Annotated in this window: 101 protein-coding genes, 1 tRNA gene, 1 other RNA gene and 1 riboswitch; of the genes, 54 read left to right on the top strand and 49 right to left on the bottom strand. The window is 67.5% G+C overall.

All coding sequences use genetic code 11. From position 1 onward, the window contains the following. Positions 1 to 68: 68 nt before the first annotated feature. Together KL771_RS05315 and KL771_RS05310 are read right to left on the bottom strand one after the other, a co-directional pair. The gene (locus tag KL771_RS05315; protein ID WP_261967499.1) at positions 69 to 2,969 is read right to left on the bottom strand and encodes an autotransporter outer membrane beta-barrel domain-containing protein; all 2,901 of its coding nucleotides are present in this window, start codon (positions 2,967 to 2,969) and stop codon (positions 69 to 71) included. 273 nt (positions 2,970 to 3,242) lie between these two features. Further along, entirely contained in the window at positions 3,243 to 3,536 is a 294-nt protein-coding gene (locus KL771_RS05310; RefSeq protein WP_261967498.1) for a hypothetical protein, read from the bottom strand. A 71-nt stretch (positions 3,537 to 3,607) separates the two neighbouring features. On the opposite strand from KL771_RS05310, the gene KL771_RS05305 reads away from it, so the two are divergent. Continuing rightward, entirely contained in the window at positions 3,608 to 5,104 is a 1,497-nt protein-coding gene (locus tag KL771_RS05305) for an MDR family MFS transporter (RefSeq protein WP_261967497.1), read from the top strand. A gap of 126 nt (positions 5,105 to 5,230) precedes the next feature. Next, positions 5,231 to 5,602 (top strand): hypothetical protein, encoded by a 372-nt coding sequence (locus KL771_RS05300; RefSeq protein WP_261967496.1) that lies wholly within the window; start codon positions 5,231 to 5,233, stop codon positions 5,600 to 5,602. Between the two features lie 230 nt (positions 5,603 to 5,832). On the opposite strand, the gene KL771_RS05295 is transcribed toward KL771_RS05300, so the two are convergent. Both KL771_RS05295 and KL771_RS05290 read right to left on the bottom strand, forming a co-directional pair. After that, the gene (locus tag KL771_RS05295) at positions 5,833 to 6,531 is read right to left on the bottom strand and encodes a hypothetical protein (RefSeq protein ID WP_261967495.1); all 699 of its coding nucleotides are present in this window, start codon (positions 6,529 to 6,531) and stop codon (positions 5,833 to 5,835) included. Between the two features lie 12 nt (positions 6,532 to 6,543). Beyond that, positions 6,544 to 7,020, bottom strand: a complete 477-nt coding sequence (locus KL771_RS05290) for a type III secretion system chaperone (RefSeq protein ID WP_261967494.1) — start codon at positions 7,018 to 7,020, stop codon at positions 6,544 to 6,546. A gap of 264 nt (positions 7,021 to 7,284) precedes the next feature. Here KL771_RS05290 and KL771_RS05285 point away from each other — a divergent pair, with 264 nt between their 5' ends. The 5 genes from KL771_RS05285 to KL771_RS05265 all read left to right on the top strand — a co-directional run bounded on the left by KL771_RS05285 (position 7,285) and on the right by KL771_RS05265 (position 11,615). Further along, the gene (locus KL771_RS05285; RefSeq protein ID WP_315901479.1) at positions 7,285 to 7,440 is read left to right on the top strand and encodes an aa3-type cytochrome c oxidase subunit IV; all 156 of its coding nucleotides are present in this window, start codon (positions 7,285 to 7,287) and stop codon (positions 7,438 to 7,440) included. Positions 7,441 to 7,693: 253 nt separating this feature from the next. After that, positions 7,694 to 8,824: a Re/Si-specific NAD(P)(+) transhydrogenase subunit alpha gene (locus KL771_RS05280; RefSeq protein ID WP_140940352.1), complete on the top strand. Its 1,131-nt coding sequence runs from the start codon at positions 7,694 to 7,696 to the stop codon at positions 8,822 to 8,824. Between the two features lie 11 nt (positions 8,825 to 8,835). Next, positions 8,836 to 9,294, top strand: coding sequence for a proton-translocating transhydrogenase family protein (locus tag KL771_RS05275; protein WP_261967493.1), 459 nt, complete (start codon positions 8,836 to 8,838; stop codon positions 9,292 to 9,294). A gap of 13 nt (positions 9,295 to 9,307) precedes the next feature. Continuing rightward, positions 9,308 to 10,705, top strand: a complete 1,398-nt coding sequence (locus KL771_RS05270; protein ID WP_261967492.1) for an NAD(P)(+) transhydrogenase (Re/Si-specific) subunit beta — start codon at positions 9,308 to 9,310, stop codon at positions 10,703 to 10,705. A 97-nt stretch (positions 10,706 to 10,802) separates the two neighbouring features. Next, positions 10,803 to 11,615, top strand: a complete 813-nt coding sequence (locus tag KL771_RS05265) for an alpha/beta hydrolase (RefSeq protein ID WP_261967491.1) — start codon at positions 10,803 to 10,805, stop codon at positions 11,613 to 11,615. Positions 11,616 to 11,686: 71 nt separating this feature from the next. Here KL771_RS05265 and KL771_RS05260 read toward each other — a convergent pair whose 3' ends face one another. Continuing rightward, entirely contained in the window at positions 11,687 to 12,520 is an 834-nt protein-coding gene (locus KL771_RS05260) for a hypothetical protein (protein ID WP_261967490.1), read from the bottom strand. Between the two features lie 180 nt (positions 12,521 to 12,700). On the opposite strand from KL771_RS05260, the gene KL771_RS05255 reads away from it, so the two are divergent. Further along, a complete protein-coding gene (locus KL771_RS05255) occupies positions 12,701 to 12,949 on the top strand; it encodes a hypothetical protein (protein ID WP_261967489.1) in 249 nt (82 codons plus the stop codon). A gap of 115 nt (positions 12,950 to 13,064) precedes the next feature. On the opposite strand, the gene KL771_RS05250 is transcribed toward KL771_RS05255, so the two are convergent. After that, positions 13,065 to 14,480 (bottom strand): sensor histidine kinase, encoded by a 1,416-nt coding sequence (locus KL771_RS05250; protein WP_261967488.1) that lies wholly within the window; start codon positions 14,478 to 14,480, stop codon positions 13,065 to 13,067. Beyond that, positions 14,467 to 15,135 carry a response regulator gene (locus KL771_RS05245; protein WP_261967487.1) on the bottom strand — a complete coding sequence of 223 codons (669 nt, stop codon included), beginning with the start codon at positions 15,133 to 15,135 and terminating at the stop codon, positions 14,467 to 14,469. Before KL771_RS05245 ends, KL771_RS05250 begins: the two co-directional genes overlap by 14 nt. Before the next feature lie 149 nt (positions 15,136 to 15,284). Between KL771_RS05245 and KL771_RS05240 the strand changes: the two genes are divergently transcribed. The 4 genes from KL771_RS05240 to KL771_RS05225 all read left to right on the top strand — a co-directional run bounded on the left by KL771_RS05240 (position 15,285) and on the right by KL771_RS05225 (position 19,678). After that, positions 15,285 to 15,899 (top strand): cytochrome b, encoded by a 615-nt coding sequence (locus tag KL771_RS05240; RefSeq protein WP_261967486.1) that lies wholly within the window; start codon positions 15,285 to 15,287, stop codon positions 15,897 to 15,899. Between the two features lie 71 nt (positions 15,900 to 15,970). Beyond that, positions 15,971 to 17,311 carry a hypothetical protein gene (locus KL771_RS05235; RefSeq protein ID WP_261967485.1) on the top strand — a complete coding sequence of 447 codons (1,341 nt, stop codon included), beginning with the start codon at positions 15,971 to 15,973 and terminating at the stop codon, positions 17,309 to 17,311. A 110-nt stretch (positions 17,312 to 17,421) separates the two neighbouring features. Beyond that, entirely contained in the window at positions 17,422 to 17,805 is a 384-nt protein-coding gene (locus KL771_RS05230) for a c-type cytochrome (protein ID WP_261967484.1), read from the top strand. Between the two features lie 319 nt (positions 17,806 to 18,124). After that, a complete protein-coding gene (locus KL771_RS05225) occupies positions 18,125 to 19,678 on the top strand; it encodes a DUF4403 family protein (protein ID WP_261967483.1) in 1,554 nt (517 codons plus the stop codon). 34 nt (positions 19,679 to 19,712) lie between these two features. Here the strand turns inward: KL771_RS05225 and KL771_RS05220 are convergent, their stop codons facing one another. From KL771_RS05220 to KL771_RS05200, 5 genes are all read right to left on the bottom strand, one after another. Next, entirely contained in the window at positions 19,713 to 20,603 is an 891-nt protein-coding gene (locus KL771_RS05220; protein ID WP_261967482.1) for a tetratricopeptide repeat protein, read from the bottom strand. 551 nt (positions 20,604 to 21,154) lie between these two features. Then, on the bottom strand, positions 21,155 to 21,400 hold the full coding sequence (gene rpsU, locus KL771_RS05215; RefSeq protein ID WP_054358363.1) for a 30S ribosomal protein S21: 246 nt from the start codon (positions 21,398 to 21,400) through the stop codon (positions 21,155 to 21,157). A gap of 418 nt (positions 21,401 to 21,818) precedes the next feature. After that, entirely contained in the window at positions 21,819 to 22,910 is a 1,092-nt protein-coding gene (locus KL771_RS05210; protein ID WP_261967481.1) for a 5-(carboxyamino)imidazole ribonucleotide synthase, read from the bottom strand. Then, positions 22,907 to 23,404 (bottom strand): 5-(carboxyamino)imidazole ribonucleotide mutase, encoded by a 498-nt coding sequence (gene purE, locus KL771_RS05205; RefSeq protein WP_261967480.1) that lies wholly within the window; start codon positions 23,402 to 23,404, stop codon positions 22,907 to 22,909. Before purE ends, KL771_RS05210 begins: the two co-directional genes overlap by 4 nt. A gap of 156 nt (positions 23,405 to 23,560) precedes the next feature. Beyond that, the gene (locus KL771_RS05200; protein WP_054358361.1) at positions 23,561 to 23,767 is read right to left on the bottom strand and encodes a YdcH family protein; all 207 of its coding nucleotides are present in this window, start codon (positions 23,765 to 23,767) and stop codon (positions 23,561 to 23,563) included. A 380-nt stretch (positions 23,768 to 24,147) separates the two neighbouring features. On the opposite strand from KL771_RS05200, the gene KL771_RS05195 reads away from it, so the two are divergent. After that, the gene (locus KL771_RS05195; protein WP_261967479.1) at positions 24,148 to 24,327 is read left to right on the top strand and encodes a YdcH family protein; all 180 of its coding nucleotides are present in this window, start codon (positions 24,148 to 24,150) and stop codon (positions 24,325 to 24,327) included. A 749-nt stretch (positions 24,328 to 25,076) separates the two neighbouring features. Here KL771_RS05195 and KL771_RS05190 read toward each other — a convergent pair. From KL771_RS05190 to KL771_RS05180, 3 genes are all read right to left on the bottom strand, one after another. After that, entirely contained in the window at positions 25,077 to 26,711 is a 1,635-nt protein-coding gene (locus tag KL771_RS05190; RefSeq protein ID WP_261967478.1) for an acyl-CoA synthetase, read from the bottom strand. 83 nt (positions 26,712 to 26,794) lie between these two features. After that, on the bottom strand, positions 26,795 to 27,562 hold the full coding sequence (locus KL771_RS05185) for a sulfite exporter TauE/SafE family protein (protein ID WP_261967477.1): 768 nt from the start codon (positions 27,560 to 27,562) through the stop codon (positions 26,795 to 26,797). Then, on the bottom strand, positions 27,559 to 28,578 hold the full coding sequence (locus KL771_RS05180; RefSeq protein WP_261967476.1) for a hypothetical protein: 1,020 nt from the start codon (positions 28,576 to 28,578) through the stop codon (positions 27,559 to 27,561). The genes KL771_RS05185 and KL771_RS05180 overlap by 4 nt, the downstream gene beginning before the upstream one ends. 242 nt (positions 28,579 to 28,820) lie before the next feature. Here KL771_RS05180 and KL771_RS05175 point away from each other — a divergent pair, with 242 nt between their 5' ends. Next, a complete protein-coding gene (locus KL771_RS05175) occupies positions 28,821 to 30,722 on the top strand; it encodes a propionyl-CoA synthetase (RefSeq protein WP_261967475.1) in 1,902 nt (633 codons plus the stop codon). A gap of 165 nt (positions 30,723 to 30,887) precedes the next feature. Here KL771_RS05175 and KL771_RS05170 read toward each other — a convergent pair whose 3' ends face one another. Together KL771_RS05170 and KL771_RS05165 are read right to left on the bottom strand one after the other, a co-directional pair. Beyond that, positions 30,888 to 31,697: an outer membrane protein gene (locus KL771_RS05170; protein WP_261967474.1), complete on the bottom strand. Its 810-nt coding sequence runs from the start codon at positions 31,695 to 31,697 to the stop codon at positions 30,888 to 30,890. Positions 31,698 to 31,871: 174 nt separating this feature from the next. Beyond that, positions 31,872 to 32,132 (bottom strand): hypothetical protein, encoded by a 261-nt coding sequence (locus KL771_RS05165; protein ID WP_261967473.1) that lies wholly within the window; start codon positions 32,130 to 32,132, stop codon positions 31,872 to 31,874. Between the two features lie 558 nt (positions 32,133 to 32,690). On the opposite strand from KL771_RS05165, the gene rcdA reads away from it, so the two are divergent. Then, a complete protein-coding gene (rcdA, locus tag KL771_RS05160; protein ID WP_276557188.1) occupies positions 32,691 to 33,239 on the top strand; it encodes a protease adaptor protein RcdA in 549 nt (182 codons plus the stop codon). 113 nt (positions 33,240 to 33,352) lie between these two features. Here rcdA and KL771_RS05155 read toward each other — a convergent pair whose 3' ends face one another. Further along, entirely contained in the window at positions 33,353 to 34,159 is an 807-nt protein-coding gene (locus KL771_RS05155) for a hypothetical protein (RefSeq protein ID WP_261967472.1), read from the bottom strand. A gap of 168 nt (positions 34,160 to 34,327) precedes the next feature. Continuing rightward, the gene (rpmE, locus tag KL771_RS05150) at positions 34,328 to 34,549 is read right to left on the bottom strand and encodes a 50S ribosomal protein L31 (RefSeq protein ID WP_261967471.1); all 222 of its coding nucleotides are present in this window, start codon (positions 34,547 to 34,549) and stop codon (positions 34,328 to 34,330) included. 382 nt (positions 34,550 to 34,931) lie between these two features. Between rpmE and KL771_RS05145 the strand changes: the two genes are divergently transcribed. Then, entirely contained in the window at positions 34,932 to 36,758 is a 1,827-nt protein-coding gene (locus tag KL771_RS05145) for an ABC transporter transmembrane domain-containing protein (protein WP_390866529.1), read from the top strand. A gap of 56 nt (positions 36,759 to 36,814) precedes the next feature. On the opposite strand, the gene KL771_RS05140 is transcribed toward KL771_RS05145, so the two are convergent. The 11 genes from KL771_RS05140 to gap form a co-directional block, all read right to left on the bottom strand. Next, positions 36,815 to 37,270, bottom strand: a complete 456-nt coding sequence (locus KL771_RS05140; RefSeq protein WP_261967469.1) for a GNAT family N-acetyltransferase — start codon at positions 37,268 to 37,270, stop codon at positions 36,815 to 36,817. Continuing rightward, positions 37,267 to 37,755, bottom strand: a complete 489-nt coding sequence (locus KL771_RS05135) for a GNAT family N-acetyltransferase (protein ID WP_261967468.1) — start codon at positions 37,753 to 37,755, stop codon at positions 37,267 to 37,269. Before KL771_RS05135 ends, KL771_RS05140 begins: the two co-directional genes overlap by 4 nt. Continuing rightward, positions 37,755 to 38,786 (bottom strand): peptidoglycan -binding protein, encoded by a 1,032-nt coding sequence (locus KL771_RS05130; RefSeq protein WP_261967467.1) that lies wholly within the window; start codon positions 38,784 to 38,786, stop codon positions 37,755 to 37,757. The genes KL771_RS05135 and KL771_RS05130 overlap by 1 nt, the downstream gene beginning before the upstream one ends. A gap of 3 nt (positions 38,787 to 38,789) precedes the next feature. Beyond that, positions 38,790 to 39,821, bottom strand: coding sequence for a flagellar motor protein MotA (locus KL771_RS05125; protein ID WP_261967466.1), 1,032 nt, complete (start codon positions 39,819 to 39,821; stop codon positions 38,790 to 38,792). Positions 39,822 to 40,004: 183 nt separating this feature from the next. After that, positions 40,005 to 40,784: an inositol monophosphatase family protein gene (locus tag KL771_RS05120; protein ID WP_261967465.1), complete on the bottom strand. Its 780-nt coding sequence runs from the start codon at positions 40,782 to 40,784 to the stop codon at positions 40,005 to 40,007. 119 nt (positions 40,785 to 40,903) lie between these two features. Continuing rightward, a complete protein-coding gene (locus KL771_RS28290) occupies positions 40,904 to 42,598 on the bottom strand; it encodes a tetratricopeptide repeat protein (RefSeq protein ID WP_315901478.1) in 1,695 nt (564 codons plus the stop codon). Next, positions 42,595 to 43,230 carry a thiamine phosphate synthase gene (locus KL771_RS05110; RefSeq protein ID WP_261967464.1) on the bottom strand — a complete coding sequence of 212 codons (636 nt, stop codon included), beginning with the start codon at positions 43,228 to 43,230 and terminating at the stop codon, positions 42,595 to 42,597. The genes KL771_RS28290 and KL771_RS05110 overlap by 4 nt, the downstream gene beginning before the upstream one ends. Positions 43,231 to 43,371: 141 nt before the next feature. Next, entirely contained in the window at positions 43,372 to 44,565 is a 1,194-nt protein-coding gene (locus KL771_RS05105) for a phosphoglycerate kinase (RefSeq protein ID WP_261967463.1), read from the bottom strand. After that, positions 44,562 to 44,939 (bottom strand): hypothetical protein, encoded by a 378-nt coding sequence (locus KL771_RS05100; protein ID WP_261967462.1) that lies wholly within the window; start codon positions 44,937 to 44,939, stop codon positions 44,562 to 44,564. Before KL771_RS05100 ends, KL771_RS05105 begins: the two co-directional genes overlap by 4 nt. Continuing rightward, the gene (locus KL771_RS05095) at positions 44,932 to 45,249 is read right to left on the bottom strand and encodes a hypothetical protein (protein ID WP_261967461.1); all 318 of its coding nucleotides are present in this window, start codon (positions 45,247 to 45,249) and stop codon (positions 44,932 to 44,934) included. Before KL771_RS05095 ends, KL771_RS05100 begins: the two co-directional genes overlap by 8 nt. Before the next feature lie 27 nt (positions 45,250 to 45,276). Next, positions 45,277 to 46,284 (bottom strand): type I glyceraldehyde-3-phosphate dehydrogenase, encoded by a 1,008-nt coding sequence (gap, locus tag KL771_RS05090; protein WP_261967460.1) that lies wholly within the window; start codon positions 46,282 to 46,284, stop codon positions 45,277 to 45,279. A gap of 311 nt (positions 46,285 to 46,595) precedes the next feature. On the opposite strand from gap, the gene KL771_RS05085 reads away from it, so the two are divergent. The 5 genes from KL771_RS05085 to KL771_RS05065 all read left to right on the top strand — a co-directional run bounded on the left by KL771_RS05085 (position 46,596) and on the right by KL771_RS05065 (position 49,169). Next, entirely contained in the window at positions 46,596 to 46,877 is a 282-nt protein-coding gene (locus KL771_RS05085) for a DUF4164 domain-containing protein (protein WP_054358342.1), read from the top strand. A 151-nt stretch (positions 46,878 to 47,028) separates the two neighbouring features. Further along, positions 47,029 to 47,400 carry a cell division protein ZapA gene (locus KL771_RS05080; protein WP_261967459.1) on the top strand — a complete coding sequence of 124 codons (372 nt, stop codon included), beginning with the start codon at positions 47,029 to 47,031 and terminating at the stop codon, positions 47,398 to 47,400. A 70-nt stretch (positions 47,401 to 47,470) separates the two neighbouring features. Further along, a non-coding RNA gene (gene ssrS, locus KL771_RS05075) (6S RNA) lies at positions 47,471 to 47,627 on the top strand. Between the two features lie 139 nt (positions 47,628 to 47,766). Continuing rightward, complete coding sequence (locus tag KL771_RS05070; protein ID WP_261967458.1) at positions 47,767 to 48,354, top strand: 5-formyltetrahydrofolate cyclo-ligase; 588 nt, start codon at positions 47,767 to 47,769, stop codon at positions 48,352 to 48,354. Continuing rightward, complete coding sequence (locus KL771_RS05065; protein WP_261967457.1) at positions 48,351 to 49,169, top strand: TIGR00282 family metallophosphoesterase; 819 nt, start codon at positions 48,351 to 48,353, stop codon at positions 49,167 to 49,169. The genes KL771_RS05070 and KL771_RS05065 overlap by 4 nt, the downstream gene beginning before the upstream one ends. A gap of 803 nt (positions 49,170 to 49,972) precedes the next feature. Here the strand turns inward: KL771_RS05065 and KL771_RS05060 are convergent. Further along, positions 49,973 to 50,389: a hypothetical protein gene (locus KL771_RS05060; RefSeq protein WP_261967456.1), complete on the bottom strand. Its 417-nt coding sequence runs from the start codon at positions 50,387 to 50,389 to the stop codon at positions 49,973 to 49,975. A gap of 177 nt (positions 50,390 to 50,566) precedes the next feature. Between KL771_RS05060 and KL771_RS05055 the strand changes: the two genes are divergently transcribed. After that, the gene (locus KL771_RS05055; protein ID WP_261967455.1) at positions 50,567 to 51,316 is read left to right on the top strand and encodes a YebC/PmpR family DNA-binding transcriptional regulator; all 750 of its coding nucleotides are present in this window, start codon (positions 50,567 to 50,569) and stop codon (positions 51,314 to 51,316) included. Positions 51,317 to 51,449: 133 nt separating this feature from the next. Here KL771_RS05055 and KL771_RS05050 read toward each other — a convergent pair whose 3' ends face one another. Continuing rightward, a complete protein-coding gene (locus KL771_RS05050) occupies positions 51,450 to 52,268 on the bottom strand; it encodes a site-2 protease family protein (protein WP_261967454.1) in 819 nt (272 codons plus the stop codon). A gap of 82 nt (positions 52,269 to 52,350) precedes the next feature. Continuing rightward, positions 52,351 to 53,124, bottom strand: coding sequence for a sulfite exporter TauE/SafE family protein (locus tag KL771_RS05045; RefSeq protein WP_261967453.1), 774 nt, complete (start codon positions 53,122 to 53,124; stop codon positions 52,351 to 52,353). A 184-nt stretch (positions 53,125 to 53,308) separates the two neighbouring features. Between KL771_RS05045 and ruvC the strand changes: the two genes are divergently transcribed. The 4 genes from ruvC (at position 53,309) to KL771_RS05025 (ending at position 55,658) form a co-directional block, all read left to right on the top strand. Next, complete coding sequence (gene ruvC / locus KL771_RS05040; protein ID WP_261967452.1) at positions 53,309 to 53,827, top strand: crossover junction endodeoxyribonuclease RuvC; 519 nt, start codon at positions 53,309 to 53,311, stop codon at positions 53,825 to 53,827. After that, positions 53,824 to 54,444, top strand: a complete 621-nt coding sequence (gene ruvA / locus KL771_RS05035) for a Holliday junction branch migration protein RuvA (RefSeq protein WP_261967451.1) — start codon at positions 53,824 to 53,826, stop codon at positions 54,442 to 54,444. The genes ruvC and ruvA overlap by 4 nt, the downstream gene beginning before the upstream one ends. Before the next feature lie 87 nt (positions 54,445 to 54,531). Continuing rightward, positions 54,532 to 55,029, top strand: coding sequence for a hypothetical protein (locus tag KL771_RS05030; RefSeq protein ID WP_261967450.1), 498 nt, complete (start codon positions 54,532 to 54,534; stop codon positions 55,027 to 55,029). Positions 55,030 to 55,049: 20 nt separating this feature from the next. After that, complete coding sequence (locus KL771_RS05025; RefSeq protein WP_261967449.1) at positions 55,050 to 55,658, top strand: hypothetical protein; 609 nt, start codon at positions 55,050 to 55,052, stop codon at positions 55,656 to 55,658. On the opposite strand, the gene KL771_RS05020 is transcribed toward KL771_RS05025, so the two are convergent. Next, positions 55,634 to 56,215 carry a Uma2 family endonuclease gene (locus KL771_RS05020; protein WP_261967448.1) on the bottom strand — a complete coding sequence of 194 codons (582 nt, stop codon included), beginning with the start codon at positions 56,213 to 56,215 and terminating at the stop codon, positions 55,634 to 55,636. The genes KL771_RS05025 and KL771_RS05020 overlap by 25 nt on opposite strands. Positions 56,216 to 56,360: 145 nt before the next feature. Here KL771_RS05020 and ruvB point away from each other — a divergent pair, with 145 nt between their 5' ends. The 7 genes from ruvB to pal all read left to right on the top strand — a co-directional run bounded on the left by ruvB (position 56,361) and on the right by pal (position 62,647). After that, a complete protein-coding gene (ruvB, locus tag KL771_RS05015; RefSeq protein WP_261967447.1) occupies positions 56,361 to 57,404 on the top strand; it encodes a Holliday junction branch migration DNA helicase RuvB in 1,044 nt (347 codons plus the stop codon). Beyond that, complete coding sequence (gene ybgC / locus KL771_RS05010; protein ID WP_261967446.1) at positions 57,401 to 57,865, top strand: tol-pal system-associated acyl-CoA thioesterase; 465 nt, start codon at positions 57,401 to 57,403, stop codon at positions 57,863 to 57,865. Before ruvB ends, ybgC begins: the two co-directional genes overlap by 4 nt. A gap of 365 nt (positions 57,866 to 58,230) precedes the next feature. Beyond that, the gene (gene tolQ, locus KL771_RS05005; protein WP_390866528.1) at positions 58,231 to 58,953 is read left to right on the top strand and encodes a protein TolQ; all 723 of its coding nucleotides are present in this window, start codon (positions 58,231 to 58,233) and stop codon (positions 58,951 to 58,953) included. 12 nt (positions 58,954 to 58,965) lie between these two features. Then, positions 58,966 to 59,421: a protein TolR gene (tolR, locus tag KL771_RS05000; RefSeq protein ID WP_054358327.1), complete on the top strand. Its 456-nt coding sequence runs from the start codon at positions 58,966 to 58,968 to the stop codon at positions 59,419 to 59,421. Then, positions 59,418 to 60,491 (top strand): hypothetical protein, encoded by a 1,074-nt coding sequence (locus tag KL771_RS04995; RefSeq protein ID WP_261967444.1) that lies wholly within the window; start codon positions 59,418 to 59,420, stop codon positions 60,489 to 60,491. Before tolR ends, KL771_RS04995 begins: the two co-directional genes overlap by 4 nt. A 70-nt stretch (positions 60,492 to 60,561) precedes the next feature. Next, on the top strand, positions 60,562 to 61,932 hold the full coding sequence (gene tolB / locus KL771_RS04990; protein ID WP_261967443.1) for a Tol-Pal system beta propeller repeat protein TolB: 1,371 nt from the start codon (positions 60,562 to 60,564) through the stop codon (positions 61,930 to 61,932). Between the two features lie 205 nt (positions 61,933 to 62,137). Beyond that, positions 62,138 to 62,647, top strand: a complete 510-nt coding sequence (gene pal, locus KL771_RS04985) for a peptidoglycan-associated lipoprotein Pal (RefSeq protein ID WP_261967442.1) — start codon at positions 62,138 to 62,140, stop codon at positions 62,645 to 62,647. A gap of 97 nt (positions 62,648 to 62,744) precedes the next feature. On the opposite strand, the gene KL771_RS04980 is transcribed toward pal, so the two are convergent. Continuing rightward, positions 62,745 to 63,290: a cytochrome b gene (locus KL771_RS04980; RefSeq protein WP_261967441.1), complete on the bottom strand. Its 546-nt coding sequence runs from the start codon at positions 63,288 to 63,290 to the stop codon at positions 62,745 to 62,747. A gap of 294 nt (positions 63,291 to 63,584) precedes the next feature. Here KL771_RS04980 and ybgF point away from each other — a divergent pair, with 294 nt between their 5' ends. From ybgF to ftsH, 3 genes are all read left to right on the top strand, one after another. Further along, positions 63,585 to 64,778 carry a tol-pal system protein YbgF gene (gene ybgF / locus KL771_RS04975; RefSeq protein ID WP_261967440.1) on the top strand — a complete coding sequence of 398 codons (1,194 nt, stop codon included), beginning with the start codon at positions 63,585 to 63,587 and terminating at the stop codon, positions 64,776 to 64,778. Then, a complete protein-coding gene (tilS, locus tag KL771_RS04970) occupies positions 64,765 to 66,231 on the top strand; it encodes a tRNA lysidine(34) synthetase TilS (protein WP_261967439.1) in 1,467 nt (488 codons plus the stop codon). The genes ybgF and tilS overlap by 14 nt, the downstream gene beginning before the upstream one ends. 79 nt (positions 66,232 to 66,310) lie before the next feature. After that, positions 66,311 to 68,236 (top strand): ATP-dependent zinc metalloprotease FtsH, encoded by a 1,926-nt coding sequence (ftsH, locus tag KL771_RS04965; RefSeq protein WP_261967438.1) that lies wholly within the window; start codon positions 66,311 to 66,313, stop codon positions 68,234 to 68,236. A gap of 70 nt (positions 68,237 to 68,306) precedes the next feature. Here ftsH and KL771_RS04960 read toward each other — a convergent pair whose 3' ends face one another. Beyond that, positions 68,307 to 68,789, bottom strand: coding sequence for a DUF2314 domain-containing protein (locus KL771_RS04960; protein ID WP_261967437.1), 483 nt, complete (start codon positions 68,787 to 68,789; stop codon positions 68,307 to 68,309). A gap of 282 nt (positions 68,790 to 69,071) precedes the next feature. Here KL771_RS04960 and glmM point away from each other — a divergent pair, with 282 nt between their 5' ends. The 5 genes from glmM to serA all read left to right on the top strand — a co-directional run bounded on the left by glmM (position 69,072) and on the right by serA (position 75,640). Continuing rightward, positions 69,072 to 70,418, top strand: a complete 1,347-nt coding sequence (gene glmM, locus KL771_RS04955) for a phosphoglucosamine mutase (RefSeq protein WP_261967436.1) — start codon at positions 69,072 to 69,074, stop codon at positions 70,416 to 70,418. Between the two features lie 215 nt (positions 70,419 to 70,633). Continuing rightward, a complete protein-coding gene (locus KL771_RS04950) occupies positions 70,634 to 71,383 on the top strand; it encodes an outer membrane protein (RefSeq protein ID WP_261967435.1) in 750 nt (249 codons plus the stop codon). 220 nt (positions 71,384 to 71,603) lie between these two features. Further along, positions 71,604 to 72,422 carry an outer membrane protein gene (locus KL771_RS04945; RefSeq protein WP_261967434.1) on the top strand — a complete coding sequence of 273 codons (819 nt, stop codon included), beginning with the start codon at positions 71,604 to 71,606 and terminating at the stop codon, positions 72,420 to 72,422. Positions 72,423 to 72,653: 231 nt separating this feature from the next. After that, a complete protein-coding gene (locus tag KL771_RS04940) occupies positions 72,654 to 73,832 on the top strand; it encodes a phosphoserine transaminase (protein ID WP_261967433.1) in 1,179 nt (392 codons plus the stop codon). 221 nt (positions 73,833 to 74,053) lie between these two features. Next, positions 74,054 to 75,640 (top strand): phosphoglycerate dehydrogenase, encoded by a 1,587-nt coding sequence (serA, locus tag KL771_RS04935; protein ID WP_261967432.1) that lies wholly within the window; start codon positions 74,054 to 74,056, stop codon positions 75,638 to 75,640. A gap of 43 nt (positions 75,641 to 75,683) precedes the next feature. Here the strand turns inward: serA and KL771_RS04930 are convergent, their stop codons facing one another. Together KL771_RS04930 and KL771_RS04925 are read right to left on the bottom strand one after the other, a co-directional pair. Further along, positions 75,684 to 76,583, bottom strand: a complete 900-nt coding sequence (locus KL771_RS04930) for a DMT family transporter (protein ID WP_261967431.1) — start codon at positions 76,581 to 76,583, stop codon at positions 75,684 to 75,686. 105 nt (positions 76,584 to 76,688) lie between these two features. Next, a complete protein-coding gene (locus tag KL771_RS04925) occupies positions 76,689 to 77,627 on the bottom strand; it encodes a GGDEF domain-containing response regulator (protein WP_261967430.1) in 939 nt (312 codons plus the stop codon). A 387-nt stretch (positions 77,628 to 78,014) separates the two neighbouring features. Here KL771_RS04925 and KL771_RS04920 point away from each other — a divergent pair, with 387 nt between their 5' ends. Further along, complete coding sequence (locus KL771_RS04920; protein WP_261967429.1) at positions 78,015 to 79,307, top strand: adenylosuccinate synthase; 1,293 nt, start codon at positions 78,015 to 78,017, stop codon at positions 79,305 to 79,307. A 162-nt stretch (positions 79,308 to 79,469) separates the two neighbouring features. Here KL771_RS04920 and KL771_RS04915 read toward each other — a convergent pair whose 3' ends face one another. Beyond that, positions 79,470 to 79,754, bottom strand: a complete 285-nt coding sequence (locus KL771_RS04915; RefSeq protein WP_261967428.1) for a hypothetical protein — start codon at positions 79,752 to 79,754, stop codon at positions 79,470 to 79,472. 149 nt (positions 79,755 to 79,903) lie between these two features. Further along, positions 79,904 to 80,533: a hypothetical protein gene (locus KL771_RS04910; protein WP_261967427.1), complete on the bottom strand. Its 630-nt coding sequence runs from the start codon at positions 80,531 to 80,533 to the stop codon at positions 79,904 to 79,906. Here KL771_RS04910 and KL771_RS04905 point away from each other — a divergent pair. The 4 genes from KL771_RS04905 to KL771_RS04890 all read left to right on the top strand — a co-directional run bounded on the left by KL771_RS04905 (position 80,532) and on the right by KL771_RS04890 (position 84,402). Next, a complete protein-coding gene (locus tag KL771_RS04905) occupies positions 80,532 to 81,698 on the top strand; it encodes a hypothetical protein (protein WP_261967426.1) in 1,167 nt (388 codons plus the stop codon). The two genes, KL771_RS04910 and KL771_RS04905, sit on opposite strands and share 2 nt — an antisense overlap. Positions 81,699 to 82,047: 349 nt before the next feature. Then, on the top strand, positions 82,048 to 82,215 hold the full coding sequence (locus tag KL771_RS04900; protein WP_261967425.1) for a hypothetical protein: 168 nt from the start codon (positions 82,048 to 82,050) through the stop codon (positions 82,213 to 82,215). Positions 82,216 to 82,295: 80 nt separating this feature from the next. Further along, a riboswitch (TPP riboswitch) is annotated at positions 82,296 to 82,403 on the top strand. 47 nt (positions 82,404 to 82,450) lie between these two features. Continuing rightward, positions 82,451 to 83,413 (top strand): ABC transporter permease, encoded by a 963-nt coding sequence (locus tag KL771_RS04895; protein WP_261967424.1) that lies wholly within the window; start codon positions 82,451 to 82,453, stop codon positions 83,411 to 83,413. Positions 83,414 to 83,448: 35 nt separating this feature from the next. Beyond that, entirely contained in the window at positions 83,449 to 84,402 is a 954-nt protein-coding gene (locus tag KL771_RS04890; RefSeq protein WP_261967423.1) for an ABC transporter substrate-binding protein, read from the top strand. A 59-nt stretch (positions 84,403 to 84,461) separates the two neighbouring features. On the opposite strand, the gene lysA is transcribed toward KL771_RS04890, so the two are convergent. Next, positions 84,462 to 85,778, bottom strand: coding sequence for a diaminopimelate decarboxylase (lysA, locus tag KL771_RS04885; protein ID WP_261967422.1), 1,317 nt, complete (start codon positions 85,776 to 85,778; stop codon positions 84,462 to 84,464). Positions 85,779 to 85,975: 197 nt separating this feature from the next. Between lysA and KL771_RS04880 the strand changes: the two genes are divergently transcribed. Then, positions 85,976 to 86,539 (top strand): hypothetical protein, encoded by a 564-nt coding sequence (locus KL771_RS04880; RefSeq protein WP_261967421.1) that lies wholly within the window; start codon positions 85,976 to 85,978, stop codon positions 86,537 to 86,539. A 208-nt stretch (positions 86,540 to 86,747) separates the two neighbouring features. Here the strand turns inward: KL771_RS04880 and rpoH are convergent, their stop codons facing one another. Further along, positions 86,748 to 87,632 (bottom strand): RNA polymerase sigma factor RpoH, encoded by an 885-nt coding sequence (gene rpoH / locus KL771_RS04875; protein WP_261967420.1) that lies wholly within the window; start codon positions 87,630 to 87,632, stop codon positions 86,748 to 86,750. A 281-nt stretch (positions 87,633 to 87,913) separates the two neighbouring features. Beyond that, entirely contained in the window at positions 87,914 to 88,954 is a 1,041-nt protein-coding gene (locus KL771_RS04870; protein WP_390866527.1) for an RluA family pseudouridine synthase, read from the bottom strand. Positions 88,955 to 89,540: 586 nt separating this feature from the next. Here KL771_RS04870 and KL771_RS04865 point away from each other — a divergent pair. From KL771_RS04865 to KL771_RS04835, 7 genes are all read left to right on the top strand, one after another. Next, positions 89,541 to 89,909, top strand: a complete 369-nt coding sequence (locus KL771_RS04865; protein ID WP_261967419.1) for a hypothetical protein — start codon at positions 89,541 to 89,543, stop codon at positions 89,907 to 89,909. A gap of 291 nt (positions 89,910 to 90,200) precedes the next feature. Beyond that, positions 90,201 to 90,276: transfer RNA gene (locus KL771_RS04860), tRNA-Glu, on the top strand. 105 nt (positions 90,277 to 90,381) lie between these two features. Further along, positions 90,382 to 92,226: a site-specific integrase gene (locus tag KL771_RS04855; RefSeq protein WP_261967418.1), complete on the top strand. Its 1,845-nt coding sequence runs from the start codon at positions 90,382 to 90,384 to the stop codon at positions 92,224 to 92,226. Between the two features lie 275 nt (positions 92,227 to 92,501). Next, positions 92,502 to 94,244: a type I restriction-modification system subunit M gene (locus tag KL771_RS04850; protein WP_261967417.1), complete on the top strand. Its 1,743-nt coding sequence runs from the start codon at positions 92,502 to 92,504 to the stop codon at positions 94,242 to 94,244. Beyond that, the gene (locus KL771_RS04845; protein ID WP_261967416.1) at positions 94,241 to 95,599 is read left to right on the top strand and encodes a restriction endonuclease subunit S; all 1,359 of its coding nucleotides are present in this window, start codon (positions 94,241 to 94,243) and stop codon (positions 95,597 to 95,599) included. Before KL771_RS04850 ends, KL771_RS04845 begins: the two co-directional genes overlap by 4 nt. A gap of 16 nt (positions 95,600 to 95,615) precedes the next feature. Further along, positions 95,616 to 98,744, top strand: coding sequence for a type I restriction endonuclease subunit R (locus KL771_RS04840; protein WP_261967415.1), 3,129 nt, complete (start codon positions 95,616 to 95,618; stop codon positions 98,742 to 98,744). A 106-nt stretch (positions 98,745 to 98,850) separates the two neighbouring features. Then, entirely contained in the window at positions 98,851 to 99,303 is a 453-nt protein-coding gene (locus KL771_RS04835; protein WP_261967414.1) for a hypothetical protein, read from the top strand. A 491-nt stretch (positions 99,304 to 99,794) separates the two neighbouring features. On the opposite strand, the gene KL771_RS04830 is transcribed toward KL771_RS04835, so the two are convergent. The 6 genes from KL771_RS04830 to KL771_RS04805 form a co-directional block, all read right to left on the bottom strand. Continuing rightward, entirely contained in the window at positions 99,795 to 101,123 is a 1,329-nt protein-coding gene (locus KL771_RS04830; RefSeq protein ID WP_261967413.1) for a hypothetical protein, read from the bottom strand. Positions 101,124 to 101,239: 116 nt separating this feature from the next. Then, positions 101,240 to 101,746: a uracil-DNA glycosylase gene (locus KL771_RS04825; protein WP_261967412.1), complete on the bottom strand. Its 507-nt coding sequence runs from the start codon at positions 101,744 to 101,746 to the stop codon at positions 101,240 to 101,242. Positions 101,747 to 101,882: 136 nt separating this feature from the next. Continuing rightward, positions 101,883 to 102,626, bottom strand: a complete 744-nt coding sequence (locus KL771_RS04820; protein ID WP_261967411.1) for a hypothetical protein — start codon at positions 102,624 to 102,626, stop codon at positions 101,883 to 101,885. Positions 102,627 to 102,630: 4 nt separating this feature from the next. After that, entirely contained in the window at positions 102,631 to 103,125 is a 495-nt protein-coding gene (locus tag KL771_RS04815; RefSeq protein ID WP_261967410.1) for a hypothetical protein, read from the bottom strand. A 268-nt stretch (positions 103,126 to 103,393) separates the two neighbouring features. After that, entirely contained in the window at positions 103,394 to 103,990 is a 597-nt protein-coding gene (locus KL771_RS04810; RefSeq protein ID WP_261967409.1) for a recombinase family protein, read from the bottom strand. 640 nt (positions 103,991 to 104,630) lie between these two features. Next, complete coding sequence (locus KL771_RS04805) at positions 104,631 to 104,942, bottom strand: (2Fe-2S)-binding protein (protein WP_261967408.1); 312 nt, start codon at positions 104,940 to 104,942, stop codon at positions 104,631 to 104,633. Positions 104,943 to 105,103: the final 161 nt, after the last annotated feature.

Here is a 105,103-nt window from a genome sequence, read left to right as displayed (position 1 = left end):
CGCTGCGGCCGCAGCGGGGCGTTTTGATATTGTGCGAACCAATCCGGAGCGGGACCGGCCTCCCGGGGTCAGAAGGACCAGCGCAGATCGGCCCGACCGGACAGCGACCGGGTGTCGCTGCCGAAATTGCCGGTCGTCGTCAGCCCAAGGGTGGCGCCGCCGGCAAGCCGGAAGTCAACGCCGCCTTCGGCCACCAGTGTGTTGCGGGCGATCGGCGTGCCGGTGACCGTGAAGGCCGAGCCGTTGCCGAAGCTCTGGCGCACGCCCGGTGTCACGTCGCCGAAGGCATGGCGCCAGGCCAGTGAGCCGCGGACGGCCATGGGCTGGCCGGCCGTGACGAAGTCCTGACCGAAGCGGAGGCCGAGGGTGGAGAAGCCGACCCCGGCATCGTTGTCGAGCACGTTCAGCTTGGCGCCGGAGCCCGATTCACGATCCGACAGGCCGTTGACGCGGACATAGGCGGCGGCTGCGAAGGGCTCCAGGGCCAGCGAACCCATGCGGATGTTGTAGCCGAGATCGGCATTGACCTGCGAAGTCAGGAGGCGCTGCCGGCCCTTGGTGTCTTCCGAGAAGCCGGAGAAGTTCAGATGCCGCTCGGTATCGGCATCGCGCAGCGACAGGGCGCCGCCCAGACGCAAGCCGAGCGCTCCCCACTGCTGGCCGCCATAGAAGCCGACATGGTAGTCGTCGGTGGTCGCACTGGAACTGCGGCCGGTGCTGGACACGGAGCCGCGGCCGTAGCCGAACATCATGCCGACCCGGGTGGACGGATCGGCCAAGGCGGCATCCGCGCCGAACAGGACCCCGCCGATCGTCTGCCGGGCGCCGGCGGCGTTGCCGCTGCCGCGGCTGTCCAGCCAATTGCCGTAGGCGCGGGTCCAGACGGCGAGACCGGGCGTGGTCGGCGCCGCGATGGCCTTGCCGGCCGGGTCGTTCGGCGCCGGGGCATAGGAAAGCTGGGTCGCGACCGGCCCCTGCGAGGCCCCGGCGAGACCGAAGGCGGCGCGCAGACGGTCCGTCATGCTGTCACGCATGATCTGCGACGCTTCGATGGTCTGGCCGACCAGCGTGGCGTTGAACTCGCCGGACAGCGAATCGTAGGCCGCACGGGCGTCCTTGCCGGTCTGCTGATTGGCGGCGGCGATGACCAGCTCGGAATCGGCCGGCAGGTTGTCGAGAACCCCGGCCACGGCGCGCTGGTTCGCCGACTTGCCGGCCGACGCGAAGCTGCGCGATTTGGAGACGGTCAGGACCACGTCGCTGTCGTCGACATAGCTGAGCGTGCCGGTGGCGAAGGCCGAAAGCCGAACCGTGTCGCTGGTATAGGTGCCGGTCAGGTCCTCGGCGGACAGGATGGTGAAGCTCTGGCCGAACCGGTAGCTGCTGTCCTGGCCGACGCGGACCGTGCCGCCGAGCGTCGCCGTGCCGCCGACCGAGATCAGGTCGGAGGTGCCCGTGGAGGACAGTTCGGCCAGATAGGTGGAGCCTGCCAATTGCACAAAGGAATTCGCGACGTGCAGCGTGCCGATCGAGTTGCCCGGGGCAACGGTGCCGCCGGATTGGACGGTCAGTGCCCCGATCGTCCCGCTGCCGCCGAAAGTGCCTCCGAAGACATTGGCGGAGGCTGCGGACAGATCGCCGTTCACCTTCAGCGTTCCGCCGACGACCGTCAGGAAGCCCGCGAAGTCGGGCGAGTTCGCCGTCAGGTCGGTGACGCCGGCGATCTGGCGGATCGCGCCGTTGGCACCGGAGAGGACATTGCTGAAGATCAGGTTGTCGCTGGTGTGATTGAAGACCAGCGTGCCGCTGCCGTCGCCGAATGCGACGCCGCCATTGGCGATGATGGTCCCGGCGCCGGCCGCGGCCTCGCCCTCCTTGGCACCGATGACCAGAAGCCCGGACGCGGTTTCGGAGAAGCCGATGCGGACCTGGTTGTCCGTCGTCACCGTGGCGCCGTCGCGCACGATGAGTGTGCCGTCGCCATCCGAGCCGACATAGAAGTTGCCCGTGAGGGTGCCGCTGGCGACCGCGCTCAGCCGGCTTCCGGCGCCGGTCACCAGGATCGTCCCGGTCGAGCGCCCGTCGACGCCGACACCGACGACGGAGGCGAACGCATGCGCGCCGTCCGAGACGGTCAGTTCGCCGTCGCCGTCGTCGTTGTTGTTGCCGTTGCCGGCGACATAGAGCGAGATACCGGAATTCCAGGTGGTGCCGGCGCCGGTGACGGTCATCTTGGCGTACCCCCCGGCGAGGGTGCCGGAGACGTAGCCGCCGTCCGATTCCAGCGATGCGCCATTGGACAGGGTCGCGGTGCCGTCGCCGATATAGAACCAGCCGTCCGCCGTAGTCCAATCGGAGGGCGTGCCGCTGTGGCGGGATCCGATCACGACGCTGGTGCCGGCATCGCGGATGGTGACGTTGCCGCCGCCGCCGATATAGAGGCCGCCGCCGGGATCGCCGCCGTAGCCGCCGATCGTCTCCAGGCTGCCGCCCTTCTCGACGACGAGGGAGCCCGGAGTTCCATCGGACCAGCCGATGGCCATGTGCTGGGTCGAGGTCAGCTTGCTGCCGGCTCCAGAGACCAGGACGTTACCGGTGCCGCCGTTGGTCGAAATGCCCAGGCTCACCACCGAAGCGGTGCCGCCGTTCAGAATCGACAGCGAGCCCATGCCGGTGGCGCCGACGGCGACCGACGCACCCGTGTCCGTCCAGGATGCCCCCCGGCCCTTGACGACGACGGACCCGGTCGAGCCGGCGAGATTGCCGATCGTGGTCGGGCTTCCCGAGATGTCTCCGGTGGTCAGGGATGTGCCGGGACCGACCTTCAGCGTGCCCGCTTCGCCGGCTCCGTCGCCGATGGTGGCCGTTCCCCAGGTCTCGGTTCCGACCACGGTATAGGTCGCGCCGGGCGCAGGCGCGCTGACCACGAGCGGCACCGAGGACTGCGCGGAGGCCATCGACGTAGACATGGCCAAAGCGGCCAGACTCAAGGCGGTCGACGCGAGCAGCGAAGACCGGCGATTCATTTGCGGCAACATGCGAACCCCCAACCTTATTCTTTTTTGGGATATCCGAATCGTTTCGGATTCGATCCTCGAATCCTCCAGAACCACGCCCGCAGAACCGTGTCGGCGGCTGCGTATCCCCGGAGAGCCCTCCTCGCTCTCCGCGTCGGCGGCGATGGATGCACCGCCGCGAACGTCGCGGCACCCGACGATTCCGCAGACCTGGACTATGACCGGTCACTGACGTCCGTGCAATTCTTGCGGGCATATTGTAAACGCGATTTTCTGCGCATCAGCTTTGCGTCGCGCTGCGTGATCCTTAAATGGGGAGAAGTACGATTTCATTTCATTGAATTGATCGATGCCGCCACCTTCGCGGCATCCCATTTTAATATTCAGGAAATACAATTTTTTGATTGCCGGCTCGTCTGCGGAGGGCTTCGGCGCCGAGGCGAGCCGAGCGTCAGGCGCATGGCGTCTGTCGGGACGTCGGGCGACCGGACGGTGGCCGGCCGCGGCGGTCCCGGTCATAATCGCCGACGGCTCCCCGCCGCGGTTCGGTCGGGCACCGATCCGTCCCGCCCCTCGTGAGACCCCGCCCGATGACCGAGACCGTCGTACCCGCATCCGCCGCGCCCGCCCCTGCCGTCAGTGAGACCGACAAGCGCAACATCGTCGTCGGAGCGCTGATCTCGATGCTGCTGGCCGCTCTCGACCAGACCATCGTGGCGCCGGCCCTGCCGACGATCGGGGCGACGCTCGGCGATCCGGAATGGCTGTCCTGGGTGATCTCGGCCTATTTCCTGACCGCGACGGCGGTGACGCCGCTCTACGGCAAGCTCGCGGACATCCGCGGGCGGCGGCCGGTCCTGTTCGCCGCCGTCGGCATCTTTCTCGCCGCCTCGGTGGTCTGTGCGCTGGCACCCAATATGGGCGTGCTGATCGCCGGCCGCGCGCTGCAGGGGCTCGGCGGCGGCGGCCTGATCGCGCTCGCCCAAACCATCATCGGCGATGTGGTACCGCCGCGCGAACGGCCGCGCTACGTCACCTACATCACCGGCGTCTGGGCGACGGCCAGCCTGGCCGGACCGGTGATCGGCGGCCTGTTCGCGCAGCATATCCACTGGTCGCTGATCTTCTGGATCAACCTGCCGCTCGGCGCCGTCGCGCTCTTCCTGTCCGAACGCACCCTGCGCAAGCTGCCGCGGGTCCAGCGCAACCACCAGCTCGACTGGCCGGGTTCCTTGTTGGTGGTCGGCGCCACGGTCATGCTGATGCTGGCGCTGACGCTCGGCGGCCATCGGCTGGCGTGGCTTTCGGCCGGAACGGTCGGGCTCCTTGTCGGGGCAGCGGCCTTGGCCGGCCTGTTCCTGTGGCACCAGACCCGCGCCGCAGAGCCGCTCATTCCGCCGCGGGTGATGCGCAACCCCGTGATCGCCCCGATGACGCTCGGCCTCTTCTTCGCAATGGCGTCCTCGATCGGGCTTTCGGTCTATTTGCCCGTCTATCTCGAACTGGTCGAGGGGATGGGGCCGGCCACCGCGGGCTTCGCCCTTGTGGTCTATCTCGGCGGCACGGTGGCCGGCGCCAACCTGTCGGGTCGGGTCATCGCCCGGGTCGAACGCTACGAATGGGTGGCGATCGTCGGCGGACTGGTCGCTGCCGCCGCCCTGTTCGGTCTGGCAGCGGGTGCTGGGTTGCTGCCCTTCTGGGCGGTCGAACTGGCTGTCGGCATCGCCGGCATGGGCACCGGCACGCTGTTCCCGGTCGGCACCATCTCGGTCCAGAATGCCGCCGAGCCGCGCGATCTCGGCGTCGCGACCGCCTCGATGTCGTTCCTGCGCACGCTCGGTTCGGTGGTCGGCGTCACGGTGCTCGGCGCGATCCTGACCGGGACCGGCGTCGTTGCCGAAATCGGGGAGGGCGCGCGCCATGCGGCGGTCGATCCGGCCGTTGCCGCCCGGGCGGTGGAGAGCTTCCGCTGGGTGTTTCTGGTCGCCGCCATCGCCCAGACGGTCGCGGTCGCGATTCTGAGCCGCGCCGAGCATCGGCCGCTGCGCAGCAACACGGCCTCGTCGGCCCCGCCCCGGCAGGAGTGACCTGCCGCTTCGGGCACATGCCGGCCGGTCGCGGCTGCAACCCAGACGTGATCCGGGGGGCTTGTCAGATGCGGCGGCGGTCGCATAGCCTTCCCGCCGGGGTTGAGTTGCGGGATCGGCGCGATGATGGACGAATTGCCTCCCTATGTGATTTCCGGAGATCGGGGCGGTCGCGTTATTGAGCGCGTCAACACGGCCTTGGACGTGGCCGATTCCGGTCGTCTCGTCCGCATCGAAGGACTGTGTGCCTCGGCCTGCACGGTCTATCTGGCACTGACCCGGGTCAACCGCGTCTGCCTTGGTCCGGGTGCGGTGCTGGCCTTTCACCAGACGACGGACATCAAGACCGGCAAGACCAATCCGAAGGCCAACAGGATCGTCCTGTCCCTCTATCCGGCGTCGGTCCAGAACTGGATCAAGGCGCGCGGCGGTCTGACCGCCAAGCTCCTGGTCATGGACTTCGCCGAGGCGCGCAAGCATGTCCGCGTCTGCCCCTGAGGCACGGTGCCTTCGGGGCAAGGCGGGGCTGGCACGGCGCGCGAAGCAACGCCTTAGCAGGCTGCTGAAAACCACTCCGAACCCGCCATTCTGTCATCCCCGGGCTTGTCCCGGGGATCCAGTGCGATGGCCAAGTCATTGAAAAGTCTGGATCCCCGCGACAAGCCCGGGGATGACAGAGTTGAAACGGCCCCGTCTGATCGCGTTCCGACGCGTTTCTCAGCAATCTGTTAGAGCTTGTCGAAGGGCAGCGTGACGCCGATCTCCTGGAAGCGCTCGCCGACATAGTCGATCGTGCGGTCCTTGAACAACTGCCGCGCGTCGCGGGCCTGCTGCTGGACCGAGGCGTTGATGCGAAGGTCCTCATCCGTCGGTTTGGCCAGATTGCGCAGATGGGCATGGGTGCCGACCGCGTTGGAGGTCGACGCGGCAGCGTAGAGGCCGGACAGGAGCACCGGCGCCAGCCCCGTAAAGGTCGTGGTCCGGTTGGCGACCTTGAACAGCTTCTGCGCGCCTTTCGGCACCGGCAGGGCATCAACGATTTCGGAAGCCGTATCGCCGACCTGCTTGACCTTCTGGGCGACCGGATCGAGCGTTTGGAACTGCTTCTCGATGCCGTCCATGACGGTGCCGCGATAGGCGAGGCCGGACGGCTTGCCGGCATCCGGGTCGGACGACGATCCGGATGGCCCCTGCGGGAGGACAGTCGGTCCGGTCGACGGCGGCGCCTGCGACAGGAACCGGCCGCCGAGCGTGGCGACGGCGCCGAGCACCGCACTGCCCAGGAAGCTCGCGCGCTGGACCGACAGGAACCGGTCGCCCTGGTAGCGCTGTGTCGGCACGCCGGTCGTGTCGGGGCCTTTCGGAGCCGAGGTCTCGATCGCGACCGGACCTGGCGGTCGGCCTGAATTCACGCCCCCTGTGGCCATGTCCGACCTCCCTCAGGCACGCACCAGGGTAAAATCCTGCGGTGCCCCCGGCGGCAGGAGCGGCGCATCGGTCCAGGCCAGCACGGTGCGCCGCCGCTCTTCGGCGGCATCCGCGAAGGCGTCCAGGAAGCCCAGGAAGGCCTCTTCGGTCGCGGTCATGAAGCGGTCCCAGCGCATCTGCCAGCACAGTTGTCTGGTTTCCGGCGTGATGCAGAACCAGCCGACGCCGCTCTCGGCCTGGAACAGGTTGCCGGCCAGCACCCGCACCAGCACCTCCTCCGAGGCTTCGGGAATGTCGCGCAGCGAGGCCGTGAAGAAGAAGGCGCCGAGTTGCAGCACCGGCGTGATCAGGATCTCGACCCCGCCCTTGCTGTTGAGAATCAACTGCGGATCCTCGAGCGTCAAATCCGTTTCGAACAGCCGGTTGAAAGTCTCGATCCAGAAGGCAAGCCGGTCTGCGGCCCGTTCGAGCGGGTCTCTGTCGTTCATCCCTCCAAGGCCTCCAAGCCTTCGAATGTTCCCCCGCGGCATAAGAGGCGAATTCGCCAATGTATGCAAGGGGGTGGATTGCAACGGGCCGGGGCGGGGCCAGGGCTTGCTTGACCTTCTCTGGTATTTGGCATACCAGAAAGTCGGGGCGTGGCAGGTGCAGTTTATGCCGAATCTGGCACCGGTTCCCAGGGCTGCGGCCACCAGGACGCGTTGCCCGGGGGGCGGCCATCTCCTATAAAGACGCCGGCCCGCAAGGGAATGGTGACCACGAGACGCAAGGGGCGCAAGATGGCCGAGCACAGCCCGATGGACTACGCCGAGCACGAGAAGACCTACAAGCTGTTCATCGCCATGACCAAGTGGGGCACCATCGGGGTGGTCGTCCTGCTCGCCTTGATGGCAGTGTTCCTGCTCTGATCCGGCCGGCCGGGCCGATCCGCAGGGACCGGCAGGCCAGCAAGCCCGAAGGTTCGATCGGGCGGGATTCGGAATTTAATCGCCGGTCCCTGACCCCCGCATCCCTGACGGAGCGGGGTCGGTGGCCGGATTTCGTCGGAACGGGTGGCGCCGCATCGCCGGCGGCCGGTAGCGATCGGCTTCTCCACCCCGTCTCCGGCCGGCCATTCCTGCGGATGGACGGCACCGGAGGGGTGCCGAAAGGGGGCAATCCATGAAGATAGCCGTGCCGATGGAGCGTGATCCGGCGGAGGCCCGCGTCGCGGCCACTCCGGATACCGTGAAGAAGTTCAAGGGTCTCGGTGCCGAGGTGGTGGTCGAGACGGGTGCCGGGTTGAAGAGCCGGATCCTGGACGCCGAATACGAAGCGGCCGGCGCCACCATCGCCCCCGATGCGGCTTCGGTCTGGTCCGGCGCCGATATCGTGCTGACGGTCCGCCGCCCCTCCGCCGAGGCTGCGGCGCTGGCCAAGCGCGGCGCGCTCTTGATCGGCGCGCTCGACCCCTACGGCCAGCAGGCGGCGGTTCAGGCGCTCGCCGATGCCGGCCTGACCGCCTTCTCGATGGAGTTCATGCCGCGCATCACCCGCGCGCAAGTCATGGACATCCTGTCGTCGCAGGCCAACCTGGCCGGCTATCGGGCGGTCATCGACGGCGCCGCCGAATATGATCGCGCCTTCCCGATGATGATGACCGCGGCCGGCACGGTCTCGGCCGCCAAGGTGTTCGTCATGGGCGCCGGCGTCGCCGGCCTGCAGGCGATCGCGACCGCCCGCCGCCTCGGTGCGGTGGTCACCGCCACCGACGTGCGCCCCGCCGCCAAGGAACAGGTCGCCTCGCTCGGCGCCAAGTTCGTGGCGGTCGAGGACGAGGAGTTCAAGCAGGCCGAGACCGCGGCCGGCTACGCCAAACCGATGTCGGCCGAGTACCAGGCCAAGCAGGCCGCGCTCGTCGCCGAGCACATCAAGAAGCAGGACATGGTCATCACCACGGCCCTGATTCCCGGTCGGCCGGCGCCGAAGCTGATCACCGCCGCGATGGTCGCCTCGATGCGGCCGGGCTCCGTGCTGGTCGATCTCGCGGTCGAGCGCGGCGGCAATATCGAGGGCTCCGTGCCGGGCGAGGTCGTCACCATCGGCGGCGTCAAGATCCTCGGCCATCTCAACGTGGCCGGCCGCGTCGCCGCCAGCGCCTCGCTGCTCTACGCCAAGAACCTGTTCGCCTTCGTCGAGACCATGATCGACAAGAAGGAGAAGACGCTCGCGGTCAACTACGAGGATGAACTCGTTAAGGCGACCATGATCACGCGGGACGGCCAGATCGTCCATCCGTCGCTGAAGGGCTGAAGGGGGCAACCATGGCCAATCTCACTCCCGAACAGGCATTGGAACAGGCCCGGGCCGCCGCCAAGGCCGCCCAGGACGCGGCCGCCGCCGCGGTCGGTGCGGCCGACAAGGCGCAGGGCATCCTCGGCGACCTCTCCGCGCAGGTCGCCAGCGCCCATGCGGCCGCCGCCTCGGTCGATCCCTTCGTGTTCCAGTTCTCCATCTTCGTGATGGCGATCTTCGTCGGCTACTACGTGGTCTGGTCGGTGACCCCGGCGCTGCACACGCCGCTGATGTCGGTCACCAATGCGATTTCCTCGGTGATCGTGGTCGGCGCGCTGCTCGCCGTCGGCGTCGACTGGGCCTCCGGCCCGGGCGCCGGCTGGGCGCGCGGCTTCGGCTTCGTCGGAACCATTCTCGCCGCGGTGAACATCTTCGGCGGCTTCATGGTCACGTCGCGCATGCTCGCGATGTACAAGAAGAAGTCGTGAGGGGGGCGCATCCATGTCTCAGAACATCACTGCGCTGCTCTACCTCGTCTCCGGCGTGCTCTTCATCATGGCTCTGCGCGGGCTGTCCAGCCCGGCCACGTCGCGCAAGGGCAACGTCTACGGCATGGTCGGCATGGCCATCGCCATCGGCACCACGCTGGCCCTGATCAAGCCGTCCTTCGGCGCCTATGCGCTGATCGTGCTGGCGCTGGCCATCGGCGGCGGCGTCGGCGCGATCACGGCCAAGCGCATCGCCATGACGGCGATGCCGCAGCTGGTCGCCTTCTTCCACTCGCTGGTCGGCCTGGCGGCGGTGTTCGTCGCCGCGGCCGCGATCAACGCGCCGGCGGCCTTCGGCATCGGCTCGCCCGGCCATATCCACGGCCAGGCGCTGGTCGAGATGAGCCTCGGCGTGGCGATCGGCGCGATCACCTTTACGGGTTCGGTCATCGCCTTCCTCAAGCTCGACGGCCGGATGAGCGGCAAGCCGATCCTGCTGCCGATGCGCCATCTGGTGAATATCGTGCTGGCCGTGATTCTGGTCGTCCTGATCGCGACCCTGGTCATGACCGGCAGTCAGGTCGTGTTCTGGCTGATCGTACTGGTCTCGCTGGCGCTCGGCGTGCTGATCATCGTGCCGATCGGCGGCGCCGACATGCCGGTGGTCGTCTCGATGCTGAACAGCTACTCGGGCTGGGCGGCGGCCGGCATCGGCTTCACGCTGCAGAACTCGGCGCTGATCATCACCGGCGCGCTGGTCGGCTCGTCCGGCGCGATCCTCAGCTACATCATGTGCAAGGGCATGAACCGTAGCTTCATCTCGGTCATCCTCGGCGGCTTCGGCGGCGAGACCGCCGGTCCGGCCGGCGGGGCGGTCGAAGCGCGGCCGGTCAAGCAGGGTTCGGCCGACGACGCGGCCTTCATCATGAAGAACGCGTCCAAGGTGATCATCGTGCCGGGCTACGGCATGGCGGTCGCCCAGGCCCAGCATGCCGTGCGCGAGATGGCCGACAAGCTGAAGCACGAGGGCGTGGAGGTGAAATACGCCATCCACCCGGTCGCCGGGCGCATGCCGGGCCACATGAACGTGCTGCTGGCCGAGGCCAACGTGCCCTATGACGAGGTGTTCGAGCTCGAGGACATCAACAACGATTTCGCGCAGGCCGACGTGGCCTATGTGATCGGCGCCAACGACGTGACCAACCCGGCCGCCAAGACTGACCCGGCCTCGCCGATCTTCGGCATGCCGATCCTGGACGTGGAGAAGGCCAAGACGGTCCTGTTCATCAAGCGCGGCATGGGCTCTGGCTATGCCGGCGTCGAGAACGAACTGTTCTTCCGCGACAACACCATGATGCTGTTCGGCGACGCCAAGAAGATGACCGAGGAGATCATCAAGAACCTCGACTGAGACCCCGCTTTCGCGCGGTCACGAAGTCTCCATCGTTGCGCTCGATTCTGGACCGGCCGGGACCCTCCCGGCCGGTCCTTTCGCATGCGGAGGCGTGATGCTGTCGAAACTGGTTGCGATCGCGCTCGGCCTGGCGCTGCCCTACGGGGCGGCGGTCGGCTGGCTCGCCCTGTCGCAGCGCTCTCTGCTCTACCGGACCTGGCCGGGACCGGAGACGCCCGAAGCCGCCGGTCTCCAGGGTTTCCGTCTGGAACGGCTGGCGACCGCCGACGGGCTCGCGGTTCCGGTCTGGCGACGACCGGCGGCGCCGGATCGCTTCACCATCGTGCATTTCCACGGCAATGGCGGCGGGCTGCATGGCTCGGTCAGCCGGCTCGCGGGCCTGGCGGCGGCGGGGCACGGCATCGCGGCGCTGGAATATCGCGGCTATCCCGGCGCGCCGGGCCAGCCGAGCGAGACCGGGCTCGTCGCCGATGCCGTGGCGCTGCTCGATCGGCTCGCCGCCGAGGGCGTGCCCTCCGACCGGGTCGTCCTGCACGGCTGGTCGCTCGGCTCCGCGGTGGCGATCCAGGCCGCCGTCCGCCGGCCCGTCGCCGCGCTGATGCTCGAAGCCCCGCCGACCGCCATCGTCGACCGTGCGGCCGAGATCTTCCCCTATGTCCCGGTGCGGTGGCTCCTCGCCGATGCCTGGCTCAGCCGCGAGGCCGTCGCGGCGATCCGGCGGCCGATCCTGATCCTGCACGGCCCCCTCGACCGCACCGTCCCGATCGCCCATGGCCGCCGCCTGGCCGAGCGCGCCGGCCCGGGTGCCGAATTCGTCGAGCTGCCCGAAGCCGGCCACGCCGATCTCGACCAGCACGGCGGCATCGACCACATGCTGGGCTTCCTCGACCGGCTCGCCGGCCGATGAGGGCGCGCGGCACGCCGGTCAGATCGAGGTCGGCCGGTAAAGGCCGCAATGGCCGGACCAAACCTCGATCCCTACGGCTCCAGCAGCCCCCGGAACAGGCGGGCGCCCTTCTGCTCGCCGAGGGACACCAGGGCCTTGTAGAACTCGATCGCGATCCGGCAGCCCTCATCCGGGGATACTGTGGATGACTTGGTGAGTTTCGGCAGGTCGCGAATGTCGGCGCCGGTATTCTTGTAGGCCTCGGTGAAGAGGCTCCGGATCTCCTCCGCGCTGACCGGCTCCCGGGGCGGAGACGGGTTTGCGATCGAACTCTCGATGATGTCGGCTTTCAGGCTCATTTCCTCTTCAATGAGTTTCGGGGTTTGTGCCGATTGTGGGATTTGGCCATTGGCCTTGTAGTAGGCAACGCAAATTTCCGGACGCTTACTGAATTGCTGCACAACGCTGAGATTTCTTTGTATAGTCCTGAAGATAATACTATCAGGTGCCCTTGTCAGATCCTTGACCATGTATTTCGTCGTCAGTTCGGCGACAAAGGACTGCAGTCGGGCGCGCTTTTCTTCGTTGAATTTTCCGACGCTGGATTTCCTGAACTCTTCAAGTAAAATAGCTTCAGATTCAGGGTGGGCACGGAACAGGACGGCGAAATATCGCATCTTTTTCAGTTCATCTACCGCATAACGCGCAGTATCTGAATTCTTCACCTTGGACATCGCAAGATCTGGGCCTTGCAGGCCCAGCACGACGAAGCCGGTGACGATGGCCGTCGCAACCGTCTTGTTGAGCGGGACGATCCGCGAGATCGCCGCCACGACCAGCGAACCGAGAAGGCCGCCGACGCCGCAGAAGAGTGCCGTTACCAGAGGGGCCGGCCATTTCGAGAGAGACTCGACGACGAAATCCATGCCAGGACTGACCCCGCTGCGGGTTGTATCGCTTGCATGATTTTACAGTCTGTGGATGCAATCGTGAAGGTTGTTTGACCCCATGGTCGGTCGGAATGCCTGAGCGAAGGGGTGTTGCCTGCCATGCGATGCGAGGCGGCCTGCTCCGGCCAGGACCGGTGAGGGCAGAAGGCGCGGGCGATGTTGATGGCGAAGCAAAAGATCGACTGGTTTCAGGCCATCAAGGACATCCGCGTCGAGTTGGGCTGCGATATCCTGACGGCGGAGCGGATCGCGTTGAACGATCCTGATTGGCGCCGTTGGGTGGAGGTGCAGATCAACCGGGACCCGGACTGCCGAAAAATGGCGCGACACCACATCCGAAACCGCGGTCCGGCGTCCTTGATCGCCGAACTGAACGGACGCCTTACGATCCGGGACGAGGGCTGACGGGACGCCGGATCTGCCCCTGGCACGCCGCGCGATGCCGGCCACGCCGGGGTCGGCCCTGCCGTCGGCCGGCGGGAACGACCTTGCCGGTCACAGCGGAGGCACCGCGGCGTCTTTATCGTGGGCGCTCCGCGGCGGCGGCGGATGGCTTCGGCGGGACCGGGAAGGTCACGCGCACCAGGCAGCCGGGGACGTCCGGGCGAGAGCGCAGGCTGACGGTCGCGCCGTGCCGGTCGGCGACCTCCTTGACGATGGCGAGGCCGAGGCCCGTGCCGGGCGCGGTCTGGCCCTCGGCGCGATAGAAGCGCTCGAAGATGCGCTCCCGCTCCGCGGCCGGCACGCCGGGGCCGTCATCCTCGACCTCCAGGAAGGCCTCGCCGAGCGGGCCGACGCCCGAGCGGATCACCACGCGCGCCTCCGGGCCGGCATAGGCGACGGCATTGTCGATCAGGTTGCCGGCCAGTTCGCCGATCAGCCAGGCCGACCCGATCAGCAGCGCCGGCGCGGCCTCGAACTCCAGTTCGACCCGGCGCGCCAGGGCCCGGTCGTACCAGTCGGAGCCGTGCTCGGCGATCACGGTGGCGAGGTCGATGGTTTCGACCGGATGGCCGGCGCTGGCCTCCGGTGCCGAGCGGGCCAGTGCCAGCAGCTGGCCGGCGAGCCGGGCGATGCGCCCGGTCGCCTCGACGAGGCGCGTGATCTTGCTGCGGTGGGCGGGTGGCAGATCCTGGGCGGCCAATTCCAGCTGGGTCTGCAGGCCGGCGAGCGGCGTGCGCAACTGATGCGCCGCATTGGACAGGAAGGCGCGCTGGGCGGCCGCGGAGGCGGCGAGATCGTCGAGCAGGCGGTTGATCGCGGCCACCAGTGGTGCGGCCTCCTGGGGCACGTCGGCGCCGTCGAGCGGCCGGATGTCGGTGCGCGGCGTCTCCTCGATCGCCCGCGACAGGGCGTTGAGCGGCGCCAGGCCGGCGGCGATGCCGAAATGGACCAGAACGAAGGTCGCGATCAGGATCAGCACGTTGGGGATCATGAGCGCGGCCAGAATGCGCGAGCGGGCCTCGTCGCGCTTGTTGGTGGTTTCCGCGAAGGCGACGGTGATCGGGCCGGCCGCGGTGGCGAGCGCATAGCTTGCCTTGCGCACCGGCAGGCCGCGCATGACGACATCGGCGAGCACGGGGCCGCGGCCGGGTTCGACCGCATCCGGCAGCAGGTCGGCGTCGCCGCCGAGGAGCCGCCCGTCCGGCCCGCGCACGGCCAGGAACTCGGCATCCTCGCTGTCGGTTCTGAGGATGGCCTCGGCGGCCGGCGGCAGGTCGACGGTCAGGTCGCCGTTGCGCAGGGCGACGCGCGAGGCGAGCGCGAGGGCGTCGTCGGCAAGGCCGTGGTCGAAGGCCGTCTCGGCGGTGGAACTGGCGATGCGATAGTCGATCAGGCCGCTGATCAGCGCCAGCAGGAGGAGCGGCGCCAGCAGAAGCACGAGCAGCCGGCGGCGCAGGCTGGTGCCGGCCCGGTACGCCTCAGGCCAGTTCATCGAGGCGGTATCCGAGCCCGCGGATGGTGCGGATCGCGATGCCGCAATTCTGCAGCTTGGCGCGCAGCCGGGAGACATAGATCTCGATGGCGTTCGGGGTCAGCTCGTTGCCCCAGTCGCTCAGGCTCTCGACCATCTTCTGCTTCGGCACGACCTTCGGACAGGTCAGGGCGAGCTGCTGCAGGATGTCCCATTCCCGTCCGGTCAGGTCGATCGCCACCCCGCCGGCATCGGCGCTGCGCCGGCCGAGGTCGATGTTGAGGCCGCCGATGCGGATTTCCGAGCTCGACACCGCCTGGCTGCGCCGGATCAGCGCGCGGGCCCGCGCCAGCAGTTCGGGCAGCTGGAACGGCTTCACCATATAGTCGTCGGCGCCGAGGTCGAGCCCGCGCACCCGCTCTTCGAGCGCGTCGTGGGCGGACAGGATCAGCACCGGCAGCGCGAGGCCCTTCATGCGGATGTGGCGGATCAGGTCGCGGCCGTTCATCCGCGGCAGGCCGATATCGATCACCGCCAGGTCGTATTGCGTCGTGGCCAGCGCCTCGATCGCCGTTTCCGCCGAGTTGGCGTGATCGACCTGATACCCGCCGCGGGTGAAGGCCTCGACGAGACCCGCCGCCACCACCGCATCGTCTTCGACCGTCAGGATCCGCAAGGCTCAGCCCCCGTTTGTGCGCAGCCTTCAGAGCGGGTCAATCCGCCGATTTCACGACGGCCAGCTTTCGACACCCTGACGGCGACGGAAAGGACGCGGACAGCGCATCGAACCCATGGTCGCGGCACGACTCGAACCCCGGAGCGACCGTGACCGACAGCCTGATTGCCCACCGCCCCGAGCGCGCGCCGATCTCGGCCGATGCCCACTACGCGCCCCCCCTGCGCGTTCTGCACTGGGCGACCGCCGTCACGCTCGTGCTGGCCCTGGCGGCCGTACTGGCCCGCGACCTCGTCGACGATGTTGCGCTCGACCGCAGCCTGCTCGACCTGCACCGCAGCCTGGGCGCCACCGTCCTGATCCTCGTTGTGGCGCGGGTCGCGATCCGGCTGGTGGTCGGCGGCGTCGAACATGCCGGTCTCGACCGCTGGAGCCGGCAGGCGGCGGCCCTGGTCCATGGCCTCCTCTATGGCCTGACCCTGCTCGTGCCGGTGCTCGGCTGGCTGCTCACCAACGCCTCCGGCAAGGCCGCCAGCCTGTTCGGCCTCGTCGTCCTGCCGCCTCTGACCGGACGCGACCGCGATCTCGCCGACCTGCTCGAAATCTGGCACCCGAGCGCCGCCTGGCTGTTGCTCGGCCTCGCCGCCCTGCATGTCGCCGCCGCGCTGTGGCACGGCTTCGTCCGCCGCGACGGCGTGCTGCAGGCCATGCTGCCCTCCGTCGGTTCCGCGCGTCCCACCCGGCCCACGACGGCCCCCCGGTGACCGCCCCAATCCGCCGCCCCGAGCCCGTCCCATCCGGCGCCGCCCCTGCGGCCTCATCGGAGGAAATCGCCTTGTCGCCGTTTCTCGCCTTCCGTGCCGCATCGTCGCGCCGTCGCGCGGGCCTGCTCGCAGCGCTCGTCGGTCTCCTCGCCTGGGTGACGACCGATCCGGCCCAGGCCGTGCCGAGCTATTCCCGGCAGACCGGCCAGGAATGCGCCACCTGCCATGTCGGCGCCTTCGGGCCGCAGCTGACGCCCTACGGCGTCCGGTTCAAGATCGGCGGCTATACCGAGACCAATGGCGAGGATACCAAGATCCCGCTCTCCGGCATGGCGGTCGGTACCTTCACCCATACCCAGGCGAACCAGTCACCGCCGCCGGCGCGCTTCTCGACCAACGACAATGCGGCCGTGCAGGAACTGTCGGCCTTCGTGGCCGGCAAGCTGATGGACCATGTCGGTGCCTTCGCCCAGGTCACCTATTCGGGCATCGACCGCAAGCTGGTGCTCGACAATGTCGACCTGCGCATCACCTTCGACGCCACCCTGCTCGATCGCAACACCACCTTCGGGCTCTCGATCAACAACAACCCAACCATCCAGGATCCCTTCAACACGCTGCCGGCCTGGCGCTATCCCTTCGTGACCTCCGATCTGGCGCCGTCGCCCGCCCATGCGCCGCTGCTCGACGGCGGACTGGAAGGCCGGGTGATCGGCGCGACCGCCTATGCGTCGATCGACAACGGCCTTTATGCCGAGGCCGGCGGCTATGGCGGGCTCAGCCGCGGCTTCCTTCAGGCCGTCAACCTGATCGACCCGACTGATCCCGGCAGCCGTCTGATCGGCGGGGCACCCTACGGACGGCTGGCCTGGTTCAAGGACATGCGCTCGCAGGCGGTCTCGCTCGGCATCGTCGCGATGAGCGCGGATCTCGGCGTGTTCGGCCAGCGCGGCCGGGCCGACCATTACCGCGATATCGGGGCCGACCTCGCCTACCAGTATCTCGGCGATCGCACCCATGTCTTCACCGTCGCGACCTCGTTCATCCACGAGATGCAACAGCTGGACGGCTCGGTGCGCAGCGGGGCGGCGGCCCATGCGGCGCAGACCATGGAGCAGTTCAACGTCACCGGCTCCTACACCTTCGACAAGACCTACGGCCTGACCGCCAAGTATTTCAACACCTGGGGCTCGACCGACAAGCTGCTCTATGCCCCGACCGGCAAGCCGGACAATAGCGGCCTGATGCTCCAGGTCGACTGGTCGCCCTTCGGCAAGGAAACGAGCTGGGGCGCGCCCTGGGCCAATGTCCGCGTCGGCGTGCAATACACCGCCTACAACAAGTTCGACGGAACGACCCGGCACGCCAGCGACAACAACACCCTGATGGGCTTCGTCTGGACGGCCTTCTGACGGATACGCCGCGCAAGCGCCCCGGCCGCCGCGGGCGACCGGGTCTCGGGGCCGCCCGCCGACCGGCGGATCCCATCACGGACTTCAGATCTCACATTCGGAGACGCATCATGGGTCGCATCGCATCTCTCGTCCTGGCCGGCAGTCTCGTCGCGGCCGGACCCGGCCTCCTCGGCGTGCCGACGGCTGCCCATGCCAGCGGCGCATCGGCCTTCGATCAGGAATGCGGCGATTGCCATTCCGTCACGCCGGGCAAGAACAAGAAGGGGCCTAGCCTCGCCGGTGTGATCGGCCGCAAGCCCGGAACGGCCGCCGGCTTCGCCAACTATTCGGATGCCATGAAGGCCAACGGCACGCCCTGGAGCGCGGCCCGGATCGACGCCTATATCCGCAATCCGAAAGCCGTCGTGCCGGGCGGAACCATGAAATACGAAGGCAGCGCCGACGACGCCCTGCGGGCCTCGATCGTCTCCTACCTCGTCTCGGGCCGCTGACGGGGCGATCGGATTGCCGGGCAGGGGAGGCGCCGACAGGGGCCCCGTCCCGTGCCTCGGCGCCCGGGCGAAGCGTCGCCGCTGGACATTTCTCTTGATTGCGGCAGGATGGATCTGCAAGCGGGGGGCGTTTGACGCCATCCCGGCCGATACGACGCGTCGCATGCCCCTTCCAGGTCCGATTCCTTTGCGGCATGGTCGAGCTCCGTGCCGGCCTTGGCGAAGCGATGCGGCGTGATCGGATGCGCATCCGCACGGTCCCGCCGGTGCGGCGGGGCCGGTCCCCGACAGGTCGGCGCCGTGAAGGGAGAACGATCCCATGTCGGTCGGAGGCAGGTTTCCGATACGGCGGGCGGCGATCCTGATCGCCGCGATTGCGGTTACGGGCGTGGCCTACGGCTATTGGCGCGCGGCGCAGGCGACCTACCATGGTCCGCCCGTCACGACGGAACGCGAGGATCTGCCGTCCGGCACGTCCGCGCTCGTGGTCCCGGTCACGATCTCGCTGGACGATCTGCAGGCGAAGCTGAACCAGCAGGTCCCGTCGCGCCTCCATGCCGTCGACGAGGACCGGAATGCCTGCGTTCCGGCCAAGTGGGTCGACGAGTGCATCGTTCCGAACCCGTTCAACGGTGGCTGCGCCAAGCGGTTCAAGACCAAGGTCTCGCCCGAGATCGACTGCCATATCGACGGCGCGGTCGATCGCGGCACCATCGCGGTCGCGGCGGGCCAGGGCGACCGGATCGCCGTCACCCTGCCGGTCTCCGCCACCATCCGGGTGCGGGGCCGCGGCGACATCGGCAAGCATATCCGCGAGACCGCGACCGGTTCGGTCACCGCATCGGCGTCGGTCAAGGCGGATATCGGCGGCGACTGGACCCCGACCGCCACGGTCGAAGCCGATTATGCCTGGACCGACCGCATCGGCGTCGACGTGCTCGGCTTCCGCATCACCTTCGCCAGCAAGGTCGATCCGAAGATCCGGGAGGCGATCGAGTCGTTCAAGGCGAAGATACCCGAGCTGCTGGCCAAGGTTGATGTCCGGGCAATGGCCGAGCGGGGATGGCGGGCGGCGCATGCGGTGGTGCAAATCGGCAACGCCCCCGATATCTGGCTGCGCCTTGCGCCGCGCAGCGTCGGTTTCGACGGCCTGCGCATCGAGGGGCGAAACCTGACCACGAACATCATGCTGACGGGGGATTCGGCGACCTTCGTCGGCGAGCGGCCCGCCGCCGCCGAGCCGACGCCCCTGCCGACGTTGCAGAAGTCCGTGCCGGAACCGGGCTTCGCCTTCTCGGTCCCGGTCACGGCCGATTTTCCGGCTCTCGCCACCCTGGCCGAGAAGGCCCTCAAGGTCGGAACCCGACGCGACATCGAAGTTCCCCAGGTCGGCACGGTGGCGGTGACTTTCAGGAAAGTGCAGATCCATCAAACCACGGCGCGGCGTCTGGCCGTCGGCGTGACGCTCGACGCGGATGCCCCGTCCACCCTCTTCGATACAAGGGGAACGATCTGGCTGACCGCTGCGGTGACCTTCGACAATCAACGCAAGCGAGTATCGCTCGCCGAGTTCGACGTCTTCAGCAGCACCGACAACGCGCCGGTCGACCTGCTGGCCGCGATCCTGCGGGCGGACCCGGTCAAGGCGATCCTGCGCGAGAGCCTTGAATATGATTTCACGGCGCTGCACGCGGCGGCTCTCACCAAGGCCGGCAAGGCCATGACCCGGCAGCTGTCGGCCGATGCCTATGTCACCGGTTCGGTGCGCTCGCTCGATGCCGAGCGCATGGCCGTGGGTCCGGACGCGCTGGTGCTGGTGCTGTCGGCAAAGGGGAATGCCGAGGTCCGCTCCGGCAGGCTTGCCGCGAATTGACCGCGCAGACGGAAGCCGTCCGCGGCGGCGGGCCTCAGCCCGCCACGCCGCCGGTGCGCTGGACGCAGGCCCGGGCTACCGCCGAGCCCGGCGACAGCGACAGGGCGCGTTGGCAGGCAGCGCGGGCGTCGTCGCGATTGCCGAGCTGCTCCTGCACCATGCCGCGATTGAGCCAGGCATCGGCATAGTTCTTGTTGAGATTCAGTGCGGCATTGAAATCGTCCAGCGCGCCCTTGGAATCGCCGGTCGCAAGCTTGGACAGGCCGCGCCCGTTCCAGGGTTCCGGCGCCGTGGCGTCGCGCTCGATGGCCGCCGAGAAATCGTTGATCGCCGCCTGATGGTCGCCGCGCAGCTGGTAGATCAGTCCGCGGTCATGATAGGCGCCCGGATTCTGGCCGTTGATCTGGATGGCGGCTGCGAAATCCGCCAGCGCGAGATCGGCGCGATTGGTCTGGCGGTAGACGTTGGCGCGGCCGACATAGGCCTGATCGTAGTTCGGATTGATCTCGATCGCACGCGTGAAGTCGGCAATGGCGAGATCGAGCTTGCCGAGCCGGCGCAGCACCAGGGCGCGATTGGCATAGGCCTGATAGAGGCGCGGGTCGATCGTGATGGCGTTGGAGAAATCCTGCAGCGCCTCGCTGTTGGCCCCTGCGCGTGCATAGGCGGTGCCGCGCACGTTGAGCGCGCCGGCGTCGCGCGGATTGGCGCGGACCACTTCGGACAGCGAGGCGATATTGGCCTGGGCGCCGGCGACCGAGCCCGGATCGCTCTCCGCACCCGGAACGGTCGAGATCACGCCGGACCCGCCGAAGCCCGGCCCGGAAATACAGCCGGTCAGCAGGAGGGGTGCCGCCAGGACAATGCCGAAGGCCTTGGCGCGCCGCGCCCAACCGGTGCGGATGCCGATTGCACCATCCGGCACGGGACCAGTCGGGTTGCAGCCGCTGGAAGGGCCAATTCGCGTCACGGGGCTCTCAGATCGGGGCATGGCGTCTCTCGGGTGTAGCCCGTGGGGGCTGAACGGACCAGAGGATCATGTCGGGCGTGGGGCGATTGTGTCGATCCGGCCCGAAATCGCAATCCGGCAGACAGGGAGCGTACTTGCCCGGTCGCGGCTGGCAAATCGAAAACCGCTGCAGCCAGCCTTTCGACGGACGTGCGTCTCGTCGCGAAGCGGGGGCGACTGCCGGGAGCAAGCCGGCGGAATCGAATTCCCCGCCCCGAAAAGCAAGACCGCGCCGACGGCTGATGCCGGCGCGGCCAAGATCGATAGGGGACGCGCCGCGGTGTCGCCATGACCAAATCGCAGCGGCAAGGCGCTGCCACGACTCGGATGCGAAACGGACATCAGCCTGACGCCCGCCCGCACGCCCATCGGCGTGTCTGAATGGCCGCCGTGCCGACGACATCGGAACGCCGAGCGTTCGGCCGGCATGGTCCATGCCGGTCCGATGATGTGCCGGCCTTGCGGCGTCAGCGCTTGCCCGGAGCCGGGGTGACGGCCGGCTTGCCGGGGATCAGGCCTTCGCGCTGGGCGCGCTTGCGGGCCAGCTTGCGCGCGCGACGAACCGCCTCGGCCCGCTCGCGGGCCTTCTTCTCGGAGGGCTTCTCGTAATGGCCGCGGAGCTTCATCTCACGGAAGATGCCCTCACGCTGCATCTTCTTCTTCAGCGCCTTCAGAGCCTGGTCGACATTGTTGTCGCGAACGAGAACCTGCACGCGTCGGATCCCTTGTCTTTGCTCGGTCCCGGCGGGACCGTGATCGTTTCCATCCCGAGCGGTGACCCGATCAGGACGCGGTTGAATGGTCGCGACCCGCCGGAAAACCGGCCGGACGCCTTTGCCAGAGCGGCGGCGAGCCGCACCGGTCAGAAGTCGCTTCGGGAACGGGTTTCGTTCCGCCGGTCACCCGCGATCGCCGCCCGCCGTCGATCCGGCGGGTGTCTCGGGTCTGGCACCGGGTTGCCGATTTCGTTGGGCTGTCATTCGGGCAAAGGACCGTTGAGGGCCAATTGCTCGGTAATAGACGTCCCGGCGCCGCTTTCGCGTCGCTCGAAATCCAGGACTTGCTACCAGAGTCCGCCGGCTCTGTCCACCGGCATTAACGACCGGCCGAGCCGCCCCGGCCTTGGGCGGGTCACCGGCGCGGCGCGATGCGGTTGACGTGGCCCATCTTGCGGCCGGCCCGCACCTCGTGCTTGCCGTAGAGATGCAGGCTGGCGCCCGGTTCGGCGAGAATCGCCGCCATGCGGGCCACATCGTCGCCGATCAGATTCTCCATCACCACGTCGGAATGGCGGGCAAGATCGCCGATCGGCAGGCCGGCGACCGCGCGCATATGCGCCTCGAACTGCGAGACGACGCAGGCGGTCTCGGTCCAATGGCCGGAATTGTGCACCCGCGGCGCGATCTCGTTGGCGACCAGCCGCTCCCGGCCATCGGCCTCGACCACGAAGAGCTCGACCGCCAGCACGCCGACATAGTCGAGCTGCGCCGCCACGGTCTCGCCGATGGCGCGCGCTCCCGCCGCTGTGCCGGCATTGAGCCGCGCCGGCACGCGCGAATACTTGAGAATATGGTCGCGGTGCTCGTTCTCCGGGATGTCGAACGAGGCGAGGCTGCCGTCGAGACCGCGCACGGTCAGGACCGAGATCTCGCGCGAGAAGGGCACCCAGCCCTCGAGAATTGCGGGTGCGCCCTTCATCGCCGCGAAGGCCGCGTCGGCATCCTCGGGGCGAGCGATCTTGGCTTGGCCCTTGCCGTCGTAGCCCATGCGCCGCGTCTTCAGAACGGCCGGATAGCCGATCTCGCCGAGCGCGGCCTCGAGCCCGGGGCGGTCGTCGACGGCCCGGAACGGAGCGGTCGGGATGCCGCATTCGGCCAGGAAGGTCTTCTCCGGCAGACGGTCCTGCGCGATGGCGAGTGCCCGGGTACCGGGGCGGACCGGGACGCGCGCAGCCAGGAAGGCAGCGGTGGCGGCCGGAACATTCTCGAACTCGTAGGTGACGGCATCCAGGCCCTCGGCGAAGCGGGTCAGCGCGGCCTCGTCTTCGTAGTCGGCGACCACGATGTCGGAGGTCACGTCGAAGGCCGGGCTCTTCGGGTCGGGGCACAGGATGCGGGTGGCGATGCCCAGGCGTGCGGCCGCCAAGGCCATCATGCGACCGAGCTGCCCGCCACCGAGAATACCGATCCGGAGGGCGCCGGCAGATGCGGCCGGGCGGGTCATGCGAGGTCGACCGGCAGATCGGCGACGGCTTCGGTCTGGCGGGCGCGCCAGGCATCGAGCCGATCCGCCAGTGCCTCGTCGCCGAGCGCCAGCACGGCCGCAGCCAGAAGCGCGGCATTCACGGCGCCGGCCTTGCCGATCGCCAGCGTGCCGACGGGGATGCCGGCCGGCATCTGGACGATGGAATGCAGGCTGTCGACGCCCTTCAGGACGCGGGATTCGACCGGAACGCCGAAGACCGGCAGCGGCGTCAGCGCGGCGGTCATGCCGGGCAGGTGGGCGGCGCCCCCGGCCCCGGCGATGATCACCTTGTAGCCGGCCTGCTTGGCGCCCTTGGCGAAGCGATAGAGGCGGTCCGGAGTCCGATGGGCGGAGACGATCCGGGCGTGATGGGCGATGCCGAGCGCGTCGAGCGTCTCGGCCGTGTGGCGCATGCAATCCCAGTCGGATTGACTGCCCATGATGATCGCCACGGGCGGCGCTTTCTCGGCCATCGTCACCCCCGAAAGGCCCCAAGGCCCGGAAAGCGCGCTCTATAGACAATCGCCGAAGTGGCGGCAAGGCGCCGCGGTGGGCGAACAGGCCCCCGAGGTCGCGCTGCCGGTCCCGGATGCCGTTCGGGACCGAGGCCGGCCGGCGATCGCCCGTCCTCAGGCGATGATGTCCGGAACCAGCCGATCCTCAAGGTGCTGGATGCGATCCCGGATCGACAGCTTGCGCTTCTTGAGCCGCTGAATGGTGAGATGGTCGCCGCGGGCGGTCACCACCAGGGCATCGATGGCCGTGTCGAGATCGCGGTGTTCCTGCCGGAGCCGCCCGAGTTCCCGGCGGACATCCTCTTCTTCCTCGTCGGTCATCTGCGCGCCGCGTCTTTCCGGTCTTCCGTGCCTGCCAACCCCTTCGGACGGCGCGAGAAGTCGGGCCGTCCGGCGCTCCTGCCGATCCGGCCGCCGGCTCGGCCGGCGCCCGTGTCACAGATCCACGGAACCGGTGCGGCGGCCCACCGCGTCCCCTTCTGGGAGGCGGCTCGACATATGAAACATCATAACCCGGCCGTTGAAAAAAGGGGACTCCGATCGCGCCAGCCAGGGCGCCGCGACGTTAGCGATTCGTGAACCACGAATTTTCGGGGACGGGGTGGTGCGCCGGCGAAAAAACCCCACATCCAACCTTGCGGGCCTGACGCGTTGTGTCATGCTCGCTTCGTCAAGTCCTGCGAACATGGGAGGCTTACAGCATGTCCATCGAATCGCATCTTGCAGAGTTGAAGCGCCGCCATCAGGCTCTTGAGACCGAATTGCGCGACGCCATGACCCATCCCAGCTCCGATTCCCTGGAAATCGCGGACCTCAAGCGGCGCAAGCTGCTGCTGAAGGATGAAATCAATCGACTGAGGATCGGCGTCACGGTCCACTGACGATGCCGATCGGCGACCGTCGGTTGCCCGATATCGAATCCTGAAGGCTCTGAACCGGACGATCGCTCGGTCAATCCGAAGGTCGGGTCAAAGCGGAACAATTCCTTCAGGACGCAGTGTCGAGCCCGGACGGCGAGGATCGCCGGGCTCGTGGTCGGTGCAGGCGAGGGCCGTATACGGCCGGCATCCCGGTCTTGGGCGGCTCATCCCTCCGTTCGGGTACACCTGTTCTCTCGGCGGTCGGGCCCTTGGGACCTGCTCGGTGCGATCAGGGCATTGTGAACGCTTCAACCCTCATCGATCGAACGTTCGAACCATCATCAGGATCGTTCGCAGCTCTCTGACCGAGAGATCATGCGCGGCCGTTTGCGGAGCGTTGTCCGGTCATTGCCGGCCGGGCCCTCCGGAGCGGCTGTGCGTCGTCATGTCAACGGGCAGCGCGGGGCCGGATCGCCGCCGGATGCGAGCCTGTGGTCGCCGTCAGCGGATGGCGATTTGACGGGCCCGTCGAGGCATGGGCCGTCGGAGCCATGCCGACGTCTCGAACGGTCACCGGGCGTGCGCTCTTCGCGCAGCGATGACCGGCGAACGGACGACAACCCACGGCCAGCGGCGCGATACGGCCGGCGCCACCGATCCGCAGCGGCGGCCCGGCGGAGCCGCAGCGTGGGTCTGGATATCGATCCTGCGGCGCCGGGCAGAGGGGCGATCGGTTGCGGCCAGGCCCGCGACCGCCCCGCCGCGATGCGTCACAAGGCCTTGGCCATCTCGCGCAGGCGGAACTTCTGCACCTTGCCGGTGGAGGTCTTGGGCAGTTCGGTGAACACCACCGTGCGCGGGCATTTGAAGGCGGCGAGATGCTGCCGGCACCACTGCATGATGTCGTCGGCGGTGGTCTCCGCATTCGGCTTCAGTTCGACGAAGGCGCAGGGCGTCTCGCCCCATTTCTCGTCCGGGCGCGCCACGACGGCGGCGGCCTGCACGGCCGGATGCTTGTAGAGCGCGTCCTCGACCTCGATCGACGAGATGTTCTCGCCACCGGAGATGATGATGTCCTTGGAGCGGTCCTTCAGCTGGATGTAGCCGTCGGGATGGATCACGCCGAGATCGCCGGAATGGAACCAGCCGCCCGCGAAGGCGTCGTCGGTCGCCTTCTTGTTGCGGAGGTAGCCCTTCATCACGACGTTGCCGCGGAACATGACCTCGCCCATGGTCTGGCCGTCGGCCGGAACGGGGGTCATGGTCTCGGGATCCATCACGGTGAGCGCCTCGAGCGCGGCATAGCGCACGCCCTGACGCGCCTTCTTGCCGGCCCGGGCGGCGCCGTCGAGCGCGTCCCACTCGGATTTCCAGTCGTTGACCACTGCGGGGCCGTAGGTTTCCGTCAGCCCGTAGAGATGGGTCACGTTGAAGCCGGCCTCGGCCATGGCGGCGAGCACCGCCTCCGGCGGCGGCGCGGCGGCGGTGTAGAATTCGACGGTGTTGGAGAGCGTGCGCTTCTCTGCGGCGGGCGCGTTGAGCAGCGTCGACATGACGATCGGCGCGCCGCACAGATGCGTCACGCCATGTTCGGCAAGCGCCTCCCAGATCGCGCCGGCCCGCACCCAGCGCAGGCAGACATGGGTGCCGGCGACCACCGACAGCGACCAGGTGAAGCACCAGCCGTTGCAGTGGAACATCGGCAGGGTCCAGAGATAGACCGGATGCTTGCGCATCGAGGCGGTGATCACGTTGCCCTGCGCAAGCAGCGCGGCACCGCGATGATGGTAGACGACGCCTTTCGGGTTGCCGGTGGTGCCGGAAGTGTAGTTGAGCGAGATGGCATCCCACTCGTCGGCCGGCATCTGCCAGTCGTAGTCGGGATCGCCGCCGGCCAGGAAGGCCTCGTAGTCGATCTCGCCGAGTCGCGCGCCGGTCTGCGGGAATTCCAGATCGTCATAGTCGATCACGATCGGCTTGTGCTTGGCGAGCGCGAGCGCCTCGGCGACCACCTTGGAGAATTCGCGGTCGGTGATCAGCACCCGGGTCTCGGCATGATCGAGCGAGAAGGCGATGATCGGCGCGTCGAGCCGGGTGTTGAGCGTGTTCAGCACCGCCCCGCACATCGGCACGCCGTAGTGGGCCTCCAGCATGGGCGGCGTGTTGGACAGCATCACCGAGACGGTATCGCCTTTGCCGATGCCGCGCGCGGCCAGCGCGGAGGCGAGCCGGCGGGACCGGGCATAGAGCTCGGCATAGCTCGTGCGGGCCTTGCCGTGGATGATGGCAATGCGATCGGGAAACACCTTGGCGGAGCGTTCCAGGAAGCTCAGCGGCGTCAGGGGCTGGAAATTGGCCGGATTCTTGTCGAGATCGATCGCATACCAGTTCGTTTCCGCAGCCATCGGGCGCTCCCATCGCATCGTTTGGCCGGGAATAGACCCCGCCCGTCGGCACAAGGCAAGCCGCAATGGGGCGAATGCGGCTCTCACCCGGCGAGCGCGTGGGCGCCGTCCCAGATCAGTTTCAGGGAGATCGCAAAGAGGCCGAACTCGACCAGGCGGAAGAAGGCGCCCTCGGGGATCATCTTGACCACGCGGGCGCCGGCGAAGGTGGCGATCACGGCCGCCGGGGCGAGCGTCAGGGCGGTTTCCAGGCTGCCGAGATTGAGCTGCCCGAGCATCCAGAAGGGGGCCAGCTTGGTCAGGTTGATGACCGCGAACAGGATCGTCGTCGTGCCGGCATAGACATATTTGTCGAGCCGCTGCGGCAGCACGTACCATTGGTAGGGCGGGCTGCCGGCATGCGACACGAAGCTGGTGAAGCCGGTCAGCATGCCCCAGAAAATGCCGCGCGGCACGTCGGCCGGCTTCCTCTCCAGCGTGGCCGGGCGGAGCCAGCGGTCCAGGCAGAAGGCGAGGCCGATCAGGCCGAGCATCAGCGTGACGGCGGCTTCCGAGACCAGCGACGCCGTCGCCCAGCCGACGCCGACGCCGGCGATCCCGGCCGGGATCAGGATCGCGAGGTTGCGGCGGTCGAAGGCGTGGCGATAGACCCACAACCCGAACATGTCGGAGACCACGTAGATCGGCAGCAGCATGCCGACCGCCTGGATCGGCGGCACGACCAGCGTCAGCAGCGGCACCGCCAGCATCCCGACCATCGGCACGCCGCCCTTGGACCCGCCGACCAGCGCGGCGGCCGGGATGGCCAAGAGATAGAACAGGAGATCGGCGGTCACAGCTTGAGCGGTCACGGGCGGGCGATGCTCCGGATCGGTGGATGGCGCGCGGCAAGGCGGTCGGCGAGACCGGCCCGATCCGACGCCCACGTCTCGTCGAGTGCCGCGGCCAGGGACGGGTCGAGCGTGACGGCCGGCTCGCCGGTGCGGGCGGAGAAGTGCCGGCTCAGAAAGGGACGCACCACATGCGCCCAGGTCTGCGCGTCGACATGGGACCGCATGGCGTCGGCCAGCGCCACGCCGCGCGTCGAGAGCGAGGCATTCGGCCGTCGCCAGGGGCCGAGGCCCGGAATGCGGTCCGCGATCCGCGCTGGCAGAGCGTCGACGGCACCGCCGAGCGGCCCCAGGCTCTGCAGTCGCGTCGGATTTGGCAGCCCGAAGGCGGCCAGGAGATCGGTGGTGTAGGCACGCCCGCCCAGGCGCGGCAGATCGGCGAAATCGCGCAGCACCAGCGGCTGCCCGGCGGCCGCCTCGATGCGCGCGACGAGATCGGCCCAGCGGAACCCGGCCGGATCGATCCGCGACGGATCGCGCAGCCGGGCGCGCCGGCCCTTGGCGGCTTCCTGAGCCAGGCAGGAAGCGAGGAAATCGGGGGTTCTGCGGATGTGCATCAGAAGCCGGACGTCGATCTCCGGATGGGCGGAGGCGAGGCGCATCAGCCGTCGGATCCGCGTTCCGGCTTCAGGGTAGAGGCCGCGACCGTCGAACATGGCGGTGGTGCCGATGAAATCCTCCGCCGAGATCAGGAGGATGCGTCCGTTCTTCCGCCACACTGCCAGGTGGCGCTCGAAATCGGCGTCCGGGTCGGCCTCGACCTTGCGGCCGCGGCACCAGAAGGCCCAGGGCTGGCCCTTCAGGTCCTGGTTCTGGACGAAGACGAAGCGTTCGCCGCCGAGCCGGCCGTGGAGTGCGGCGATCCGGTTCTGCACGAGGGTCGTGCCGGTGCGATGGGCGCCGAGATGCAGGCACAGCACGAAGGGCGCGGCGCCCGTCCGCCGAGTCTCGGGTTCGCGGGAGGGTGGTTCGGTCACGCGACGATCCTCGAGCCGGCAGGTCGGCCGGAATGCCGGCGGCCGAACAGGACGGCCGCCCGGCGCCCGGGTCTATCCCTTCTGCCGAAGACGGGCAACGGCGCCGGGTTCGGAACTGCCGGACGGCTCCGGAATGGCACGGATGCGGCCGCGGGATAGCCAAATGGCTGATTGCGGCTTCCTATGGGGCGTAACAAGAGTACGCGGCCCTCGGAGGGGGCGCGGGTCGGGAGGATGACACGATGGTGAGCCGCTACAACGATGTCTATGGCCAGTGGCAGTCTGACCCGGAGGGCTTCTGGGCCGCCGCTGCCGCGGAACTCGACTGGTTCAAGCCCTGGGACAAGGCCTTCGATCCGCAAGCCGGCGTGTACGGGCGCTGGTTCGTCGGGGCCGAATGCAACACCTGTCACAATGCGGTCGACCGGCACGTGGCGGCCGGCCGCGGCGCGCAGGCGGCGATCATCTACGACAGCCCCCTGACCGGCACCAAGGCCCGGATCAGCTATGCCGAACTGCTCGTCAGCGTGCAGGCCCTGGCGGCGACGCTGGTCGATGCCGGCATCGGCAAGGGCGACGTGGTCATCGTCTACATGCCGATGATCCCGGAAGCCGCGGTGGCGATGCTCGCCTGCGCCCGGATCGGCGCGATCCATTCGGTGGTCTTCGGCGGCTTCGCGTCCCGCGAACTGGCCACGCGCATCGACGACGCCAAGCCGAAGGCCATCATTTCGGCCTCCTGCGGCATCGAGCCGAACCGCGTGATCGCCTACAAGCCGCTGATCGACGAGGCGATCGAGATCGCCGGCCACAAGCCGGAAGCCGTCTTCGTGCTGCAGCGCCCGCAGGTCGCCGCGGCGCTGAAGCCCGGCCGCGACCACGATCTCGGCGCCGCGATGGCCGCCAATGCCGGCCGCGCCGTCCCGTGCACGCCGGTCGCCGCGACCGATCCGCTCTATATCCTCTACACCTCCGGCACGACCGGCCAGCCGAAGGGCGTGGTGCGCGACAATGGCGGCCACATGGTCGCGCTGGTCTGGTCGATGCGCAACATCTACGGCGTCGCGCCCGGCGAGGTCTATTGGGCCGCCTCGGATGTCGGCTGGGTGGTCGGCCATTCCTACATCGTCTATGCGCCGCTCCTGTTCGGCGCGACCACCATCGTGTTCGAGGGCAAGCCCGTCGGCACGCCCGACCCGGGCACCTTCTGGCGCGTGATCTCCGAGCACAAGGTCGCGGCCTTCTTCACCGCGCCGACCGCGTTCCGGGCGATCAAGAAGGAGGATCCGAACGGGACCTACCTCGCCAAATACGACCTGTCCGGCCTGCGGACCCTGTTCCTGGCCGGCGAGCGCGCCGATCCGGACACGGTCCAGTGGGCCGAGACCATGCTCAAGATCCCGGTCGTCGATCACTGGTGGCAGACCGAGACCGGCTGGACCATCGCCGGCAACCCGGTCGGGCTCGGCCTGCTGCCGATCAAATACGGTTCACCGACCGTGCCGATGCCGGGCTGGGACATCCGCATCCTCGACGATGCCGGCCATGAGGTCGCGCCGGGCACGCTCGGCAACATCGTCGCCCGTCTGCCGCTGCCTCCGGGCTGCCTGCCGACGCTGTGGAATGCCGACGCGCGCTTCCGGTCGGCCTATCTCGACGAGTTCCCCGGCTACTACAAGACCGCCGATGCCGGCTTCCGCGATGCGGACGGCTACCTGTTCATCATGGCGCGCACCGACGACATCATCAACGTCGCCGGGCACCGGCTTTCGACCGGCGGCATGGAGGAGGTGCTGGCCTCGCATCCGGATGTCGCCGAATGCGCGGTGATCGGCATCCATGACGAGATGAAGGGGCAGATCCCCTGCGGCTTCGTGGTGCTGAAGTCGGGCGTCAGCAAGGATGCCGAGGCGATCGAGAAGGAACTGGTCAAGCTGGTGCGCGACAAGATCGGGCCGGTGGCGGCCTTCAAGCTGGCGATCAAGGTCGAGCGCCTGCCCAAGACGCGTTCGGGCAAGATCCTGCGCGGCACCATGCAGAAGATCGCCGATCACGAGCCGTGGAACATGCCGGCGACGATCGACGATCCGGCCATCCTGGAGGAGATCGAGAACGCCATCCGCGCGCGCGGCATCGGGGTGTAGCGGTCTGCAGGTCGCATGAGTAACATGTTGCGAAACGAGAAACGGCCCGGGGCGCAAACCTCGGGCCGTTCTTGTCGCTGCACTTTCAAGACATCAGCCGGGTCGTTCCGTCACTGGCCGGCGCGATGCGACAGGCGCAGGCCGGCCCGCCACACCTCGTCCGCCTCACATGCCGCCGAACTTGTACTTGACCGCGACGCCGACCGTTTGCGCGATATTGTTGCGCGTATCGATCACGTATTTGGCCTTGCCCTGCAGATTGCCGGAACCGTCGTAGGAATTCGTCGACATGTTCCAGCGCTCGCTGCCGAAGTCGACATACTTGTAGTCGAAGCCGACAATCACGTTCGACAGAACCGCATACTCGAAGCCACCACCGATCGTGTAGCCGGTCAGCCAGCGCGTGGCGGACTTCTGTCCCGTCGGCGAGCCGACATTGACCGAGCCGTTGGGGTACTTGTTGTCATCGGTCAGGTCGAAGCTCATCCGGCCGAAGGCCGCACCGCCGGTGGCATAGACGAGGGTCCGGTCGATGGCGTAGCCGGCGCGCAGGCCGACGATCCCGAGCGCCGACAGCTTGGTGTCAAAGCGGTCGTCCGCCGACCCGCAGCATGCGTTCCTGGACCAGGTCCGATCGGAAGCCGACAGGCCGGACAGGGATGCGAAGGCCCCCATCACCACGGATCCGAACTGCTTGTCGTATCCGACCGACAGCCCGCCGGCGAAGCTGCTGCCGCGATGGGGCATGGTCTCGCCCCCGTCGAAAGCCGGGAAGTAGGTCGGATCCGCATCGACGACATGGAGCTGGCGACGCGACATTCCGTAGCCGGCGTTGGCGCCGACGGTGAAGCCGGTCCATCCATAGGTCGCGACCATCGACTCCGCGGTCGGGGCCGCCGCACGGAATTCCACCGCCGACGCAACGCTCATCGCGCCCACCAGCATCGCAATGGCGGTCAAACCCCTTCTGTACATGACTGTCTCCCCCTCGATTTTTTGTGCCGCAACGGAACTCAAGCTAACGTGGCCGAGCTTGAGTGTCCTGACACTTCGACAGGGATGATGAGCCGTTTGAAGCTATGTTGCGACGATGCAACATGACCGAATGGCCCCGACCGACTCATCTCGTCGAGGCCTGATGTCCCGCCCTCAGGCGCAGCGCTTCAGGAGTTCGTCCAGAGCGTGCTGGCGCTCGACCATTGAGGCGTTGAAGGCGCGGGCGACCGGGATGGTCTGCACCTCGATCTGCTTGCCGCCGACCAGGTCGACCTCGATCGCGCCTTCGTCGGCCATCGTGACGCGCCGGACGGTCGGCAGCACGGCGACGCGGTCGGCGATCAGCCGGGTCATCTCATCGACCGACAGCTTGGCAAAGAGGGCGTCGCGACGCTCGGCACTCACGGGTTCCATTGGAATGATCCTCTCAACTCTTTCTTCCACTTGCACCCATCCTAGGGCGTGTCGGCTTTATGCCGGCTTAAGTCTCGGTTCATCCGGCGCTCATCGCTCCGCCGCTGTCGTCGGCGGGCCGGGCTGGCGCCGGAACCGCCGGTCAGTTCGGCCCGGATCGTGTCGGAAGCGAGGCATGGTGGGATTGTTTGGGTGCAAACTTTTTGGGAGTGTCCCCTGTGCCGATTTGGATCAGCTCCCACACCGAGGCGTCCCGATTTACGCTTCGTTAAGGTTTACGATGCATGATCGTCTGGTCCGGAAGTCCCGGACCCGAGTGGCTCCTATCCACTCCTCTTTTTGACGCCTCCCTGTACTTTCTTCGAGCCGTGCCCGCCACGGCTCGTTTTTTTGAGCACTTTGGTATTTTGTAACGAAGCGTTAACCCCAACGCCGATTTCGGTGGACGGCCGCGTGCCGCGCGGCGCCTTCTGGCATCCGGCCTGCTAGTCCTGCCGCATGAGACGGGCGCTGTTCCGTTCGGCCTCGGAAGAGGCTAGAGTTGCGGGAGTTGTCGGCATGACGCGGGGCGAAAGCATGGACCGGAACCCGACCCATGATCGGGGCGGCGCTGGAACTGGAACGATCGATTTCGCCCAGCGATTCGCCGGTTCGGAGACCTTCCGAACCCTGTTCCGCGAGGGGATGGGGCTCGTCGAGGAGACGGCGGCCTATCTGGACGGTCCCGGACGCTCTGAATCGCGCGACCTGACGCGGACCGGCTCGCTCGTCTACGCGACCGAATCCATGCGGCTGACCACGCGCCTGATGCAGCTCGCCTCTTGGCTTCTCCTGCAGCGCGCGGTCAACGACGGCGAGATGACCCAGGCCCAGGCCGGCCAGGAGAAGTCCAAGGTCCGCATCGACGGCCCGACCACGGCGCGCACCGGTCCCGGCTGGGACGAAGTCCCCGACATGCTGAAGCAGCTGATCGAACGGTCGGTTCGCCTGCAGGAGCGCATCCGCAAGCTCGATGCGGCCATCTATGGCGGCGAACGCGAGGCCGCGCCGAATCCGGTCTTCGCCCAGATCGGCAAGCTCAATCAGGTCTTCGGTTCGGGCAACTGACCGCCCGCGCCGGTGCTCCGCGTTGCCGGCTGCACGCGCGCCTTGCCCAACAGAATTTCCAGCGTTTTTATATTTCCTATTCCCAAGGGCTTAAGGGGGGCTAGATGAGCGCCCTAATTTCTTACCTTGCGCACTTCGGTCGTCTTGGCTTCAACACCCAGGACGATTCTCTCAGCCATGTGCGCCATATCACTCAACAATCCCGCGAAGTCTCGATCGGAATATATGCCTGACGAGTTGAACGATATTTGGGTTGGTATGACGAACTCCATTTGGCCATCCGTAGGCAACAATCTGAAAACTTCACACTCATCATGAGCATCGTTCCAGATTGTCTGGATTCGGGGGAAATGGAAACTGCCGCCCGACATGTTGGTGATGCCGATGCCATTTACCTGAATGCTAATGAAAAGCGTGTTCTCGTGCTTGGCAGGATTCGAGAGTTCACCAAGCAAGGCCAAAAGATCATTGCCGTCGCTAGTTCCATCCCTTGTCGGGAATGGCATCAACTCCAAGAGATAGGCGTGAAGTTCATCTGGGATTCCGCGCCATGGCCCCCTGGTATTCGAAAGTTGGCTTTTAAAGGCTCTTAGCCCGCCTGCTGCGTACCCAAAAGGAAAGTTAGTGTGCTTCAAGCTTCTGGAGCCAAGGATTTTTGCGCACCCGTTGATGGCCTTATCAAGTGCACTGCGGATTTCAGTCAAATGCCGTATCGCGTCTCGCTCGATGTCATCGGGAACATCCTGAACGATGCGGACCTTATAAATCAACTCCCCGGTGTCTGCATCTTTTTGAGGGATGGGCACCAAGTTGCGCTGATCGATAAGGGCCGCAGCCCTGATCTTGATATCTGCAATATCAGCATGAATCCGTCCAAACGGGAGCTTCGCGCTGTAGAATGGATCAAGGTGCCTGCTCATGGGGGTCGAAACCGGACGACTTAACGAATTGGGTCGAATCGTTCCTTCAGGGACGACGGGACCAATATATCAGCTCGTTCATTTACCTCGGTGGTCGTGCAGACGGACAATAAAAAACCCCGGCCGAAGCCGGGGTTTCGAGGTCGGACCCTTGCGGATCCGGGATGTTCAGAGGCCGAAGCCCTTGAACTTGTCCTTGAACTTGGAGATGCGGCCGCCGCGATCCAGGAGCTGCTGGTTGCCGCCGGTCCAGGCCGGATGCGACCGCGGGTCGATGTCAAGGTTCAGCGTGTCGCCTTCCTTGCCATAGGTCGACCGGGTCATGTACTCGGAGCCGTCGGTCATGACGACCTTGATCATGTGGTAGTCGGGGTGGATGCCCTGCTTCATAGCCGTCGTCCCAATCGTGTTCCAATCAAGCCGCAGGCCGGAGCGGACGATTTCGTCACACCATGCCGATCGCGGGCTTCGGACGACGCCACGACCCGAGGGCCGCGAGAACCGTCCACCATGCCGTCGGGCCGCCGCCCTTGCGGCAAGCAGCCCAAAATCCGAGGGCCGCGAGCCTGTCGGCGCGCAGCCCCGAAATCCAGTCGGCGCTGCTATAGCGGAAGGGGCCGCGCGGGGCAAGCGGTCCGCGGCGGTTTTCCGCATCCCGCAAGGGCGGCAGCCGGAAACCGATTTGCCGGTTCGCGGACAATCACCGACTTGAACATGCCGCCGGAACGGGCCATCAAACCGGCGGACGGGGCCGGCGACGGCGAGGAGACGATTGGTGGCGAGGACTGACAGTAAGGCGGCGGCCGAGACACGCTCACGGTCGGTGCGACCGCTTGCGATGCTGGCCCCCTATGCGCGGCGCTATCGCAGCCGCATCCTCCAAGCCCTGGCGGCACTGACCGCGGCATCGGTCGCCACCCTGGTGGTTCCGCTCGCGGTGCGGCGGATGATCGACCATGGATTCACCGGGGCCGATGCCGGGCTGATCGACCGCTATTTCCTGATGCTGCTGGTGGTGGCAGGCGCACTCGCGGCGGCCAGTTCGGCCCGCTACTACCTCGTCACCTGGCTCGGCGAGCGCATCGTCGCCGATCTGCGCGCCGACGTCTTCGCCCATGTGATGCGGCTTTCGGCCGACTTCTTCGACCGCTCGATGTCGGGCGAGATCGTCTCGCGGCTGACCGCCGATGCGACCCAGATCAAGGCCGCGGTCGGCGCCTCCGCCTCGATCGCGCTGCGCAACTTCTTCCTGTTCGTCGGCGCGGTCGCCATGATGGTGGTGACCAGTCCGAGGCTTTCCGGCCTCGTCATCCTGGCGATCCCGTTCATCGTTCTGCCGCTGGTCGCTTTCGGGCGGCGGGTGCGCAGGAAGTCGCGCCTCGCGCAGGATACTCTCGCCGAGGCGACCGCCTATGCCACCGAGGCGATCGGCGCGGTGCGACAGGTCCAGGCCTTCACCGGCGAGACGGCCGCAATCGGCCGCTTCCGGGGCGGCGTCGAGCGCGCCTTCGAGGCTGCCCGCTCGTCGACAGCGGCGCGATCGATCCTGACCGCCGTGGCGATCTTCATGGTCTTCGGCAGCGTCGTGACGGTGCTTTGGATCGGCGCCACCGACGTGCTCGCCGGCCGGCTGACGCCCGGCGCGCTGTCGCAATTCGTGCTCTATGCGGTCTTCGCCGCGGGCGCGCTCGGCGAACTCAGTCAGGTGTGGGGCGAGATCAGCCAGGCGGCGGGCGCGGCCGAGCGTCTTGCCGAACTGCTCCAGGTCCGCCCGAGTGTTGCCGCTCCGGCCGATCCGGAGCCTATGCCGCCGCGGCGCGGCGCGGTGGCGCTGGACGCGATCGGCTTCGCCTATCCGACGGCGCCCGAACGGCCGGTGCTGAGCGGCCTGTCGCTCGCCGCCGAGCCCGGCGAGCGCATTGCGCTGGTCGGTCCGTCCGGGGCCGGCAAGTCGACCGTGTTCCACCTGCTCCTGCGCTTCTACGATCCCGGCTCGGGTCGCGTGCTGGTCGACGGCGTCGACCTGACGCGGGTCGATCCGGCCGTCCTGCGCCAGCGCATCGCCGTGGTGCCGCAGGACACCGTGATCCTGGCCGGCACCGTGATGGAGAATATCCGCTTCGGCCGGCCCGAGGCGAGCGACGAGGAGGTGCGTCGGGCCGCCGTGGCGGCTCTGGTCGACGATTTCGTCCGCGCCATGCCGGACGGCTATCAGACCCTCGTGGGCGAGCGCGGTGTCACCCTGTCGGGCGGCCAGCGCCAGCGCATCGCGATCGCCCGGGCCATCCTCAAGGATGCACCGATCCTGCTGCTCGACGAGGCTACCAGCGCGCTCGATGCGGAATCCGAGACGCTGGTGCAGACCGCACTCGACCGGCTGATGCAGGGCCGCACGACCATCGTCATCGCCCATCGTCTGGCGACGGTGCTCGAATGCGACCGCATCCTGGTCATCGACGGCGGTCGCGTTGTTGAGGAGGGGCGCCACGACGATCTCGTCGCCCGCGGCGGCCTCTATGCCCGGCTCGCCCGGCTGCAGTTCGAGACCGGCGCGGCTGCTCTTGCGGCGGATGGGAAGCGCACCCCGGATCAGGCCTGATCCGAGGGCCCACGGAACCGCCGGTCGGTCGGGCGAAGCCGGGCAGGTGGTCGTGATCAGCGGCGCCCGGCCGGCCAGACATAGCGCCAGCTCGGCCAGCCCGTGGTCGGACTCGCATCGGGCCGGAGCCGCACGCAGCCGAGCCGCTCGTAGAAGGCGATGGCGCCGGCATTGGCCTGCATGACGCGAAATTCGATCGGCCCGGCTTCGAGATCGCGGATCGCGCCCATCAGGGCGCGGCCGACGCCGGCGCGCTGCCGGGCCGGGTCGACGACCAACTGATCGAGCCAGGAACGGGCAGGATCGAAGATCGCGAAGCCGGCCAGCACGCGATCGAGATCGGCGGCGAGCACGATGCGGGCGGGCAGATACTCAGCGGGGAACTGGTGCCGCCAGCCGGGCTCCAGCGCATCCATGTCGAGACTCGGCACGGCCGCCGCCCAGGCCCGCCGCCAGAGCCCGTAGGAGGGCTCCAGATCGGCCTTGGCGAAGGGGCGCAGCGCCAACCTCACAGCAGGCCCGCATCCCTCGCGGCGGCCTTCCATTCGAGCTTCAGCGTGGCGAGGCCCGATTTCGCGTTCATGCCCTCGGCGATGACCTGGAAGCCGTTGCGCATGTAGAAGGCGACGGCGCGCGGGTTGTCCTGGTTCACGTCGAGCTCGATGCGTCCGGGTGCGAGCCGCCGCGCTTCGTCGAGCAGGGCCTCGGCGAGGCCCTTGCCCCACCAGGGCGAGCCGACCACGATCTGGTCGAGATAGCCGGTCGCCGTGTCGATCAGCACGAAACCGGCGATCTCTCCGGTCTCGACCAGGGCGCAGCGGATGGTCTGCCCGGCGTCGGCAGCCGCGATCAGGTGATCGACCAGCCAGCCGCGCCGGGTCTCGAAATCGATCGACGGCATGGTGCGCTGCCAGCTCTCGACCCAGACATCGGCCATTTCGGGAAGGTAGGCGCTGTCGAACGGGAACAGGCCGCGCAGGGTGTTGCGGTGGTCCATCAGCGATCCGTCATCCTGATCTCGATGCGCCGGTTCTTGGCGTAGATCTCTTCCGACGCCCCCTCCTCGAGCGGTTGGTACTCGCCGAAGCCGGCCGCGACCAGCCGTTTCGGCGAGACGCCGCGGTCGATCAGGTAGCGCACCACCGAGATGGCGCGCGCGGCGGAAAGCTCCCAGTTCGAGCGAAAGCGGCCGGTCGACGAGGTCGGCCGCACGTCGGTATGGCCGTCGACGCGGAGCGTCCAGGCGACCTCGGTCGGGATCTGCCGCTCCAGTTCCAGGATCGCCAGCGCGAGCTTGTCGAGATCCGCCCGGCCGGCATCGTTGATGGTTTCCTGACCGACCGGGAACAGCACCTCGGACTGGAACACGAAGCGGTCGCCGACCACGCGGATGTCGGAGCGGCTGCCGAGAATTTCGCGCAGGCGGCCGAAGAAGTCCGACCGGTAGCGCTGCAGTTCCTGGACGCGCTGCGCCAGCGCCACGTTCAGCCGCTTGCCGAGGTCGGAAATCTTGGTCTGGCTCTCCCGGTCGCGCGATTCGGAGGCGTCCAGGGCCGTCTCCAGGGCCGCGATCTGGCGGCGCAGCGCGGAGATCTGCTGGTTCAGCAATTCGACCTGCGCCAGCGCCCGCGCGCTGACCCGCTTCTCGTCGTCGAGCTGGGTGCCGAGCGTCTCGACCGCACCGCTCGACGAACTGGCGGCGCCGGCCTGTTGCTCGAGCAGCCCCTGCAGCCGGCCCTTTTCGCCCTCGACCGCCGTCAGGCTCGAACGCAGCGTACCGACCTGATCCTCGACCTCGCGCTTGCCCGCGCGCTCGAGCGCCAGAAGCTCGGTCAGCTCGGCGATTTGGGAATTGAGCCGCGACAGGGCTGTGTCCTTGCCGGTGATCTCGCGGGTCAGGAAGAACTGCGAGAGCATGAACACCGACAGGAGGAAGATGATCACCAGCAGCAACGTCGCCATGGCGTCGACGAAGCCCGGCCAATAGTCGATGCGCGTATCCCTGCGCCGGCCGCGGGCGAGGCTCATGGCCTATTCTCCGGGCCGTTCGGTATTGCGGTAGTCGTCCTCGCGCCAGCCTTCCGGCAAGTCCTCCGGCGCCACGAGCTTTACGAGAACCCGGCGCATCTCGCGGGATTCCTCGGTCTGCTCCTCGACCCAGGCTCGGATCATCTGCTGCTCGGCGCGCATATGGGTGACCAGGCCCTGAATACCCTCGGCCAGACTGGCCATGGCCGTGGTGGCGGTTCGATTCGCGCCGCTTTCCTGGACGGTCCGGTTCAGCCGCTCGATGGCGACGCGCAGCGATTCGACGGTGCCGAGCGGGCCTTCGCGGCGGTCGCCGAGATCGATATCGGTGATCGCAGACAGCCAGTCCTCGAGCTCGTTGTAGAATCGGTTCTGCGCCTGGCTCGCCTGCAGATCGAGGAAGCCGATCACCAGCGAGCCGGACAGGCCGAATAGCGAGGACGAGAAGGCGACGCCCATGCCGCCGAGCGGGGCGGCAAGTCCGGTCTTCAGGTCTTCGAAGATGACGCCGAGATCGGCGGAGCCAACGCTCAGCGTGGAGATGGTCCGGCCGACCGAGCCGACCGTCTCGGTCAGGCCCCAGAAGGTGCCGAGCAGGCCGAGGAAGACCAGCAGACCGCCGATATAGCGGGTGATGTCCCGCGTCTCGTCGAGGCGCATCGAGATCGAATCGAGGATCGACCGCATCAGGACCGGCGAGACTTCGAGCCTGCCGGCGCGATCGCGCAGAAGCGCCGACATCGGGCCGAGCAGTTGCGGTTGGGCGCTGACGGCGATGCCCGGATCGCCGACCCGGAAGGAATTGACCCAGTTGACCTCGGGGAAGAGCCGTACGACCTGGCGGATCGCCAGGATGGAGCCGAGCAGCAATACGCCGACGATCAGTCCGTTCAGGCCCGGATTGGCCATGAAGGCGGCCATCACCTGACGGTACAGGATGACCACCACGAAGCCCGCGATGATCAGGAAGATCAGCATGCGCCACAGGAACTGCTGCGGGCTGGACAGCCGGTGAGGGTCGAAATCCCGCGCCATGGAGTGCCCTTCTGATCGCCGCGACCCGGTCTTTCTACCGCGCTTCGGCGCGCGAACAAACACCGCAAATGCGTCCGCCCCAAGACAGTGGGCAATCCGGCAAGACGGCGCGCGCCTGCCGGGGCGTTCGGCGGCGGCCCGGAGACGGACCGGCCCGTTGCCCGCCGGTCGCGGGATGCGTGATCAGAGAATGGCTTGCAGGCGGCGATGGATATCCTCGTTGCCGGCCACCACGGTGCCGGTCTCGAACATCTTGTCGCGGCCGTCGAGATCGGTGACGAAACCGCCCGCCTCGCGGATCATCAGAATACCGGCGGCGATGTCCCAGGGCGACAGATCGGATTCCCAGAAGCCATCGAAACGGCCGGCCGCGACCCAGCACAGATCGAGCGCGGCCGAGCCGCAACGGCGCACGCCGGCAACCTCGTTCATGACCTTCTGCAGGCGCTTCAGATAGGCCGGGTGGTCGCCGCGGCCGAGATGCGGAATGCCGGTGCCGATGACGCAGTCGGCCAGCGCGGAACGCTTGCTGACGCGCAGGCGCCGATCATTCAGGAACGCGCCGCCGCCGCGTTCGGCGACGAAAAGTTCGTCCATGGCCGGGTTGTACACGACGCCGGCGACGATGGTGCCCTGCCGCTCCAGCGCGATGGAGACCGAGAACATCGGAATCCCGTGCAGGAAGTTGGTGGTGCCGTCGAGGGGATCGATGATCCAGCGATGCTGCGGGTCGGTGCCCTCGACGACGCCGCCTTCCTCCAGCAGGAATCCGTAGCCGGGGCGGACGCGGGCCAGTTCCTGCTGCAGGATCTGCTCGGCCTTGCGGTCGGCGGCGGAGACGAAATCCGACGGTCCCTTGACGGAGACCTGCAGGTTCTCGACCTCGCCGAAATCGCGGGTGAGCGAGCGTGCCGCCTTGCGGGCGGCATCGACCATGACGTTGAGCAGCGCGGAACGGGCCATCGTGTACCTCGTCGTCCGCGGCGCACATCGGTCGCGTGGCGGACGGTCTCGTAGAATTCTGGGGAAGCGCGGCAGCGGCGCTTGCGGACGGCCTTCGTCACCACATCCGCGGCTTCAGTTCAAGGCGATTTCGGCATCGGGTCGGGCAGGGCGGGGATCGGCGGCGGCGGCAGGCGCGCCGGGCCGTTGCCGGCGTCGCCGCCCGCCGGTACCGCACCGGGTCGGGCGATCGACGCTGCCACGCCGGTCGTCGGCGCCGGGCCGGGCGTTGCCGGACCATTCGGGGACGGCTCGGTGTGGGGGGCGACCACCGCCTCGCGACCTGATTTCGGCGACGGCCGCGGCAGCGGCAGGGCGGACCCGGCTGCTGCGGCGCCGACCGCAGTGGGGGCGGGCAAGGTTGCGGGCGCAGGCACCGCGGTCGCCGCCGCCGTGGCGGGCGCCGGTGTCGATCCGGCGGCGGTCCCGGCAGCCGGCGGCGGCGGGGTGTCCGGGTTCGGGGGCCGCGTCTCGGCCGGCGGCAGGTCCGACCGGGGGGCGGGGGGGCGAAGCAACGGCGCGGGCAGCGGCGATGTCGGCAGGCCGCCCGAAAGGTTCGGCAGGCCTGTAGCGGCCCCGTCGGCGGGATCGCTCCGTTCCGGTCCGACGACCGAGAAGGGGATCGGAGCCGGGCTCCACATCGGCAGGATGGTGACCGGCTTGTTGTCTGCCGTGGCGGCATCCGCCGGCCAGGCGGTGTCGTCGGTCGGCCGGCCGAGCGCGACCGGCTCGGGATCGTCGGGCGTGTCGGGGAAACGGGCGGCCAGCCGTTCGGCCAACTTCATCTCGCCGTCGCTGAGGCCCGACATGGCCTGGTCCATCCAGAAATCCGGCACGCCCTTGGCGCGCGCCAGGAGATGCCATTTGGCCGCCTCGATCAGATCGAGCTTCACGCCGATGCCGACGGCATAGAGCCGGGCGAGGCGGTTCTGGGCGATCGGATTGCCCTTCCAGGCCGCACGCCGGAAATACTGGGCGGCTCCGGGCAGGTCCTTGGCCACCCCGCGGCCGTTGGCCAGCAGGATGCCGTATTCGAGTTCGGCATCGGTCATGCCGGTGCGGGCGGCGTCGCCGATCCAGCGGGCGGCCTCGAAGGCGTCGGGAGGCACCCCCTCTCCGCTCTTCAGCAGGATGCCGTAGCCGTATTGCGCCTCGACATTGCCGGCGCGCGCCGCGCGCGCGAGCAGGGCCGCCGCCTTGGCGGGATCGCGCGGCACCACCTCGTCGTCGAGATACATCAGCGCCAGATTGTAGAGGGCGCCGGGATGCTCCTTCGCCGCAGCCGCCTCGAACAGCCCCATGGCGCGCTTCTTGTCCTTCGGGACGCCGGTGCCGGTCACGGTCAGCAGGCCGAGTGCGGCGATCGCCTCCCGGTCGCCGCGGTCGGCGGCCAGGCGATACCAGCTTGCGGCGCGGAAATTGTCGCGCGCCACTCCGAGGCCCTGCTCGTAGAGATGACCGAGCATGGTCATGGCCACGGCGTCGCCGGCACCGGCCTGCCGGGTGGCGATGGCGAAACATTCCAGGTAGAGACCGCGCTGGTAGGCCGCATAGAGCACGTCGGGCGCCGTCGGCGCGGCAACCGGTTGCCCTTGCTGCGCGGGGCGCGGCAATGGGACGACACCGCTTTCGGAATCGCGGATCAGCGGCGCGATCGCATCCGGTCGGCTGCCCTTGTGGGCGGCATTGCCGGCTGCGAGGGCAGTTCCGGCAGCCGTCGCCGACGCCGTCGCCAAGGCGGCGATGAGGACGGCGAGGGGCCCCGGCCGGTTCACGCGACCGTCTCCGGGGCGGATTCGGCGATGCGCCGGGCGGCCTCTTCGAGGGCCGCCGCGGGGCCGCGCGGGTCCGACCAGACCGCGTCGCGCAGTGCGACGAAGTCGACCCCGATTTCCGCAAGGGCGTCGACCGAGGCGAGATCCGACCCGGCCAGTGCGACACAGGGTACCTGGAACACCGGCGCCCACCATTCGGCGAGTTCCAGCGTCTTGGGATGCACGTCCGGGGTCTCGGGAGCCTCGATCATGCCGAACAGCACATAGTCCGCATTGGCCTCGGCGGCCTCCATGGCGTCGTGCCGGGTCTTCAGGTTGCCGGCCCCGACGATGCGCTGCGGCTGGAAGGCGGCAACCGCCGTCTTCAGATCGGCGACGCCGCTCGCGACATGGATGCCGTCCGCCTTGGCGCGCCCGGCCGCGCGGCTGTCGCCGGCGACCAGGACGGCCGCGCCGTGGCGCTGGCCGATCGGGGTCAGCACCTCGGCGATGCGTTGCAGCACCATCTCGCTCACCCCCTCCGGTGCGATCAGGAGCGAGGCGACCGGAACCGCGGCCAGCGCCGCGTCGAGTTCGGCCGGGAAGACGGCAAGATCGATCGCGCGCGGCGTGATCAGATAGAGGCTCGACAAGACGCTACTCCGGAGGACGGCGGTGGAATCCGGCCGCACTATGCGACGACGCCAGCCCGTGCCGGCATCATGGCCGGCCGGGTCTGGCGCCGAATTCGGGCGGGCTCGTGACGGCGGCGGTCACGCCGCTCACGCGCCGCATCATTTGCGCAGAATTTCGACACCCGGGAGCGGCTTGCCCTCAAGCCATTCGAGGAAGGCACCGCCGGCGGTCGAGACATACGAGAAGGCTTCGGCCACGCCCGCATGGTTCAGCGCCGCCACCGTGTCGCCACCGCCCGCCACGGTGAGCAGGCCGGCGGACCGTGTCCGCTCCGCCGCATGGCGCGCGGCCGCGACCGTCGCCCGGTCGAAGGGCTCGATCTCGAAGGCGCCGAGCGGGCCGTTCCAGACCAGCGTCCGGGCGCCGTCGATGCGCGCCGCGATGGTGGCGACCGATTTCGGGCCGACATCCAGGATCATCGCGTCGGCCGGCACGGCATCGACCGGAACGACCTCGTTCTCCGCGCCGGCCTTGAATTCGCGCGCCACGACGGCGTCGACCGGCAGCACGATGTCGCAGCGCGCGGCCTTGGCCTTGTCGAGGATGCGGCGCGCCGTCTCAGCGAGATCGTGCTCGCACAGCGACTTGCCGACCGCGATGCCCTGCGCGGCCAGGAAGGTGTTGGCCATGCCGCCGCCGATCACCAAGATGTCGACCTTGCCGACCAGATTTTCCAGGAGATCGATCTTGGAGGACACTTTGGCACCGCCGACCACGGCCAGAACGGGCCGCTCCGGGCTGCCCAGCGCCTTTTCCAGCGCCTCGATCTCGCCCTGCATGCAGCGGCCGGCATAGGCCGGCAGCCGGTGCGCCAAGCCCTCGGTGGAGGCGTGGGCGCGATGGGCGGTGGCGAAGGCGTCGTTGACATAGACGTCGCCGAGCGCCGCCAGCGCCTCGACGAAGGCGGGGTCGTTCTTCTCCTCGCCCTTGTGGAAGCGGGTATTCTCCAGGAGCAGGATGTCGCCGTCCTGCAGCGCCGCGACCGCGCCTGCCGCGGCCGGGCCGATGCAGTCCGCCGCGAAGGCGACCGGCCGGCCGACCCGCTCGGCCAGCGCGTCGACGATCTGCCGGAGTGAGAATTTCGCCTCCGGCCCGTCCTTCGGCCGTCCGAAATGGGCGAGCAGCACCACGCGTCCGCCCTTGTCGGCGATCTCGCGGATGGTCGGCACCACGGCGCGGATGCGCGTGTCGTCCGAGACGGCGCCGCCCTCCATGGGCACGTTGAGGTCGACACGGACAAGAACCCGCCGGCCGGCAAGCGCAGCGTCGTCGAGGGTTTTGAAGGCGTTCATTTGATCCCGAACTTGATCGCGGTGAACAGAAGCCCGGCGAGGGCAATCTGGCTGCCCAGGATGACGGTGATCATCTGCCAGACACTGGGCATATTTTCGAGACGCCCCTGGATGCGCGCCAGGTCTTCGCGTGACTTGGCAGTGTCGGTACGAATATTCTGAATGTCGTCTCTCGTTGCGACATTTGCCAGATTGGCGCGAATTTCAGTCAGCAGGATTTCGAGGCGTGAAGTGGTGTTGCGGATTTCCCGCACCTCGACCTCCAGGTTTTCGATGCGCTTCTCCAGCATCGGATCCTGCGGTCCACCGGATGAACCTCCGCCGTTGCCCTCGTCGGGGCCTCGCTCGAACGGCAGTCGTGTGACGTTACTCATCGAGCCGGACCTCACTGCCATACTCGGCCGGCTCGGCTCCCTTCAGGATCGCCTCCGCAAATTGTTCGAGACGACCGCAATGGGTGCATAGCAGCGTCACCAGAGGCTGACTAACGAAATGCGCAGACGGCCCACCGCCATAAGGCTGGCGGCGCAAGACCGTCCGAATATTCTCGTCCACGTCCTCCAGTATTGCGAAGTCACGGTGCCCGCAAGCCGTACAGGAGAGATCAGGCGCAAGGCGCTTGATGCGCTGCGCCATATCCCGTGTTCGGCTGCCGGCTGGACTTCGCAATACCAGATGGTTCATCGACCCCCTCAGGGAGTTCGGTTCTACTCAGATCAGCTTGCCCATCGCCACAGCGGTGTCGGACATGCGGTTCGAGAAGCCCCACTCGTTGTCGTACCAGGACATGACGCGCACCAGGGTGCCGTCCATGACCTTGGTCTGGTCCATGTGGAAGATAGACGAATGCGGGTCGTGGTTGAAGTCGATCGAGACGTTCGGGGCATCGGTATAGCCCAGGATGCCCTTGAGCTTGCCGTCGGCGGCGGCGCGCACCGCCGCGTTGACCTCGGCGACCGTGACCGGGCGCTTGGCGACGAATTTGAGGTCGATGACCGAGACGTTCGGGGTCGGCACGCGCACCGAGACGCCGTCCAGCTTGCCCTTGAGTTCCGGCAGGACCAGCCCGACCGCCTTGGCGGCGCCGGTCGAGGTCGGGATCATCGACATCGCGGCGGCGCGGGCCCGGTACAGGTCCTTGTGCATCGTGTCGAGGGTCGGCTGATCCCCGGTATAGGAATGGATGGTGGTCATGAAGCCGTGCTCGATGCCGATCGCCTCGTTCAGCACCCAGGCGACCGGGGCGAGGCAGTTGGTCGTGCAGGAGGCATTCGAGACGACGACATGGTCGGCGGTCAGCTTGTCGTGGTTGACGCCGTAGACCACGGTCAGGTCGGCGCCGTCGGCCGGGGCCGAGACCAGGACGCGCTTGGCGCCGGCCGTCAGATGCGCCGAGGCCTTGTCCTTCGCGGTGAAGATGCCGGTGCATTCGAGTGCGATGTCGACGCCGAGATCCTTGTGCGGCAGGGTCGAGGGATCCTTGACCGCCGTCACCTTGATCGGGCCGCGACCGACATCGATGGTATCGCCGGCGACTTTCACTTCACCGGCAAAACGCCCGTGCACGGAATCGTAACGGAAAAGATGAGCATTGGTCTCCACCGGGCCGAGATCGTTGACAGCAACGACCTCGATGTCGGTGCGGCCGGATTCGACGATGGCGCGGAGAACGTTGCGACCGATGCGTCCGAATCCGTTGATGGCAACGCGAACTGCCATTTCTTTCTCTCCTGCTGCAAATTCCGGCCCGGTAACTGCCTGGGCGGCGAGGCTGCGGCACTGATAACAGGGGAAGGCCGCCTGTCAATGCGCATATCTCGATGGATGCCATCAGCAATCGTGAAGTAACCAGGGCGCAGCGCCGGACGGTGCGAACCGATCGGTCATTCTCGCGATTGACCCCGCGTTTCCATGACTAATAGAGTCAGGCATGCGTAGGGCGGCGAGTCGAGCAGGATCGCCGGCGGACCCGCCGCACCGGAGCGGGGGCGCCACCGGACGGGTAGAGTGTCGTGGGACGTGATGACGTGATGGTCGAAGCCTCGCTCGTCGACGCGGCTTTGAAGCGGTTGGACATGTCGCTCGGCGCGCTCGAAGCGGCCGTCGAACGACGTCTCGAACATGAGCGTTCCGTGCTGGGTCTGGAGGACGAACTGTCCCGCACCGGCGAGGATCGTTCTCGGCTCGCCCAGGATCTGGATCAGGAGCGGGCGCGCTCGGGGCGGCTCGAAGAGACCAACCGGGAGGTTTCGCGGCGGCTGGTCGCCGCCATGGAGACGATCCGGTCCGTGCTCGAGGCCAATGGCGGATGAACCGAACCCTTCGGAACGAGGCACGCAGGGGCGGTCCGGACGGCGCCGGTTCGCTGGAACGCGGCGGTAGCCGGTACGGAGCCAGCACGGGAGGGGGTGGCTTCGCCGAGGGGATCGATGGCCCGGGCGGGAACATGATGGTCGGTGTGGCATGGCGCAGGTGAATGTCACGATCAGCGGCCGGGTCTACCGGATGGCCTGCGAGGACGGCCAGGAGGACCATCTGCAGGGCCTCGCGCACCGCCTCGACCAGACCATCTCGCACCTTCGCCAGACCTTCGGCGAGATCGGCGACCATCGACTGACCGTGATGGCGGCGATCATGGCCATCGACGAACTGACCGAAACCCGCCGCAAGGCGCAGGCGCTCGAAGGCGAGAATCGGGCCCTGAAGGACGCCGGGGCGATCACCCGGGATCACCGACACCGCCTCGAAGGGGCGGTCGCAGAACGCATCGACGGCGCTGCGCGGCGCATCGAGCAGCTCGCCGCCGCGCTGACCGCCACCAAACCGGTCAATTGATCGGCGCGCAGGCGGCAAACCATCGATCGCCTCTGGCCTCGCTCGTCCGGCTCCCCTATATTCGTCATCGACGAGGCTGCACGGTGCGACAGGATACTGAATCCCCGGGGCCTTAACGATCTTAACGGGAGCTGTCCCCGGTTGAACCCCTGGGTTCTTCCACACGGCGCCCACCTACTCTGTAGGTTCCCGGGATCGTTACATCCATCGGCTGCGGTGGCTTCGTCACTTTGCTTTCGCGCGCCGTCCGCGCCATTCGCCGCCGACGCGAAGCCGGGCCGCCTTCCCGCCGCCGCATTCGAGCCCGCCCGCCCCGTGACCACTTCGCCGAGGCCGCTCGCGGCGCCGTCCGATCCCCACCCTGCCATGTCCGACGCCGCGACAGCGTCGAAGGCCGATCTGCGCGCGGCCGCGCTGGCCCGCCGCGCCGCGGTCCCGGCCGAAGCGCGGGCCGCGGCCGCGGATCGGGTCGCCGCCCTCGTCGAGACGCTGGATTTGCCTGCCGGAACGCTGGTCTCCGGCTTCCTGCCGATCCGCGGCGAGATCGATCCGCAGCCGGCCATGGCGCGGCTGGCCGCGCGCGGGCATCGGCTCTGCCTGCCGGTCATCCTGGACGACCGGACCACCATGATCTTCCGCGCCTGGACGCCGGGCGAGCCGCTCGAGCCGGCGCGTTTCGGCCTGTCGGTGCCGCCGGAGACGGCGGCGGTGGTCGATCCGGCCGTGATGCTGGTGCCGCTCGCCGCCTTCGACCGGCGCGGCTTCCGGATCGGCTACGGCAAGGGCCACTACGACCGCGCAATCGCCCGCATCGCGGCGGCCGGGCCGCTCCTGGAGATCGGAATTGCCTTCGCCTGCCAGGAGATCGCGCGGGTGCCCGACGAGCCCCACGACCGGCCGATGCGCCTGGTCCTGACCGAGGCCGGACGGGTCGATTGCGGAGCGGATCGATGAGGTTGATGTTTCTCGGCGATATCGTCGGCCGGTCCGGGCGCCAGGCGGTGATCCAGCGCCTGCCGGGCCTGGTCGAACGCTACCGGCTCGATTTCGTGGTCATCAACGGCGAGAATTCGGCCGGCGGCTTCGGCATCACCGAGGAGATCTGCCAGGATGTGCTCGATGCCGGCGCCGATGTGGTCACGCTCGGCAACCATTCCTGGGACCAGCGCGAGGCGCTGGTGTTCATCGAGCGGCAGCCGCGCCTGCTGCGCCCGGTCAACTATCCGGCCGGCACGCCGGGCCGGGGCGCCAATCTCTTCGTCGCACGCAACGGGGCCCGCGTCCTGGTGATGAATGTCATGGGGCGCATCTACATGGATGCGCTCGACGATCCCTTCGCGGCGGTGGCGCGCCAGCTCGACGCATGTCCGCTCGGCGAACAATGTGATGCCGTCGTGATCGACATGCACGCCGAGGCGACCAGCGAGAAGCAGGCGCTCGGCCATTTCGTCGACGGCCGGGCGAGCCTGGTGGTCGGCACCCACACCCATGTCCCGACCGCCGACCACATGATCCTGCCGGGCGGCACCGCCTACATGTCGGATGCCGGCATGTGCGGCGACTATGACAGCGTGCTCGGGATGGACAAGGAGGAGCCCGTCCAGCGCTTCACCTCCAAGATCCCGCGCTCCCGCTTCGAACCCGCCAACGGCGAGGCCACGCTGTCCGGCGTCTGCGTCGAGATCGACGAGATGACCGGCCTCGCCACCGACGTGGCCCCCCTGCGCCTCGGCGGCAAGCTGGCGCCGGCCCTGCCGGGGTTCTGGTGAGGGCGGCGAGGCAGTAGGCGGTAGGGTGGTGCCCCCCGAAGGGCCGCATTCCCGGCCGGAGCCGCAGGCGGAGAGCCGGGACCTACTCTGCTCGCAATGCATTGAAAGATATTGTTCTTTCTGTGGGTATTGCGGCGAGCGGCGATGCGAGTAGGCCCCGGATCGGCGGCCCTTCGGGCCTTGTCCGGGGATGCGGTTGTGGGATTGCGGAAGGGCGCGCGGCCCGAAGGCTCCCCGGCACCCTACGACCGGATTGCCCACCCCAAAATGCCCACGGCCCACCTTCCACCGGAGCATGGCCCCCCGAAGGGCCGCGTTCCCGGCCGGAGCGGAGCGGAGAGCCGGGACCCACTCTGCTCACAACGCATTGATAGATAGCGATTTATTATGAGCGTCGCGGCGAGTTGCGATGCGAGTAGGCCCCGGATCGGCGGCCCTTTGGGCCTTGTCCGGGGATGCGGTTGTGGGGGTGTGCTGGGGCGCGCGGCCCGATGGCTCCCGTGTTCTACTGCCGATTGCCCACGCCAAATGCCCAGTGCTCCCTGCCCACCGGAGTATGGCCCCCCGAAGGGCCGCATTCCCGGCCGGAGCGGAGCGCAGAGCCGGGACCCACTCTTCTCACAACGCTTTGAAAGATATTGGTCTTTCTGTGAGTATCGCGGCGCGTGGCGATGCGAGTAGGCCCCGGATCGGCGGCCCTTCGGGCCTTGTCCGGGGATGCGGTTGTGGGATTGTGCAACCGCATGCGGCCCGAGGGCCACGGTGCCCTACCGCCGATTGCCCACCGCCCGCTGCCTACTCCTTCACCCGCCGACCTTCCGCTTGCCCCACCAGGGCGCGCGGACTTTGGCGTCACCCTCGGTCCACCAGAAGCCTTCGAAGCGTTGCAGGTCTTCGGTGAAGGTGACGGCCAGCGTGCCTTGGCCGAAGCGGTCGGTCCAGCGGCAGACCAGCACATTGCGCGCCGGCGTGCCGCAGGTATCGAGGCGACCCTCGATGGTCTCGGCGCCGTCGCGGAAACGGTAGAGGCCGGTCAGGCCCTTCGGTCCGGCGGCGAACTCGGTCGTGCCGGCAACGAAGCTCCTGCCGGAGAAGAGTTCGCCGTCATAGGCGTCGGGCACGAAGCGGGTCCACGCGACCTCTTCGGCCGAGATCGCCGACGGGCCGAAGAGGCAGCCCAGCATCAGGCCGATGACTGGGCGGACGGGGTGCAACGGCATGGTTGGGCCGGCTCCTTCGCGGGTGCGGGAAGACCAGCATAGCGGCGCGGCTGGATTCTTGTAGCGGCGCGGCCTATAAGCCCAACCGCTTTCGATCGATCGCGGCGAGGCGGCGACCCGGACGTCCGGTCCGGGCGGAACGCCCCCGACTACCGAAGACACCTCAGCGAGGCGCGCATGGCCGGACATTCACAGTTCAAGAACATCATGCACCGGAAGGGCAAGCAGGACGCCGTCCGGTCGAAGCTCTTCTCGAAGCTCGCGCGCGAGATCACGGTCGCGGCCAAGGACGGCGTGCCGGACCCGTCCATGAATTCCAAGCTCCGCCTCGCCATCCTGAATGCGCGCGCGGAGAATATGCCGAAGGACAATATCGAGCGCGCCATCAAGAAGGCGGCCGGGGCGGACGGCGCCAACTACGAGACGGTGCGCTACGAGGGCTACGGCCCGGCCGGCGTCGCCGTGATCGTCGAGACGCTGACCGACAACCGCAACCGCACCGGCGGGGCGGTCCGCGCGGCCTTCACCAAGCATGGCGGCGCGCTCGGCGAGACCGGCTCGGTCTCCTTCTCCTTCGACCATGTCGGCGAGATCGTCTATCCGGCCTCGGCGGGTACCGCCGACGGCATCCTGGATGCCGCCATCGAGGCCGGTGCCGACGATGTCGTCTCGGATGAGGAGACGCACGTCATCCTGTGCGGCTTCGAGGCGATCGGCGAGGTCTCCAAGACGCTGGAGGCCACGCTCGGCGCCGCCAAGTCGATCAAGGCGATCTGGAAGCCGCAGAATACGGTGCCGGTCGACGAGGAAAAGGCGCAGACCCTGATGAAGCTCGTCGACCAGCTCGAGGACGATGACGACGTGCAGAATGTCTACACCAATTTCGAAGTCTCCGACGAGATCATGGCCAAGCTGACCGCGGCCTGATCGATGCTCCGATCCGGCCGGGAGTCCCGGCCGGATCGACGAAAGCGCCCGGCGGCCAGGCTTGTCTTGCGATCCGGCTCGCCCGACGGCTTTCCGCCGACGGGTCGCTCACGGGCTCGCGGCGATCTCCGGTTCAGACCGACGCGGCGCGGCCAGGGGCGGACCGGTCCAGGGCGAAGTGCGCGGTGCCGTCGACGGCGCCCATCCGCTTCCAGAAGCGGAAGCGGCCGAAACCTTCATAGATCCGGAACGGCGGCACGCCGGCCGTCATGGTCATGGCGCCGGCCTTGTCGATGATCGCGCGCCCGAAATCCGGAATTGCGAGCAGCGCGACCAGGACGATGGCCGGCGCGACGAAGCGCCAGGGATGTATGCGCTGGACGATCGAATAGGGCAGGAACGGCTCGATGATGCCGTAGCCGTCGAAACCCGGCACCGGCAGTAGATTGAACATCACCGAGGTCGCCTGCAGGAAGGCCAGCATGGCCAGCGCCGCCCAGAAGCGCGTGCCGCCGCCCCAGAGATCCAGCCCGAGCATGAAGGGCAGGGCGAGGACGACCAGCAGCGCCAAATTCATCAGCGGCCCGGCCGCGGCCGTGAAGGAGAGCCAGCGTGCCGAACGGATGAAGCGGGTCTCGATATAGACCGCGGCGCCGGGCAGGCCGATGCCGCCGAGCGCGAGCACGACGACCGGCAGCAGGATGCTGTTGACCGGATCGACATACTGGACCGGATCGAGATTGAGATAACCCTTGTGGGCGACCGACCGGTCGCCGCCGTACCAGGCTGCAACCGCATGGCCGAATTCGTGCAGACAGACGCTCGCCACCCAGCCCGCCAGCACGAAAGTGAAGACGGCGAGATCGGATTGGATCAGGTCGAAGAAGCAGACGGTTGCCGAGACACCGAGCACGACCAGGATGGTAATGAAGTTCGGACTGATCCAGCCCATACCGCCTCCGGATGCGATGTCTGAATGCGTCAGCCTGTAGCAGCCCCGGTGCGGGATTGCCATCGCGCTGGCGCTCAAGTCTTCAGCGCAGCCACGGATCGAGTGCCGGCAGGCTGCTGATCGCCGCCGCCGCCGCAACCAACAGTGCGATCGGCCGATAGATGCCCTTGCCGCCGCGCTGGAAACCGGAGGTTCCGGCGAGAACGCCGGCCGTATAGGCGACGATCAGCGGCAGCGCACTCAGGATCAGGCCCCCGGTGATGATGCCCTTGACGAAGAAGGCCGGGCCGATGGTGACGGTGGTCAGGCCGAAATAGGCGTTCAGGTTGCGCTTGACCGTGCCGGCATCGTCCGGCCCGCCGAGCCAGAACATGGCGATGAACGGGCCGCCGATGCCGATCAGGCCGGTGGTCACCCCCGAAAGCAGGCCGACGGATCCGGTCGCCCCCATGCCGGGCCGGCCGCGATAGCGCCAGCCCGACGCCATCGCGGCGACCGAGACCAGGATGAAGACCGAGGTCGCCCAGCGCAGGGCGGTCGGGTCGAGCCCGGTTAGCAGCATCATGCCGACCGGCAGGCCAAGCAGGCAGCCAAGCAGCAGCGGGCCGATATCGCGCCAGTTGCAGCCGCGCGTCGAGCCGACCGCATAGTGGAGCGTGATCGGCACGTCGATGGTCCAGATCAGCCCGACCGCCGCCGCCGGGCCGACCACGGTCGCTGCCACCGGCACGAACACCATGCCGGCGCCGAAGCCGGCGAAGCCGCGGACCAGCCCGGCCAGAACCGCGATGCCGAGAAGAATCGCGGCGTCGTGGCCGTCGGCGACGCGCAGCCAGGAGATGAGAAAGTCGGACATGAAGCGATCGGCTTGGTCCGGCCCGAAGCAGGCCGGCGACGGAAACTAGCCGGTCGCCCGAGGGCGCGCCACCGCCTTGCCTGCATGAGGGCCGGCCGGATGGCGCACGGCGAAGGCCGGCGTCACCCGGTCACGCGCGCCAGCCTCTGGCGGCGGGTCGGCGGCCCGGCTACCACTCGTGGCCATGGCAGAGATCATCCGAATCATCGGCATCGACCCGGGCTTGCAGCGCACCGGCTGGGGCATCATCGACATGGCCGGCAACCGGCTGTCCTTCGTCGCCGCCGGCGTGATCCGGTCGAGCGCCGACGAGGGCCTCGCCGATCGTCTGGTCGAACTGCACGACGGCCTGGTCGCGGTGATCGGCAGCCATACGCCGGACGAGGCGGCGGTCGAGCAGACCTTCGTCAACGTCAATCCGACCTCGACGCTGAAGCTCGGCCAGGCGCGCGGCATCGCCATGCTGGTGCCCGCCAAGGCCGGCCTGCGCGTCGCCGAATATGCGCCGAACGCGATCAAGAAGGCGATCGTCGGTGCCGGCCATGCCGAGAAGCGGCAGATCCACCACATGGTCCGCATCCTGCTGCCCAAGGCGGTCTTCGAGGGCGACGATCCGGCCGATGCGCTGGCCATCGCCATCTGCCATGCCCACCACCGGCCGTCGCTGCAGACGGCCCTGCGTCTTGCCGGGAGGGCGCCATGATCGGCCGTCTCAAGGGTGTCGTCGACAGCTTTGGCGAGGACACCGTGATCCTCGACGTGCATGGCGTCGGCTATGTCTGCCATTGTTCCGCGCGCACGCTGCAGACCCTGCCGCCGGTCGGCGAGGCCGCGGTGCTGACCATCGAGACCTATGTCCGCGAGGACATGATCCGCCTGTTCGGCTTCGTCTCCGAGGAGGAGCGCGACTGGTTCCGCCTGCTCGGCACGGTGCAGGGGGTCGGCGTCAAGGTCGCCCTCGCCATCCTGTCGGTCTTGAAGCCGGTCGAACTGGCGACCGCCATCGCGCTCAAGGATGCCGCCGGGCTCGCCCGGGCCAACGGCGTCGGCAAGAAGCTGGCCGAGCGCATCTGCCAGGAGCTGAAGGACAAGGCGCCGGCCTTCGGGGCGACCGATCCCGGCGGGTCGCATCTCCCCGGCGCGGAGGCTTCCACCCGGACGGCGCCGAAGCCGATGGCCGATGCGGTCTCGGCGCTGGTCAATCTCGGCTATCCGAGCCTGCAGGCGACCGCCGCGGTGGCGGCCGCTTCGCGCAATCTCGGCGAGGCGGCGACGACCGAGCAACTGATCCGCGTCGGCCTGCGCGAACTGGCGAAGTAGCGGCGCGCCGGCACGGGTGCCGTCACGATCCGGCCGCCTTTTCGTCGGCTGATGGTTCAAGGGCGCGCGGGACAACCCGACAGGGGCATGATGGACGAACCGAACAGGGATGCGCGCAGCCGTTTCGCTCGGCTGAGGACCGGCCTCGTCTACATGGCTGTCGGCCCCCTGGTCGGCGCCTGTTGGTTCCTGGCGCTCGCCATGCTGTTCGACCCGACGATCGGTCGGATGGTCACGACGTCCTTCAGCGGAGAGATCGCGGCCCTGATGCTTGTGGCGAGCTATCTCTACGGCGCGGCCCCGGCCTTCGCGGCCGGCGCCCTGCTTTGGCGGCCGACCCGGGAGCCGGGCTTTCTGGAATGCCTCTGGATCGGCGCCGTCTCGTCCATGCTCTGGGCCGGCTTGCTCGGTCTGTTCGGGCTCGGCACCCTGCTCGGCGTGACCACCAGCCCCTCGGCGATCTCGGTCTTCCTGATGGTCGGCTCCTGCGGCGCGGTCTCGGCCGTCGTCACCGCGGCGATCCTGCGCCGGTGGGCGGCCAGCCGCGCGGCGGTCCCGGTCGCGGGCGGCGGCACCGGCACCTGAAGGAGCGGGGCGGGGCCTGCATGCGCAAACTGTCCGAAATTCTCGGCGTCACCGTCCTCTTCGCGCTGGCCGGGCCGGGGATCGGCGCGGTCCTGGCCCTGGCGACCGTGCTCGTGCTCTGGCTCGCTCACGGAGCACCGGTCGCCGACCTCGAAGCGGTCGCCGCCACGCCGGTCGTGGTCGTGATGACCGCCTATCGGATCTGGCTGGTCCCGGCCATGGCGACGGGACTGATCGTCGGCATCGCCCGGGCGGCCGGGGCGGGGCGTCGCCCGGTGCGGATCGCGGCGGGCGGGCTCGGTGCGGTGATCGGGGCCGGGACGTCGCTGGCACTGTTCGGCATCGGCCAGCCGATCCTCGCGGTGCCGTTCGCGCTCGGCGGCGGCGTGGCCGGATGGCTCGCCGGGCGGATCGTGGCGCCGCGCGCGCTCACCGAAGGCGAGGCGGTTGCCGCCGACCGCGCCGCCGTCATCGAGGCGCTGCGCTATCTCGACCACGACCGCTCGACGATCGAGGCGGCCGTCGATGCCGCCATCCGGGAGGCGGGTCACGGGGCGACGCGCAACGACCTGATCCGCCGCGCCGCCGCGGGTCTCGCCCTGTCTCAGCCCGGCAGCACGTCCTCGTAGACCGCGGCCAGCGGCATGCGGAAGTCGAGCGCGGCGAGCGCGAACGTGGCCGCAGGATCGTCGACGACCGTGGTGGTCCACTCCGGGCCCTGGCGCGTCTTGATCTCGACCAGGATGCGGTCGCGATGAACCAGCACGTAATGCTGCAGGCTCGGGATCTGGCGGTAGCCGTCCCACTTGTCGTAACGGTCGCGCGGTTCGGTCCCGGGGGAGAGGACCTCGATGACGACCATCGGGTCGGGAACGGAGGCCGATGCCGGCTCCATCGGACCGCAGCGGACCATCACGTCCGGCAGCACGGCGAGATCCAACTCGCGCCGCTTCAGGAAGAAAGTTTCCTGGAACACCCGGCAGGGACGCCCGGTCGCCTTGATGTGGCTGCGCAGGGCGACCATCAGGTTCTGCGCGATGATGTGATGCTCCCAGCGCGCGCCGACCATGCCGCGGATGACCCGGCCGCCGATCAGTTCCCAGCGCTCGTTGTCCGGCTTGTCGAGCAGCAGCTCCTCGAAGTCGTCGAAGCTCATGGTTTCGAATTTGGGGATCGCGCTCGCCATCGCCCAGGCTCCGGTTCGGGACTGCACGCGATGATACGCGATGGAATGGCGACGGCCAATCGGTAGAGTGGCGCCAGACACGATTCGTTCCGCCGCGCGAGCCCCGCGCAGCCGATGCCCGGAACCCGCCAGGACGCCCGATCCGATGACCACGCCCAAACGCCTCGTCTCCGGGGAGAAGCGCGAAGAGGATGTCGATGCCTCGCTGCGCCCGCAGACGCTCGGCGATTTCGTCGGCCAGGCGCAGGCGCGCGAGAACATGAAGGTGTTCATCGAGGCCGCCAAGGCGCGGCGCGAGGCGCTCGACCATGTCCTCTTCGTCGGCCCGCCCGGCCTCGGCAAGACCACCCTGGCGCAGATCGTGTCGCGCGAACTCGGTGTCAATTTTCGCGCGACATCCGGGCCGGTGATCGCCAAGGCCGGCGATCTGGCCGCGCTCCTGACCAATCTCGAAGAGCGCGACGTGCTGTTCATCGACGAGATCCACCGGCTCAACCCGGCGGTGGAGGAGATCCTCTATCCGGCGATGGAGGACTACCAGCTCGACCTGATCATCGGGGAGGGCCCGGCGGCGCGTTCCGTCCGGATCGACCTCGCCCGCTTCACGCTGGTCGGTGCGACGACCCGGCTCGGCCTCCTGACGACGCCGCTGCGCGACCGCTTCGGCATCCCGATACGACTCAATTTCTATACCGTCGACGAGTTGGAACTGATCGTCACCCGCGGCGCGCGGCTGATGGGCATCGGCATCACCCCCGAAGGCGCCAACGAGGTCGCCCGGCGTTCGCGTGGCACGCCGCGCATCGCCGGCCGGCTCCTGCGCCGGGTGCGCGACTTCACCGTCGTCGGCGGCAAGGACCGCATCGACCGGCAGTCGGCCGACAGCGCGCTGCGCCGTCTGGAGGTCGACGAGGCCGGGCTCGACCAGCTCGACCGGCGCTATCTGACCGTGATCGCGGTCTCCTTCTCGGGCGGGCCGGTCGGCATCGAGACCATCGCGGCTGCCTTGTCGGAGCCGCGCGACGCGATCGAGGAGATCGTCGAGCCCTATCTGATCCAGCAGGGTTTCGTCATGCGCACGCCGCGCGGCCGCGTGCTGACCGCGGCCGCCTTCCGCCATATGGGGCTGCCGGTGCCGGCGAGCCGCCCGGACCAGATGCCGCTCTTCACCCAGGGCGACGACGAATGACCGCCGGACATTCCGACCGCGCCCTTGCCGGGCGCATCGACCAGGGCATCCATCGGCTCGACCTGCGCATCTACTGGGAGGATACCGACGCTGGCGGCATCGTCTATCACGCCGGCTATGTCCGCTTCATGGAACGCGGCCGGACCGATTTCCTGCGCCTGGCCGGCATCCGCCAGTCGGAACTCGCTGCCGGCCCGGACGGCATCCTGTTCGCCGTCCGGCACATGGACCTCGATTTCCGGAAGCCCGCCCGGCTCGACGACCTCCTGCAGGTGACGACCGCGGTCGAAGAGATCGCCGGCGCCCGGCTCGTCATGCGTCAGGCGGTCCTCCGCGGCGGCGAAACGCTGGTGGCCGCGCGGGTGACGGTTGCGGCGATTTCGCTGGAAGGCCGGCCTCGGCGCATTCCGATGCCGATCCGTGCGGCACTCGGCGGCGGGGCCACCGCCGCGGCGGACTGAACGCCGCGCCGTCCGGGCCGTCACGCCGATCCGATCGCCGGCTGTTCGTCGGCCGCATGGCCGCCACGCCTTGTTGCATTGCGGAAACGTAATGGTTCTTTAACCTTGACAAGGTCTTGCTGGGATCCACGAAACTGGCCGGGTCGTCGTTTGGCCATATTCGGCAGGCAGGAAGGCGGACAGATCAGGATCGCATTGCCCAGGGGCGGGCATGGTCCGAATCTCCCGCACTCGAACGCCTCCCGACCATTCGCGCCGGGATCGCTGACCACCGGGTTGCCCTTCGGGCGGACCCGGGGATGGTGGCGCACAGACCGAGGCGGGGCGACAGCCCGCTGCGGCGGCGGCAGAGGAGACGGAACGAGATGGATCCCGCAAACGTCACGCAGGTCGCGCTTTCTGCGCCGAGTGCTGCGACGATGTCCCTCCTCACCCTGTTCATCAACGCGCATCTGGTCGTGAAGATCGTGATGATCGGGCTGATCTCGGCCTCGATCTGGTGCTGGGCGATCGTGATCGACAAGGTCATCCTCTACACCCGCACGCGCAAGCAGATGGATCATTTCGAACAGGTCTTCTGGTCCGGCCAGAGCCTGGAGGACCTGTACCGGACGCTCTCCAACCGGACCAATGTCGGCATGTCGGCGCTGTTCGTGGCGGCGATGCGCGAATGGAAGCGGAGCCACGAGGGCGGCCGCGCCGCGATCGGTTCGCTGGAGACGCGCATCGACAAGGTCATGGACGTGACCATCGCGCGCGAACTGGAGCGGATGCAGTCGAAGCTGCTGGTGCTGGCGACGATCGGCTCGGCCTCGCCCTTCATCGGCCTGTTCGGCACGGTCTGGGGCATCATGACCGCCTTCCAGGGCATCGCGGCCTCCAAGAACACCTCGCTGGCGGTCGTCGCACCGGGCATCGCGGAGGCGCTGTTCGCGACCGCGATCGGCCTCGTCGCGGCCATCCCGGCGGTCATCGCCTACAACAAGCTGTCCTCGGATTCGAGCGCGCTCGGCGCCCGGCTGGAAACCTTCGCGGACGAATTCTCGGCGATCCTGTCGCGGCAGATCGACGAGCGGCAGGCGGCCTGAGGGGGATCCGACATGGGCATGGCTGTCGGAGGGGGCGAGAGCTCGGGCGGGCGCCGGCGTCGGCGCAGCTCCAAGCACGCCATCATGAATGAGATCAACATGACGCCGTTCATCGACGTCATGCTGGTGCTGCTGATCATCTTCATGGTCGCCGCGCCGCTGATGACAACCGGCGTGCCGATCGACCTGCCGGAATCCAAGGCCAAGCCGCTCGAGGGGCTGACCCAGCCGATCACCATCTCGGTCGACGCCAAGGGCAAGCTGTTCCTGCAGGACAAGGAACTGAAGATCGAGGACCTGATCCCGACCCTCCAGGCCATGGCCAAGAACGGCGCCGACGAGCGCATCTATGTGCGCGGCGACAAGGCGGCCGACTATGGCGCGGTGATCCGCGTCATGGGACGCCTGAATCAGGCCGGCTTCAAGAAGATCGGCCTTGTCTCCACCGAGGAGGTTGCGGCGCGGTGAAGCTCGGGCTGCCGGCATCGATCGCGCTGCATTCGGCGCTTCTGGCCTGGGCGATCCTGTCGCTTCCCGGCACGAAGACCGATTCCGTCACGGTGGTCGATGCGCTTCCTGTCGAGTTCGTGCCGATTGCCGAGGCGACGCAGCTGCGGCTCGGCCAGAAGACGGCCAAGCCGGCCCAGGAGATCGTCCCGAAGGAAACCGTCAAGGCGCTCAAGGACACGACCGGCGAGCGCGCCGGCACCAGCAAGGCCGAGGAACTGCCGCCCCCGCCACCGCCGGAGAAGAAGCAGGTCGCCGCGGTCACCAAGGACGACCAGAAGCCGACCCCGCCGCGTCCGCCCGAGCACAAGCCGGAGCCGCCCAAACCGGAACCCAAGCCCGAGCCGAAGCCCGTCGCCAAGCCTGAGCCCAAGCCCGACGAGCCGAAGCCGGACAAGCCGCGCGAGGCCGAGAAGGCGCGCGACAACGGCGAGGGCAAGCCGCCCGAGGTCAAGGAGCCGCCGAAGGACCAGAAGGCGCTCGACAAGATCCTGGAGAAGGCCGAGAAGAAGCCGGAGCCGAAACCCGAGCCGAAACCCGCCGCCAAGCCGACGGCCAAGCCCGAGCCGACCCGCACGGCCAGCGTCGCCACTCCGACGACCGCCTCGGACTCCAAGTCCTCGTTCAATGCCCGCGACATCTCTCAGATTCTGAGCCGCACCCCGACGGGAACCGCGGCTTCGACGGCGCCGCGCACCGCCTCGCTCGGCAGCGTGACCGGTCAGAATAGCGCCATCAAGATGACCCAGACCGAGGTCGACGCCTTGATCGGGCAGATCAAGAAGTGCTGGAATCCGCCGATCGGCTCTGCCGAAGCCAATATTCGGGTGGTCATGCGCTTCTCGCTCAATCAGGATGGCTCGGTTAACGGACGGCCCTCGGTGGTCAGCGGCCCGGCCCATCCGCTCGGCCCCGGCCTCGGCCGCAGCGCCGAGCGTGCGATCCTGCAGTGCGGCCCCTATCGGCTGCCTGCCGAGAAATTCCAGACCTGGTCCGACATCGAGGCCACTTTCGATCCGAAGGACCTATGACCAGCACCGCTCAAGGCCGACGGCGTTTCGGGTCCGGCCGAGACGCGTGGCCAAGACGACGAGGAAGACCATGACGACCTTGTTCCGGCGCCTGGCCGGATTTTCGGGCCGCGATCGGGCCATCCGAAGGATGGTGGCGGCCCTTGCCGCTCTGACGACTGTCGTCCTGGCGACTGCCGCAGCGGTCGCGCCCGCGGCCGCCCAGCTGAAGATCACCATCACCCCGGGTCAGCCGTTCACGCCGATGCCGATCGCGGTGCCCGGCTTCTCGGGCGATCCGCAGCTTGGTGCCGAGGTCTCGCGCATCGTCGCGCAGGACCTGAAGGCCTCCGGCTATTTCGCCCCGGTCGATCCCGCCGCCTATCTCGACAAGGTGGTCGGTGCCGGCGAGATGCCGAACTGGAACAACTGGCGCCCGCTCAACGTGCAGGCCCTGATCGCCGGTACGGTCTCCGACCAGGGCGGCCAGATCGTCGCCCAGGTGCGGGTCTGGGATGTGGCGACCGGCCAGCAGCTGGTCGGCCAGCAGTTCGCCACCTCGCGCGACAATATCCGCCGCCTCGCCCATATCGTCGCCGATGCCGCCTATTCGCAGCTGACCGGCTTCAAAGGCATGTTCGACAGCCGCGTCGCCTTCGTCGACGAGACGGGTCCGAAGAATGCCCGCGTCAAGCGCCTCGCCATCATGGACTGGGACGGGCAGGGCGTGCGCTACCTGACCCGCGGCCAGGAACTGGTGCTGACGCCGCGTTTCTCGCCGACCTCCCAGCAGGTCGCCTATATGTCCTACGGCCAGGGCGACCCGAAGGTCTTCATCCTCAACGTCAACAACGGTGCCCGCCAGCTGGTCGGCGATTTCCCGTCGATGACCTTCTCGCCGCGCTTCTCGCCCGATGGCGGGCGCCTGCTGTTCTCCCTGCAGAAGGAAGGCGACGCCAACCTCTACGTGATGGATCTGGCCAGCCGGCAGGTGCGCCCGATGACCCAGGGCGCGGCGATCGACACCTCGCCGTCCTATTCGCCGGACGGATCGCAGATCGTGTTCGAGTCCGACCGCGGCGGCTCCCAGCAGCTCTATGTGATGGGGGCCGACGGCTCCAACCCGCGCCGCATCAGCTTCGGATCGGGCCGCTATTCGACGCCGGTCTGGTCGCCCGATCCCGACAACAACTACATCGCCTTCACCAAGCAGGACGGCGGGTCGTTCAAGATCGGGGTCATGCGTCCGGACGGTTCCGGCGAGCGCATCCTCACAGAGGGCTACCACAACGAAGGCCCGACCTGGTCGCCGAACGGCCGCTACGTGATGTTCTTCCGCGAATCGGGCGGTCCTTCCGGCGGTCCCGGGCTGTGGCTCGCCGATGTCACCGGCAACGTCCTGACGCAGATTCGGACGCCGGCCTTCGCGTCGGATCCGGCCTGGTCGTCGCTTCTCAAGTGATGCCTCGATGCAACAGTAAAGCGCCGGCACCGGAGTGCCGCCGGCGCGACACCTTTCGACCACACTCGGGGTCGACACAGAAACTCAGCAATTCAGCCGGTCCCGAAGCACAGTAAACGTTTCGTTCACCATGCTTCTGTACCGCACCTTAACCAAGCCGCATTAGGGATACTGAAGAGTATCCATTCGAAGGAGCAAGCCGACCATGTCTCTCGTGCTGCGTCATGGGCGCGTCGTGAAGTTCGCCGCCGCGCTCGCGGCCACCCTGGCGCTCGGCGCCTGCGCCAGCCAGACGCCCTCGGAGATGGGGGCCGGTGGCGGCCTCGGCGGCGCCGGTGCCGCCACCCCGGGCAGCCAGCAGGATTTCGTCGTCAATGTCGGCGACCGTGTCTTCTTCACGGCCGATTCGTCCGACCTGACCACGGAAGCCCGCGGTACGCTCGACCGCCAGTCCGCTTGGCTCGCCCGCTATGCCCGCTACACCGTCACGGTCGAAGGCCATGCCGACGAGCGCGGCACGCGCGAATACAACATCGCGCTCGGCGCCCGCCGTGCCGCCGCCGCCCGCGACTATCTGATCTCGCGCGGCGTGCCGCCGACCCGTCTCAAGACCATCTCCTACGGCAAGGAGCGCCCGGTCGCTGTTTGCGATGCGGACACCTGCTGGAACCAGAACCGCCGCGCGGTGACGGTGCTGAACGGCGCCGGGTCCTGATCGAATCCGGCGGCCCTACGGCCAGCCGACATGAAGACGCATATCGGCGGCCGAGAGGCCGCCGATGTCTTTTGGTGCGCCGATTCGGTAGACGCCCTCAGCGCGCGGGAACCAGCATCCGCCGGATCAGGCCGTCGCGGTCGACGATGGCATGCTTCAACGCGCCGAGCACGTGCAGGCCGACCAGCACCAGGATCGCCTTCGAGGCGATGGCGTGGACGACCTCAAGGCCTTCGTGCAGCCAGTCGATCTTGGGCATCGGGCTGGGGATGGAGGCGATGTCGAACAGGTTAATCGGCCGTCCGCCGGCCCAGATCGACAGCGGTCCGGTTACGATCAGCACCGCGATCAGGGCCAGCAGGGCGGCCTGGACGAAAACCGCGATGCGATCGAGTGCCGGACTGTTGGAGGCGACATGCGGCACCGGACTGGCGAGGCGCCAGAGGATGCGGGCGGCCAGGAAGGCGAAGCCGATCACGCCGAGCCCGACATGCAGGTTGCGGGCGGCGATGAAATCCGGCCCCTTCGGAATGTCCTCGAGACGATTGCCGAGAATGAAAAGCGCGATCACCAGCACGGCGCCGATCCAATGCAGAGCGATCGACAGGCTGCCGTAGCCGGCGGTGGAATCCTTGACGGACATGGGTCTGTTCCCCGTTTCGAAATGCGTCCTCACCTTAAGCCTTGCTGCATGGCAGCAGGGATACCGAGACGTTACGAAATGGTAATCTTTGCGGCCGGCACCCTGTGGCCGCCCTGCAACCCTCCCGCTTCCGCTTCAAATCAGTCAAACTTTGGCCGAATGGCCCGCGCCATGGTATCGGCGAGTTTCCGGAGGTGGCCGCCCGCCGGGCGGCAGGCGACCTCCGTGAACCGGGGCTTCTCCTCAATGGCAGGTATCGTCGTACCCACAGCGCCCCCTCCCGGTTTGACCGGGATGGTCTCGCGCATCTTCGGCGCCGGCGGGCGCCTCCTCGTCGGCGCCGTCCTGGCGCTCGGGCTGGCCGGTCCGGCCGCCGCGCAGAACCTGTTCGGCCTGGGTGGCGACAGCGGCGCCGATATCGCCCAGCGGCGTCAAGCCGAACTCAATCTGAAGATCCAGCAGCTCGAAGGCCAGATCCGCAATCTGAACGGCCAGCTCGAGCAGATGGGCTTCCAGGTCCGCCAGCTGCAGGACGGCATGACCCGCATGCAGAAGGACTTCGAGTACCGCCTGCAGGAGATCGAGAACGGACAGGGCGGCCAGCAGCCGCAGCGCCGGCCGCAGCCGGGCCAGAAGAAGACCGAACTGGCCCCGCCGGCCGGTGCCGTCTACGCCGACGACGGGGCGCCTGCCGTCCCGCCGGCTCCGATCGGCGGTGCAGGACCGGGGCGCCCCGCGCAAGGCGGCGGCTATCCGGCCGCACAGGGCGGGGTCTATCCGGCGGCGCCGGTCTACGGCACTGCGCCGGCCGGACCGGTGCCGCGGCCCGGCCCGGGGGCGCCGCCCGCTCCGCTCGGGCAATTGTCCGCCAATGGCGATCCGATCGGCGGAGTGATCGGCGGCCAGGGGCCGCTCGATCTCGGCGCCCGCAGCGGTGCCATGGGGGCCAATGGCGGCGTCGTCTATGCGCCCGCCCCGCAGGCGGTCCTCCAGGACAGCGACGCCCCTCCGGGCGTCAATCTGGGGCCGCCGCCGCCCCAGCCGCGGACCGCCGCCGTCACCACCGTCAATCCGCGCCTGCGCGGCGCCGAGCCGGGCGGCATGGCCAGTCCGGCCGACGAATATGACGCCGCCTACGGCTACATCCTGAACGGCGAGTACGAACTGGCGGAAACCAGCTTCCGCACCTTCCTCGCCAACCATCCGACCGACCGGCGTTCGGGCAGCGCGCTCTACTGGCTTGGCGAGAGCCTTCTGGCGCGCAATATGTTCCGCGAGGCCGGCGACGCCTTCCTGAAGAGCTACACGCAGTATCCCGACGGCCGCAACGCACCCGACAGCCTGCTCAAGCTCGGCATCGCCCTGCAGGGCTACGGCGAGCGCAAGGCGGCCTGCACCAGCTACGACGAACTGCTGACCAAATATCCCAAGGCCTCCAAGCCGATCCGCGACCGCGCCCAGGCCGAGAAGATCCGTGCCAAGTGCTGACGGTCCGCTCGGCCGGACCGAAGCGGATCGTCTGTTCGCCCCGCTTGCCGGTTTTCGCCGACTGGCCGTCGCCGTCTCGGGCGGTGCCGATTCGACCGCGCTGGCGCTCCTCCTCGCGGAGTGGAGTGCGCGCCGTCCAGGCGCCGAGCCGCCCGTCGTCCTGACCGTCGACCACGGCCTGCGCGCAGAGTCCGGTATCGAAGCGCTCGCCGTCCTGCGTTTCGCCGACCGTCTCTCGCTTCCGGCCCGCTCGCTCGTCTGGCGCGGTGACAAGCCCGCCGCCAACCTGCAGGACGCCGCCCGCCGGGCGCGCTACCGCCTTCTTCTCGCCGCCGCCATCCGGGCCGGCTGCGACGGCCTCGTCACCGCCCACACGCTCGATGACCAGGCCGAGACGCTGTTGCTCAATCTCGCGCGCGGCAGCGGGGTCCACGGCCTCGCGGCGATGCCCTCGGTCCGCCGGCTCGGACCGGTCGCCCTGCTCAGGCCCCTTCTGTCGGTCCCGAAGCGGCGCCTGGTGGCGACGCTCGAAACGCGCGGGCTGGATTGGATCGAGGACCCGTCGAACCGGAGCGAGCGCTTCGCTCGCGTGCGGGTGCGCGGTCTCCTGGCATCCGCCGGGGCCTTCGGCCTATCACCGGAGCGCCTCGCTCTGACCGCCGAGCACATGGCGGCTGCGGCCGGCGCGCTCGATACGGCGACCTCGGCCGTCCTGGCCGACGCGCTGATCCATCCCGGCGGTTTCGCGCGCATCGCGCGGGCCGCTTTAGCCTCCGCACCGGATATCGTTCGCCTGCGTGCGCTCGGCAGCCTCATCCGTCACGCCGGGGGCGCCGGCCCCGGGCCGCGCGCCGAGCGGCTGCAGGCGCTGGGTGCATCGATCGCCGCGGGCACAGCCCTGACCCGACGCACGCTCGGCGGGGCACTGATCCGGCCGGACGGCGACGATCTCTGGTTCCTGCGCGAAACCGGCCGCTCCGACCGGAGCCCGGTGCCGTTGGTGCCGGCGGTCGGCGTCCTTTGGGACGGTCGCTTCGCGGTCGGAACGTCCGACGGCCCAGGGCTCCCGCTGACCGTCGGCGATCTCGGCCGTGCGGACGCGAAACGGCTCGTGGCCGCGCGGGACCTCGGCCTGCCGGCTTTCGCACTTGATGCCGTCCCGGCGATCCGGCGCGGCGAAAGTCTTGTCGGTGTGCCCGCCTTCGGGATGGCGGAGGTCCCGGACGTGACGGTCGTCGCGCTGCCGCCGGGCCTTTCGGAACTTGTCGCGGCCGCTCCGGGCGACCCGGATTCGGCGGCCATTCTTGCCGCCGTCCTGGCCGATGCGGCGCGTCCCGCCCGCCGATCGGACCCGTTTCCGGCCGCGGTGGGACCGAACGTAACGATTCCGTCATCGGAACGGACATCCGAAGTCCGGTCGACTTGGCTTTCGCCGGTCCACGACCTATTTTAGGTCTCGGAACGCGGGAGCCATGGGCAGTCGGCACAGGCCGGCTGCGATCCTGTGTTGCCCGTTTTTGTGGGAAATCCTGATGAACGCCAATTTCCGGAACTTCGCACTGTGGGTCGTGATCGGTCTCCTGCTGATCGCGTTGTTCCAGCTGTTCCAGGCACCGGGCAAATCGGGCGACCAGACCGATATCGCCTTCTCGCAGTTCCTCGACGAGGTCGAGAACGGTCGCGTCAAGGACGTGACCATCGTCGACCAGCAGATCTCCGGCAACCTGACCAGCGGCGGCCGCTTCCAGACCTACGCGCCGAAGGACTCGCAATATGTCGAGCTGCTGCGGCGCAAGGAGGTGATCATCAAGGCGCGGCCGGCGGGCGAGAATTTCAGCCTGCTCAACGTGCTGATGACCTGGTTCCCGATGCTGCTGATCGTCGCCGCCTGGCTGTTCATCATGCGCCAGATGCAGGGCTCCGGCGGCAAGGCGATGGGCTTCGGCAAGTCCAAGGCCAAGCTTCTGACCGAGGCTCACGGCCGCGTGACCTTCGACGACGTGGCCGGCATCGACGAGGCCAAGGAAGATCTTCAGGAGATCGTCGAGTTCCTGCGCGATCCGCAGAAGTTCCAGCGCCTCGGCGGCCGCATCCCGCGCGGCGTCCTGCTCGTCGGCCCGCCCGGCACCGGCAAGACGCTGACGGCGCGTGCCGTCGCCGGCGAGGCCAACGTGCCCTTCTTCACCATCTCGGGCTCCGACTTCGTGGAAATGTTCGTCGGCGTCGGCGCCAGCCGCGTCCGCGACATGTTCGAGCAGGCCAAGAAGAACGCGCCCTGCATCATCTTCATCGACGAGATCGACGCGGTCGGTCGGCATCGCGGCGCCGGCCTTGGCGGCGGCAATGACGAGCGCGAGCAGACCCTCAATCAGTTGCTCGTCGAGATGGACGGCTTCGAGCCGAACGAGGGCATCATCATCATCGCGGCCACCAACCGGCCCGACGTGCTTGATCCCGCGCTGCTGCGCCCCGGTCGCTTCGACCGCCAGATCGTCGTCTCCAACCCGGACGTGATCGGCCGTGAGAAGATCCTCAAGGTGCATGTCCGCAAGGTTCCGCTCGCTCCCGACGTCGACCTGAAGGTGATCGCCCGCGGCACCCCCGGCTTCTCCGGCGCCGACCTGATGAATCTCGTCAACGAGGCGGCCCTTCTGGCGGCGCGGCGTTCCAAGCGCATCGTGACCATGGCCGAGTTCGAGGACGCCAAGGACAAGATCATGATGGGAGCGGAGCGCCGTTCGTCCGTCATGACCCAGGAGGAGAAGGAACTGACCGCCTATCACGAGGCCGGCCACGCCATCCTGGCGCTCAACGTTCCCTCCGCCGATCCGCTGCACAAGGCGACCATCATCCCGCGCGGCCGGGCGCTCGGCATGGTCATGCAACTGCCCGAAGGCGACCGCTATTCGGTGCGCTACAAGTGGATGACCTCGCGTCTGGCCATCATGATGGGCGGCCGCGTCGCCGAGGAGATCACCTTCGGCAAGGAGAACATCACCTCCGGCGCGCAGTCGGACATCGAGCAGGCGACCAAGCTGGCGCGGGCCATGGTCACCCGCTGGGGCTTCTCCGACGAACTCGGCACGGTCGCCTATGGCGAAAATCAGGAAGAGGTGTTCCTCGGCTATTCGATGGGCCAGCGTCAGAACATTTCTGAGGCGACGTCGCAGACGATCGACCGCGAGGTCCGCCGCCTGATCGACCAGGCCTATACGGATGCGCGACACATCCTGACCGAGAAGCACGACGACTTCGTCGCGGTGGCCAAGGGCCTGCTCGAATACGAAACGCTGTCGGGCGAAGAGATCAAGGAACTGATCAACGGCAACCCGCCGCACCGCGATTCCGGCGACAAGCAGCCGAGCCAGCGCTCCTCCGCCGTGCCCAGCGCCGGCGGCGCCAAGCGCGAGACCAAGGCCGGCGAGCCGGAAGGCGGCGTCGCCCCGCAGCCGAGCTGACGGGGCCGTTCGTCTAGCTTCGTCTATTGCGCCCGCCTCCTCGGAGGCGGGCATTTTGTTTTTGACTGCGTCAATTGCACGCGAAACCGGCCGCCTTCAGTTCGACGACGCCGGCGGCACCCTTCTGGCGGCCGATCAGCACGCAAACCGAATAGCCACCGGCCATGCGGCCGTTCTTCTCATAGATCCAGTCGACGATTTCCGAGCGCTTGACCTCGATCGTCTGGCCGGGCGTGAAGCCCTTCACGATCGCGGGCGTGTTGCCCAGCGACCCGACCACCGTGTCGCCGCCTTTCAGCGTCAGCCCGTTGATCCAGACCCATTCGGTTACGCCGCCTTGTCGCAAGGGAATCTTCACCGAGTGTCCGGTGGTGCCGGGGGCAGGCGGGATCGCCGCCTTGAGGAATTCGGACAGGCTCGCCTGCGCCTTGCTGGCGGCAACGGCGAGTTCCCGATCGTTTTGCGGCGCCGTGACGATGTTGTCGGCCTGGGCGGGGGTGCCGGTCAGGCAAAGGCCGAGCGCCAGGACGGCGCCGACGTGTCGAAGTGACATTCTGCATCCTCCGGTTCGGTCCGCCAATGTACCATGGGACCCGCGGTCGGGAAGGGATGCCGCAAATTTGGCGCAGGCCTTTTGAACCATGTGTGAAGGCGTGGCACCTTGCCGCCCTCGGTCTCGGCGACTCGGTGGGAAATGCTGCCGATCGCCCGTCCGGCGACGGGTCTGGCCTGCCGGCCGGTTGATGAGGTATCGAAGCGGTCGACAACGCCGCGGCCCGGTCGAGGGCCACTCTGCCGACAGGGCGGGCCACGGCTAACGAAGAGCGACGCGATCATGACGAAAAAATACTTCGGCACCGACGGCATCCGGGGGACCGCCAACCGCTGGCCGATCACGCCGGAAATCGCCATGAAGGTGGCGATGAGCGTCGGCATCGCGTTCCGGCGCGGCGGGCATCGGCATCGCGTCGTGATCGGCAAGGACACCCGGCTGTCCGGCTACATGATCGAGACCGCCATGGTGGCCGGCTTCACCGCCGTCGGCGTCGACGTGTTCATGACCGGGCCGATCCCGACGCCGGCCGTCGCGATGCTGACGCGCTCGCTGCGCTGCGATTTCGGCGTGATGATCTCGGCGTCGCACAATCCCTTCGCCGACAACGGCATCAAGCTGTTCGGGCCGGACGGCTACAAGCTGTCCGACGAGATCGAGGCCGAGATCGAACGGATGATCGATGTCGATCTCAGCGACCGTCTGGCCGGTTCCTTCGATCTCGGCCGCGCCAAGCGCATCGACGGCGTCGCCGACCGCTATATCGAATTCGCCAAGCGCACCCTGCCGCGCAACATGTCGCTCGACGGGCTGCGGGTGGTGATCGATTGCGGACATGGTGCGGCCTACAAGGTCGCCCCCGAGGCGCTGTGGGAACTCGGTGCCGAGGTGGTCCGCCTCGGCGTCGAGCCGGACGGGCTCAACATCAACCGCGACTGCGGCTCGACGGCGCCCGATCTCTGCGCCCGCAAGGTCCACGAGACCCGCGCCGATATCGGCATCTGTCTGGACGGCGACGCCGACCGGGTGATCGTGATCGACGAAAAGGGCAGGGTGGTCGACGGCGACCAGCTGATGGCGGTGGTCGCCGGCTCCTTCCATGACGACGGGCGTCTGTCGCAGCCCGGCATCGTCGCCACCGTGATGTCCAATCTCGGCCTCGAACGGCATCTCGCCGGGCTCGGCCTGATGCTGGAACGCACCAAGGTCGGTGACCGCTACGTGGTCGAGTGCATGCGCGAGCGCGGCTACAATGTCGGCGGCGAGCAGTCCGGCCATATCGTCCTGTCCGACTACACCACCACCGGCGACGGCCTGGTCGCGGCGCTGCAGGTGATGGCGGTGGTCAAGCGTCTCGGCAAGCCGGTTTCCGAGGTCTGCCACCGCTTCGATCCGGTGCCGCAATTCCTGAAGAACATCCGCATCCGGGGCGGCCGTCCGCTCGAGGACGACAAGGTCAAGGCGACCATCGCCGACGCCCTGAAGCGGCTCGGTAACCAGGGCCGCCTGGTCATCCGCCCGTCCGGCACCGAACCGCTCATCCGGGTCATGGGCGAGGGCGACGACGAGGTTCTGGTGCGGCGCATCGTCGACGATCTGGTCGACGTGATCGGCCGCGCCGCTGCCTGAGCAGACATCCGGAACCGTAAAAATCCGTAGCATGCGAGCTGTCCGGCAGCACGGATACAGCTGGCGCGCCGGTCTTGCATCGGGAAAGACTTTGTTAAGGTTACGAATCGTGGTTAAGCGTTAAGGTTAAACCTGCTTTAACGTTTACCAAGCATGATCCCTCCCAGTCGACGAGGCTGCCCACCGAAGAGGGCGCCCGATCAGGGGACCGGACCATGCGTCAGTATGCTCGTATCGCCGCCGTCATCGCGCTCGGTCTCGTGGCCCAGCCGGTCGTCGCTGCCGACTACGGCTACCAGCCAACGATCAACGCCCCTTCGATGATCCCGCCGGAAGAGATCGGCACCGGCTGGTATCTGCGCGGCGACGTGGCCGTAAACCGGACCACCCGGATCGATGCCAACTGGCGCGACGATCGCTTCACCACCATGAAGGCGGGCGATTCGCGCGTCTTCGGCGGCGGCATCGGCTACAAGTACAATGGCTGGCTGCGCGGCGACCTGACCGCCGATCATCTGGATCCGTTCACCGTCCGCGGCCGCGCCAAGTGCCGCAATGCGGGCTGCCTGCCGGGCGACATATCGTCCGAGCAGACCACGATGAACGCCTGGGTGATGATGGCCAACGGCTATCTCGACTTCGGCAACTGGGCGGGTATCACGCCCTATGTCGGCGGCGGCGTCGGCATGGCCTACATCTCGACCGGCAAGCACCTCAGCTACAATCCGGGCGACAAGGTCGCCGACGACAGTTTCGGGGCGAGCCAGCGTTGGTCGCTCGCCGCCTCGGCCATGGCCGGCGCCAGCTACGATCTCGGCAACGGGTTCCAGCTCGATGCCGGCTACAAATATCTCTGGATCGACAAGGCGGAGACCGGAACATCCGGCAACGTCAAGGGTCAGGTCCAGTATCGCGACATCACCAGTCATCAGGTCCGCGTCGGTCTCCGGTATTTCGTCTATTGATCGCAATCGATCGAGGCGTCAAATACGGATCGATGAAGCATAAATACAATCTGGTTCTCGATTTCTGCGAAGCGAGTTGGTGCGCTTAAGAGTCGATTAACTAGGATGTTGCATAATATACGATATGTAGAGTGCCTCAGGATCATCGGGCCGAGGCTCAGAGCCATCGAGGGTAGAGATCATGTGCAGGTTCGGTAGCGCAATTCTGGCGGGGGCTGCGATGGCCGGGATGATCTCCCAGGCCACGGCCGCCGACCTTACCGTGCCCTACGTGGCGCCGATCATCGAACAGATTGCGGTGCCGGGCGGCTGGTATCTGCGCGGCGATATCGGCATCGGGATCGAGCGCGGCCGGTTCAAGGAGAACGAGTTCGACAAGCCGCCGCCGGGCTATCGCGGCCGCTGGATCCGCCAGTCGATCGACGACGGCGCCTCCTTCGGCATCGGCATCGGCTACCAGTTCAATCCGTGGCTGCGCGGCGATCTGACCGCCGAATACCGCACCGCCGTGACCGTGCGCGGCATTGGGCAGCAGACCGGATCGTTCAACAACATCAACGGCACGGCCTATGCGAACATGAGCGGCTCGCTCAGTTCGACCGTCATCCTCGCCAATGCCTATGCGGACCTCGGCACCTACTGGGGCATCACCCCCTATGTCGGCGGCGGTCTCGGCATGGCCTACAATCGGATGACCGGCTTCACGCAGACCAACACGATTCCGAGCCCGAACGGCCCGGTTCCAGTGCTCGCCAAGTATAACGATGCCGGCACGGCCTCGTTCGCCTGGGCGCTGCATGCCGGTGCCAGCTACGACATTTCCGACCGCCTGAAGCTCGACCTCAGCTACCGCTATCTCGATTTCGGCAGCGCCTCGACGGGCGCGCTCTACGGCCTCGACAATGCCGGCGGCAAGCCGAAATTCGGCGACAAGTACCGCTCGACGGATCTGTCCTCGAACGACTTCCGCCTCGGCTTCCGCTACCTGCTCGGCGGGCCGACGGTGGCGGCGCCGATGCCGGTCATCGCCAAGAACTGAGTGCTTTCAATCCGGTATGATGCGAGGCGCGGGCCGGTCCCGCGCCTCGTCGCGTTTGCGCGGCTGGTCCCCGAACCGGCCGTCGCTCCGGAACCGAACCGGCTGCCGCCGCATCGGACCAATCTTCGACCCCGGGAAACTTCGGAGATTGCATTCCGGTCCCGCCTCCTGTACTGCGGACGGCGGGAGACCCCTCCCCACCGAGGGGCGCCCATCTGAGAGGATGGATACATGACCGCGATACTGCGTCCGGGCACAAAGCCCGCGAACCCCCATTTTTCGTCCGGCCCCTGCGCCAAGCGTCCCGGCTGGTCCGTGACGGCCCTGTCCGACGCGCTCGTCGGCCGGTCGCATCGCTCGAAGCCGGGCAAGGCCAAGCTCCAGCAGGCCATCGACCTCACCCGCGAAGTCCTCGGCGTTCCGGCCGACTACAAGATCGGCATCGTCCCAGCCTCCGATACCGGTGCCGTCGAGATGGCCATGTGGTCGATGCTCGGTGCGCGCGGCGTCGACATGATCGCCTGGGAGAGCTTCGGCGAGGGCTGGATCACCGACGTTCAGAAGCAGCTGAAGCTCGCCGACGCGCGCGTCTTCACCGCCCCCTACGGCGAGCTGCCCGATCTTGCCGCCGTCGACACGAAGACCCGCGATGTGGTCTTCACCTGGAACGGCACCACCTCCGGCGTGCGCGTTGCCAATGCCGACTGGATCGCCGCCGACCGCGAGGGCGTGGTGATCTGCGACGCCACTTCGGCCGCCTTCGCGCAGGATCTCGACTGGGCCAAGCTCGATGTCGTCACCTTCTCCTGGCAGAAGGTACTCGGCGGCGAGGCGGCGCATGGCATGATCGTGCTGTCGCCGCGCGCCGTCGCCCGGCTGGAAAGCTACAAGCCGGCCTGGCCGCTGCCGAAGATCTTCCGCATGACCAAGGGTGGCAAGCTGATCGACGGCATCTTCATCGGCGAGACCATCAACACCCCGTCCATGCTGGCGGTCGAGGACTATCTCGACGCGCTCCTCTGGGCGAAGTCGGTCGGCAGCCTGAAGGGCCTGATCGGCCGGGCCGACGCCAATGCGGCCGTGATCTCCGATTGGGTTGCCGCCTCGTCCTGGGTCGCGCATCTCGCCAAGGCGCCGGAGACGCGCTCGAACACCTCCGTCTGTCTGGTCATCGCCGATCCGGACGTGACCGCGCGCGGCCCTGACGCCGTGGCGGCGGTCGCCAAGCAGATCGTCTCGATGCTCGAGAAGGAGAAGGTCGGCTTCGACTTCGGCGCCTATCGCGACGCCCCGGCCGGCCTGCGCATCTGGTGCGGCGCGACCGTCGAGACGGCCGACCTCAAGGCCTTCACCGCATGGCTTGACTGGGCCTTCGCGGAAGCCAAGGCGGCGCTCGCCAAGGCAGCCTGACGGTCGTTCCGGCACCCGGGTCGGCCGATCGCGCCGGCCCCTTTCCCAGAGTCTCCCATTTACAAGGCGGCAAGGCGCCGTCTCCGCCGTTCGGCCCGGGGCCTCCCCGAGCCTTCGCCGGCCGTATCGGGTGGAGCGATGCGTCTGCGAGGGCTCGAGTCGCAAGCCCCTGACGGACGATCGGACGGTGCGCCGCCCCGGCCCCCTTCGAGGATACCCCCATGGCTCCCCGCGTTCTGATCTCCGATTCGCTGTCGCCTACCGCCGTCCAGATCTTCAAGGACCGCGGCCTGGAGGTCGACTACCAGCCCAATCTCGGCAAGGACAAGGACAAGCTCGCCGAGATCATCGGCAACTATGACGGCCTCGCCATCCGCTCGGCCACCAAGGTCACCGCCAAGCTCCTGGAGAAGGCGCCGCGCCTGAAGGTGGTCGGTCGCGCCGGCATCGGCGTCGACAATGTCGACATCCCGGCCGCCACGGCCCGTGGCGTGATCGTCATGAACACGCCCTTCGGCAACTCGATCACCACGGCCGAACATGCCGTCGCGCTGATGTTCGCCACCGCCCGCGACATTCCCGCCGCCGATGCCTCGACCCAGGCCGGCAAGTGGGAGAAGAACCGCTTCATGGGCGTCGAGATCACCGGCAAGACGCTCGGCATCATCGGCTGCGGCAATATCGGCTCGATCGTCGCCGACCGCGGCATCGGCCTCCGGATGCGCGTCATCGCCTTCGATCCCTTCCTGACCCCGGAGCGGGCCGTGGAACTGGGCGTCGAGAAGGTCGATCTCGACGAGCTTCTGCGGCGCGCCGACTTCATCACCCTGCACACGCCGCTGACCGACAAGACCCGCAACATCCTGTCGGCCGAGAACATCGCCAAGACCAAAAAGGGCGTGCGCATCATCAACTGCGCGCGCGGCGGTCTGGTCGACGAGGCGGCCCTGCGCGCCGCGCTCGACAGCGGCCATGTCGCCGGTGCGGGCTTCGACGTGTTCGTCGAGGAACCCGCCTCCGCCAATCCTCTGTTCGGCCATCCGAACGTGGTCTGCACGCCGCATCTCGGCGCCTCGACCACGGAAGCCCAGGAGAATGTCGCCCTTCAGGTCGCCGAGCAGATGTCGGACTACCTGACCAAGGGCGCGGTGCAGAATGCCCTCAACATGCCGTCGATCTCGGCCGAGGAGGCGCCCAAGCTGACGCCCTTCGTCAAGCTCGCCGAATTGCTCGGCTCCTTCGCCGGCCAACTGACCGAGACCGGCCTGGTCGGTGTGCGCCTCGAATATGAGGGCGAGGTCGCCAAGATGAACACCCGCGCGCTGACCGCCGCGGCGCTGGCGGGCCTGATGAAGCCGCTGATGGACAGCGTCAACATGGTCTCCGCACCCGCGGTCGCCAAGGACCGCGGCATCGCGATCGAGGAGGTCCGCCGCGACGACCAGCGCACCTTCGACAGCCTGCTGCGCCTGACCATCAAGACCGAGCGCCAGGAGCGCGCGGTCGCCGGAACCGTCTTCTCGGACGGCAAGCCGCGCATCGTCGAGATCAAGGGCATCCAGATGGATGCCGAGTTCCAGCCCTCGATGCTCTACGTCACCAACAAGGACAAGCCGGGCTTCATCGGCAATCTCGGCACGGTGCTCGGCAAGGCGGAGATCAACATCGCCACCTTCGCGGTCGGCCGCACCGCGCCGGGCGAGGATGCCATCGCGCTGATCGGCGTCGACGGCGTGCCGGGCGATGACGTGATCGCGGCGGTCGGCAAGCTGCCGAACGTGCTGCAGGTCAAGCCGCTGCGCTTCTGATCTCCGGCACGATCTTCGAACCAGCACGCGGCGCGGGTTTCGGTCAGGTCGACCGGAGCCGCGCCGCGATCGCTTTCAGAAGCCGGCCGTCGATGGTCAGGAGGCCGAGAGCGATCAGACCCATGCCGGCGAAATGCTGCGGCGCCAGCCGTTCGCCGAGCACCAGCCAGCCGAGCAGGATCGCGCTCGGCGGGATCAGCAGCGTGACCAGCATCGCCGAAGTCGCCCCCGCGATCACGACGATGCGGAAGAAGATCAGATAGGCGAGGGCGGTCGACAGGATGGCGAGGGCCGCCACGCAGAGAAGCGCGGTGGTGCCCGGCGTCGCGAGCGTCCAGGGCTGGTCGGCGAAGAGCGACAGCGGCAGCAGGATCACGGTCGAGGCGGTCAATTGGCCGGTCGCGGTCTCCAGAGGTGGGCTGCCGCGGAAGCGCCGGCTCCAGACGCTCGAGAAGCCGTAGCTGACCGCGGCGCCCAGGCAGGCAAGCTCGGCCAGGAATTCGGTCCCGGCAAAGTCGATCCGGCCCGGCCCGACCAGCACGGCGACGCCCAGGATGCCGACCAGGACGCCGGCGAATTTGGCGGGCGTCGCCTTCTCGTCGGTCATCCAGTGGGTCAGCAGCACCGCGAAGATCGGCGTCGTGGCATTGAGGATCGAGGCCAGGCCGGCCGCAATGGTCTTCTGGCCCCAGACGATCAGGACGAAGGGGATGACATTGTTGAGCAGCCCCATCCCGAAATAATCGATCAGGCGGCGGCGGTCGAAGGTGAGGCGCCCTCCGGTCGCCGACAGGATCGCAACCAGGACCAGGGCGGCCAGGCCGACCCGGGCCAGCACCAATGTGGTCGGCGGGATTTCGCCGACGGCGAGGCGGTTGAACAGGAAGGTTCCGCCCCAAAGGACGGACAGGGTCACAAGAAGGCCCCAGGCGCGCAGCGGCATCGGTTCGGTCCGGTTGGTGGCGGGTGCGGACCTGATAGGCCGATCCGGCGGCCCAGACGACCCGAAAACGCGATCGCAGCAGATCGGCGCGTCGATGCCGGCCGGTCAGGCCAGGACGGTCACCTCCGTCTTGATCGCCGGGGCCACGACCTGCGGCAGGGGGACGACCTGTTCGCCGTCGGCGGCGACAATCCGATTGCGGCCCGCGCGCTTGGCCATGTAGAGCGCCGTATCGGCACGGCGCAGTGCGGTGTCGACGGTTTCGTCGGGCTGCAGGATCGCGGTACCGACCGAAATCGTGGCCGGGACGGCCGCCAGACTGGTCTGAACCGGCGTGTCGGCGACGGCGCGGCGCAGGCCGTCGGCGATCTCCCAGATGCGGGACGGCCGGCCCTCGCGCACGACCAGGGCATATTCCTCGCCGCCGATCCGCCCGACCACGGCATCGGCCAGATGGATCCGCTCGGCCACGGCCGCAATCACCTGGTCACCGGCATCATGGCCGTGAGTGTCATTGATGCGCTTGAACCAGTCGATATCGGCGATCAGGACGGCGATCGGCTGATCGCCGCGGCGCTCGGCGAGAGTCTCGGCGTTTTCGAAGAAGGCGCGGCGGTTCAGCAAGCCAGTCAGGCTATCGCGCGTCGCGAGGCGCACCAGCTGGCGCTGGGTCATCGCAAAGCGTTCCGCCGCGCGCAGGCGCGCGAACAGCTCCTCCGGATTGGGCGGCTTGCCGATGAAATCGTCGGCGCCGCTGTCGAGCGCCTCGGCGAGGCGTTCGTGGGCGGCGAGCGACGACATGGCCAGGATATAGAGCTGCTGCTCGCGCTTGGTCAGCACCCGGCACTCCCAGCACAGTTCGAAGCCGGACATGCCCGGCAGTTCCAGGCTGGTGATCAGCACGTCGATGGTCGGATCCTCGACCAGCTTGGCGAGGGCCTCCTCGCCGGTGGTGAAGCCGAAGGCGGCGTGGCCATGCTCGGTCAGCAGCTTGATCATGATCTTCAGGACGACGCGGCTGGCGTCTGCGACAACGATGCGCATGCGCTTCCCTCCCGCAGGGGCCCGCAAGCCCCGCCCCGCGGCCGCCGGTCCGCGCCGACGCCATTCTTTCGGAACCCTACCGGCGAACCGATAATGAAGTTTTACGGCGAACGCTGCGTCAGCTTCGGTAACGTGCATTCGTGTGTCGCGACGGGCGCCTCCGGCGCGCATCGGGGTCGCGCCGCTGCCACAATGGGTCTATAGTCCGCCACCGTCGCTCCGTCCGGGGCGGCTGGATGCCGCGCCGGGGTCGGGTGATGTTCCCCATTCAGAGCTGCGCGGTTCCGGGGCGTTCACGCCAATGGTCGCGATTGGAGCCCGGCACCTTCCGGCAAGGGAGGCGGCGATGGTTCACGCGATTGGAGCACGGGGGCAGGGAAGCGCAGGATGGCCAATGTAGTCGTGGTTGGGTCGCAGTGGGGTGACGAAGGCAAGGGCAAGATCGTCGATTGGCTGAGCGAACGCGCCGATGTGGTGGTCCGCTTCCAGGGCGGTCACAATGCCGGCCACACCCTGGTGATCGACGGGACGTCCTACAAGCTCTCGCTGCTGCCCTCCGGCGTTGTGCGCTCGGGCAAGCTCGCGGTGATCGGCAACGGCGTGGTGCTCGATCCGCATGCGCTCCTGTCCGAGATCGAGAAGCTGCGCGGCCAGGGCGTCGTCGTCGGACCGGACAATCTGCGCATCGCCGAGAACACGACGCTGATTCTCTCGCTTCATCGCGAGCTGGATCAGAAGCGCGAAAGCTCGAATCCCGGCAACCGGATCGGCACGACCGGCCGCGGCATCGGCCCGGCCTATGAGGACAAGGTCGGCCGGCGCGCCATCCGTCTCACCGATCTCGCCGACCTGCCCAGCCTGCCGGGCAAGATCGACCGCCTGCTGACGCACCACAACGCGCTCCGTCGCGGCCTCGGTCAGCCCGAGATCGCCGCCGAGACGCTGATCGAAGAACTCTCTTCGGTCGCCGACAAGGTGCTGCCCTTCATGGATACGGTCTGGCGGCTGCTCGACCAGCGCCGCCGTGCGGGCGACCGCATTCTGTTCGAGGGTGCCCAGGGCGCTCTGCTCGACATCGACCACGGCACCTATCCGTTCGTGACCTCGTCCAATACCGTGGCGGGCCAGGCTTCGACCGGCTCCGGCCTCGGACCGGGCGCGGTCGGCTATGTGCTCGGCATCACCAAGGCCTATACGACGCGCGTCGGCGAGGGCCCGTTCCCGACCGAGCAGACCGGCGAGGTCGGCGAGTTCCTCGGCACGCGCGGCCACGAGTTCGGCACCGTGACCGGGCGCAAGCGGCGCTGCGGCTGGTTCGATGCGGTGCTGGTCCGGCAGACCATCCAAGTTTCGGGCATTCGCGGCATCGCGCTGACCAAGCTCGACGTGCTCGACGGCCTTCAAGAGATCAAGATCTGCGTGAAGTATCGCCTCGACGGGCAGGAGATCGACTATCTGCCGGCCGGCCAGGCGGCGCAGATGCGGGTCGAGCCGATCTACGAGACGCTCGAAGGATGGGGCGGTTCGACGCGCGGTGCGCGCAGTTGGGCCGATTTACCGGCTCAGGCCGTCAAGTATGTGCGCTATATCGAGGAACTGATCGGGGCGCCGGTCGCAATGTTGTCGACGAGCCCCGAACGGGAGGATACCATTCTTGTCCAGGACCCGTTCCAGGACTGACGCAGTGGGGAACAGCTGGAGGTTGACCGAAAGATCGGCATCCGAAGGCGAGCGGCGCAGTTTCCTGGACGACCTTTGGGCGGCGCGCGGGCGTCTCCCTCGGGGACTGGAGAGGCGGGCGGGTGATTCGGGCGTTGATGCGCCCGGATGCGGGACGAATGGTCAGGTCCGGTATCGGTCGCGGCGGCTCGATCCGCGTGGCTGGTGCCTCAGAGGCTGGTGATGGCGGATTATCATGCGATCCTCAAACGGGCGATCGGTGCCCTCCCGGAACCGACCGGCGAGGCGCGCCGCGCGGTCTATGAGAAGGCTCGCGCGGCGCTCGTCACGCAGCTGAAGTCCTTCGATCCGCCGCTCAGCGCCTCCGAAATCACCCAACAGCGTCTGCAACTCGAAGATGCCATCCGCCGTGTCGAGGGCGAGGCCGCCAAGGGCATTCTGGCGCAATCGCTGAATCGCGCCGTGACCGGGGCAACCGCGCCGACCGGCCTCACGTCGAGTCGGCCGGCGCCGACGGCGCGTCCGGCAGCGCCGACCCCGCGCCCGGCCGCGCCGACGGCCCGCACGATCGCCGGTCCGACGGAGGGCCGCGACCGTCAGGCGCCGGAACCGCGCCCCGAGACGCGCCCCGAACCGCCGGCCGCGCCGACGACGTCCACACCCGCGCGACCCGCGCCGCCGCGTCCGCCCGTACCCGGTCCGATCGCGGCCCGGCCGGCACCGACCCCCCCGACCAGCACCGTGCCGGCGGGCGGCGGTATCGCCCGCACGGCCACGGCCGCGCCCGGTCCCGCGGCTGCACCGGCGACCGGTGCGCCGACGCCGTCTGCGCCCACGGCCGGCCCTGCGGCGCGCCCGTCGCGCCCGACCGTCACCCGCTCGCCCGAATCGGCCGGCCGCGGTTCCATGGCCGAGCCGATCGAGACATCGAGACCGGCGCCGACCGGGTTCACGCGAGCGCCGAGCCGCGCGGCATCCGTTGAGACGGAGCCGACGTCGTCGCGGTCGCGGTTCGATGCGGCCGTCGTGCCGCCGGCGCCGCCTGCGGACACGCACGAGGACGACCGCCCGGCGCCGACGCCGCCGACCGGCGGCGTCGAACGGAAGCGTCTGAGCCTCAAGGAGATCGCACGTCCCGTCGTGTCTATACCGACACGAACCGCGCCACCCGCTGCCCCGCCGCCCCCGGCTGAGGAGCACGAGGCTGCGATCACCGATGCCGACATGGTCGGCTACGCGGTGGACGGCGCGCCGTCCCCCGCCGCCCCGGCGCCGGCTCCCGAGCCCGCCGAACCCGACTATCCCGAGGAAGCCGCGGCCCCGGCCGTGCCTGACGTGACCCCGGAACCCCCGCCGACGGGCCGGATGAAGGGCCGCAAGGGCCGGCGGGCCGAACCCGATCCGCTGCTTGAGGCGGAAAAGCCGAAACGGATGCCGCTGATCGTCGGCCTATCGGTCGCCGCTCTGGTGGTTGCGGTCGGCACCGTGGCGCTGTGGACCAAGCGCGATCAGGTCGCGGCCTATTTCGGAACGGAACGGTTGTCAGGCGGCACCGGCCAGCGCCCGTCCAACGAGAAGACGCTGACGCCGAAGGTGACCGATCGTCTGGCGCCGGAGGACGGCACCAGTCCCGGCCGCACGACCGCCAATGCCCAGAACGGTGTCAAGGTCGTCACCACCCAGCCGATCACCTCGACACCGTCGATTCAGCCGGCGACAGGCGCGACCGGCCAGCCGGCGACCGGCGGGAGCGAGGCCGGCGGACGCCAGACGGTTGCGGTTGCGCCGGGCGGCGGGTCGACGGCCGTTGTCCCGGGCGGCGGTGATGCGGCGGTGCCGCCGATCGCCCAGAAGGCGCAGCTCCTGGAGGAGGGGGCCGGCGGTTCGGCGCAGAACCAGATCAATGCGGGCCGTGTCGTCTGGCGGACGGTGCGCGAGAGCCCCGGTGCCGGCAAGCCGCCGGTCACCATGATCAAGGCGCGGGTCGAAGTGCCGGACCGCGGCCTGGTCCTGAACCTGTCGATCCAGCCCAACTCGGACAATTCGTTTCCGGCCAGCCATCTGATCGAGCTGAAGTTCGAGGTTCCGGCGGATTTCGACAACAAGGGCGTCTCCAACGTACCCGGCCTGATCCTGAAGCAGACCGAGACGGCGCGCGGCGATCCGCTGGTCGGGGCGGCAGCGCGCATCTCGGCCGGTTTCTTCTGGATCGCCCTGTCGGCGCCGGAGGCGGAGAAGCAGCGCAATCTGGGCCTCCTCAAGGAGCGCGGCTGGATCGACATTCCGATCCTGTTCGACAACGGCAAGCGCGGCATCCTGACCCTGGAAAAGAACGGCGCCGGCGACCGCGTCGTGGCCGACGCGCTGACGGCCTGGGCGCAGGGCGGCTGAACCCGGCCCCAGCCCCCGAATCCCGGTCGGGCGCCGGCGTCGGTACCGATCCCGCGCCGCCGTCCGTTCCGGTGGCATCCGTTCCGGTCAGGGCGTTGGACCTGCCTTGGGGTTCCGTGTCGCCGGTCCGTAAGATCATGGCGAAACACCGTGAATTCCATCTGACGACAGGATCGTGCCGCCCTGCAGGGACGATCTGGAGGTCAGCATATCGTTGTGAAAATCCGGTGCGCTGGCCCCTGGGCTCTCCCTCGCTCTGGCCGGCCTCGGGCTTGCCGACGGCACCACGCGCCGAAATGCGTGGCTGACCTCGCGCGGCAACAAGGGCTTCTTCGTTCCTCGCGGCACCGTGACGGTCGTCGACACTGCCGACTGTGCGGGGATCGTGGCGGTCTTCAGGAGGTCGACCTTCTCGGGCGTCGCCAGCGTCTCGGTGACCCAGCGCGCCTATCTGAAGCCCGGAACCACCACCGGCGCCGACCCCGACGTGATGGTCTCGCCCCTGGTCGTGTTCTGAGCCGGCATCGGCCGATCCGGTCGACGCGATAGCCGGATCGCTGCGGGGGCTTGTCCCCGGCGCGATTCCGGGCCATGGTATGCCAGTCCGAGGGGTGCTCCCGGTTGGAGCTGAGATGGCGCTGCGGCGCCGGACCCTTTGAACCTGATCCGGGTCATGCCGGCGAAGGGACGGGATCAACCGGCTTTCGCAGACAAGAATCTCCCGGATCTCCCGCGACAGGAGCAGGAGATCCATGGCTGTTTTCATCGCCGAGCGGCCGCCCGCCGCAGCAGGCACCACCACCGAGCCGGCCCGCCCGGCCGCTGTGCCGCCGCTCGCCAGCGCCAGCCCGGCGGCTCCGAGCCCTGCCGCTGCCACCCGCGTTGTCGCCCAACGCGTTGCCACCCCGGCCCAACCGGCCGCTTCGCGCACCCCGCCGGCCTCCTCAAGGCGCCGGGCGTCCGGGCGGCGCTTCGTCCTTGATCTCGCGCTGGTGATGGTCGCCCTGGTGGCGATCTGGTGGAGCGTGGTGCTGGTGCTGGCACCAGAACCCTTCCTGCTGCCGGGGCCGGACCGGGTCGTCCTGGCGCTGATCCGCCGCTGGGGCGATCTGTGGCCCAATGCGCTGGTCACGCTGACCGAGATCCTGTTCGGCCTCGTCACCGGCATCCTCGCCGGCGTCGCCACCGCGCTGTTCATGGGCTATGTGCCGGCGGCGAGCCGCGTGGTGACGCCCTTCGTGGTCGTGCTGCAGTCCATGCCGGTCTTCGCCATCGCGCCGGTGCTGGTGCTGTGGTTCGGCTTCGGCCTCGCCTCGAAGATCGTGATGGCGACGGTGATCATCTTCTTCCCCGTCGCCTCGGCCTTCCATGACGGCATCGAGCGGACCGACCCCGGCCTCCTCGATCTCGCCCGCCTCTACGGCGCCGGCCGGGCCCGGACCCTGGCGCTGATCCAGGTGCCGGCCGCGCTGCCGGCCCTGGTCACCGGGCTGCGCATGGCCGCCGCCGTGGCGCCGATCGGCGCGATCGTCGGCGAATGGGTCGGCGCCTCGTCGGGCCTCGGCCTGATCATGATGCACGCCAACGCGCGCATGCAGACCGATGTGATGTTCGCCGCCCTCGCGCTCGTCGTCGCCATGGCGGTCGTCCTGCGGCTGGCCGCCGATCTCCTCGCCGACCGTCTCCTGCCCTGGCTGGACGAGACGGACCGCTGATCCTCCCGCGCTCTCCCGAACGGAGTCTCCCAACGATGCCCCGCCTTCTCGCGTCGCTCGCCCTGGCCGCCGCGCTCGGCCTCACCGCCCTGCCGGCCGCCGCCGCCGACAAGCTCTCGGTCGCGCTCGACTGGTTCGTCAATCCCGATCACGCCCCGCTGGTGGTGGCCCGCGACAGGGGCTTCTTCGCCAAGGCCGGCCTGGATGTCGACCTGATCGCCCCGGCCGACCCGGCGGCGCCGCCGCGCCTGGTCGCCGCCGGCCAGGCCGACATCGCCATCTCCTACCAGCCGAGCCTGCACATGGCGGTCGCCGAGAACCTGCCGCTGGTGCGCTTCGGCACGCTGGTCGAAACCCCGCTCAACACCGTGATCGTGCTCGCCGACGGACCGGTGAAGACGCTGAAGGACCTGAAGGGCCGCAAGGTCGGCTATTCGGTCTCCGGCTTCGAGGATGCCGAGCTCGGCGCGATGCTGGAGAGCGTCGGCCTGTCGCTCAAGGATGTCGAACTGATCAACGTCAACTTCGCCCTGACGGCGGCACTGAGCGCCGGTCAGGTCGATGCCGTGGTCAGCGGCTACCGCAATTTCGAGCTGACCGAACTGGATCTCGCTGGCAAGAAGGGCCGCGCCTTCTTCCCCGAGGAGGCCGGCGTGCCGCCCTACGACGAACTGATCTACATCGCCCGGCGCGACCGGGCCGCCGACCCGAAGCTTGGCCGTTTCGTCGAGGCGGTCGAGGCGGCGACGCTGTGGCTGACCAACAACCCGGACGAGGCCTGGGCGGTGTTCCGCAAGGCTGATCCGAAGCTCGACGACGAACTGAACCGGCGCGCCTTCTTCGACACGCTGGCCCGTTTCGCCAAGCGCCCGGCCGCGCTCGACGCCACCCGCTACACCCGCTTCGCCGCCTTCCTGAAGGCCAAGAAGCTGATCGACACCATCCCGCCGCTCGACAGCTACGCGGTCGTGCCGAAACTGCCGAATTGACGGGGCCGAGCGGGGAGAGGCCGAGTGGGGAGGGCGGGGCGCCGAGCCGCGCCCCGCCGTCAGGCCGCCGCGTCGGGGGCCTTCGGGGCGGCGATGAAATCCGGCACGCTGTCCCAGCCGATCTGCTCGGCGATTTCGACCCGGCGCCGGACCACGGCGAAGCGGTCGCCGTCGACCATCACCTCCGGGATCAGCGCGCGGCCGTTATAGGTCGACGACATGGTCGCCCCATAGGCGCCGGCGGTCGCCAGCACGACCAGATCGCCGGCGGCGAGCGGGGCGAGCTTCAGCCGCCGGGCGAAGGTGTCGGAGGATTCGCAGATCGGGCCGACCACGTCGTATTCGACCGGCACGGCGCCCGCCGCCGGCGCGCGGACCGGCACGATGTCGTGGTGGGCCTCGTACATGGCCGGCCGGACCAGGTCGTTCATGGCCGCGTCGAGCACGGCGAACTGCATGTGGCCGGCATCCTTGACGAAGGCGACGCGGCTGACCAGCACGCCGGCATCGGCGACCAGCGAGCGGCCGGGCTCGACGGCGAGCGCATAGCCCTTGCCGGCGACGGTCTCGCGGATGGCTCCGGCCAGGTCGGCGAAGGAGAATTCCAACTCGTTCTCGTAAGGGATGCCGAAGCCGCCGCCGAGATCGAGCCGGGTCAGCGGCACGCCGCGCGCCTTCAGCGTATCGGCGGCGGCCAGCAGCGTCCGGTAGGCGGCCAGGAACGGGCCGGCGGACATGATCTGCGAGCCGATATGGATCGCCAGACCGACCACGCGGACATGGGCGAGCGCCTTCAGCTCGTTGTCGAGCCGGGCCAGCCGGTCGACATCGATGCCGAACTTGTTGTCCTTCTTGCCGGTCGTGATCTTGGCGTGGGTCTCGGCATCGACATCCGGATTGATGCGCAGGGCGACATCGGCGACGACCCCGCGTGCGGCTGCGCGCGTCTCGACCAGATGCAGTTCCTCGAAGGATTCCACGTTGATCTGGTGGATGCCGGCGGCCAGCGCCGCATCGATCTCGCCGGCCGTCTTGCCGACGCCGGAGAAGACCACATGGCCGGGCGGGATGCCGGCGGCCAGCGTCCGGGCCAGTTCGCCGCCCGAAACGATGTCGGCGCCAATGCCCTCGGCCGCGAAGAGCGCCAGCACCGCCTGGTTGCCGTTGGCCTTCATGGCGAAATGGATGTCGACGCCGAGCGGGCCGAGCGCTGCCTTGAGCGCGCGGGCGCGCTCGCGCAGGCGGCCGGCCGAATAGCAATAGAAGGGTGTGCCGACCGCCTCGACGATCCGGGCGAGGGCGACGCCTTCGACGCAGAGTTCGCCGTCCCGATAGGCGAAGGCGGAGGCGGGCAGGCGGCGGGTGGCGTCGGGCATGGAGGTCTCGCATGGGGTAGGGAGGCGCATTCATAGCCGCGACCGGGCGCCACCGGAAGCCTGCTTTGCCGCCTTCCGCCCCTGCGTCGGCCCGGGCCGTCGGTCGATCCGGCGAACGGCTGTCCCAATTTGGCATCGCCTGTGCATTGACCTTCTCATCCCCGCCCGACGGACGGGCAGAAGGAAGGCGAAACATCATGGCAGACACGATCGTCAGCGGGTCGGTCCGGCGCACAGTGGCGGATTTGCTGAGCCGCAAGAGCACCAAGAGCGCGGGAAGCAACGAAGCCGGCGTCGATGCCTCGACGCTCGGGGCCAAGTCGGCCCGGCAATTCGTGCCGACCGGCAGTTCGGGCACCAGCAACGCGCTCGGCGCCCTGCTCAGCGCCGCCGAACAGCGCACCAAGACGGCCACGACGACCGATCCGGCCGACCTGGCCACGGATTCGACCCGCAAGAGCCTGAAGAGCTACATCTCGGAACTGGCCGCAGCCACCGCGACCTCGTCGACCGACGACACCGGCAAGTCGGACGAGATCCTGCAGAAGCTGCAGGCCTATTTCGATGCCGCCTTGTCGGGCGAGAAGCCGGACGGCAACCCGTTCAAGCTCCTCGGAAAATATGCGAAAGCGCTGTCCGAGGAGGCGGGCGCGGCCCTGGAGGGGACGAGCAACGCCGCCTCCGATGCGGCGAGCGTCTATCTCTCGGCTTCCAAGGCCTCGAAATCGGCGCTCGGCGCCACCCTCGGCGTCACGGCCTGACCGGCGGACGCCGAACCGCGGGGCGGCGGGACGCTCGTCCCCGCAAGGCCGTTGCGCCGCGCAAGGATCGGCAGGCCGTGCGCCGGACCGGAGCCGGCGCCGGGCCTCGCGGTGCCTCAGGCCATCGCGCGAGAACGGCAGGCCAAAAAGCAAAAGGGGCCGGATCCGGTCCGGATCCAGCCCCGTTCGACGATGAATGTCGGTCGCGTCAGCGGGCCATCATGCCCACGGCGCCGGCCTTAACGGCCTCCTGGACCTTCTCGAAGGCCCGCACTTCGATCTGCCGGACGCGCTCGCGGCTGACGCCGAACTCCGTCGACAGATCCTCAAGCGTGACCGGGTCCTCGGCCAGGCGACGCGCTTCGAAGATGCGCCGCTCGCGGTCGTTCAGAACCGAAAGCGCATTCTTCAAGAGCGACTTGCGGCTATCGAGCTCCTGATCCTCGGCGAGCCGCGTCTCGGCATTGGCGCTCTCGTCGACGAGCCAGTCCTGCCACTCGGAGGCGTCCTCGTCGGCGCGCAACGGCGCGTTCAGCGAGGCGTCGCCGCCGAGGCGGCGGTTCATCGAGATGACCTCCTCCTCGGAGACGCCGAGCTTGACGGCGATATGGGTCACCTGCTCGGGCTTCAGATCGCCTTCCTCAAGCGCCTGGATCTGGCCCTTGATCTTGCGCAGGTTGAAGAACAGCCGCTTCTGGTTCGCGGTCGTGCCCATCTTCACGAGCGACCACGAGCGCAGGATATACTCTTGAATGGCGGCCTTGATCCACCACATGGCGTAGGTGGCGAGGCGGAAGCCCTTCTCGGGCTCGAACCGCTTCACCGCCTGCATCAGGCCGACATTGCCTTCCGAGATGACCTCGGAGATCGGCAGGCCGTAGCCGCGATAGCCCATCGCGATCTTCGCCACCAGGCGCAGATGCGACGTGACCAGCCGTTCGGCCGCGGACGGATCGGCATGCTCGTGATAGCGCTTGGCGAGCATGTACTCTTCCTGCGGCTCCAGCATCGGGAACCGCCGGATCTCGTTGAGGTAGCGCGAAAGGCCACCTTCGAGAGCGGCAAGCGGTGCGAGGGACTGCGTGCGGGCCATGGAAGCGCCCTTTCCTCCGTTGGATGCCGGACCGAGACGTGTCAGGGGTAACCCCTTCGACCGCATCATCGTTCCGGCCGCCGGGTTCGCCCGGCGTGGCACCGGACCCCCGACCATCGGCGGACCCGGTCGACGCCCTCTTCGGCGCGTCATGAAAGAGTATACGTGGCTTTGCGGCGAGAAGGCGACTCGCGTCGGGTCACGCCTCGTCACATTGTTTTGAATTACTGAACTAATGACGAAGGCCCGCGATTCAAGGGGCCCCGCGGTGAGATTTGCCGTCAGCCGAGCGCCCGCAGGGCGTCGATCAGGCGGGCCATGTCGGCCGGCGGATCGCTCTCGAAGCGCCGCGTGCGGCCGGTTTTCGGGTGCTCGAAGGCGATCAGCCGGGCATGCAGAGCCTGCCGGCCGAGCGCCTCGAGCGCCGCGCCGGCCTCCGGCGCCAGGCGGGTGAGCTTGTCGACCTTGGTCCGGAAGCCGGTGCCGTAGGTCGGGTCGCCCAGCAGGGGGTGGCCGAGCCGCGTCATGTGCACGCGGATTTGATGGGTCCGCCCGGTCTCCAGCCGGCATTCGACCAGGCTCGCGACCGGGTCCTGCGCCGGCCCGTAGGTTTCCAGCACCTCGTAATGGGTGATCGCCTCGCGGCCATGCGCGCCGTGAACCACCGCCATGGTCTCCCGGTCGCGCGGATTGCGCCCGATCGGCAGGTCGACGGTGCCCGAACGCTGGCGCGGGACGCCCCAGACCACCGCCAGATAGGCGCGCTCCAGCGGCCCGGTGCGGCCGTGATCGGCGAATTGCGCGGCCAGGCTGCGGTGCGCGCGGTCGGTCTTGGCGACGACCATCAGCCCGGAGGTCTCCTTGTCGAGCCGGTGCACGATGCCGGGCCGCGCCACGCCGCCGATGCCGGAGAGCGAGGTGCCGCAATGGGCGATCAGCGCATTGACCAGCGTGCCGGAGGCGTGGCCGGCGGCCGGATGCACGACCAGACCCGCAGGCTTGTCGATGACCACGACCTCGGCATCTTCATGAAGGATCGAGAGCGGGATCGGTTCGGGTGCCGGCGCCGCCGGAGCGGCCGCCGGCAGATCGATCGCGACCGTAGCGCCGGCCGCGATCCTGGCGGACGGGTCGGTGACGACGCGGCCGCCGACCGCGACGCGCCCGTCAAGGACCAGGGCCTTGATGCGGCTGCGCGACAGGTCGTCGCCGGCGAGGCGCCGGGCCAGCGCGGCGTCGAGCCGCTCGGGCGCGGCGTCGGCTTCGATCGCCAGTTCGATCCGCCGGGCGCTCCCAGGCGCCGCAGCGGGATCGCTGACCACATCGCTGACCGCAAGGGCTTCGTCGTCCTCCTCGACCGGCTCGGCGCCGGCCGGCAGGACGGACTCCAGGTGGGCCGCTGCTGCTCCGCTCGCCCCAGGGCCGGGCGTGAAGGAGGCGGCGGCGGTACCCGCCGGCGCGCGGCCGCGTGGCGATGTCGCTGCGTCGGCCTTCGTGGTCGGCAGCCGGGACTTCGGACGGGCTGCTGCGGCGCCGGGCGCCGGGATGCCGGGCGCGAAGGAGGTCGCGGCCTCACCCGCTGGCGTCCTGGGGACCGGCGATGTCGCCGCGTCGGCTTTCGTCGCTGGAATCGGAGATACTTGACTGGCCACTGCGGCCCCGGTCCGTTCAGGGCCGGGCGGGCCGGATGCTGCGGCGGCACCCGCCGGCGCCCCGGGGCCCTGCGGGAGCACATCGGCCGTCGTGGCGGCGTTGATCTCTTGCCGCGCGCCGGCGTCATCGGCCTCGACGCGGTCGGCCGGGCCGGGTAGGGAAGGGGGGCGTTGCGCGTCCGGCTTGCCGGTCGCCTGCCGGCGGCTGCCATCCGGAGCCGTTGCCCTCGTGCCCGAGTTCCGTCGCGAAGACGCCATGACCCATCCCATTCTCGACGACGACGACAAGGACCCGCCGCTCGATCCGGCGCAGCTGCGTCTGCAGGCAAAGTTTCGCAAGCTCCTGGCGGTCGGTTACGCGACGCTGGCGCTCGGCATCGTGGCGGTCTTCGCCGCCGTGCTGTACCGCTCGACATACAAGACCGCCGCGCCGCCGTCGACCGCGTTCGAACGCCCGCTCGACGCCGCACTGCCGTTGCCCGAGGGCGCGCGCGTCACCGGCACCGCACTCGACGGCGACCGCCTCGCCGTCACGCTCGAAACCCCCGCCGGTGCGGCCATCCTGGTCGTCGACCTCGCCACCCTGAAGCCGATCCGCCGCCTCGATCTGCCCCGCCCGCGCTGAGCCGGCAAACCGCAGGGGCAGAATGCGCGGCTCCGGACGGCTGGACCCGCCGCCCGGATCGGCACGGCCGACGCCGAGGCGACGAAGCCGGTTGGAGCCGACGAGGTAGGTTGGAGCCGGCGAGGTGAGTTGGAGCCGGCAAGGCCGGTTGGAGCCGGCCCGGTTGGGGTCGACCCGCCGCAATTGCGCCCGGCCCCTGGGACATTCGCGCCCGGCCCGCGCTTTCCGCTTGCAAGCCGTCCCGCGGCTGGCTATACCGACCCCCGTCCCGGCGACCTCGTCGCCGTCGCTGCTCCCATCGTCTAGTGGCCCAGGACGTCGCCCTCTCACGGCGAAAACAGGGGTTCGAGTCCCCTTGGGAGCGCCAATCACCTCTTAAGTCGTTGAAAGTGCTAAATCTCCAAGGTATCAATGCCTTGGAAAGCCGCCCTGGTACGTTCGCGTGGTACGCGGGGGTGGTACGGTGGCACTCATGACCGGCGTGCAGCGGCGAAGCTCGGGCATCTATGAATGCCGGGTCCAGATGCCGAAAGACTTGGCGCGGCAGCCGGTACCGCCAGCCTTGCGCGAAGCTCTATCTGACCTCGTCAACCCGAAGACCGGATGCTTCAAGGGCGAGGTCGCGCGCTCCTTGCGGACGACGGACCAGCGCGAGGCCAAGCGGCGCGGCCGGAAGGCCAATGTCGAAGTCCACGAACTGATCGACCGGGCCAGGCGGCTCCTGCGGGACGGGCAGGCCACGCCGGCAATTCAGCCCATCACGGACAGCGAAGCCGAACATATCGCCCGCTTGATCCATGCCGACTGGCTATCTTTCGACGACGAGCAGCGGGAGGGGGATGACCGGAGAGACCGGGGCGATGGAGAGGAGCGGGGAGGGAACCTCACGCCCTTGCAGTTCGGCCCCAATGAGCAGGGCATGGAGGCAGACGCCTTCGAAGCCTATGGCGATTTCCTCAACGAAGAAGCCGATCAACTCCGGACCGCCTATGCCCGGCGCGACACTCGCGTGGTCGAAGCCGAGGTTGCGGGCTTTCTGCGGGCTCAAGGGCGCCAACTGCCGCCCTCGCCACAGGACCGCCGGCCGATCCTGATGAAGGTGCTCGAACACCGCGTCCAAGCCATAGAAGATCTCCAGGCCCGCCAGGCCGGCAAGGTGGTGCCGACGCCGACCGTCAGTGCAAGCGAGGGCGCCGGACCGCGACTGACCGAAGCCTTCGCTCAATGGAAGGCAGGGGGAGGCATCAAGGGTGCCCGGGTGCCGTCTTCGAATTCAATCCTGGAGGCCGAGCAGGCGGTAAGACGCTTCATCGAACTGCATGGAGACCTCAGACTTGGCAGCATCACCAAGGCGAGAGCGCGAGAGTATCGCGACGCCATCGCCAAACTGCCGACCCGCCTGCCCAAGACGCTGCGCGATCAACCTCTGCCGATCATCCTGGCGAAAGACTTGAGCAGCTATCCGACGCGAGACGCAGCCACGGTCAACAAGCTCCTGGCGCTACTGGGCGGTATCGTCTCCCACGCATCCGGAGAAGGGCTTCTCGACGATCTGGCGGGGTTCGCCAATCCCTTCGACAAGTCCATCCGGTACCGCCGGGAAACACGGGCCGGAGACAGCCGCGTCGCCTTCGAGGCTGCCGAGCTCGCTGCCTTGTTCGCGTCCCCCGTCTATGCGCAGGGGCTCCGTCCGGCCGGAGGTGGATGCGAGGCCGCCTTCTGGTTCCCTTTGGTCGGCTTGTTGTCCGGCATGCGCCTTGAGGAGATCGCCGGGATTCGCCTTTGCGACATGAAGGTGGATGACGCAACGCAGCGCTGGTTCTTCGACGTGAGTCCGGAAGGCGGCCGGTCGGTCAAGACCGCTTCGTCGATCCGATGTGTTCCAGTCCATCCGCTTCTGGAGAGGATCGGGCTCTTGCGATACCGGCAGGCCCGGGCGCAAGGCGGAGCGGCGCCGACAGACAGGCTATGGAACGAGGTCGTCTCCGCCACCGGACGACCGGCATCCGCCGCATGGTCCAAATGGTTTGGCCGCTATCTCGGCGATACGGTCGGCATTGCGGATGACCGCAAGGTCTTTCACTCTTTCCGCCACAGCTTCAAACGGATGGCACGAGACTCCGAACTCGAAGAAGCCATCCACGATGCCTTGACCGGGCATGCCGGGCGCGGTTCGGCCGGACGGGCCTATGGCAGAGGCTATTCGCTGAAACCCCTCATCGCTGCGATGGACCGGATCGAGGTGCCAGCAGGGACCGGGCTGGAAGGCCTCACTTGGGCGGGATCCCCTGACTTTGATCCATCGACAAGGCCATAGAATGAAGCGCGGATTGGACGCTTCTGGCTGCTGACGTTCGGGGTCAACCTGGGCCGGTAGTGATAGGCATGGTGGCTTGTCCGACAGGACAGGCGATATCAGCGCATCGCTGCCGGCGCCGAATGATCTGAAGGCCGGCCTGCAACCATGGCTCCAGGGTCCGGGTCGACTCGCGCTTGCCGCTTTCGTGTAGGGAACATAGTGTCATCCCGACCTGTTCGAGACCGCTTCAAATTGCCATTGGTCCGAACGCCGGCTTGGGATTTTTCTCCTTCATGAACCAGCAAGCATTGTCCGCCTTCATCTGGTCGGTCGCCGATCTCCTGCGCGGGGACTATAAGCAATCGGAATACGGCAAGGTGATCCTGCCCTTCACGGTGCTGCGGCGGCTCGATTGCGTGTTGGAGCCGACCAAGGCGGCGGTGCTGGCCGAGTACGAGGCGCGGCAGGCGGCGGGTATCAACCCGGAGCCCTTCCTCCGGCGCAAGGCGGGACAGAGCTTCTTCAACGTCTCGCCACTGGACCTGAAGCGGCTCTCCGGCGACCCGGACCATATCCGCGAAAACCTCTACGCCTATCTCGCCGCCTTCTCGCCGGCTGTGAAGGACATCTTCGAGCGCTTCGAGTTCGCCACGCAGGTCGAGCGGCTGGCCAAGGCCGGACTGCTCTATCAGGTCACCGAGAAGTTCGCCGGCATCGACCTGCACCCCTCCCGGGTCGACAACCACCAGATGGGCCTGGTCTTCGAGGAACTGATCCGGCGCTTCGCGGAACTGTCCAACGAGACGGCGGGCGAGCACTTCACGCCGCGCGAAGTCATCCGCCTCATGGTGAACCTGATCTTCGTCGAGGATGACGAGGTGCTGTCCATGCCGGGCGTGGTGCGGACGCTCTACGACCCGACGGCCGGGACCGGCGGCATGCTGTCGATCGCGGGCGAGTATCTGGCCGAGCACAATCCGCGCGCCCGGCTGTCCGTTTTCGGTCAGGAGTTGAACCCGGAATCCTATGCGATCTGCAAGGCCGACATGCTCATCAAGGGCCAGGATGTCGGCAACATCGCCTTCGGCAACACGCTCTCCGACGACGGGCATCGGTCGACCCGGTTCGACTACATGCTCTCCAACCCACCGTTCGGGGTCGAGTGGAAGAAGGTCGAGAAGGAGGTTCGCCGGGAGCACGAGCGCGAGGGCTACAACGGCCGCTTCGGTCCAGGCCTGCCGCGCGTGTCCGATGGCTCCATGCTCTTCCTGATGCATCTCATCTCGAAGATGCGCCCCGTGGCGGATGGCGGCAGCCGCTTTGCCATCGTGCTGAACGGGTCGCCGCTCTTCACCGGTGGGGCGGGATCGGGGGAAAGCGAGATCCGGCGCCATGTCATCGAGAATGACCTCCTGGAGGCGATCATCGGGTTGCCGACCGACATGTTCTACAACACCGGCATCGCCACCTATCTGTGGGTGGTGACCAACCGCAAGCCGGCGCACCGCAAGGGCAAGGTGCAACTGATCGATGCTTCAGGCCTCTGGCAGAAGATGCGCAAGAGCCTGGGGTCGAAGCGCAAGGAACTCTCGGCCGCGCATATCGAGGAGATCACCCGGCTGTTCGGCGACTTCCAGGAGGCGGAGCGGGATGGCCGACCGATCTCGCGCATCTTCGACAATGCTGACTTCGGCTACCGCACCATCACCGTCGAGAGGCCCGAGCGCGACGAGCGTGGCCGGGTGGTGTTCGGCCTCAAGGGCAAGCAGAAGGGCAAGCCGCAGGCGGATGCAAAGCTGCGCGACACCGAGAACGTGCCGATGAAGGAGGATGTCGGGGCCTATTTCGCCCGTGAGGTGCTGCCGCATGCCGCAGACGCCTGGATCGACCCCGAGAAGACCAAGGTCGGCTATGAAATCCCGTTCAACCGCCACTTCTACGTCTTCGAGCCGCCGCGGCCCCTGGCGGTGATCGATGCCGAATTGAGGACCGTGACGGACCGTATCAAGGCGATGATTGAGGGGTTGGACGGATGAGGCATTATCCACACATCAAAGACAGCGGTATCGAGTGGCTCGGGCACGTGCCGGCGCACTGGGGTGTCCTTTGTTTGAAGCGCTGTGCACAGATATTCGCCAGCAACGTGGACAAGAAATCACATACTGATCAAATAGCTATTTTTCTATGCAACTATGTAGATGTTTATTACAATGATATGATTACAAGAAATCTGGTTTTTATGGAAGCAACAGCTTCTGAGGACCAAATAGATAGATTTAGCCTAAAAGCTGGGGACACCATTATTACTAAGGACTCAGAGTCCCCCGACGACATTGCAATACCCGCATATGTACCAGAGACCTTAGATGGCGTCGTCTGTGGATATCATTTGGCGATTGTACGCCCAGTGGGGGAGGTTGTTGGCCGATTCATAAAGTGGTTGTTTCTTTCAGCTTATTGCAAGGCAACTTTGGGTGTCAGGGCGAACGGTCTAACGCGGTTTGGATTAGGCCAGTATGCACTTGACAACTTTAAGTTTGCAGTCCCGCCCGCCTCTGAACAAATCGCCATCGCCGCCTTCCTCGACCGCGAGACCGCCAAGATCGATGCCCTGGTGGCGGAGCAGGAGAGGCTCATCGCCCTGCTCGCCGAGAAGCGCCGCGCCGTCATCTCTCATGCCGTCACCAAGGGTCTCGACCCGAACGCACCGATGAAGGACAGCGGCATCCCCTGGCTCGGCGAGGTGCCGGCGCATTGGGAGGTGGCGGCGGTCGGCTATCGGTACGAAGTCCAGTTGGGCAAGATGCTCGACACAGCTCGCCAGACCCATGAACATCTTCGCCCCTATTTGCGGGTGCAAGACGTACAGTGGGGTTCCATCAATATCGAAGATCTGCCGAGTATGGACTTCGATGAAGACGCACGTAAGCGCTATTGCCTTCTTCAAGGCGACCTTCTGGTCAATGAAGGCGGTTCATATGTTGGCCGTTCGGCTGTATGGCGCGGCGAGCTTGCAGAGTGCTATTATCAAAAAGCACTGCATCGGCTCCGTCCCATATCCCAATTGTCGGATGATCCGTGGTTTATGTTTTATGTCATGATATTTGCTACAGAAATTGGGGTTTTTATTGCAGGTGGCAATCAAACAACCATAGACCACCTTACGGCAGAGAGCTTAAGAGCGTATCGATTTCCGTTTCCGGGGTTAGCCGAGCAAAGGTTAATCGTGACCTGGCTTGACCGCGAGACTGCCAAACTCGACGAACTGACCGCCGAAGCCGAACGCGGCATCGCGCTCCTGAAGGAACGTCGGGCCGCCCTGATCTCCGCCGCCGTCACCGGCAAAATCGACGTGCGCGAGGCTGTCTCGGGTGAGGAGATCGCGGCGTGATCCGGGAGCCCGGCCGATGAGTCTGCACAAGGAGGTCGCCTTCGAGGTCGGCATCTGCACCGCGCTGGCGCGCCGGGGCTGGCTTTACGTGGAAGGCGATGCGGGGGGATACGACCGAGCGCGGGCGCTCTTTCCGGCCGACGTGGTGGCGTGGGTGCAGGCGACCCAGCCGAAGACCTGGGAGGCGCTGGCGCGGAGCCATGGCGGGGCAGTGGAGACCGTCTTGCTCGACCGGCTCCGGCACCAGCTCGACCAGCGCGGCACGCTCGACGTGCTCCGCCACGGCATCGAGGTGGTCGGCCTCAGGCAACCCGTGAGCTTCGCCCAGTTCCGGCCGGCCCTCGCTATGAACCCGGAGCTTCAGGCCCGCCATGCCGCCAATCGGCTTCGGGTCGTGCGCCAGGTGCGCTATTCGCTCGCCAACGAGAATGCTCTCGACCTCGTCCTGTTCCTGAACGGCCTGCCGGTCGCCACGGCAGAACTGAAGAGCGACTACACGCAGGGTGTCCAGGATGCCGTCGACCAGTACCGGTTCGACCGGGACCCGCGGCCGAAGGGACAGGCAGGCACGGAGCCCCTGCTCGATTTCCCGCGGGGTGCCCTGGTACACTTTGCCGTCAGCAACACGCTGGTGCGCATGACCACCCGGCTCGAAGGCGCGGCCACCCGCTTCCTGCCCTTCGACAGGGGCCACCATGGTGCTGCCGGCAATCCGCCGAACCCGGACGGGGCGCCGACGGCCTATCTCTGGGAAGAGGTTTGGGAGCGGGAGAGCTGGCTCGAAATCCTCGGCCGCTACGTCGTCGCCAAGCGGGATGCCAAGAAGCAGGTTCGCTCGATCATCTTCCCCCGCTATCACCAACTCGACGCTACCCGCCGTCTCGTCGCCGCGGTCATCGCCGAAGGGCCGGGCAGCCGCTACCTGATCCAGCATTCGGCCGGCTCGGGTAAGACCAATTCCATCGCCTGGACTGCGCATTTCCTCGCCGATCTCCACGACGCCGCGCATGCCAAGGTGTTCGATACGGTGCTGGTGGTCAGCGACCGGACCGTCCTCGATACCCAGCTTCAGGAAGCCATCTTCGACTTCGAGCGCACCACGGGCGTCGTCGCCACCATAAAGGGCGAGAGCCAGAGCAAGAGCGGCGAGCTGGCGCAGGCGCTGTCGGGCGCCAAGAAGATCGTGGTCTGCACCATCCAGACCTTCCCGTTCGCCCTCAAGGCCGTGCAGGACCTCGCGGCGACACAGGGCAAGCGTTTCGCGGTGATTGCCGACGAGGCGCATTCCTCGCAGACCGGCGAGGCCGCCTCCAAGCTCAAGCAGGTGCTGTCGGCGGAGGAACTGCTGGAGATCGCGGACGGCGGCGAGTTGGGGACGGAAGACATCCTCGCCGCCCAGATGGCGGCCCGGGCGAGCGAGAGCGGCATCACCTATGTCGCCTTCACGGCAACCCCGAAGGCCAAGACGCTCGAACTGTTCGGCCGTCGCCCCGACCCTTCGAGGCCCGCTGCCGACGACAACCGCCCCGTGCCCTTCCACGTCTATTCGATGCGCCAGGCGATCGAGGAAGGCTTCATCCTCGACGTTCTGCGCAACTATACGCCCTACAAGCTCGCTTTCCGGCTGGTCGGCGGCGGCGAGGAAATCACGGAGCTTGAGGTCGAGCGCGGCACCGCGGTCAAGGGCATCATGCAGTGGGTGCGGCTCCACCCCTACAATATCGCGCAGAAGGTTCAGGTTGTCGTCGAGCACTACCGGGCCAATGTCGCGCCGCTGCTGGACGGGCACGGCAAGGCCATGGTGGTGGTCGGCAGCCGCAAGGAGGCGGTGCGCTGGCAACTCGCCATCGACCGGTACATCAAGCGCAACGGCTACCGCATCGGCACCCTGGTCGCCTTCTCGGGTGAGGTGATCGATCCAGAGAGCGGCGAAGACCCCTTCACCGAGGTCAGCCGCACGCTCAATCCGGGGCTCAAGGGTCGGGACATTCGGGAAGCCTTCGCCACCGACGACTATCAAATCCTGCTTGTCGCCAACAAGTTCCAGACCGGGTTCGACCAACCGCTCCTTTGCGGCATGTATGTCGACAAGCGCCTCGCCGGCATCCAGGCGGTGCAGACCCTGTCGCGGTTGAACCGAGCGCATCCGGGCAAGGACACGACCTATATCCTCGACTTCGTCAACGACCCCGAAGAGGTCCTGAAAGCGTTCAAGACCTACTACGACACCGCCGCCCTGGCAGGCGTCACCGATCCGCATCTCGTCCTCAACCTGAAGGCCAAGCTCGACGCCTCCGGGCACTATGACGACAACGAGGTGGAGCGGGTGGTGGTGGTCGAACTCGACCCGCGAGCGACGCAAGGCCAACTCGACGCTGCCCTGACCCCCGTCGCCGACCGCCTGCTGAGGCGCTTCAAGCAGGTGCGGGCGGACCGGGAAGCGGCCATCGAACGTGACGACGAGCGGGCGCTGAAGGCGGCGAAGGACGAGATGGAAGCCCTGATCCTGTTCAAGGCCGACATGGCGACCTACCTGCGGGTCTATGCCTTCCTGTCGCAGATGTTCGACTACGGTTCGACGGCGGTCGAGAAGCGGGCCATCTTCTTCAAGCGCCTGCTGCCGCTGCTCGAATACGGGCGGGAGCGGGAGGGCGTCGACCTCAGCCAGGTGAAGCTCACCCACCATCGCCTGCGCGATCAGGGCTCTCGGTCTCTGCCGCTCGGCCAAGGCCAGGCGGAGCCCTTGGTCCCCCTTACGGAGACCGGCGGCGGTGCCGTGCAGGAGAAGCAACGCGCATTGCTGCGGGAGATCATCGAACGGGTCAACGACCTCTTCATCGGGGAACTGTCCGAAGACGACAAGCTGATCTACGTCAACAACGTCCTGAAGGGAAAGCTCCTCGCCTCGGACCTTCTCGTCGAGCAGGCGAGCAACAACACCAAGGAGCAGTTCGCCAACTCGCCGGACCTCGATGCCGAGTTCGTCAATGCGATCATGGACGCCTTGGTTGCCCACACGTCGATGAGCAAGCAGGCCCTCGACTCGGCGAAGGTGCGAGACGGCTTGAAGGATACGCTGCTCGGCCCGGGGCAGCTTTGGGAAGCCCTGAGAGCCCGAGGCGCGGGGGCAACGGCGGAGGTGTAGCGGTCGGGGGACGATGACTCACGAGGAGATTTCGACTAGATTGACAGGGCTCAAGCATTAATTTCTCGTTCGACAAGAATTGGATTGCGGGATGATCGGAAACCGAATGGATAGGTACTTCATAAAGTTCGCCGCAATCGCTCCGATTCTGGCTTTGACGACTTGCAGCACGACGGTCGATATGTATCCGGTATCCGGTCCTTACTCCCAAGTTACCCCCTTGCCAGTTATCAAGGCCACAGCAAACGGAATCGACGGCAATAGTGGGACACTCACGCTCCAGCTTCCAGACGCGCAAACGTGTACGGGAAGGTGGTCCTCATTGGCTCCGCGGGTGACGGCAGTCAGCAGCGGGAACCTATTGACGCAATATGGAAGCCTAATCTCAGGGTCCTTCGTGACCTCGATGAATGTTCCAGGTGTCAACAAGGGCTATGCGTTTTTGAGTTGCTCGAAGGGAACGAAGATCGAGGCGGAGTTTTACACCGGTAGTGGAACCGCCAACGGCGCAGGGATCGCGAAAGACACCGAAGGTAACGTCTACAAGATGCTCTTCTGAAACCTCAATCGCCAGCCTGCCGTCTGCCTCCGCTCATGCCAGCATGCGGCACAGTCGGGTCCTGAGGCCTGGTGGTGGGCATGGAGCGGGCTTGGCATGGTCGGACCCCTCTCCTCCGCCGGCTTGAAGGGGTACCGCTTGTCTTCCTCAGGAGGCAGGCCAGGAGGATGGCCTTAAGGGCATGCCGGGTGTCGGCTTCGGGAGGCATGAGGAGGCGGCAGTCCATCCAACCCCGGTGCTTGAAGTGATCGCCGAGGGGGCTGAGGAGGAGTGTCCCTCCCACCGCCTCCAACCTTCAGTGCATCCTTCCGGTACCCCCTAGTCGATCACTCGTTGCACCAAGGAGACTGCCATCGGGCCATGGTTCCAAGCTCCTCGCCAAGGTGATGGGGATGGGGGATTGAACCGAACAGGCGCTCAGAGTACCCGCACCGCCGCTCTGTAAGCTCTTAAGGCACACACGGGGCCTATTAGGGAGCGCGATAAGGAATTTACGCTTTGGGCTCCACCGGCAACCTGAAGCCCGTGATCCGCTCGGCCGCATCGCCCATCACCTCGGTCGCGCGATCGGCCTTCGAGGCCGCCACCATGATGCCGTCGTGCATCGGCAGCGCGGTAATGTCTTCGGCGGCCAGGGTGCGGAGAATATCGATGAGGATCGTGCTTTCGGTCTTGCTCAACGCATAGCCCGCGGTGGTATCCAAAACAGGGGCGAGCAGCGGATGCTTTTCGAGGATGGCGTCCATGAGGTCCTTGAATCGAACACCGGGCGGAATGAGGTCCTTCGGGATTTCCTTCGGGATTCTTTGCCTTTTCAATTTCGAGAACATCAGTGCGGATATGAGCTTCTTCACGGCGTCGCGCCGGTGCGGCCCGTCGAGATGCCGGATGCCCGCATAGAGGTCTCCATCGGGCGGCGTGGCGCCGACGCTCAGATAGGCGAGCCGCACGAACATGCTCTTGAAGTCGAGATCGGCGATCGGCTCCCCGTCGATGCGGATATGGCGGCGAAGGTTGCGGGCCAGGTTCTGCCACCAGCCGCCATAAAGCCGACCGCCATGCGAGAAGCAGTCCGGTTCGCCGATGTCGTTGAAGACCCGATGCAGCACGCGTCGGTCCGTCTCCACGGGCTCAGGACCAACATAGGCGAGACTAGCAATCTCCAACGCCGCGTTGATCGCCACCATCTCGGCCCGGTAGCGGTGGTTCTCGGCGGTGTCCTCGTACTCGATACGTTTCGAGGCTTTCCGGCCGTAGCTAGAAGTAGTTGCGCCTCTAGCGCTGCTGCTTTCGGTGAAACCGGATTGGGCACACGTGACGACGATCGTCTCCGCGTCCTGCACTCTGCCGATATCCGCCAGCGTGGCGCCGGCCTCGCGCACCCTCGCGGCGAACATTTCGGTCGGCCGCACCGTGCTGAGCCAACGCCTCTGCCGCGAGGTCTCGAATTCCACGAGGCCGGACGCTTCAAGGTTCTTGAGACGGGCCGGAAGATTGTACATGCCCTTCCGGTCGTAGCGGCCGAGCGAGCCGGTACTGTGAGCCGCCCGAATGGCAAGGGTCGGAGGATCGAACCTCATCACCACCGCGAAGGCCAGGTTGCCGACGATGGTGGCCACGATCGCGTCGTGGACCTGTTGGGCCTGCGGCTTTCGCTTGCGCTGTCGTGGCCCGTTGCATGTGTCCAGTGCCGCCCCGACTTCCGCACACAGCGGCGCCAGGCGTGCACCCTTCGCCACCCGCCACATGTCGAAGAAATTGCCCCTCGTGCCTAATCCGTCGAAGTCCTGCTCGTCGAATTCGAGGTCCGCATCCTGCATGCTTCAGGTCTCCGGCCGGACGGGCGGCGGTGCGGGAGGAGCGGTGCGGCTCGATCGTCGGGGGAGCCCGGGCAAGGGGCTCAACATGTGCGGCCCGTTCAGGTGCGTTCGACCTCTCATCGGAACGCCTCCTCGCGGGTCAAATGCGGGTGCACCTGCGCCCACTGCTCGGGGATGCGCTCCCAGACCGCGGGACGGCTGGCGCGGACCAATGGCGAGGGATGGGCGGAGACGAAGACCGGCAGTCCACTCGCATCGAGGCTCGGCCTCACCGCCTCTGCCCTCCGACCAACCAACACGATCGCTTTGAGCCTGGGCAAAAAGCCGATCAGCGAGAAGGTTTCCCGGATGCCGGCTTGAAGCTCCTCCCGCACGATCTTTCTGGTCCCGTTCCACCACGGGATGGTATTCCAGATCAGGGTTCGACGCCTCGGAATGCCGGCCTGCACCATGAAGCGGAAGATGGCTTCCGCCGTCGGGTCGTCATTGTCGCGACTGATGAAGCCCGACCCGACACGGTTGCCCCGCCCCTCCGCCGCCGTCATCGGCCCCGGCTTCTCGAATAGGAAAAGGGCTTCGGCCTGGGTGCCGCCGTCGAGGGGATCGAACTCGGGCACCTCCACCGAGCCACGCTCGCGGAGACGGGCCGCATAGTGGGCCAGAGGGGCGACATGGGCGAGCGAGAGGCGGACCCGCCGCGCCTCCCTCTCCGAGGGGCCCCGCAAGCTCCTGGGCACGTCCGGACCGTCCGGGATCGGGCTACATGTGAGGCATGATGCGTCCATGAGTCTCCACTTTCAGCGCGACGATGGCGGGGAGATGGGCGTCGATCACCGCCGCACTGTCCTTCTCGATGGCTTCCCCGATATGGCGCAGGACCCGACCCGTACTGCGGGGATAGGCATGGATCGTATAGGGCGCGGTGGTCCCATCTCGGAGCGGGAAGTCCCACGTCCGGTGATAGCCTGAAGCCAGGCGATGGACGGCCTTGGCGGTCTGCACGATCCGGAACTCACGGCTACGGTGGCTGCCCGGGTCTTCCTCGATCAAGGCGGCGGTGCCGAGTGCGATTGCTAGGATGCGTTCCGGCTCGATGCCCGCCTCCCGGACCCGCGCCAATGCGATCATGGCCCGGCGCTTCGGCGGCATGCCGCGCAGCCGCGTGGCGATCTCCGAGCGGCCCGCCATCCAGAACGTGAGGCCGATCCCATAGACCGCCGACGCCACGACCGGATCGTTTCGGTTCGCCTTGATCCAAGCGGCGGCGGTCTTCAGGTAGGGCTTGAGGTCGGCGGCGGGATAGGTCGGGTGCCACAGACTGCCGTGCCGGGCCAGATGCTCGACATGGCGCTTGCAATGGAAGACCGCCAAGCCCTTTCCGGCGGCCCGCATGGTCGGATTGCCGCAGCCGGGGATGGTGCACTTTTGTCCGCTGCCGTGCGTGGGAGGAGCCGCTCTCGCGGCTTCCTCTAAGGTGCGCTTGACTTGCGTGTAATCGATCATTCGGTCACTTTTCATTTAGCGCACGTGCCGCAAGCTCCCTAAGCGCTGTAAATCTTGATTTGTGCGGCTCCGTATGTGGGTTTACGAATTGCACGTGAACGGCAAGAGCTTTGTCTCTTTTGCATTCGATGAAGCGAGACCATATTTCTGCTCCTGATACTTTGCGTCCCTTTGAATTGGTAAGAAGAGAATCTATTGATGAGTACTTTACAATATTTCCGATAAGGCCGGTATTGTCTGTGCAGAATCTAATGCTCCCAGAATACGGAAGAATTTCAAGGGCACGGTACGCGGCAGCGGATTGGCCCCGTCTTTCGTCGCTTTTCCCATGACTAACAAAGGCATTCTGATCGAGAACAATACCGCTTTCGTCCAAGACCATCCAAGCCGCGGACGAATGGCCTGTATTACTATCAATTCCAATGATGTAGGCGTCGACCGTTTGATTAGTCTGAATTTGCTTATAGCGGGCCGGGTACCATTTTCCTGAATTTGTCATTTAGATCTCCTGCGAACTGAACTGAGCCACCGTTGGCTGGTCCAGAGATGGAGGGAAGAATCTCCGGTTCAATAGCATTTCGCGATTGTTTTCTGATTTTAACGAATAAAAGTGCTGCGCCGGTGTGCTTACTAGAGCACATGGCCCAGAGAAATACTTAAACTGATGCAAATTGACATCAATAGACAGATTTAAGTGCATATCGAGCACGAGCGAATGCAAGCCATACCCTGCTCTTCCCTCCCTCGGCCCCCTTGAGCACTCTCCATTAGGCACGTGATACAGGACTGCTACCTATTGCCCGGTACACGCTCCCCCTCCCGATCCCCAACGCCTTGGCTATCTCGGTGACCGTCTTGCCCTCCTGGTGCAACCTCACCGCCTCCCCGGCCTTGGCCCGGGCCGTGGGCTTCCTGCCGAGGTACTTCCCCTCCGCCTTGGCCTTGGCGATACCCTCCCGCTGCCGCTCAAGCATCATCTCCCGCTCGAACTGGGCGAACCCCGCGAAGATGGTGAGGATGAGCTTGCCGGTCGCGGACTTGGTGTCGACCACCTCGCCACCCAGTGAGAGAACCCGTAGCCCCACGCCCTTGGCGTCAAGGTCCCTCACGATCTCCCAGAGGTGCACCGTCGAGCGTGCCAGGCGGTCGACCTTGGTGACCACCAATGTGTCGCCCTTGCGAAGGTACTTGAGGGCGGCAGCAAGCTGGTCGCGCTCCCCGACCGAGGAGACCCGCTCCTTGAAGACCTCCGAGCACCCGGCGGCTTCAAGCTCCCGCACCTGGGCTTCTAGACCGGCCTCTTGCTCGGCGGTGGAGGTGCGGGCGTATCCGACCAGAGGGGCGGCAATGGTGGCATTCGGCATGGGGTGACCTCGCTCATATGTCCAGAAGGTCTGGAGGTGTGAGTCGGTCGCGTCCAAAAGTCAAGCTCCAAGTCTATTGGACGCGATGGCGCAGGGAGCGGACACGTCCACATGGGCAGGGGCTATTGGACACCCTGAAGGCGACACGGAAGCGGCCCAAATGCTCGGCGGGTCGACCGGAAGTCGCGATCCTGCCCATTTGGAACCGAAGAGAGGGGGGGGCACGGGGGAAGTCACATACCGCTCCCACGTGGCGGGGCTCTCGCATGAGTGGCCCTTGTTATTCGACCGGGAAATTGGTACTGGAGGAATAGTTGGCGAGCTATTTGATCTAGTGTTTTCAGTGTCTTATGAGATTGAAGGGCTGTTTCCCCTTGGGAGCGCCATTCAAAATCTGCGGCTTAGGCGAAATTCTGCGATCTCGGCTGCCGAAATGGGCGGTTTTCGGGATTATCCGCGCGCGGATTTCGGCGGAGCCGCGGCGGCCGGCGGCGCATCGGACTGTGTCTCACGGGATGAGATTCGAAGGCTGGCGCTCGACAGGCTCGCTTCGGCGCTCGCCGCTCCGTCCCGGCATGGGCTGAACGAGCCGGCAGGTATCGCGGCAGGTTCGCGTTTCTCCGTCGCAGACCCTTCCGTTTCATCCCTGCACGGCCGGAATTGCGAGGGTCACCTCCGTGTCGGCATCCAGGCGGATTTGGCACGAGAGGCGGCTGTTCGGGCGTCTCTCGCCGGCCAGGGCGTCGAGCATTTCGCATTCTGCCGTGCTCGGCTCGCCGCAATCGCCTGTCAGGCGATAGACATGGCAGGTGCCGCAGGCCAGCGATCCGCCGCATTCGGCGTCGATGCCCGGGATGGACCGGGTGACGGCCGCCAGCATGGCGGTCGAGCCGGCTTCGGCCTGAACGGTGACGGCCCTTCCGTCCGCCAGGATGAAAGTCACGTTCGGCATGGCAGCAGGCTCCGAAGGGGCGCGGGCAGCGCCGGCGCGGCCGCGGGCTGCATCAAGAATCTCTGCCGCGGGCGGGGCGGAGTGCGGCCGGCGGCCGGGCTTCGTTGGGGGCGCGCCCGGCCGCCGCCGGCCGGGCGGCGGACTGGGGAGTGGGCCTTGCC

The sequence above is a fragment of the Prosthecodimorpha staleyi genome, assembly GCF_018729455.1.
In the GTDB taxonomy this organism is placed as follows: Bacteria; Pseudomonadota; Alphaproteobacteria; order Rhizobiales; family Ancalomicrobiaceae; genus Prosthecodimorpha; species Prosthecodimorpha staleyi.
The sequence above is the reverse complement of the archived record's forward strand: the minus strand, read 5'-3'. Positions and strand labels throughout refer to the sequence as shown.

Bases quoted from the DNA above. Each gene is read 5' to 3' on its own strand.
- KL771_RS04810 (WP_261967409.1), bottom strand. From the start codon at position 103,990: ATGCCGAATGCCACCATTGCCGCCCCTCTGGTCGGATACGCCCGCACC.
- KL771_RS04910 (WP_261967427.1), bottom strand. From the start codon at position 80,533: ATGTCGGCATCGGTGATCGCAGCCTCGTGCTCCTCAGCCGGGGGCGGC.
- KL771_RS05275 (WP_261967493.1), top strand. From the start codon at position 8,836: ATGGCCAATCTCACTCCCGAACAGGCATTGGAACAGGCCCGGGCCGCC.
- serA (WP_261967432.1), top strand. From the start codon at position 74,054: ATGGCTCCCCGCGTTCTGATCTCCGATTCGCTGTCGCCTACCGCCGTC.
- KL771_RS05260 (WP_261967490.1), bottom strand. From the start codon at position 12,520: ATGGATTTCGTCGTCGAGTCTCTCTCGAAATGGCCGGCCCCTCTGGTA.
- glmM (WP_261967436.1), top strand. From the start codon at position 69,072: ATGACGAAAAAATACTTCGGCACCGACGGCATCCGGGGGACCGCCAAC.
- KL771_RS04925 (WP_261967430.1), bottom strand. From the start codon at position 77,627: ATGCGCATCGTTGTCGCAGACGCCAGCCGCGTCGTCCTGAAGATCATG.
- KL771_RS05120 (WP_261967465.1), bottom strand. From the start codon at position 40,784: ATGGCCCGTTCCGCGCTGCTCAACGTCATGGTCGATGCCGCCCGCAAG.
- KL771_RS05095 (WP_261967461.1), bottom strand. From the start codon at position 45,249: ATGAACCATCTGGTATTGCGAAGTCCAGCCGGCAGCCGAACACGGGAT.
- KL771_RS05030 (WP_261967450.1), top strand. From the start codon at position 54,532: ATGATGGACGAACCGAACAGGGATGCGCGCAGCCGTTTCGCTCGGCTG.
- rpmE (WP_261967471.1), bottom strand. From the start codon at position 34,549: ATGAAGCAGGGCATCCACCCCGACTACCACATGATCAAGGTCGTCATG.
- purE (WP_261967480.1), bottom strand. From the start codon at position 23,404: ATGGCCGAGAAAGCGCCGCCCGTGGCGATCATCATGGGCAGTCAATCC.
- KL771_RS05065 (WP_261967457.1), top strand. From the start codon at position 48,351: ATGAGGTTGATGTTTCTCGGCGATATCGTCGGCCGGTCCGGGCGCCAG.
- KL771_RS05055 (WP_261967455.1), top strand. From the start codon at position 50,567: ATGGCCGGACATTCACAGTTCAAGAACATCATGCACCGGAAGGGCAAG.
- KL771_RS05025 (WP_261967449.1), top strand. From the start codon at position 55,050: ATGCGCAAACTGTCCGAAATTCTCGGCGTCACCGTCCTCTTCGCGCTG.
- KL771_RS05295 (WP_261967495.1), bottom strand. From the start codon at position 6,531: ATGGCCACAGGGGGCGTGAATTCAGGCCGACCGCCAGGTCCGGTCGCG.
- KL771_RS05130 (WP_261967467.1), bottom strand. From the start codon at position 38,786: ATGAGCCTCGCCCGCGGCCGGCGCAGGGATACGCGCATCGACTATTGG.
- KL771_RS05300 (WP_261967496.1), top strand. From the start codon at position 5,231: ATGGACGAATTGCCTCCCTATGTGATTTCCGGAGATCGGGGCGGTCGC.
- KL771_RS05100 (WP_261967462.1), bottom strand. From the start codon at position 44,939: ATGAGTAACGTCACACGACTGCCGTTCGAGCGAGGCCCCGACGAGGGC.
- KL771_RS04920 (WP_261967429.1), top strand. From the start codon at position 78,015: ATGGCCAATGTAGTCGTGGTTGGGTCGCAGTGGGGTGACGAAGGCAAG.
- KL771_RS05225 (WP_261967483.1), top strand. From the start codon at position 18,125: ATGTCGGTCGGAGGCAGGTTTCCGATACGGCGGGCGGCGATCCTGATC.
- KL771_RS04940 (WP_261967433.1), top strand. From the start codon at position 72,654: ATGACCGCGATACTGCGTCCGGGCACAAAGCCCGCGAACCCCCATTTT.
- KL771_RS05315 (WP_261967499.1), bottom strand. From the start codon at position 2,969: ATGTCTACGTCGATGGCCTCCGCGCAGTCCTCGGTGCCGCTCGTGGTC.
- KL771_RS05105 (WP_261967463.1), bottom strand. From the start codon at position 44,565: ATGAACGCCTTCAAAACCCTCGACGACGCTGCGCTTGCCGGCCGGCGG.
- KL771_RS05085 (WP_054358342.1), top strand. From the start codon at position 46,596: ATGGTCGAAGCCTCGCTCGTCGACGCGGCTTTGAAGCGGTTGGACATG.
- KL771_RS05230 (WP_261967484.1), top strand. From the start codon at position 17,422: ATGGGTCGCATCGCATCTCTCGTCCTGGCCGGCAGTCTCGTCGCGGCC.
- KL771_RS05045 (WP_261967453.1), bottom strand. From the start codon at position 53,124: ATGTCCGACTTTCTCATCTCCTGGCTGCGCGTCGCCGACGGCCACGAC.
- KL771_RS04805 (WP_261967408.1), bottom strand. From the start codon at position 104,942: ATGCCGAACGTGACTTTCATCCTGGCGGACGGAAGGGCCGTCACCGTT.
- KL771_RS05060 (WP_261967456.1), bottom strand. From the start codon at position 50,389: ATGCCGTTGCACCCCGTCCGCCCAGTCATCGGCCTGATGCTGGGCTGC.
- ftsH (WP_261967438.1), top strand. From the start codon at position 66,311: ATGAACGCCAATTTCCGGAACTTCGCACTGTGGGTCGTGATCGGTCTC.
- ybgF (WP_261967440.1), top strand. From the start codon at position 63,585: ATGGTCTCGCGCATCTTCGGCGCCGGCGGGCGCCTCCTCGTCGGCGCC.
- gap (WP_261967460.1), bottom strand. From the start codon at position 46,284: ATGGCAGTTCGCGTTGCCATCAACGGATTCGGACGCATCGGTCGCAAC.
- KL771_RS04945 (WP_261967434.1), top strand. From the start codon at position 71,604: ATGGCCGGGATGATCTCCCAGGCCACGGCCGCCGACCTTACCGTGCCC.
- rpoH (WP_261967420.1), bottom strand. From the start codon at position 87,632: ATGGCCCGCACGCAGTCCCTCGCACCGCTTGCCGCTCTCGAAGGTGGC.
- ruvA (WP_261967451.1), top strand. From the start codon at position 53,824: ATGATCGGCCGTCTCAAGGGTGTCGTCGACAGCTTTGGCGAGGACACC.
- ruvB (WP_261967447.1), top strand. From the start codon at position 56,361: ATGACCACGCCCAAACGCCTCGTCTCCGGGGAGAAGCGCGAAGAGGAT.
- KL771_RS05265 (WP_261967491.1), top strand. From the start codon at position 10,803: ATGCTGTCGAAACTGGTTGCGATCGCGCTCGGCCTGGCGCTGCCCTAC.
- ybgC (WP_261967446.1), top strand. From the start codon at position 57,401: ATGACCGCCGGACATTCCGACCGCGCCCTTGCCGGGCGCATCGACCAG.
- KL771_RS04960 (WP_261967437.1), bottom strand. From the start codon at position 68,789: ATGTCACTTCGACACGTCGGCGCCGTCCTGGCGCTCGGCCTTTGCCTG.
- KL771_RS04845 (WP_261967416.1), top strand. From the start codon at position 94,241: ATGAGGCATTATCCACACATCAAAGACAGCGGTATCGAGTGGCTCGGG.
- KL771_RS05190 (WP_261967478.1), bottom strand. From the start codon at position 26,711: ATGGCTGCGGAAACGAACTGGTATGCGATCGATCTCGACAAGAATCCG.
- KL771_RS04840 (WP_261967415.1), top strand. From the start codon at position 95,616: ATGAGTCTGCACAAGGAGGTCGCCTTCGAGGTCGGCATCTGCACCGCG.
- KL771_RS04880 (WP_261967421.1), top strand. From the start codon at position 85,976: ATGGCAGACACGATCGTCAGCGGGTCGGTCCGGCGCACAGTGGCGGAT.
- KL771_RS05135 (WP_261967468.1), bottom strand. From the start codon at position 37,755: ATGGACCACCGCAACACCCTGCGCGGCCTGTTCCCGTTCGACAGCGCC.
- KL771_RS04830 (WP_261967413.1), bottom strand. From the start codon at position 101,123: ATGCAGGATGCGGACCTCGAATTCGACGAGCAGGACTTCGACGGATTA.
- KL771_RS05195 (WP_261967479.1), top strand. From the start codon at position 24,148: ATGTCCATCGAATCGCATCTTGCAGAGTTGAAGCGCCGCCATCAGGCT.
- KL771_RS05175 (WP_261967475.1), top strand. From the start codon at position 28,821: ATGGTGAGCCGCTACAACGATGTCTATGGCCAGTGGCAGTCTGACCCG.
- tolQ (WP_390866528.1), top strand. From the start codon at position 58,231: ATGGATCCCGCAAACGTCACGCAGGTCGCGCTTTCTGCGCCGAGTGCT.
- KL771_RS04895 (WP_261967424.1), top strand. From the start codon at position 82,451: ATGGCTGTTTTCATCGCCGAGCGGCCGCCCGCCGCAGCAGGCACCACC.
- KL771_RS05255 (WP_261967489.1), top strand. From the start codon at position 12,701: ATGTTGATGGCGAAGCAAAAGATCGACTGGTTTCAGGCCATCAAGGAC.
- KL771_RS05250 (WP_261967488.1), bottom strand. From the start codon at position 14,480: ATGAACTGGCCTGAGGCGTACCGGGCCGGCACCAGCCTGCGCCGCCGG.
- KL771_RS05210 (WP_261967481.1), bottom strand. From the start codon at position 22,910: ATGACCCGCCCGGCCGCATCTGCCGGCGCCCTCCGGATCGGTATTCTC.
- KL771_RS05170 (WP_261967474.1), bottom strand. From the start codon at position 31,697: ATGTACAGAAGGGGTTTGACCGCCATTGCGATGCTGGTGGGCGCGATG.
- KL771_RS05155 (WP_261967472.1), bottom strand. From the start codon at position 34,159: ATGAGCAGGCACCTTGATCCATTCTACAGCGCGAAGCTCCCGTTTGGA.
- KL771_RS05310 (WP_261967498.1), bottom strand. From the start codon at position 3,536: ATGACCGGGACCGCCGCGGCCGGCCACCGTCCGGTCGCCCGACGTCCC.
- tolB (WP_261967443.1), top strand. From the start codon at position 60,562: ATGACGACCTTGTTCCGGCGCCTGGCCGGATTTTCGGGCCGCGATCGG.
- KL771_RS04890 (WP_261967423.1), top strand. From the start codon at position 83,449: ATGCCCCGCCTTCTCGCGTCGCTCGCCCTGGCCGCCGCGCTCGGCCTC.
- KL771_RS04835 (WP_261967414.1), top strand. From the start codon at position 98,851: ATGGATAGGTACTTCATAAAGTTCGCCGCAATCGCTCCGATTCTGGCT.
- pal (WP_261967442.1), top strand. From the start codon at position 62,138: ATGTCTCTCGTGCTGCGTCATGGGCGCGTCGTGAAGTTCGCCGCCGCG.
- KL771_RS04950 (WP_261967435.1), top strand. From the start codon at position 70,634: ATGCGTCAGTATGCTCGTATCGCCGCCGTCATCGCGCTCGGTCTCGTG.
- KL771_RS04980 (WP_261967441.1), bottom strand. From the start codon at position 63,290: ATGTCCGTCAAGGATTCCACCGCCGGCTACGGCAGCCTGTCGATCGCT.
- KL771_RS05080 (WP_261967459.1), top strand. From the start codon at position 47,029: ATGGCGCAGGTGAATGTCACGATCAGCGGCCGGGTCTACCGGATGGCC.
- ruvC (WP_261967452.1), top strand. From the start codon at position 53,309: ATGGCAGAGATCATCCGAATCATCGGCATCGACCCGGGCTTGCAGCGC.
- KL771_RS04930 (WP_261967431.1), bottom strand. From the start codon at position 76,583: ATGCCGCTGCGCGCCTGGGGCCTTCTTGTGACCCTGTCCGTCCTTTGG.
- lysA (WP_261967422.1), bottom strand. From the start codon at position 85,778: ATGCCCGACGCCACCCGCCGCCTGCCCGCCTCCGCCTTCGCCTATCGG.
- KL771_RS05305 (WP_261967497.1), top strand. From the start codon at position 3,608: ATGACCGAGACCGTCGTACCCGCATCCGCCGCGCCCGCCCCTGCCGTC.
- KL771_RS04865 (WP_261967419.1), top strand. From the start codon at position 89,541: ATGACCCATCCCATTCTCGACGACGACGACAAGGACCCGCCGCTCGAT.
- KL771_RS05165 (WP_261967473.1), bottom strand. From the start codon at position 32,132: ATGGAACCCGTGAGTGCCGAGCGTCGCGACGCCCTCTTTGCCAAGCTG.
- KL771_RS05125 (WP_261967466.1), bottom strand. From the start codon at position 39,821: ATGGCGCGGGATTTCGACCCTCACCGGCTGTCCAGCCCGCAGCAGTTC.
- KL771_RS04850 (WP_261967417.1), top strand. From the start codon at position 92,502: ATGAACCAGCAAGCATTGTCCGCCTTCATCTGGTCGGTCGCCGATCTC.
- KL771_RS04905 (WP_261967426.1), top strand. From the start codon at position 80,532: ATGGTCGGCTACGCGGTGGACGGCGCGCCGTCCCCCGCCGCCCCGGCG.
- KL771_RS05280 (WP_140940352.1), top strand. From the start codon at position 7,694: ATGAAGATAGCCGTGCCGATGGAGCGTGATCCGGCGGAGGCCCGCGTC.
- KL771_RS04820 (WP_261967411.1), bottom strand. From the start codon at position 102,626: ATGATCGATTACACGCAAGTCAAGCGCACCTTAGAGGAAGCCGCGAGA.
- KL771_RS05200 (WP_054358361.1), bottom strand. From the start codon at position 23,767: ATGACCGACGAGGAAGAAGAGGATGTCCGCCGGGAACTCGGGCGGCTC.
- KL771_RS05050 (WP_261967454.1), bottom strand. From the start codon at position 52,268: ATGGGCTGGATCAGTCCGAACTTCATTACCATCCTGGTCGTGCTCGGT.
- KL771_RS04815 (WP_261967410.1), bottom strand. From the start codon at position 103,125: ATGACAAATTCAGGAAAATGGTACCCGGCCCGCTATAAGCAAATTCAG.
- KL771_RS05270 (WP_261967492.1), top strand. From the start codon at position 9,308: ATGTCTCAGAACATCACTGCGCTGCTCTACCTCGTCTCCGGCGTGCTC.
- KL771_RS05020 (WP_261967448.1), bottom strand. From the start codon at position 56,215: ATGGCGAGCGCGATCCCCAAATTCGAAACCATGAGCTTCGACGACTTC.
- KL771_RS05070 (WP_261967458.1), top strand. From the start codon at position 47,767: ATGTCCGACGCCGCGACAGCGTCGAAGGCCGATCTGCGCGCGGCCGCG.
- tolR (WP_054358327.1), top strand. From the start codon at position 58,966: ATGGGCATGGCTGTCGGAGGGGGCGAGAGCTCGGGCGGGCGCCGGCGT.
- KL771_RS04855 (WP_261967418.1), top strand. From the start codon at position 90,382: ATGACCGGCGTGCAGCGGCGAAGCTCGGGCATCTATGAATGCCGGGTC.
- rcdA (WP_276557188.1), top strand. From the start codon at position 32,691: ATGACGCGGGGCGAAAGCATGGACCGGAACCCGACCCATGATCGGGGC.
- KL771_RS05290 (WP_261967494.1), bottom strand. From the start codon at position 7,020: ATGAACGACAGAGACCCGCTCGAACGGGCCGCAGACCGGCTTGCCTTC.